A 115,343-nucleotide genomic window follows, 5' to 3' on the forward strand; every position below is an offset into this window, starting at 1 on the left:
TGAAGCGCAGTCCGGTCAGGTCAAACGCCTCGGCCACCGGGAGGGAGGCGGCGGGAATCGTGTCGGTTCCGGGCACCTGGAAGCTCAGCGAGCTGGGGCTATTGGCGGCTGCCACTGCGGTGGTCACCAGCTCGGCCTGGGCACGGCTGCCCTCGGCGATATCCACGGTGCTCCAGGTCTGCGAGCTGCTGAGAATGCCCGGGCGTTCGTAAATCCGCAACCGAATCTGGGCCGCGTCATCGATCGTTGTCACATCCGGTTCCACCCCGGAAACCAGGCGGGCGGTGGCCTCCTGCAGGGTCCCATTGAGGGTTGAATCGGCATCCGCACTCACCTTGGTGGGCAGATAGATCAGCGAAGCCTGATCCAGGTTGTCCCAGGTGATGGTAAGGGTTTTGCCGGTGGCCGGACCACCTTCGGGGCTTACGCTAAACGTGGTGCCATTGGGCGGGGTAAAGCCGCTGGCGATGAACTCCACCTCACCGGGAAAGACCACGGTGACCGTGGTGGGACCACAGCCCGAGGGATCCGGACAGCCCACGCTCGCCGTGTAGGCGAACTCACGGTTGGATTCGACCTGGGTCACCGGCGCACCGGTGGCCGGGTTGATCGCCTCCAGGGTCAGGGTGGCCGGGGGTCCGGCGGCGAACGCGGGGCCGGTTCCCACCAGCCCGAGGCTCACGATGAGTGCGCCCACTACCACGCCCACAAGGGTATTTCTTATGCCGCTGAGTCGTTCGAATACCACCGTGTGTTCCCCCGGACCGTCAGTGTGTCATGGCACCAATCGGCCGAGGCACACACGGGTATCCGCGGTGCCGTCCCCCCGACGGCGTGTACCGGGAATGTAACAGGTTTTTGATGGCACTGAAAACGTTAGTTATACAAACGTTGCGGGTTTATCCGAGTGGTTGCGCGAAACGTCCCTCGCTCTGGGGCAACAATTCCCGGCGAAAACAAAGCCGGGGCTGACCGGCCAAAACGACGTGTCTAGTCGGTGAGCAGGCGGGCACCCGAGGCCGGACCGGTGGCCCGCACAGTGCGGATACCGTTGGCGCTCAGCGAAACCTGGATCTCCAGGGCCGCATCGGAATCCTCGGCCAGGAAGGCCACGGTGGGACCCGACCCGGAGACGATCCCGGCCAGCGCACCGGAGCGCTCCCCCAGCTCGATCACGTCGGCCAGGCCCGGCTGCATCTGTAGCGCGGCGACCTGCATATCGTTGTGCAGGGCGTTGGCGAGCATGATCGTGTCCCCGGCGCGCAGCGCCTGCAAAACATCGTTATCCACGCTCGGCACCTCGCGGGCCGGGGAAATGTCCAGGGCGTGCTTTTCGCGGTGCTCGTCAAGCTTGGCGTAGACAGCGGGGGTGGAGAGTCCCTGATCGGCGAGGGCAAACACCCAGGTGAACTGGCCGGTGGCCAGCGCCGGGCTCAGGCGTTCCCCGCGTCCGGTTCCCAGCGCCGTGCCGCCCACCAGGGCGAAGGGCACATCGGCGCCGAGCTTGGCGGCCAGGCGCACGAGTTCCTCGCGACCGAGTCCGGTTCCCCAGAGCGCGTCACAGGCGACCAGGGTTGCCGCGGCATCGGCCGATCCGCCGCCCATGCCGCCGGCCACGGGAACGTTCTTTTCGATCCGCAGGTGGACCCCACCGCGATAGCCGGTCTTGCGGGCCAGCAGGCGGGCCGCCTTGATCGCCAGGTTCGAACCATCCGTGGGCACCGAATCGGTGTTGATCTTGCCCTCGAAGGTCACCGCGAAATCACTCGCGTGTGAGGCATAGACGTCCTCATACAGGGACACGGCCTGATACGCGGTGGCTACCTCGTGGTATCCATCCTCACGGACCGCTCCCACGGACAGGAACAGGTTCACCTTCCCGGGGGCCCGGGCTGCTACCTCAGTGGACGTCTGGTTGGCGCTCATGAGTTAAACCTAACGCAGGATATCTAACGTTATTTACCGACGGCGCTCAGATGTGCGCGTGCGACGCCCAAAAAGTCATGAACGGTCAGCGCCTCACCGCGCGCGGTGGGCGCAATTCCCGCGGCTTCCAGGCGTTCGGTAGCCACATCGGCGCCACCCAAAACCTGTCCCAGGGACTGTCGCAACATTTTGCGACGCTGCCCAAAGGCCGCATCCACCAGTGCGAAGGTCAGGGCACGCTCCTCAAGCGTGCCGATCTGGTCCTCACGACGCTCAAAGCCCACCAGGACCGAATCCACATTGGGGACCGGCCAAAACACCTGGCGGCTCACGGTTCCGGCGATCCGCCAGTTACCGTACCACTCGGCCTTGACACTCGGGCTGCCATAGATCTTGGACCCCGGCTCGGCGGCCAGACGGTGACCCACCTCGGCCTGAACCATGACCACACCCGAGGTGAGCGAGTCGAAGTGCTCCAGCAGGTGCAGCAGCACGGGCACGGAGATGTTGTAGGGCAGGTTTGCCACCAGGCGGGTGGGCTCAAGCGGCAGCTCGGTGACCTTCAGCGCATCCTGATGCACCACGGTGAGCTCGGCCTCGGGGGCGAGGGCGGCCACGGTCTTGGGCAGCTGCTCGGCCAGGCGCGAGTCGATCTCCACCGCTACCACGCGGGCCTCGGCCTCCAGCAGACCCAGGGTCAGCGAACCGAGTCCGGGGCCGATCTCGATCACCGCGTCACCGGCCTCAACGTTCGCGACCTTCACGATCTTGCGGACGGTGTTGGCATCCACCACAAAGTTCTGGCCGAGCTTCTTGGTGGGGGTCACATCAAGCATTTCCGCGAGGTCGCGGATTTCGGCGGGGCCGAGCAGGTTCATTGGGTACTTTTCGTTCGGTCGTTCGGGCCGGTCTGGGAGCGAATCGGATCGTGATCCCAGCGGCCGTATACGGCTTCGGTATTGGAGCTGAGCTGCGTGGCCAGCATCACCGGATCAAGATCCAGGTACTCGGCGATTGCACGCAGCGTATAGGGAATGAGGTAGGGGGCATTGGGCCGGCCCCGGAACGGGGTCGGGGTGAGATAGGGCGCGTCGGTTTCGATCATCAACAGCGAACGCGGCGCCATATCCAGGACCCGGCGCAGGTTGTGAGCGTTTTTGAACGTCACCGTGCCCGAGAGAGACATGTACCAGCCGTTTTTGATGCAGATCTCGGCCAGCTCCACGTCTCCCGAGAAACAGTGAAACACCGTGCGCTCGGGCGCGCCCACCCGCAGCAGCGTTTCCACGACCTCGTTATGAGCGTCGCGGTCGTGGATCTGCAGGGCCAGGTTGTGCTTCTTGGCGATCTCGATGTGCGCCTCAAACGCCCGGAACTGGGCGGCTCGGCCGTCCTCTCCGGTGCGGAAGAAGTCGAGTCCGGTCTCGCCCACCGCGCGTACCCGCGGCAGCGCGGCCAGCTCATCGATGCCCGCGAGATGCTCATCCAACAGGCCCTGAGCCTCAAGCTCGGGGGTGTCGTTGGGGTGGATGGCCACGGCCGCGAGCACCCGTGGTTCGATCGCCGCGATCTGGGCACCCCAGCGCGAGGTGGCCAGATCGGTGCCCACCTGAACGACGCCCTTCACCCCCACGCTCGAGGCGCGATCAAGCTGCTCGCGATAGTCGAGGGCCTGATCGCCATCGGCGATTTCCAGGTGGGTGTGGTTGTCGTACACACCGGAGGTGAGCGGCTGCGGGAGCGGCGGGTAACTCAGATCTTTACGATCCGAGTCCCCACGCGTGCGTACGTGCGTCGGGTTCATACCCTCGACGCTACCCGCTTTCGCCGATTCCGGCATCCCCACTATTCGGCGTTGGTGGTTTCGATCCGCGGGAACAGCGCCTCGAGCGCACCCACGGTCGTCCCCGGAACCAGCTGACCCCAGACACCGGCCGAGCGGATCGGCTGAGCGGTGAGGGCTCCCAGGGAGTCCTCCACTCCCAGTGCGGTCCACAGCTTGGTGGTGGCCTTGGGGATGGTCGGCGACAGCACCACGGCCAGGGCACGCAGGCCCTCGGCAACGGTGTACAGCACGGTGTTCAGACGCTCACGGTTGGCCTCATCCTTGGCCAGGGCCCAGGGCTCCTGCACGGTGATGTATCCGTTGAGCTCCTCGACCACGGTCCAGATGGCGGCGAGGGACTCGTGCAGAGCGATCTTCTCGATCGCCGCATCCGCGTTGGCCACGGCCTCGGCGACCACACGCTGAACGTTCAGGTCGGCCTCGGTGTACTCGGCCGGAGCCGGCACGACGCCGTCGTAGTAGCGGGTGATCATCGCCAGGGTGCGCGAGGCCAGGTTTCCGAATCCGTTGGCCAGCTCAGCCTGGTAGCGAGCCGAGAGGTCTTCCCAGCTGAAGGAGCCGTCCTGACCGAAGTGGATCGCGGACATGAAGTAGTAGCGGAACGCATCCGAACCAAACGTGTCGGTGATCTCGTGCGGCGCGATACCGGTGAGCTTCGACTTGGACATCTTCTCGCCACCCACCAGCAGCCAGCCGTGACCAAACACGCGGTGCGGCACGGGCAGTCCGGCGGCCATCAGCATGGCCGGCCAGATCACGGCGTGGAAGCGCAGAATGTCCTTACCCACCAGGTGCATGCCCGGCCAGCGGCTCTCGAAGGTGGCGTCGTCCTGGCCGTAGCCGACGGCGGTGATGTAGTTCAGCAGCGCGTCGAACCACACATAGACCACGTGCGAGTCATCCCAGGGCACCTTGACACCCCAGTCGAAGCTCGAGCGCGAGATCGAGAGGTCGTTGAGGCCCTGACGGACAAACTGGATGACCTCGTTGCGTGCCGACTCCGGCTGCACAAACTCGGGGTTCTGCTCGTAGAGGTCCAGCAGACGCTGGGAGAAGTCGCTCATCCGGAAGAAGTAGTTCTTCTCCTCCAGACGCTCCAGCGGCTTGGAGTGGATCGCGCAGACCTTCTGGCCGGCGAACTCACCGGTTCCGTCCACAACCTCGCTCTCGGGCTTGAACTCCTCACAGCCCACACAGTAGAGGCCGGAGTACTCGCCCGAGTAAATGAAACCGTCATCGTAGAGCTTCTGCAGGAAGACCTGAACGTTCTTCTCGTGGCGCTCATCGGTGGTGCGGATGAAATCGTCGTTGGAGATATCGATGGTCTCCAGCAGCGGGATCCAGGACTCACGCACCAGCTTGTCGGCCCACTCCTGCGGGGTGGTGCCGTTGGCGGTGGCGGTGCGCAGGATCTTCTCGCCGTGCTCGTCGGTTCCGGTCAGCGACCAGGTGTCATCACCTGACTGACGGTGCCAGCGCGCGAGCATGTCAGCGGCCACCTCGGTGTACGCATGCCCGATATGGGGAGCATCGTTAACGTAGAAAATGGGTGTGGTGACATAGAAAGAACGACCGGACGACATGCGCTCAATTGTATGGTGAAAATCACCCGCCCGCGGACATCGTTACGCCGGGCGGCGTGGGAAGCCGTTTAGCGGGCCAGCGCACCCTCGTAGAGGTCGCGCTTGCCCAGGCCGGTTTCGGCGGCCACCTGGGTCGCCGCGTCCTTGGTGCGCACGCCGGATTCGACCAGCGAACGGACCCGGGCGATGGCATCCTCGAGGCTGAACTCGCGGGCCGGGGCCCCGGCAACCACGATGCAGATCTCCCCGCGCACACCCTCGGCAGCCCACTCGGCCAGTTCGGCGGCCGATCCACGCTTGACCTCCTCATAGAGCTTGGTCAGCTCGCGGCACACCACCACGCGACGCTCGGCACCAAACACCTCGGCCATATCGGCCAGGCTCGCGGCCAGACGGTTGGGCGAGTCGAAGAAGACCATCGTGCGACGTTCGTCGGCCAGCTCGGTGAAGGCCGCGCGACGCTCCCCCGACTTACGCGGCAGGAACCCCTCGAAGCAGAAGCGGTCGGTGGGCAGGCCCGAGACGGCGAGCGCCGAGAGCACGGCGCTCGGGCCGGGCAGAATCGTGACCCGTACGTCGGCGGCCGCGGCGGCCTCGACCAGGTGGAATCCCGGGTCCGAGACCGTGGGCATGCCCGCATCGCTGAGGACCAGGATGTCCTCATCTCGGGCGCGATTGACCAGGTCTGCCGCCCGCACCCGCTCGTTGTGATCGTGCAGGGCGAGCAGCTCGGGACGGTTCTCGATGCCGAGCCCACGCAGCAGCTTGACCGTGGTGCGGGTGTCCTCGGCGGCAACCACGCTGACCCGTTCCAGGGTTTCCACCAGACGGGTTGTCGCGTCGGAGAGGTTTCCAATGGGGGTGGCACCGAGGATGATCATGGATCCAGTCTGACAGGTCAATCCGGCACCCCACACACAACAATCACCAAAACGGGTGAGAAATCGCACCTTCACTGACTACCATTACAGAGTGTCCAGCAGTGAAAACGGTTCCGCCTCGGAGGGCACTCCCTCCGCCGCCGAGTCGCCCACCCCCACCACCGGCCCGGTCGTACAGACCGCCGCGCCGCACACCGGCCCGATCGTACAGACCGCCGCGCCGCACACCGGCCCGGTCGCGGTTGCCCCGCGCGAGAGCGAGCATCCGCCCGCCCACGCGGCGGTGCCCACCGGATCGCGCATCGATGACCTGTGGCTGAAGATCGTCCGGACCCCCGAACGTGCCCGCCTACTGAATTGGCTGATCCCGGTCCTGATTCTGCTGCTCGCCGCGGGTGTGCGCCTCTGGAACCTCGGGTATCCGCATGCGCTGGTGTTCGACGAAACCTTCTATGTGAAGGACGCCTACTCGCTGTGGGGCAACGGCTACGAGTCCAAGTGGCCCGATGGCGTCAACGAGCGATTCAACGCCGGCGACGTCAATATCTACCTCAAGGACCCCTCCTATATCGTCCACCCGCCGCTGGGCAAGTGGATCATCGGGGTCGGGATGGCCATCTTCGGTGCCGATAATGCGTTCGGCTGGCGCATCACCACCGCGCTGATGGGTGTCATCGGTGTGGGCCTGGTCATGCTGGTGGCCCGCAGCCTGACCAAGTCACGCACCCTCGCGGTCATCGCCGGATTCCTGTTTGCGATCGACGGACACGCGATCGTGATGAGCCGGGTCGCGATCCTCGACAACTCGGTCATGGTCTTCGCGCTGCTCGGGTTCTGGTTCATTCTCAAGGATCGAGCCTGGCTGGAACACAAACTCGACAGCTGGATCGCCGCACACCCCGACGCCCCACTCAAAAAGGCGGCCGGGCCGGTCATCTGGAATCGGCCCTGGGTCCTGGCCGCGGGTCTGGCTTTTGGCGCGACCACCTCGGTCAAGTGGTCGGGACTCTACTTCCTGGCCGCCTTCGGGATCTACCTGGTTGTGGTGGACCTGCTGGCCCGCCGTCGCCGCGGCCTCGGCGAATTCGCCCTGGGTTCACTGCTCCAGGCCCCCGCCACCTTCCTGCTCTACGTCCCGGTCGCGGTGGTGGTGTACATCACCAGCTGGACGGGATGGCTCACCACCTCGGGTGGTTACTACCGTCAGTGGGCCGCCGACCCCGCCAACGCCTGGCAGGGCACGTTCGCCTGGGTTCCCAAGGCGATCCAGTCCCTGGTCCACTATCACGAGCAGATGTACGCGTTCCATGTGGGCCTCTCGACCCCGCACGCCTATCAGGCCAACCCGCTCGGCTGGCTCGCGATGATCCGCCCGACCAGCATGTGGTACGTCACCCCGAAGGCCGGATCCTGCGGTGCCGACCTGTGCTCGGAGGCCATCACCTCGATCGCCAACCCGCTGATCTGGTGGGCCGCCGTGCTGGCAACCCTCTACCTCGTGTACCGGCTGACCCGTCACCAGGAGTGGCAGGTGGGCCTGATCCTGATGGGCATGGTAGCCGGCTACCTGCCCTGGCTCGCCTACACCGAACGCACGGTGTTCCAGTTCTACACGATCGCGTTTGAGCCCTACCTGATCCTCGGTCTGGTCTTTGTGATCGGGCTGATCATCGGCAAGCGGGAGGATCCACGCCCCCGACGAACCTCGGGCCTGGCGACCGTGGGGATCTTCCTCTTCTTCGCGACCGCGCTGTCGATCTTCTGGTACCCGCTGTGGACCGCGATGAACGTCCCCTACTGGTTCTGGCAGATGCACGCCTGGCTCCCCAGCTGGATCTAGGGCACAAGAAAGTCCCGCAGGCACTGCCTGCGGGACTTTCTTGTTGTGGAGACGTTTAGGGGTGGGCGGAATCGATCCCATCGCGGACCTGTTCAACCCCGCGCAGTACCAGCACCAGCGCCAAAATCGAGAACAGCGCACCGGCCGCATAGGCGTACCAGACACTCGCACTGACAAAGGTGTACACAGCGAATCCGGCAACCAGCGCGGACACGATCAAAAGCGTAATCCCGAGGCGACGTTCGGCTCGAGCACGGGTTTCTGAGGTAGCCATTGGGCCAGTGTAGCGTCCGGAGCCTCGATCCACATTCAGATTTGCGCCGTTCGCACAACCTAATGGAATTCACAGGTTTTTGGCCCTGCCGAACGCCTCGGTTCTAGTGCGCGGCGTCCACCATCTTGAGGCCGATGACACAGCCGACGATTCCCAGGATGAGCAGGATTTTAATAATCGAGGCGGGTTCCCCGCCAAAGATCATCGCGTACAAAACCGTGAGGCTTGCGCCGATTCCCACCCAGATCGCATACGCGGTTCCGGTGGGGATTTCGCGCATCGCATACGCCAAACCACCCATGCTCAGCAGCAGTCCCACTCCGAATACCACCGTGGGCCAGAGCTTAGAGAATCCCTCCGAGCGGCCCAGCGCGGTGGCCCAAACGGCCTCGAGAATACCGGAGATAATCAGCACGATCCATGCCATGACAAACACCAACCTTCATGGTCAGTCTTGTCGCGTTCCGGGTACTGCGCCCTCGTCCGGGGCCCGATCATCGGGCTCATAAGTATTGTCTCACACTGTTATGTTTCGGTCTATGACGTCACATGAGCGGGTGTGACGTGCGCCGACCACTAGCCTGTCATCATGGCAGATCGAGAGTACGGCTTCCGCACGCGCGCGATTCACGCGGGCAACATCCCCGACGCGGCTACCGGTGCCCGCGCCCTTCCCATCTATCAGTCCACCGCGTTTGTGTTTGACAGCGCCGAGGACGCCGCGAGCCGGTTCGCGCTGCAGAAATACGGCACGATCTACTCGCGCCTGGCCAACCCCACGGTCTCCAGCTTCGAGGAGCGGATCGCGAACCTCGAGGGTGGCCTCGGTGCCGTCGCCACCGCGAGTGGCCTGGCGGCCCAGTACCTGACCTTCGCGAGTCTCACCGAGGCGGGCGATCACATCGTCGCCTCGGCCAGCCTCTACGGCGGTTCGGTGACCCAGCTGGATGTGACCCTGCGCCGCTTCGGCATCGAAACCACGTTTGTGAACTCCTCGGATCCGGCCGCCTATGCCGCCGCAATCACCGACAAAACCAAGCTGATCTTCGCCGAGACCATCGCCAACCCCTCGGGCGAGATCGCCGATATCGAGGGCCTCGCCGAGGTCGCCGGTGCCCACGGCGTGCCGCTGGTGATCGACTCGACCCTCTCCACTCCGGCGCTGATCCGCCCGATCGACTGGGGAGCGGATATCGTCACCCACTCGGCCACCAAGTTCATCGGCGGTCACGGAACCACCCTCGGTGGTGTCGTGGTGGAATCCGGGAAGTTTGACTGGACCTCGGGCCGTTTCCCGCGCTTCACCGAACCGGTCCCGAGCTACGGCGGGCTGGAGTGGTCGGGCAACTTCGGCGAGTACGCGTTCCTGACCCGGCTGCGTGCCGAGCAGCTGCGCGACATCGGACCGGCGCTGCCCGCACACTCGGCCTTCCTCCTCGCCCAGGGTGTGGAAACCCTGCCGCTGCGGATGCGCGCCCATGTGGACAACGCCCGTATCGTCGCCGAATGGCTGGCCGCCGATCCCCGAGTCGAGGCCGTCAACTGGGCCGGACTCCCCGATCACCCGCACCACGAGCGCGCGGCCAAGTACTTCCCGTCCGGACCCGGTTCGGTCTTCGGATTTGTGCTGCGCGGCGGACGCGAGGCGGGCAAGGCCCTGATCGAGAACGTCGAGCTGGCCAGCCACCTGGCCAACGTGGGTGATGCCAAGACCCTGATCATCCACCCGGCCTCCACAACCCACGCCCAGCTCACCGAGCAGCAGCTGCTGGACGCCGGCGTGCTGCCGGGCCTGGTGCGACTGAGCGTGGGCATCGAGGACCCCGAGGACATCATCGCGGACCTCGACCGAGCGCTGAACGCGGGAGCAGGAAAATGAGCGCCACCACCAGCAGCGCCGGCTTGACCTGCGCGCTGCCCGCCGCTCCAACCCACGCCGACACCACCCGCACCTGGGTGGGTCCGGACTCCCACGAGCGCTACAACATCCTGCGCCGTTCGCGCTCGGTCGCGATCGTCGGAGCCTCCCCCAACACCGCACGGTCCAGCTACTTCGTGGCCACCTACCTGCAGCAGTCCTCGAACTTCCGGGTGTACTTCGTAAACCCGCGAGCCACCGAGCTGCTCGGCCAGCCGGTGTATCCCGACCTGGCCTCGCTGCCCGAGGTGCCCGACATCGTCGACGTGTTCCGCAAGAACTCCGACCTCCCTCAGGTGGTTGAGGAGGCCGCGGCCGTGGGCGCAAAAACCGTGTGGTTCCAACTCGGCCTCTGGAACGAGGAGGCGGCGGCCCTCGCCGAGAGCAAGGGCCTGGAGGTTGTGATGGATCGCTGCATGAAGATCGAGCACGCCCGCTTCCACGGCGGCCTCAACCTGATGGGCTTCAACACCGGTCAGATCGACGCCCGTCGACGCCGCTAACTACCCAGCTACACCCACAGATTCCCGCGCCGGTGGCCTCACCAGCGCGGGAATCGCGCCGTATACCAGGCAAAACATGGTGAGCAGAACACCCACACCGGGCCGAGCCTCCAGGGCATTCTCAAGGTCCAGTGTGCTCCCGGCCGGGCCGATCCACATCGAGGCGGTGACCGCGGCGACGCTTGCAAAAACCGCAACCCACCAGCGCATGCCCGCCGAGGGCAGCGGCCAGCGGATCAGACCCGCCAGCGCAATCAGGGCGCTCACGGCCGAGGTCCACAGCATCGCCCAGTAGAGCGGTTCCTCCGGCGAGGTCGCGTCCGGTCCTCCGGGCCCCTGCCAGTGACTGGGCAGCTCGGCGGTGAACCGTCCCTCCCACGCCGTGCGCGCCCACACCAGGGTGCCCACCGGCAGCGCAATCAGAATCGCCGCCGTCACCGTACGTCCCCGCATTCGCATCGCCAATCCCCTCGTCCGGTGTGCAAAGCTCCCCATACTCTAACGGGCCGGATGGGGTAAACCTCCCGACTCAATGCCCGACACCTCACCGCGACTGCGAACGCACAACAGCGCCCCCGACTGCCGAAGCAGCCGGGGGCGCGATGGGTGAGGCGGGTTAGACCTCGCTGCTGCGGCGGCGACGCACAACCAGTGCGGTTCCGGCACCGAGGAGCAGGGTCAGCGCCACCAGGATGCCACCAATTTCGGCACCGGTGTTGGCGATGGAGTGACCCGGGTTCTTCGCCCCGGCGTTATCCACCGGCAGAGCCGAGGAACCCGGCGTCGGCACGGTGGTGGGCGGCGTGGTTCCGCCGTCTACGGCCACCGGGGTGACCTCCACCAGGATCGAAGTGGAGACGCCCTCGAAGGTCGCGGTGATGATGTGCGGGCTGGCGTGCGGGAAGCGCACGGTGTTGCCCACGATCACGTCGCTGGCCACGTCCGAGGTCAGCACCACGCGGTCGCTGAAGTCGGCAATCTGGTTGCCATACTCATCGATTCCCAGCGCGGTGATGGTGATCGTGTCACCCTGCTTGGGTGCCGGAGCGGACAGGCCCAGGTCAAACGTCGACAGCGCGGCGGGCTCGACCGTGAAGGTCAGCTCGGGATTGATGCTTGCCGACCCATTGGCGATGATCAGGGTCGCGGTACTTGTTCCGGCCTTGGTCACGCTTCCGGAGATGACGCCGGTTTCCTGATCGAGCGTCAGCCCCTCGGGCAGGGCACCGTCGAACACCGCATATTCGGCCGGGACCACGGAGGCGGCGTTGAGCTGGATGTTCTGCTCCTCACCGGCGGTCAGGGTGAAGGTGGTGGGTCCCGAGTAGACGGGGGCATCGATCTGCGCGACCTCGGCCGCACGCCACGGTCCCCACTGGCTGGATCCGTTCTTGACCCGGACAAACACCCGGTTGAAGGACGCGTTGTCCCGGGTCACGGCAACGGTTCCCGAGAACGTGGCCTCGGTGCCGGGTGCGGCCACGGTCAGCGGCACGGTCTTGTCAATGCTGTTGCGGTCGTAGGCAACCGCGGCCTCCGCCTCGGTGATGTTGGTGACGGCCGGGCGACGCGCGGCCGAGCGCGGGTCCTTGCCGTAGACATCATCGCTTGCGGTGCCGGTGATCTGAACCGAACCGTTCTCGGCACGCTCCGCGGATACCTCGGTCACCACGCCACCCAGGGTCGCGGTGTACGGTGCGTAGGCTGCCTCGGCGGCGAAGTGAATGCCCGGGGAAACCTTGGCCCAGAAGTCGGCCACTCGGGTGTAGGCGGGGAAGAATCCGCCGGTTGAGGCGGTACCGATCTCGTAGGTGTAGGCGGGGACGCCCAGCTGCGAGTAGATCCAGTCGATGTCGTTTCCGGCGTTGTCATAGAGGATCTCGCCGGCCTTACCGGTCTGGAATCCGCTGGCAAAGGACTGACGGAAGGCGCTGGCCTTGATCGGTGCCAGGTTCGGGACCGCGTCGTTCTTGTCATACGCATACGGGTAGATGACGTAGTCCGAGTAGGAGTGCAGGTTGATGTAGGTGCCCGTGCGGGTATCCGGTGCCGCGGTGGTGCTCTCGGTGCGGTACTCACCAAACAGCTGGGTCAGCAGCGTGGCGAGCTGAGCGGTTTCGGGCTCGGAGGCCGGGGACGGTCCCAGGTAGGTGACCGCGTTGGGGTTGGTGCTGGTGCTCGCGCCACCCCACTTGAAGGCCCAGTTCCGGTTGAGGTCGATCCCGTGCTGCTGGCTGCTCCAGTTGGTGGAGGTCGGGGCAAACAGGGTGTTGTTAGCGTTTTTGCGCTGCCAGGCCTTGGAGCTGTTGGGCGGGGTTGCGTCACCGGCGGCGTTGACCGGGGAGGTTCCCAGCGCGGTTTCCACCTGACGAATGCTGTCGGGGTTGTTCTGGAAGTTGATCCACACCTCGGTGCTGTCCAGCAGTGCGGTCACCTGCGGGTCCACCCCGTAGCCGTTGAGGAGCTCGGTGGCGTAGCGCCAGGCCAGCTCGCTGGTGATGATCTCGCGGGCATGAGCCTGAGCGACCAGCACGAACCGCGGGCGGCCCTCCTGGCCGTCGGTGGGAGCGGGCTGGTTCTTCACGTCGCCGGTGATACGAATCGCGACGAGGTTGCTGCCACCCTTGCCGTTCTTCTTCTCCCAGGACTCGCCAAAGTCGACCCGCTGCACAAGCTCGGGGTAGCTGGTGGCGATGTCGGTGGAGAACTTATCGTAGGCCGCGGCGGTGCGGTACCCACCGAAGTAGGTCTCGTACTCGGTGCCGGCCAGGCGGCCGGGCAGCGGGTAGGTGGGGGCCGCGGCGGCCGCGAAGGAGCGAGCCCGCGGAGCCTGGGCCGGTGCCTGACCGATCGAGGTTGCGTAGGGGGCCGAGCTGATGACCCGTACGCCGCGGGTTGCCAGCAGAGACTCGGTTGCCGGATCGGCGAGGACCACGAGCCCGGCGTCGTTTGCCTCAACGACATCGAGGTCTAAGACCTGGTCTGCGGCGGTGGTCGGGACGGTCAGCAGGAGTGGCCCCGCCTCGTCCGCGACGGCGGCCGCCTGCGGGGCGAGCAAAAGCCCGCCGATCAGGACCGTTGACAGCGCACTGGCCGTAATCAGTCTGTGGAGTGCCATGTGAGTGGTTTTTCCTTTCGGGAGGGTGCGGGAGGGGTATGCCCGGAGGTAAAGCCCACACGTTAGCAACCACGCTGACCCCCCACCGGGTGCCAGGTAACACGGGGTAACCTGGCGTTACATCCGCAGTATTACGGGCTTCATTTCGCTTCCTGAGAGAAACCTTGGTATGAGCTATGCGACACAGTCTTGGGATCAGCTATGCACCGACGCAGAGTCGGCCGTGAAGGGTTACCGCGTATTGCGTGGCCCTCGACGGCGTCGGATGTGCGGGTTAGCGTTGAGGTATGTCTCCCGTATTTGAAAGTCCCGTCGTCTCCACACAGTGGCTCGCCGACCACCTCGGCAGCCCCGCCCTGGTGGTCATCGACGCCACCGTGATGGTGTCCGGAGACGGCGAATATCACTGCGGGCGCGACCACTTTGAGCGCTCCGGCCACATTCCCGGCGCGCGCTTTGCCGACCTGCTGACCGAGTTCTCCCACCCGGATGCACCGGGTCTGCACCGCCCCGATCCCGCCTGCCTGGCCGGCGCGGTTGCCCGCCTGGGCATCTCCACCGATAGCCGCGTGGTTGTGTACGACACCCAGCGTGGCCAGTGGGCCGCCAGGCTGTGGTGGCTGCTGCGCACCACCGGGTTCGACGAGGTTGCGGTGCTGGATGGCGGCCTCACCGCCTGGCTCAGTGAGCACCGCTCGGTGGAAACCGGCGGCGGCTCACGGGTGTCCCAGCTCTCCGACTTTGTGGGGACTCCGCGGCCCGAGCTGTGGGTGGATCCGGTCACCGCCGCCGCGGTCCACGCGGGCTCACCCGAGGTCCTGACCCCGGTCACCGTGGTGTCGGGCTCCAAGCTGGAGCTGCCGCGCACGGGCCCCGGCGATCGGGCACTGAGTGTCCCGCTCACCTCGATCACCCGCTCCAGTGACCACACCCTGGTTTCCGATGCCAAGCTGCGTGAGCTGTACGCCCCCGCACTGCGCTCGGGGCTGCCCATCATCACGGCCGACGGCGGAGAGGTCACGGCGAGCGCCACCGCCCTCGCCCTGGCTCTGGCCGGTGCCCGCGATGTCCGGGTGCTGGATGGAAGGCTGCCGCTGGTTCCGGCCTAGCTAATTTCGGGCGCCCGGCACCCAAAAAGACGTAGAATGGAACGTTATGTCTCCCGTTATTACGTTCCCGGCCGAGCTGCCCGTCTCGCAGAAGCGCACCGATATTTCCGATGCCATTCGCGATCACCAGGTAGTGATCGTTGCCGGTTCCACCGGGTCGGGAAAGACCACCCAGCTGCCGAAGATTTTGCTGGAGCTGGGGCGGGAGAGCATCGGACACACCCAGCCGCGGCGAATCGCCGCGCGCACCATCGCCGAGCGGATCGCCGAGGAGCTGGGCGAGGAGGTCGGTGAGACCGTCGGCTATCAGGTGCGGTTCACCGATAAGGCGAGCGCCAGCACCAAGATCAAGCTGATGACCGACGGTATTCTCCTCAACGAGATCCACCACGACCGCCTGCTCAAGCGCTACGACACGATCATCATCGATGAGGCGCATGAGCGCAGCCTCAACATCGACTTCCTGCTGGGGTACCTCAAGCAACTGCTGCCCAAGCGTCCGGACCTCAAGGTGGTCATCACCTCGGCGACCATCGACCCCGAGTCCTTCTCCAAGCATTTCAACGATGCGCCGATCATTGAGGTGTCCGGCCGCACCTACCCGGTGGAGATCCGGTTCCGCCCGCTGGTGGCGGACGAGAACGCCGATGAGGACGAGGACACCGACACCCCGAGCCGCGATGACCGCAACTACATCGAGGGCATCATCGACGGCCTGGATGAGCTGGCCCGGGAATCCCTCGGCGACGTGCTGGTGTTCCTCTCCGGTGAGGCCGAGATTCGCGACGCCGCCGACGCCCTGCGCGCTCGCTACGCGGGAGCCACGGGGGTCACCGAGATCCTGCCGCTGTATGGCCGGCTGAGCGCCGAGGAGCAGCACCGGGTGTTCCGTCCGGGCAATTCCGCCGGGGTGCGCCGTCGGGTGATTCTGGCGACCAACGTGGCCGAGACCAGCCTCACCGTGCCGGGCATCAAGTACGTGATCGACGCCGGTACCGCCCGCATCTCGCGCTATAGCGTGCGCGCAAAGATCCAGCGACTGCCCATCGAGGCGATCTCGCAGGCCTCGGCGAATCAGCGTTCGGGCCGGACCGGGCGTACCAGCCCGGGTATCGCGATCCGGCTGTACTCGGAGGAGGACTTTAACAAGCGTCCCGAGTTCACCGAGCCCGAGGTGCTGCGCACCAACCTGGCCGCGGTCATCCTGCAGATGGTGTCGCTGGGTCTCGGCGATATCGCCGCGTTCCCGTTCCTCCAGGCCCCCGAGGCCCGCGGAATCAAGGACGGCCTCGACCTCCTCACCGAGCTCGGCGCAATCACCCAGCGCCCGGGTACCACCCCCAAGCTCACCCGGACCGGACGGGATCTCGCCCGGCTGCCGATTGATCCGCGTTTTGCCCGCATGGTGCTGGAATCCAAAAAGCACGGGACGACCCGCGAGGTCATGGCGATCGTGGCCGCGCTGACCATTCAGGATCCCCGCGAGCGCCCGGTGGAGAAGCGTCAACAGGCCGATGAGTTCCACAACCGCTTTGCCGACCCCACAAGCGACTTCCTCAGTCTGCTGGGACTCTGGAACTACCTCGAGGAGAAGCAGAAGGAGCTCTCCTCCAGCGCGTTCCGCCGCATGTGCAAGGCCGAGTTCCTCAACTATCTGCGGGTGCGCGAGTGGCAGGATGTCTATCGTCAGCTGCGCCGCATGGCCTCGCAGCTGGGCCTTCGCGTGGGCGATCCGGCCACCAATCCCGACGGCATCCACCGCTCGATCCTCTCCGGCCTGCTCTCCCAGATCGGCATCAAGGACGAGGCGGCCGCCGCCCAGGCGCAGGCCGCCAAAAAGCGGGGGTCCGCGGCAACCCCCGGCCCGCGCCGCAAGGGCGACTATGTGGGGGCGCGTCAGGCGCGCTTTGTGATTTTCCCGGGATCCGCGCTGATCAAAAAGCAGCCCGATGCGCTGATGGCCGCCGAGCTGGTCGAGACCAGCCGTCTGTTTGCGCGCACGGTCGCCAAGATCGACCCGGCCTGGGCCGAAGCCATCGCCCCGGAGCTCTGCAAGCGCAGCTATTCCGAGCCGCACTGGGAGAAGACCCAGGGCTCGGTGGTCGCCTATGAGAAGGTCACGCTGTACGGGGTGCCCATCATTCCGCGTCGCCGTGTGCAGTACGCGCGCATCGACCTGGAGCTCTCGCGCGATCTCTTTATCCGCCATGCGCTGGTGCAGCGCGAGGCCGATTTCAAGCGCCTGAACCAGACGCTGTTTGCCTTTGATCGGCAGAACGCGGGTCTGCGCCGCGAGCTCGCCGAGCGCGAGGAGCGCACGCGTCGCCGCGACATCCTGTTCGATGACGAGGCCGTGTACGACTTCTATAACGCGCGCATTCCGGCCGAGGTGGCCGATCTGCGCGGGTTTGAAAAGTGGTGGCGCGAGGCCGCGGTCAGCACGCCGAAACTGCTCACCATGCGCGCCGAGGACCTGCTGCCCGAGGACGCCGATGAGATCGATGAGGGCCTGTTCCCGCCGACCTGGTCACAGGGCGATCAGACCCTGAAGCTGCGCTACCGGTTTGAGCCGGGCACCGCCGATGACGGTGTGACCGTGATGGTGCCGCTCGCGCTCCTCCCCCGCCTCTCCCCGATCGGGTTCGACTGGCAGGTGCCGGGTCTGCGGGCCGAGCTGGTGACCGCGCTGCTGAAGTCGCTGCCCAAGCACATCCGACGCAACGTGGTGCCCGCCGCCGACTGGGCTGCGCGCCTGCTCGCCGATCTCCCCACCGAGGTTCCCCAGCCCACCGCGACCCAGGAGGATACGCTGACCGCGCGCCTGGCCATCGCGATCAAGCGTGCCGTGTACATCCCCATTGAGGCGGCCGACTTCGAGCTGGACCGGGTGCCCGACCACCTGAAGATCACCTTCCGGGCGATCGATGAGCGCGGCCGCACCCTGAGCAGCGACAAGGACCTCACCGTCCTGCAGTCACGCCTGGCCACCAAGACCCGCACCCAGGTGGCAAAGGTTGCCCAGGCGCGCACAGCTGATCCGATCGAACGTCGCGGTCTCACCAGCTGGGACTTCGATGAGCTGCCGCGCTTTATCGACAGCGATCAGGGCGGTCACGTGGTGCGCGGATATCCGGCGCTCGTGGACCGCGGCGACAGCGTCGAGGTGCGGATCATGGCCACCGAGGCCGATCAGCTCCGCGAGCTGCCCGGCGGCGTGCGCCGACTGCTGCAACTGCAGACCGCCTCGCCGGTCTCGTACGTGCAGAACCATCTGACCGCCCCGGAAAAGCTCGCGCTGGCCGCGAGCCCGTACCAGAACACCCCGGCACTGTTTGATGACTGCCTCACCGCGTGCATCGACGACGTGCTGCAGCGCGTCGCACCGGGCGGCGCGATCTTCATGCGCGCCGAGTTCGAGAAGGTACGGGACCGGGTGTCCCAGGCCATCATGAACGGCATGTTCGAGACGGTTTCGCTGACCGCCCGCATCCTCACCGCCTCTCGCGAGGCCGATAAGGCGCTGGGTAAGGCGACCAGCCTGACCCTACTGCCGGCGCTGACCGACATGAAGGCACAGCGCGCGGGACTCGTGTTCCCGGGCTTTGTCTCGCGCACGGGCCTTGCCCGGATGCGCGACCTACCGCGCTACCTCTCGGGCATCACTCACCGCGCCTCGCGCCTGGCCGACAATGCCAACCGCGACCGTGCGTGGCAAAACGAGATCGAGACGGCGCAGGCCCGCTTCACCAACGCCGGCGGCACCATCCCACTGCCCGAGCACGCACCGGACCACCTGGTACAGGCCCGCTGGATGCTCGAGGAGTTCCGGATCAGCCTGTTCGCCCAGCACCTCGGCACCAGCCAGTCGGTCTCGCTGCAGCGCATCACCAAGGCCCTGGACCAGCGCTAGTCTGGCGCTCGGCCGGCTTTCGGCAGGCTCTAGACCAGCGCTAGACCACCTTTCGACCGGCGGCAGTCCGGCTCTCATCCACACCGCGGGGCAACCGATGTCCGAGTTGTCCCGCGGATTGTCATTTAGCTTCATATTTCGTCGCATAACTTCGTGCAGTTTGCGACAAAACGAATCGAGGACCATCGTGGAACCTGTATCGCCACAGGCGTCGGGGAATAAAACCCGTCGCACATCGGTATATACCGATATGGATAGAGGAGAACCCGAGCAGATGACTACCGCAGCGAATGTTCTGTCACACGACGCCGACACCGAGGAATCTCCGGCGTTGGGGTTTGATGCGGGCCTCGCACCGGACGAGTTTAAGGCCGCGTTCCGCAACCACCCCGCGGGCGTCGCCGTGGTCACCGCCGATGATGGAACCGGCCCGGTCGCGATGACCGTAACCTCGGTCTTCTCCGTCAGCGCCGACCCGGCCCTGCTCGTCTTCTCGGTGTCCGACCTGTCCTCCAGCGCCAAGACCATCATCGCCGCCGACACCCTCGTGGTGCACCTGCTCGGTGCCGACCAGCTCGACATCGCCAAGCTCGGCGCCACCAGCGGCATCGACCGCTTCGAAGACACCTCGATCTGGTCCCGCCTGATCACCGGCGAACCCTTCTATCCCTCCGCCCAGACCTGGATTCGCGGCCGCGTCGTCAACTCGCTGCGCGCCGGTGCCTCCACCGTCGTTGTGGTGCACGCCCTCCAGGCCAACGCCCCCGAGGCCGGAAGCGTCGAGGCCGACGCCACCGAGTCGCGGCCGCTGGTTTATCACAACCGGACCTGGCACCACCTGGGCGAGCACTCCAACCTCGAGCTCTAACCAACACCCTCGGAAACCAACCGACCCCGCCCACGCGCAACCATCCCCACCTCTCCATAACGAAAGCGGCGGGGCCGAAGCGATTATCGCTTCGGCCCCGCCATTTTCTGTGAAGCCGGAACTAGTTCATTCCCCGCCGACGGCGCAGTCCGTATACGATCGCGCCTCCCAGCAGGAGCGCGATAATTCCGCTCAGCCCAATCAGCGCACCGCCCGGTCCCGCACCGGTCAGAGCTAGTCCCCCACCCGTACCGGGAGCGGTCGGCAGGCCGGGGCCGGTGGATGAATCACCCGAGGGTGATGGGCCGGCCGAAGGACCCGGGCTCGAAGAAGGGTCCGGGCTCGAAGAAGGGTCCGGGCTCGACGAGGGGTCCGGGCTCGTAGAGGGGTCCGGCGTCGGCGTGATGACCACCGGGACCTGGGCTATGTACCAGGACTGATCGGTGGCGGCGGCCGGTTGTTGGTCCGCCGGCAACGGCTTTCCCGATCGCCCGATGGCCACCCCAACCGCCTCCACCCGGTTGTGATATTGCCCGGTAATGGCGGTGGAACTTGCTTCAAACTCGCGTGAGGCCCCCGGTGCCAGCGGACCGGACTCATTCGAAGTCGGGATCAGCGTGCCGGTGCTTCCATCTCCCGCACTCCACTCATCATGCAGGGCCAGACTGTCCAGGGCAATATCGCCGGTGTTGGTAACCGTGTAGGTGAAACGGACGGTATCTCCGGGTCGCACAGGGGCACCTGGTGCAGACTCGAAGTGGTCGCCATTGGTGAGTTTACGCACACTCAGCGCAGGACTCGGATCGGCCACAACGGTGGCTGGATTAGTGTCAAACGACTGGGTTGTGCCCCGATAGATTCCAGCAACGGTCGCCACGTTGATGGACTTCTTGTCCCAGCTCACCGATGCGTTGGTCGGGGTCAGGGTGGAATACTGCAGCGTAAACAGTGTCGCCTCGGGAATATCCCCGAACCTCACACGAAACGCGGTTGCGCCGTGGAAATCGTCACTCCATGTACCGTTACTCGCCGTGGTTGCGTCGGGTGAGTACTGAACGCTGGCACCGGTCGGAAGGCCCTCGACCGCCGAGTCCAGGGTCAGCGAGAAGTCTGATCCGCGCCCGTCCTGTGCCTGCGGAAGCCGGTCAAAGAGGACCGCATCGGTGACCGGTCCGGACAGTGCGTTGACCCCGGAAAGCTGCCAGGTTGACGATTGCCCCGCACGCGTGGTCCCGGATGTACCCCACTCACCGGTAGCCGTGCGCACCTGCTTGGCCAAGATTAGGCCGCCAGCGGCGATCACGTTGGAGGTACCCGTCGCCGTCGCGATTTTTGGCAGTTCAGATTGGAACGCAAACCGGTCGCTCGCGGTGGTCACCCCGTAGGTTGAGGCCAGGGATCGATAGGCGGGATCATTGGTATAGGCCCAGGTGCTCGCGGAGGCGCGCGTTCCCGCATACTGATAAGCCTGAGGCAGCACCTTCACGGGCACATCGTACTGCCACATCCACCGTGCATAGGGCAGCGTGGGCTGCCCGGTGACGCTGAAGGAGGACAGGGTGTCAAAGGTGAAGTGCACAACCTGGTGCACCCCGTCCGCGTCGGTGACGGCCGAAGTCGACACGGTCAACCCATCCCCGGGCCGGGGGATCTTTCGCCCAGTAATGATCTCGGTTTCGGTGACCGGGGTCACCCCCGTGGCTGCGTCGTAGGACACCCCGACGGGAAGTACCAGGTTCAGCACCGAATCGTCAAAGCTTCGAGCTCCCGAATCCCAGTTGGCGATGTTTGCCCGGTAGCTCGCGGTGGACCCTACCGGCAGGGTTGCCGGGGCAATAATATCGGTGGACACCGGGAGCGCATCAACAATGGTGACAGCGGAGGCTGCCTGGCTGGACAGGGTCTCCCCAGAGACGGTGATACCACTCGTGGTGACCTGCTCCTGGTAGGGACCTCCCGCGGTACCCGCCGCCGGGGTGGTGCCGTCCACGACGTTGGCAAATGCGGGCCGGACCACCTTATTAAAGCTCAATTGAGAATCCTGTGGAATGTCGTGCGCTGCCGTACCGAGCACCTGGATTCGCCAGCCGGTGACCCGGTCTCCATCGGCCACCCGAATGGGGTTAGCACCAATGGGGTTTCCATTGGCATCAACCCACACGGAGACGTTTGCCACGGTGGAGGTGTCCCAAGCCGATGAGGAATCAAGCAGCGTCCAGTCGGCATTTTTCTCGGTCTGATAGTAGAAACGCATCGGCAGCTTCAACCCGATCAGGTTGGATGAGACGCCGATATCACCACTGAGGAACTGAAGATGGTTCCAGGCATCGGCATCCTGAGCCGAGGTCCGACTGCTGGATTCCATGGTAAGCGTGCTCAGCTGGTCGCCATCGCCCGAGGGGTTCACGAAGCTCCCCGCGAATGACACACTCTGGTTGACGGCACCGTTGACCAGAGTGCCCGCACCAGCCCAGGACGTGGTGGACTTGGGCTGCGGATCCCGGAGTACCTCACCCTGTGCGGTGGTTGTTGCCGTGGGCATCCGATTTCCTGCCGCGTCGGCAAGGTCCAGTGAAACGGTGTTCACCGGCGGCCTGCTTCCGGTATTGAAGTGCTCGCTGGGGTAGTTAATCGCGAGCCACACCCGCGCCGCGTTTGAGTTGACCTGAGGATCTTGTACGGTTTCCGCGCGATAGGTCGCGGTGGTCGATCCGTCCGTGCCGGTGGCAAACTTCCACTCCCCACCGAGCTCACCGTTGCGCGAGTAGTCAACGACGGTGGAACCCGCCGGCAGAACGTCGGTGAACGTTACTCCGTAGGCAAAAAAGTTGGTTCGGTCATTCCCGGTGGTGTCGCTGACTTTGAAGTTATACGTGACGGTTCGATTATCCGATCCACGTACCGTGGACGCCGTCTTGGTGGGGACGAACTTCTGGGTACCGGTCACGCCGGTCTTGACCTTCTGTGCATCCGGTGCGGTCAGGTCGCCGGGGCTGTTTCCCACGATGCTGGTTGTGAACACCGAGCTAGCGCTCAGGCGATCCAGGTTCTTTGACTGTGTGACGGTGAATCGAAACTCGGAAAGGTTTTGAGTCACCGGTTTGAGGACAAATGTGACCGTGTTTCCGTTGGTCCGGGTCGAGGCGACCGGCGAGGCACCGTCGGTGGGAACCGCGTCGAAGGTGAGGTCCGGATCCAGGGTTGCAGTGAGCTCAACGCCCTCGATTGGTTCGAGTGCCCGGGCGGTGGGAATGCTCAGTGTGACCCCGTAAGAAAACGCCTCATAGGCGCGTACGGATGCGTTGTTGGGGCCCACGATATCGACCGTGTAGTTGGCCGTTGCTGCCCGGGCGGGCGCAGTGAGGACAAAAACGGCGGCGAGCATCGCGAGAACCGTGATCAGGCTCGCAATCGTCCGGGGCACGCGAGAGGGCGGGTAGAGCGGATGAGGGGAGCTCATGCTTCCTCCTGGGTAAGTGCATCGAGCGGTATGCGCAGACGGGGCTCCTATAGCGCCCTCGACACGGGTCGGGTGGGTATGGATTTATGGCACATCGCCCGTAAATAACAGACGTTTTAGTGCGGTGTCCACTCAACCTACCAAATTCGAATACATACTCGCAATTAAAAACTTTCCCCGCCTCCCGCCATTCAACTCCCCAGAGGCGTCCTCGGCTCGACATCCCATGACCGTCCCGGGTATCGTGGCCGAGTGGGCATCCGGGAGGGGAATCCCGGACTCCCCGAATTGTTCCGGGCTCTAAGTCGCCCATCTGCGAAGGGGAATGCCACCAGCTATGACCGAACCAACGCCCGCAGCACCCACGCCGCCCGCTCCGGCCCACGTCATCCCCAACGACGCGGAGATGGCTCGTGCCCGCCAGATCCTGGACGTCATCTCCTCCGCCTATAGTGCGCGCATGGTGGGCCAGGAACGCCTGCGGGTGAGCCTCCTGGTCGGTCTGCTCGCCGGCGGTCACGTGCTCCTGGAGAGCGTCCCAGGACTGGCCAAAACCACCGCCGCGAGCACCCTCGCCGACACCGTCCGGGCACAGTTCCGCCGCATCCAGTGCACCCCCGACCTGCTGCCCAGCGACATCACCGGCAACCAGGTGTTCGACGTGAAAACCGGAAACTTCCGCACGGTCCTCGGCCCGGTGCACGCAAACTTTGTGCTGCTGGATGAGATCAACCGCTCCAGTGCCAAGACCCAGAGTGCGATGCTCGAGGCGATGCAGGAGCGTCAGACCACGATCGGCGGCGAGGTGCACGCGCTGCCGAGTCCGTTCCTGGTCATCGCGACCCAGAACCCGATCGAGCAGGAGGGTACCTATGAGCTCCCCGAGGCTCAGATGGACCGCTTCCTTCTCAAGGAAATTGTGCAGTATCCGAGCCCGGCCGAGGAACTAGAGATCCTCAGCCGGATCGACTCCGGGGTCCTCGACCCGCAGGCCCACGGTGCCGGCGCGGTGGACCTCGACGACGTGGTGTTCCTCCAGGATCTTGCCCGCCGGGTTCACGTGGACCCCGCGATCCGCAGCTACATCGTCTCGCTGATCTATGTGACCAGGCGTCCGGGGGAATACCTCGCCCCCGAGTCCGCCCGCGCCCTGCGCTACGGTGCCAGCCCGCGCGCGAGCATCGCATTCCTCCAGGCCGCGCGTGCACTCGCGCTGCTCTCCGGCCGCAGCTACGTGATCCCCGATGATGTGGTGACCCTGCGCCACCTGGTTCTGCGCCACCGCGTGCTGCTGACCTTCGAAGCCGAGGCCGATGGTATCCGCAGCGAGGACCTGATCGACCAGATCTTCGCGGCCGTCCCCACCCCGTAGGGCCTTCGTGAGCACACTTCTTCGCAAGGTCAAGGCCAGACTGTTTCTGACCTCCCCGTACCGCAGTGCCCACCCGCTTGAGGGTGCGCACGCCGCGGTGCTGCGCGGACGCAGCCTGGATTTTGACGATCTCCGGGTGTATCAGCCGGGAGACGAGGTGCGCGACATCGACTGGCGTGCCAGTGCCCGCAGCAACCAGGTCCTGATCAAGCGCTACATCGCGACCCGGCGTCAGGTGGTGAGCCTGACCCTGGACACCGGGGTGACGATGGACGCCCGGGCGGCCGATGGAACCCGCAAACGCGATCTGGCGCTGCTGATCGCCGGGGTCCTCGGCTACCTTTCGCTGCGCCACGGCGACGAGGTCGGGACCCGCTACGCCACCGAAACCGGTCTGCACCGTCAGCGCGGCGCCACCTCGGAGGGGCGGCTGGAACTGGCCCTGCGGGGTGCCCGTGATCGAGTGGCCGGTGCCGAGTTCACCCGCGAGAAGCTGTTGGAGTCCATCGTCCGTGAGGAGCGCGGCCGCCGTATCCTGACGATCATCACCGATGAGGCACCGATCAGCGCCGCCGAGGAGCGCCAGTTGCGTCGGCTCCGCGTGCAGCACGATCTGGTCTGGATTACCGTGTGCGAAGCCCCGTTGCTCGGGGTTCCGCGAGAAGCCCACGTGGATATCCAGACCGGCTGGGCGATCCCGACCTTCGCCCAGGCCGACACCGCCCTGATCGAGGAGTTGGCACGGGCCGACGCCGCGGAGCGGGAGCGACGCATCGCCTTGCTGAACGCGCTGTCGATCACCAATCTGGAGATCCGCACCGAAGCCGAGGTTGTCCCCGCGCTTCTTGACATGCTGCGACGGAGGCATCGTGCCCGTCGATAACAACCTGTACCCGCCCTATCAGTACCTGCCCGGCTGGTTTTTTCTGGCCCTCGGGGTTGTGATCCTCGCGGTGGTGGCAATCCTCATCGTCGCCCGGCTGACGCGCCCCCTCATCGAGCCGCCCCAGGGGCCCCCGGTCCCCGCCACCGATCCGGCCACGCTGACCGCCCAGGCCTACGGGGCGTTGCGCGCCGAGTACTTCGGCCGGCTCGATCAGATTGAGTCCGAGTATCGCGCGGGCACCCTACAGCCCCACGATGTGCACGCCCGGCTGAGCGGTCTGGTGCGCGCCTATGTGAACGAGTACAGCGGTCTGGAAGCTCCCGTTCTGACCTTCACCGAGCTCTCCCGTCGGGGAGTCCCGCCGGTACTGTTGGATGCGCTGGGACGCTACTACTACCCCAGCCAGTTTGATCCGCACACGATGGTGGATCCCCTCGCCGGCATCGCTATCGCTCGTCAGGTGGTGACCACATGGACCTAGCATCCCCCTGGCTGCTGCTGATCACCCTGCTCATTCTCGGAGTCTCAATCACCGCCGGAATCCTGCTGGGCCGGCGAGATCCCGCCGCACGTCCCGGCACCGATCCGGTTGCCGTATCCCGCACCGACCGGCTGCGCGCGCTCCCCCGCTTCACCTCGGTCGTGCGCTCTCGAACCCGGGTTCTCGCCGGAATCCTGGTGCTGGGGTTTGTGGCGATCATCTTTGGCGGCATCCTGATGGCCCGTCCAACCACCGAATCGGTGACCCGACCGCTGTCGCATAACCGGGACATCATGCTGTGCCTGGACGTCTCGGGCTCGATGACCGACGTGGACGCCGAGGTCATCGACACCTTCCTGGAACTCAGCAAGGGATTTGATGGCGAGCGGATCGGCCTGACGATCTTCAACAGCTCGGCCGCCCAGGTGTTCCCGCTGACCGATGACTATAAACTCGTCCGCGAGCAGCTCACCGCGATGCGAAAATCCCTCACCGATGACACCAGCCTTACCCCCGACTATTGGAAGGGCACGCTCAACGGAACCGGGGCCTCGCTGATCGGTGACGGTCTGGCCGCCTGCGCGCTGCGCTTTGACCACATCGAAACCGACCGTTCCCGCTCGCTCATCTTCGCGACCGATAACGAGGAGTACGGGGCCTCAATCGTGAGCCTCGAGGAGGCCGCGGGCTACGCCACCAATAAGCAGATTCGTGTCTTCACGCTCAACCCGGTTGATGGGAACAACGCGAGCAACACGGATCGCCTGCGTGCGGCCACCGAGAGCACCGGCGGCGCGTACTATCCGCTGCGCGCGACCACCGCCGTGAGCGATATCATCGCCCAGGTTCAGTCGTCTCAGGCGCGGGCGCTGCGCGGGGAACCGCGCGTGATCCGGACCGATGATCCGGCCCTGTGGTCCGTGGCTCTGCTGATTGCCGGTGGCGGCTTTGTGGTGCTGGTGTGGAGGTTCCGACTGTGATTTTTCAACCGGTCCTTCATCCGGCCCTGCTGCTGGTGTTCCTGATTCCCATCGTTGTGCTCGCGGCCATCGGGCTGGGACGCTCGAGCGCGCCCTCCGAGCGCTGGCGCTGGGTGGGGCGGATCGGGATGGCGGTGCTGCTGGCCACAATCCTGCTGCGCCCGGGGCTGCCCGGTGGTAGCGCCGAAACCCTCAGCGCCAACACCGACGTCCTGCTCGTGGTGGATACCACCGCGAGCTCGATTGCCGAAGACTGGGGCAGCGACCATCAGCCCCGAATGGACGCGATCAAGAAGGACATCCAGGCGGTCATGGACCGTTATCCCGGTGCCCGCTTCGGCCTGATCAGCTTCGACCGTGAGGCCGAGATGCGGGTACCGATCACCGCCGACACCACTGCGTTGCGCTCGGCCCTGGATGGGCTGACCCCCGAGGTGACCCAGAACTCGCGCGGGACAAGCATCGGGGTGGCCGCCCCGCTACTCAAGGACGCGCTAGACCTGATCCGCAACTCCACCGAGGCCCGCGGACGCATGGTGTTCTACTTCGGTGACGGCGAGCAGACGGCGGATTCCACCCCCGAGAGTTTCGCCGACTCAGCCAAGCTCACCGATGGCGGCATGGTGCTGGGCTACGGGACGAAGCAGGGTGGCAAGATGCGCCAGACCACCGGCACCGTGGACGGCGGTGCGGCACCCTACATTGAGTATCAGGGGCAGCCTGCGCTCTCGGTCATCGATCAGGACAACCTGCGTACCATCGCCACAGAGCTCGGGGTGAAGTATGAGCTGCGCGAGCCGGGCAAAAAGCTGGCGCTCCCCGATCCTCCGACCACCACCACCTCGGGTACCGCGAGCACGGGAGGCCACGTGGGCACGGCAATCGAACTGTATCCGTATGCGGCGGGACTGCTCGCCGCACTGCTGGGCGTCGAAATGGCAAACGCCCTGGCCCAGCTGATCCGACTGCGCCGCGGTGCCCTCGCGGCGAGAAAGGAACACTGATGTCCACATCGGCGCGCACGGTAGCCCAGCGCAACGTTCGTCGCGCCCGCGTGCGGCTGTGGACCGCGGTCGGAGCGCTGCCGTTCCTGCTGGCGGGATTGCTGCTGGTGATCAAGATCCTCAGCATCTACGCTTTTGCGCACCTGTCCCTGCTCAACGTGCACGCCGAGCGCTATACGGAGAGTGCGGCGGCTGCTCGGGGACTCTCCCCCGTGAATATCTTCGAGCCGTTCAAGGCCCCCTTCGATCTGAGTGTGGGCCTGGCTGAGGATGGGCTTTTGACGGAGTCCCGGGAACAGCTGGAGGCGGCGCTGCCCCGCACCCCGGGCCTGGCGATCTGCACGGTGCGGATCAACCTGGCGATGGTGATCGAACGCCAGGGTGATCGAGCCACCCAGGAAAAGGATGTTCCCGGCGGGCAGAAGTTCTATCAGGAGGCGCTGAAAACCATCGTGGAGACCTCGCCGAAGTGCCGCACCCCCGAGGCCGATCGGGCATCCTCCGATCCCTCGCGCAGCATGGATTCGAGCCTCACCACCACCGAGGAATCCATCCGCAGCAAGATTCTGCCGCCTCCGCCGCCGGACCAGGGTGGCGGCTCGGACTCCCCGCCACCGCCGCCCGAGGAGACCCCGCCACCGCCGCCCGGACCCTCGGATGATCAGTTGGACAAGCTCAAGAAGCAGCTCGAACAGGGTGATCAGGAGCGGGGCAACGGCGGCAATGAGCAGGGCGGCACCCCGGATACGGAGCGACCATGGTAACCCGCAACGATCCCTACCTGGGTGGTAGCGAGGGAGCACCTCCGCCCCCGCCGCCCGGTGGCTATCGCGGCAACACACGGGTTTCTCGGATGATGCGTCCGGCGGCACCCCCGCTGCCCGCGCCCGTGGCACCCGCGCTGCCGGCACCGCGTCCGAGTTCGTCGCGGGCCGCGAAGATTGTCAGCGCGGTGGTACTCGCGCACGCACTGTGGCTGCTGTTTCGTCTGCTCCTGCCCGGTGCCAGCAGCTACTACTTCACGATCGGTGCCATCACCGTGCAGGTGCTGATGCTGATCGCCGCCATCGTGATCCTGGTGGGGCCACGTGGGCGTCGACTGGGCACGATCGCGCTGGTCGTAACGCTGTTTATCAACGTGGCAACGGTCGGCTCGGTGTCAGCGCTGGAGAGCGCCCAGAGCGGGAACTACGACGACTATAAAACCTCCGAGCAGCGTAAATGGAACGCCTATCCGGGGATCCGCGGGGTTGATCCCGCCGAGATCCTCGACAAGCCCTCACTTGAGGAAAACATCGCGCGCACCGATGACCTGAACGCCAAATTGCGGGCGGCCCTCACCACCGAGTTCGGCATCACCTGGACGATGCACGGTGAAAACACCCTGCGCAATAACCGCAACGGGTACGGGGGCGAGTCGATGCTGGTGGACCGCAGCGGTCCGGTGTGGACGAGCGATCGCCCTATGCAGTCGGTGGCCGATAAGCGTCGACTTCGAGACGTGGTGAACCGCGTGATGCTGCAAAACGGGGTCTCCCGCACCATCGTGCTGAGCGATCCCAGCTATCAGTCCGATCCCGGCAACCTGGAGCGTTTCTACGGCAGTGCAAACCCCGATCAGCAGCACACCTGGTCGATGGTTTCGGTGGATCGGCAGGTCACGTTCTACATCGACGTCCAGATCTTCGATCTTTCCCAGGACCCCACCGGAGCCTTCCGCACCGAGCGCGAGGGCCAGTCTGCCCGCGACGGTACCCCACTTGAGGGCGTGCAGATCTCGGCTCGCGGCTACGAACTCCTGAGCGCGGACAAGCGGGACGAGTTCATCGCCAAACTCAAAACTTTCGGGCAATAGAAATTTACTGTGTTCTCGTCATAAAACCGTGACGGGTGGATCTTGTTGTAATGAACCGGCCCCAAATTCCGGTTCCGGCGTTGTGCCCCGAAGCATGCCCCCTGCATGCGTCGCGGGGCACAACGTCGTTATCGATGGGGCCCCTCATCTACAGACTGGACACTCAGTACATGACCCTTGTGAATCGCTCTTCTCGAAAACGGCTGTCGGCACGCAGGCTCTTGACCGGCGGAATTTTGGCGGCGTTTGCGACACTGTCGATCGGTCTTGCGGTACCCGCTTCCGTTCAGGCCGCCGAGCCTCAGCCGCAGGGTTGTGGTTACGGCACGGGTGGTCCCCTGGCAGAGACCATCTGCTGGCTCGACATGGCGCAGTTTGACTCCGCCCAGGCGCAGACCCCACAGGGCCAAGCAATGTCGGTGGACCTACCCGGCGGAGTGACCATGAGTTTCACGGCCAGGCTGGCCGCGGGTGCGGACGGGCTGCGTCCGCTCGCTCCGGCGGCGCTGCCCACCTGGTCCGGTACCCCCATTGGTAACAGCGCGTACGTGGGCACCCCGGGTAAGCCGGCGCTCTATCAGGTGCCCGGGCGCAATGGCGGGTGGCTTGGCGAGGTGACCCTAGACAACATTTCGGTGTCGCGCAACGGCGTTCCGCAGACCGCGGGTTATGCGTTTGTCATGGCTGATGCTGAGTCCAGCAACAAGTTCGAGGGGCTGCGGTTCACCTCCACATCCCCGATCGCTCAAATTGCCAATATCACTCCGGCTGGCTACCAGCCCGCGTGTGGTGCCAAGCTCTCGGGGTTGGGAACCAACCAGGTGACCTGCATGGGGCAGGGTGTACGCAATGCCGGAGACATCGTGACCTCAACCGAGAGCCCCACCCGGGTGAGTATCGCCCTCCACAACGACAACGATCCGGTGGGCAATGTGAACACCACCCGACAGGGCATGGCGTTCGGTGTGATGTTCTCGAAGGTTCAGGTCACCAAGGTGGTTGAAAGCCGCTACGATTCCACGGACCAGTTCACCGTTTCCACCACGGAGGCGTCAACCGGCGCCGCCATCGGACGTGCCACCACCACCGGCACAGAGACCGGAGCCACCACCGGAGAATCCACCATTTTGACCCAGGTGGACGGTACAAATGTGACCTTCGCCGAGAAGATCTCGGGCGACACCGGGGCCACGCTGGACCACTACCGCTCGCAGTGGGCGTGCACCCGCAATGGCAATGCCGTGCCCGCTGATCAGCTGGCCGAGGGCGGAACCGCGGCAACCGTCACCCTGAGCGTGAGTGTGGGAGACTTCGTCGCCTGCACGGTCACCAACACGGCCAAGCTCGGTTCGGTGACCTGGAATAAGGTGGATCGCGATTCTCAGCGTCTCGCCGGCTCCGAGTGGGCCCTGACCTCCCCCGATGGGACCGTCACCACCATCGTTGATAACGGTGCTGTAGATGAAAATCCCGCGGTGGGCGAACTCTCGGTAAGCGGTCTGCCGTGGGGGCAGTACCGACTCGAGGAGACGCGTGCTCCCGAAGGCTTCGAGCGGATGACCGATGTGCTGACCTGGAATGTGGATGGCGAGCACCAGGCGGTCGCACTGGGCGATATTGTGAACCTGCCCTCGCAGCCGCCGGTTCCCTCCGATCCGCCGTCGACCCCGCCGGCAGTGCCGCCGACACCGACCGTTCCGCCTACCACCCCGCCGGGATCACCGACGCCCACTCCGTCGACCCCGCCTGGCCTAGCATCGACCGGTGCCGAGGGAGTTCTGCCGATGGTTCTGGTGGGTGGCATTGCGCTTCTCGCGGGGATCGGGCTGACCATCCGCCGTCGCGCTCAGCGAGGATAGTCTTCCCTCGGTAAAAACCCGCCGCTACGTTTCGCGTAGCGGCGGGTTTTTGGTGAATCGAGCTAGGCGCCGGTGGCGACCGGACGCTGGGGATCACGCGACCAGGCGCTCCAGGATCCGGCAAAGATCGCCGCGGGCAGTCCCGCCTCGGACAGGGCCAGGGCCGTGTGGGCGGCAGTGATGCCCGACCCGCAGGTGGTTCCGATCTGTGCTCCGGGTACCGCACCAACACCGGCGAATACCGCGCGCAGGCGCTCGGGATCCAGGAATCGACCATTGTCCAGATAGGTTCCCGAGGGGAGGTTGACGGCACCGGGGATGTGTCCCGCGCGGGGGTCCATCGGCTCACTCTCGCCGCGGAAGCGCTCCCCCGCACGCGAGTCGATCAGCACGCCCGAGGTCGCCAGGGCTGCGGCCGCATCGGCGTCCAGGACGGCGTTCTGGCCGAGCTCGGTGAGCACCAGGGTTCCGGGTTCGGCCGTCACCTCGCCGGTTTCCAGTGCCCGGTCCTCGGCCGTCCAGGCGGCAAGGCCCCCGTCCAAGACGCGCAGGCTGACAAACCCGGCGTCGGCCAAAACCCACCACGCTCGTGCGGCGGGAAGGGAGGCAAACGTGTCATAAGCCACCACCGTGTCGCCGGGGTTCAACCCCCACCGGGTCACGGCGGTGTTGAGGATGCCCAGGGTCGGCAGCGGATGCCGCCCGAGCGCGGGATCCCCGTCGGGATCGGCCAACTCGGTATCGAGATCGACATACACGGCACCCGGGATGTGTCCGGACAGATAGTCGTCGTGTCCATTGGGCTTGTCCAGACGCCAACGCACATCCAGCACGCGAACGGGGGTTTCGGATTCCAGAAGGGCAGCCAACTCGGCCGCGCTGATGAGGTTGCTCATGAGCCCACAGTAGTGCGCCCCGGCTGGGATAGTGCCGTCACAGAACCACACTAAGAAGATTCCGCGAGCGGGGATGCCCCGTGACTGGCACGTGTGACCGTCCTGCCGCGGAGCCGGCGTCACAAGCGACGCCCCCTCCCGAAACCCGCGAATTGCGGTCCGGAAGGGGGCGTTGACATGTTGAGGAGACTTAGAAGTCCCAGTCCTCATCCTCGGTCACAACGGCCTTGCCGATGACGTAGGAGGAACCCGAGCCACTGAAGAAGTCGTGGTTCTCATCGGCGTTCGGCGAGAGGGAGGACAGGATCGCCGGGTTCACGTCGGTGACGGTCTTCGGGAACATGGCCTCGAAACCGAGGTTCATCAGCGCCTTGTTGGCGTTGTAGTGCAGGAACTTCTTAACGTCCTCGGTCAGGCCCACGGAGTCGTAGAGGTCCTGCGTGTAGTGAACCTCGTTCTCGTACAGTTCATACATCAGGTTGAACGTGTAGTCCTTGAGCTCCTGCTGACGCTCCGGGGTCTCCTTGTTGAAACCGATCTGGAACTTGTAGCCGATGTAGTACCCGTGCACGGCCTCGTCACGAATGATGAGGCGGATCAGGTCTGCGGTGTTGGTGAGCTTCGCACGGCTCGACCAGTACATCGGCAGGTAGAAGCCCGAGTAGAACAGGAAGGACTCCAGCAGGGTCGAGGCGACCTTACGCTTCAGGGGGTCGTCACCGTGGTAGTAGTCCAGAATGATCTGGGCCTTCTTCTGCAGGTGCGGGTTCTCGGTGGACCAACGGAAGGCCTCATCGATCTCCTTCGTCGACGCCAGGGTCGAGAAGATCGAGGAATACGACTTGGCGTGCACCGACTCCATGAACGCAATGTTCGTGTAGACGGCCTCCTCGTGCGGGGTCAGCGCATCCGGGATCAGCGAGACGGCGCCCACGGTGCCCTGGATGGTGTCCAGCAGGGTCAGACCGGTGAACACACGCATGGTGAGGAGCTTTTCCTCGGGGGTCAGCGTGGCCCAGGACTGCACGTCATTCGACAGCGGCACCTTCTCGGGCAGCCAGAAGTTGTTGACGAGGCGGTTCCACACCTCGACGTCCTTCTCGTCTTCGATGCGGTTCCAGTTGATCGCCTGGACGGCGTTCACCAGCTTCAGTTTCTCGGACACGTTTTTCCTTTACCTACGATCAGAAATCAAATGCTATCGGTACGGGGGTGCCGCGTGCACGTCCGGGGACGTGCACGCGGCGCAGCGGGGGCTGCCTGGCTTCGGATGAAGCGTGTTACAGCATGCGCGCTGTTACAACATGCACTCTGTTAGAGCATGCAGCTGACGCAGCCGTCAACCTCGGTACCCTCGAGCGCGAGCTGGCGCAGACGGATGTAGTAGATCGTCTTGATGCCCTTGCGCCATGCGTAGATCTGAGCCTTGTTGATGTCGCGGGTGGTGGCGGTGTCCTTGAAGAACAGCGTCAGCGACAGGCCCTGGTCCACGTGCTGGGTGGCGGCGGCGTAGGTGTCGATGATCTTCTCGGCACCGATCTCATACGCATCCTGGTAGTAGTCCAGGTTGTCGTTGGTCATGAACGGCGCGGGGTAGTACACGCGGCCGAGCTTGCCTTCCTTGCGGATCTCGATCTTCGAGGCGATCGGGTGGATCGACGAGGTCGAGTTGTTGATGTAGGAGATCGAACCGGTCGGCGGTACGGCCTGCAGGTTCTGGTTGTAGATACCGTGCTTCATGACGGAGTCCTTGAGCTCGGCCCAGTCGGCCTGGCTGGGGATCTCCACCGAGGAGTTTGCGAACAGCTCGCGCACCCGCTCGGTCTCGGGCAGCCACTCCTGGGTCAGGTACTTCTCGAAGAACGCACCCGATGCGTAGGTGGAGTTCTCGAAGCCCTCGAAGGTCACGCCACGCTCGATGGCGATCTTGTTGGAGGCACGCAGCGCGTGGAACAGCACCGTGTAGAAGTAGATGTTGGTGAAGTCGATGCCCTCTTCGCTGCCGTAGAACACGCGCTCACGAGCGAGGTATCCGTGCAGGTTCATCTGGCCGAGGCCGATCGCGTGGGACTTGTCGTTACCGTCCTCGATCGAACGCACCGAGGCGATGTGGCTCTGGTCGGACACTGAGGTCAAACCGCGAATGGCGGTCTCGATGGTCAGGCCGAAGTTCGGCGAGTCCATCGCCAGGGCGATGTTCAGCGAGCCGAGGTTGCAGGAGATGTCCTTACCGATTTCCTTGTACGACAGGTCGTCGTTGTAGGTGGTCGGGGTGTTGACCTGCAGGATCTCCGAGCAGAGGTTCGACATGTTGATCCGGCCGGCGATGGGGTTCTCGCGGTTCACCGTGTCTTCAAACACGATGTACGGGTAGCCCGACTCGAACTGGATCTCGGCGATGGTCTGGAAGAATTCACGCGCGTTGATCTTGGTCTTCTTGATCCGCGAGTCGTCCACCATCTCGTGGTACTTCTCGGTGATCGAGATGTCGCCGAAGGGGATGCCGTACACGCGCTCGACGTCGTACGGGGAGAACAGGTACATGTCCTCACCCTTCTTGGCCAGCTCGAAGGTGATGTCCGGAACGACAACACCCAGCGACAGGGTCTTGATGCGGATCTTCTCATCGGCGTTTTCACGCTTGGTGTCGAGGAAGGACATGATGTCCGGGTGGTGGGCGCTGAGGTAGACGGCACCGGCACCCTGACGCGCACCGAGCTGGTTGGCGTAGGAGAAGGAGTCTTCCAGCAGCTTCATCACGGGGATGATGCCCGAGGACTGGTTCTGGATCTGCTTGATCGGGGCGCCGGCCTCACGAATGTTCGAGAGGGACAGGGCCACGCCACCGCCGCGCTTGGAGAGCTGCAGCGAGGAGTTGATGCCGCGCGAGATCGACTCCATGTTGTCTTCGATCCGCAGCAGGAAGCAGGAGACGAGCTCGCCGCGCTGTGCCTTACCGGAGTTCAGGAAGGTGGGGGTCGCGGGCTGGAAGCGGCCGGCGATGATCTCCTCAACCAGGTTGGTCGCCAGGGCTTCATCGCCATCGGCCAGACCCAGTGCGGTCATCACCACGCGGTCCTCGAAACGCTCCAGGTAGCGCTTTCCATCGAAGGTCTTCAGCGTGTAGGAGGTGTAGTACTTGAACGCGCCCAGGAAGGTCGAGAAGCGGAACTTCTTCGAGTAGGCGAGATCGTTCAGACCGGTGATGAACTCGAAGGAGTACTTGGCAATGACCGCGGGGTCGTAGTATTCCTTCTCCACCAGGTAGTCCAGACGCTCCTTGAGCGAGTGGAAGAACACGGTGTTCTGGTTCACGTGCTGCAGGAAGAACTCACGGGCTGCTTCGCGATCCTTGTCGAACTGGATGTTGCCATCCGCGTCGTACAGGTTGAGCATCGCGTTCAGCGAGTGGTAGTCCATGCCCTGCGCTACCGGTGACTCGGTCAGTGACGGTCCCAAAATTCTTCCAATCCATCGTGGACAACCTGTACGTCGTCCGGAGTGCCAAATAGTTCAAATCGGAACATCATCGGAACCTTACATTTCTGGGCGATGATGTCCCCAGCAAGGCAGTACGCCTCACCAAAATTGGTGTTGCCCGCGGCAATCACGCCACGGATCAGGGACCTGTTATCCACATCGTTGAGGAAACGGATCACCTGCTTCGGTACCGCACCCCCGACCTCTCCGCCACCGTATGTGGGCAGAACAAGAACGTAGGGTTCGGTGACCTGAAGCGCGGGCTCCCGTGCATAGAGCGGGATTCGCGCGGCCGGCATACCCAACTTTTCAATGAAACGGTGGGTGTTGCCGGAGATACTGGAGAAGTAGACGAGATTTGTGCTCATCGGGATCCCTCCAAGGTGAGAGCACCGTGAACCGGTGCCGGTGGTGCTGTGCCCGGCGGCGACTCCCCCTGGTAGGTCGGTCGCGGTCAAACACGCGGGCAAATTCGTTCCCCTCAACGAATCACCCGGGGAGGGCACCACACACCTCACAAACGGAGTCCTAAACGATCCGAACGATGGTTGCGTGGTGGCGACGCGATGACGTCGCGGTGTTGGTGGAGCGTGGTTCGGATTTCCGAAACCACCTCACGCCAACCTAGGCGAGGCGAGCGGCCAGTTCCTCGATCTTGTCCGGGCGGAAACCGGACCAGTGCTCGTCATCTGCGATGACCACGGGGGCCTGCAGGTACCCCAGAGCCTTGACGGCTTCGAGGGCGTTTTCGTCGGCAGAAACGTCGAGAACCTCGTATTCGAGGCCCTTGCTATCGAGCGCGCGGTAGGTCGCGGTGCACTGGACGCAGGACGGCTTGGTGTAAACGGTAATCGTCATCTTCGCAGTTCCCCTTTATCTCTAATTTGTTGGCTTGTGCGGCAACTTGTGCCCCGCCTTCAATACTACATCTAGTTGCTCGATCTGTCTCGTACCCCAAGGGGTAGTAGTTGCACCAATGTAGTTATCCACGGGGTTGTCCACCGTTTTTGGGAGTTATCCACCGTTCTTCCACCGGGTTTTCCACAATTGCTGGGGACGGACTACCCCGTGGTTTGGGGGCAATAAACGCCGTGACCGGCGTGTCTTCGATGGGGCTCACACTATGCGTCACCACCGACATCATTTTTCGTCTCAATCCCTCCCCGCGGCGTGTCTTGAACCTCGCCCCATCCGCTCCCGAGGAGCCGCCACGACGAGTGCCACATCGGCGCTTACAATTAACATATGAGTGCATATTCGAACCTCCTGGCGACCCCGGGAGTCGGTCGAATCATCACCGCCCAGCTCGTGGCACGCTTTCCCTTTGGAATGCTCTCGCTGGCCTTCCTCCTACACGTGGAGCAGGTCACCGGGTCCTACGGCAAGGCGGGCCTGGTTCTAGCCGCCACAAGTATCGGCCAGGCGGTTGCGGGACCCCTGACCAGCCGATGGATGGGAGCCTGGGGAATCCGCCCGGTCCTCATCCTCACGACCGCCGTGTGTGCCATATCCGGCACCTCAATCGCCCTGATCCACGGCGATGTCGGCATCTATGTCATCCTCGCCGTGATCTGCGGACTGAGCACGCCCCCGGTCCAGCCGGCCGTGCGCACCATCTATCCCAAGATGGTCAACTCCAAGCAGCTCACCCCGCTGTTCTCCCTGGATGCCTCCGCCCAGGAGATCATCTGGGTCCTCGGCCCGGTCATCACCACCTTCATCGCGACCCAGGTGGGCACCCAGTGGGGCATCCTCACCGCGATGGTCATGCTGGTGGGCGGTGGCCTCTGGTTCATCGTGCTGCCCGAGGTGGGCCGCGTGCGCATCCCGCGCAGCAAGCGCAAGTTTGGTGTGGTGCTGCGCCGACCTCCGGTCCTGCTGGCCACCATCGTCGGCTTCCTGCTGATCGGTGGTGTCGCGGCCGTCGAGGCGGGCGTGGTGGCCACCTTCGGCCACGACGGGATCGAGGCGGGACTGATCCTCGCCGTCTTCTCGATCGGTAGCCTGTTTGGTGGCCTGGCCTCCGGTGGCATCCCGATCGGCCCGTGGGCGCTGGGACGCCGCATGGCCGTGGTCTTCATCGGCGTCGCGCTGGCGATGTTCTTCCTGAACTTCTGGGGCCTGGCGATCACCCTACTGATCGCCGGACTCGGCATCGCCCCGGCCTTGGCCGTGCTGTTTGCCATCGTGTCCTCGAGCGTGAAGTTCTCCGACACCGCCGAGGCCTACGGCTGGGTGGGAACCGGACAGCTGATCGGTTCGGCCCTGGGTTCCGCCGCGGCCGGATTCATGATCGACCACAACGGCGAGCAGGGGGCCTTCTGGGTCGCCGGCGCGTTCCTGGCGCTGGGCACGATCGTCCCCATGCTCGGCAAACGCTGGCATCCAGACCTCCGCAATCGCGAGGTGGGACCGATGCCCGACACCGAACCCATCCGCATCCCCTCCTAGTACGCTTCCCACCGCCCCGGCTCCTCTGGACCGGGGCGGTGGGCGTTGGGGCAGTCAGGCTTGGGGCGACCGAGGCATCGCGGGACGCCGTGTTCGTCTCGGCACCGGCCCCCGCGTGATAATCTGCGCTCATGAGCACGACCCCGGAATCCCCCGTTACCCTGCACCCGGACATGAGCGCCTGGCTGGAGGCTATCCGTGCGGATAGCGGCCCCGGATGCCGCGAACTCGGCGTCGAGCGGGTGCGTGGCCGAGGGGCCGATCGGGCGTCCACCCGCGCCCCGGGACCGGCAATGGCCGAGGTCTTGGAGTCCACGGTGGGTGCTGATGTGCGAGTACGCACCTACGTTCCGGCCGAGGCGGATCCCGAAACCAGCATCGTCTACCTGCACGGTGGCGGCTTTGTGGTGGGCGACCTGGCCTCCCACGACGCCCTGTGCCGACGCCTCGCGGAGGCCACCTCGACCGCGGTCATCGCCGTCGACTATCGCCGCGCACCCGAGCACCCGGCACCGGCCGCCGTGGACGATGCGATCGCCGCCGTTGCCTATGCTCGGAGCCGGACTCCGCGCATCGCGTTGGCCGGAGACAGCGCCGGTGCGGCGATCGCGCTCCTGGCAACCGCGCGTCTGCTCGCCCAGGGCGAGCGGGTGCACGCACTGTTGCTGGGCTACCCAATGACGGATATGACCCTTTCATTCCCCAGCGTCGAGAAGTATGGAACCGGGCACGGCCTGGATACCGCCGATCTGGAGTGGTACATCGAGCAGTGGGTGCCCGCGGGCATCGATAGGGGTGCCTCCAGCGTGTCCCCCATCTCCGGTTCGGTGATCGGATTCCCGCCCACGCTGCTGGTGGCGGCCGAGCTGGATCCCCTCCACGACGAGGGCATCGCGTTCGCCCAGCGTTTGCAGGCAGCCGGCACCCTGGTAAGCGTGCGGACCGAGCCGGGACTCCCGCACGGCTTCCTGGTGATGGTGGACGCTCTGGAGCCCGCGCGAGCGGCCAGCGAGCGTGCCTTCGCCGAGTTTGCCGAGTTGCTCACAGCCCTGCACAGCTAGCTTTTTCTCCACAGGTTTCGCATTCAAATGCGAGCGGATAGTGGTCGGCGTATGGTGGGATTCATGACCGAAAACACCAGCCCTGCCGTCAACGATGCGCACGTTGCCCACGACGCACGCCCCGCCGCCGCCGAGCTTGCCGCCGAGCTTGCCGCCGAGCTTGCCGCGGAGCTTACCGCGGACGCCGAGCCGACATCCGTCGCAGAGCCCGCTTCCGTCGACTCATTGCTGACCGCGGAGGTCCTGGCGGCGATCCACGCCCGCGCGGCGGAAAACGACGCGAACAACGTTTTCTTCGACGCAGACCTGGCCGATCTGACGGCGGCCGGTTATCTGAGCGCCGGTGTGCCGGTGGAACTCGGCGGTTCAGGCTTTGGTTTGCCCGAACTCAGCCGCGCCCAGCGTCTGTTGGCCGGGGCGGCACCGGCCACGGCGCTGGCCATCAACATGCATCAGGTGTGGGTTTCGGTCGCCCGCTACCTGTACGAGCGCGGAGACTCGAGCCTCGACTTTGTGCTGCGTGGGGCGGTCGCCGGCGAGGTGTTTGCCTTCGGCGTGAGCGAGGCCGGCAATGACCTCGTCCTCTTCGATTCGGACACCGTCGCCGAACCCGATGGGACCGGCGGCTATCGCTTCACCGGCACCAAAATCTTCACCTCGCTCTCCCCCGCCTGGTCCCACCTGGGCACCATGGGTCGCGACAACTCATCACCCGATGCCCCCAAGATCGTTTTCGGTTTTGTGGCCCGCGACAAGAACGTGGTGCACCGCGACGACTGGGACACCCTGGGAATGCGGGCGAGCCAGTCCCGCACCACCGAACTACACGGGGCCTATGCGCCGGCCGAGCGGGTGGTTCGCCGACTCGATGTGGGCCCGGGCGGAGACCCCCTCGTCTTTGGCATCTTTGCCGCGTTTGAGATCCTGCTGGCCTCGGTCTATACCGGCATCGCCGAGCGGGCGCTGGAGCTCGCTGTGCAGACGGTCACCACCCGGCGCTCCAAAAAGTCCGGACGCCCGTATTCCGACGACCCCGACATTCGCTGGCAGATCGCCGACGCGGGTCTGCTGATCGACGCGATCCTTCCCCAGCTCGCCACCATCGCCCGAGACTTCGATACCGATGCCCCACACGGCGCGCGCTGGTTCGCCCAGCTCTCCGGTCTCAAGCATCGTGCCACCGAGCAGGCACGCCGGGTGGTGGACCACGCGATCCGGGTTTCCGGCGGGTCCAGCTACTTCAGCTCCAACGAACTGTCCCGGCTCTACCGCGATGTGCTCGCCGGAATCTTCCATCCCTCGGATGCCGAATCCGCGCACGCCACCGTGGCCGCAAGCCTGCTGGGGCCGATCGGAGCCGCCGATGAGAGCTAACGAGCGCTAGATCGCTAGCGGATCTGCAGTCCGTTGGAGTCGTAGAACACGACGCCGGGGTTCTCGCGAACATAGCGAGCCAGGGCGTCGCGGCCCTCCACAGTCATCGGCGGCCAGGTCCAGTTCTCCACCTCGGGGAGGTTGGCGGCGACCGCGTGGAACAGTTCAAACTCCACACCGGTGCCCAGGTGCTTCTTGGGGATGACCACCTGAACCACCTGCGCGCGGGTGAATACGGTCATCACCTGGATGCGCGAGCCGGTCTTGTCATCCCGCAGGATGTACTCGCGTGCACCGGGCTCATCGGCGGGAATCTGCACGATATCGAACCGGTTCGCGTCGGCGATGCCACCGCGTTCGGTGGGGGTACCCGCGGTACCCTGTTCGGCAAACACCGAACGGGATCGGCGCAGGAACAGCACCAGGACCACCGCCACGATTGCGATACCCAAAATCAGGCCGATGGTTCCCATGATGATCCCTTTCGCCACGCAGCAAGATGGTGGACACCCGCGGTGCCCACCATCCCAGCCTAGCGAACGGCGCTCCCTGGCGCTGGTCAGCGGTGCTACCCCGCGATGGCCGACCGTGTAGTTCGACGGCGTTACCCGGCGCCGGCGACGGTGCTATTCAGCGCTGGTCAGCAGGGCTTCGATCCCGGTAGCCGGCTCGCCGGTGAGCAGCCGGATGTCGTCGGTCACCACGTCAAACTCACCCGCTGCGATCGCCGTATAGGTGGACACCCAGGCGTCCTCCTGCCAGCTCGGCACTCCGTAGTGGGCGCGAGAGGCGTAGGCCTCCTCGACCGTCTCGTTTTCAAATCGGGTGGGTGTACCGGTGTGCCGGGTTAGGGCTTCTGCGACCTCGGCGAGAGTGATCGAGGCGGGTCCGGTCAGCGTGTACGTGTGGCCGCGGTGCGCTGCCGGGTCCAGCAGAATCCGAGTGGCCACCGCCGCAATATCGCGGCGCGCCACCGCGGCCACACGCCCCTCGCCCGCCGGGCCACGAATGACGCCGTTGGCATCGGCGAAGCTCACCAGGGCATCCAGATAGAAGTTATCGCGCAGGATCGTGTAGTTCACACCGCTGGCACGCAGGTGCTGCTCGGTGGCCCAGTGGTCCCGGGCGAGGGTGAAGACCGAATCCTCGGCTGCCCCCACAAACGACGTATAGACGATGTGGGTGACCCCGGCCGCGGCGGCCGCATTGATCATCCCGATATGCTCGGCCACCCGGTCGGCGCTCTCGGCCGCGGACACCATAAACAGCACATCGATGCCGCGCAGCGCATCCTTAGCCTCGGGAGTGTGACCATAGGAGGCGGTTGCAATACTCGCCCCCTCCAGCCGCGGAGCACGACCGGCGCTGCGCACGATCAAACGTTGCTCGCGTCCGGCTTCGGCGAGCGCCGCCGCGACCGCACCTCCCAGTGCACCGGTGGAACCCGTAATGGCAAGGCGAGCGGAGGGAGCAGACATCGATGACCCTTTCGGTTTGGCGTCACACCAGATTGGCAGCGATTCCCGAGAGTTTCGTGGGCGTGACGCAAATGGGATGTGCTTCGCGGGTTCACCCGGCTATGAGTAGATTAGAAACACTCGCGAGCAAGGAGAACACGTGACCACACCCAACGTAACCCTGAACAACGGTGTTGTCATTCCCCAGGTTGGGTTTGGCGTCTATAAGGTCCCCGACGAGGAAACCCGCACCGCGGTTGCTACCGCGCTAGACCTGGGCTATCGCAGCATCGACACCGCCGCGCTCTACGGCAACGAGGCCGGTGTCGGTCGAGCAATCGCCGAATCGGGGCTCACACGTGACGAGCTATTCATCACCAGCAAGGTGTGGAACACCGAACACGGTTTTGACAAGACCCTCGCCGCCTTCGATCGCAGCATGGAACTGCTGGGACTCGACACCCTCGACATGTTCCTGATCCACTGGCCCTGCCCCCAGCAAGATCTGTACCGCGAGACCTGGCAGGCCCTGGAACGGCTCTATGCCGACGGTCGGGTACGTGCGATCGGCGTCTCCAACTTCACCCCCACCCACCTGACCCGACTGCTGGAGGGGGCCGAGGTGGTTCCCGCGATCAACCAGATCGAGCTGCACCCCGCACTGCCCCAGCACGAGGCCGTCGCCTTTCACCGCGAGCATGGAATTGCCACCGAGGCGTGGAGTCCGCTGGCGCGTGGCAAGGGACTGGAGGACCCCGAGATTGCCCGAATCGCAGCCCGGGTGGATCGCAGCCCGGCGCAGGTCATTCTGCGCTGGCACCTGCAGCAGGGCCGCATCGTGATCCCCAAGTCGGTCACCCCGTCCCGGATGGCCGAAAACCTCGCCCTGGACAACTTCGACCTCACCCCGAGTGACCTCGCCCTCATCGATTCCCTGGGCCGTGAGGACGGACGCGTGGGCTCACATCCCGACCGGGTCGAGCCATAATCGAACGCCTCGAACGCTTCCAACTTCCGCTGTGCCTCGCCGCGGTGCTCCTGGGCATCGTGGCGGGTGCCTGGGCTCCGAGACTCGCGCACCCCCTCGAGCTCGCGCTCACCCCGATCCTGGCGCTGCTCATGTGTGCCACGTTCCTTGCGGTCCCACTCGCCTGGCTCGCACCCGCACTGCGCGATGGGCGCTTTATCGGGGCGATCCTCACCCTGAACTTTGTGGTGGTACCGGCGGTGGTGTGGCTGCTGACCCGCACCGATCGCGGGCTTCTGCTGGCCGCATACCCGGTGGACACGGGCATCCGGGTAGGCGTGGTGTTGGTCCTGCTGGCACCGTGCGTGGACTACGTGATCGCGTTCACCGGACTCGCCGGCGGTGCCCGCGACCGTCTGCTTGCGACCGCACCGCTGCTGCTGCTGGTGCAGGCAGTCCTGATTCCGCTCTACCTGCCGCTGATGGTGGGCGGCGACTCCTTCCAGATCGAAGCCGGTCCGTTTATCGAGGCCCTGGTTGTGCTGCTCCTGATTCCGCTGATCGTCGCCGCCGTGGTGCAGGCCACCCGGCGACGCTCCCGCCTCGCGCGCGGCATCGACCGGGCGGGCACCGTGGGCATGGTCCCGCTCATGATGGCCACCCTGTTTACGGTGGTGGGTGCGCAGAGCGCGAAGATCGGCGCGGAGATCATGACGGTGCTGATCGCAGTTCCCACCTATGTCCTGTTCCTGATCGTGATGTTCCCGTTGGGAATCCTGATCGGGAAGCTCTTCGTTCTGGATGTGCCGGGCACCCGCGCGCTCACCATGAGCGGTGCCACCCGAAACTCCCTCGTGGTCCTGCCCCTCGCTCTCGCCCTCCCCGAACCTCTGCAGGCCGCGGCCCTGGTGGTGGTCACCCAGACGCTTGTTGAGCTGACCGGCATGCTCGTCTACGTCCGAGTGGTTCCGCGGCTCATTCGCTAGCTAGCAGACAGGCAGGCAGGCAGGCAGGCAGGCAGGCAGGCAGGCAGGCAGAACGCTAGGCGACCTCGCTGGGCAGCTCAGTCTCTCGCCCGCTGGCCCGTGACGCCCGCGCGGCCAACTCGGCAAAGGCAAGTTTGAGGTCTTCCGGTTCCAACACCTCGACGTCGGCATCCAGCAGCAACAGCCAGCGGGCGACGGCATCGGAATCGGGGGCGGTGATCCGAATCACGCTGCTCCCCTCCCCCGCTCGCTCCACCCTGCCCCAGGCCGGCAGCACCCAGCGGCGCACCCGGGAGAGGTCACGCTCGATCCGCACCACGTACTGCCTCAGGGCAGGTGCGCCGGTGTGCTCACGAACAAAACGGTCCAGATCCATTGCGGGCTCACGACGCGGGACTGAAACCACCGAGGTGATCGCGACCCGCCGGAATCGCTCCAGCGGGATCACCTTCCACTCAGCCGACTCCAACAAAAACACCACCGCATGCCAGGCACCCCGCGAATACGCGAGTCGCAGCGGCTCGATCCGGCGACTAATGACGCGACCTACGGGGTCCGAAAACTCGGCATCCACCCGTCGACGTTCCCGACAGGCGCGGGCGAGTCGGATCAACAGCAGCGGTGGCGGTGCGTCGATGGCCATCCCAGCCAGGTGCGAGATGTCCAGGAAGTCCGCATGCCGGTACAGAGCCTCCATCGTCGAGTCGAGCTTGCCCGGCATGACCGCGCTGATTTTCTCGCTCACCGTGTCCAGGAGCTCATCGCGGTATTCACGATGCATCTTCGCGGCACGCAGTGCGAGCTGCACGGCCACGGCCTCATCCGCGTCGATCACGATCGGCGGTAGGGCGGTGCCAGGGTCGAGGTAGTAGCCGCCGCCGGTTCCGAAGGTGGATTCGATCGGATATCCACCCTCGCGGAGCTGGGCAATATCACGCCTGACGGTGCGCGCGGTGACACCCAGTTGTCGGCCCAGTTGGTCGGCGGACCAACCGTGGCGCTGTTGGAGAAGTGCGAGTAGCCGAAGGAGTCGGCCGGAGGTTTCCCACATGAGAGGTTTTCACTTCCGTTCCGGTTGGTGCCCACTCCGCCCCCGCGGTGTGATGCCGTGCAACCTGTCCTCCAGTGTTGCCGGATACACCCTGTAATCTGCTGGACTCCCAGAGACTCAGAACAAACCGATTGTGATTTAGTCCTAAATGTCCTACATTTAACGCGTGCCAAAAAACACCGCCTCCGCCCCAGCTTCGGCCGACAACTCTGCCCCCGAGAACACGCCGAAATCCGGTGCAAACCGCGGATCGGGCACCCGCACGGTCACGGTACCGCAGCGCGTCGCCGCGGACATCCGGGCCAAGATTGACGCGGATGAGTGGCCCCCGGGCACCCGCATCCCCACCGAGATGACCCTCGCCAAGACCTACGGCATCGGCCGCGGAAGCGTGCGGGAAGCGCTGCGCTCGCTTGTGCACTCGGGCCTCCTGGAGGCACGTGCCGGCGACGGAACCTACGTCCGGGCTCGCAGCGAACTCCAAGTTCAACTGACGCGCCGAGTGACCCCCGATCACCTCGATGATCTGCTTGAGGTACGTGCGCTGCTTGAGCGTCACACGGCACGCCGCGCGGCCGAACGTGCCACACCCGCCGAGCATGCGGCGCTGCGAGAGGCACTGGCCCTGCGCGATGCATCGGATAATGTGAAGGACTACATCGGCCACGACGTGAAATTCCACGAGATCATCGTGCGCGCGGCGGGCAACTCCCTCCTTGCCGACCTCTATGTGGATCTGGACGCGGTTGCTACCCAGCTCGAATCGCTCCCCATCCACGGTGATGATGTTGAGGCATTCCGCGCCTTCCTCACCCACGGACACGAGAGCCACCACGAACTGCTGGATGCGATTATCGCCGGGGATGCCGACCGCGCCGATGCCCTGGCCGCACACCTGGTCGAGTGCGCACGGTCCATGTTCACCCCCGCCGAGCCCTAAGCACTCCGCCTCCCCACGGGCATCCCGGACACTCCCCGTCCCCGGATGCACTGGCAAACACCCCGCCGCAGACCGCTCCCCGAGCGCCCGTCCGCGCCCCCACACTTTTACCTGTCAAACCGAAAGAACACACATGACGACACCCTCAGCCCCACCCACCACAAACCGCGGTGCCCGCACCGGCCTGCTCCTGGTGGGCATCCTGCTCATCGGCGCCAACCTGCGCGCGGCCATCACACCGGTGGGCCCGGTCCTCGGCGATATCCAGATGGATCACGGCATTTCGGCGGCCCTCGCCTCGGTGCTGATCTCGATCCCGCTGGTCGCATTCGCGCTGGTCTCCCCGATTGCCCCGCTGATCGCCCGCAAACTGGGCATGGAGCGGGCGCTCGGCGCCTCGCTCGGGCTGCTCGCCATTGCCATCGTGATCCGTTCGCTGCCCTGGTCCCCGGGCCTCTGGATCGGCACCGTACTGCTGGGTATCGCGATTGCGGTGATCAATGTGGTCCTGCCCTCGCTGATCAAGCGCGACTTCCCCGACCGGGTGGGCAGCGTCACCGGCTGGTACTCGGCGGTGCAGGGTATGGCGGCGGCGATCGCCTCGGGACTCGCCGTCCCGATCGCCGGAGCCGACGGCAGCGGCTGGCGTCTCGCCCTGGGTATCTGGGCCGGGCTCGCGGTGATCGCGTTGGCGGTCTTCTGGCCACAGCTGCGCTCGCGCACCCTGCCGCGCCACGATCGCCCCGCCGCCCTGGATCCGCACCCCGCCCAGTACCGCTCGCCCTGGAAGAGCGCGCTGGCCTGGCAGGTGACCGCGTTCATGGGACTGCAATCCACGGTGTTCTACTCGATCATCACCTGGCTGCCCTCGATCGAACGCTCCGCCGGCATCGATGCCACCACCGCCGGATTCCATCAGTCCGAGCTTCAACTGGTGGGCGTGCTCTCAACCATCACCGCGGCGGCACTGGTGCAGCGCTCCCAGAGCCAGAGTCTGCTGGCGCTGGGATCCGCGCTGTTCTCGGCCGCTGGCGTGATCGGCGTGCTGTTCAACCCGAGCCTTGCGGTCCTCTGGGCCGCGCTGCTGGGTGCCGCCGGTGGGGCGTCGATCGTGATCGTGCTGAGCATGTTTGGTCTGCGCACCTCGCACCACGGCCAGGCCGCCGCACTGTCCGGCATGGCCCAGTCGATCGGTTACCTGTTCGCAGCCTTTGGCCCGATCGTGATCGGACTGATCCACGATGCCACCGGCTCCTGGCAGACCCCGCTGTTGGTACTCCTGGGGATCGTGATCGCCCAGGCGATCTTCGGCATGCTCGCCGGCCGCAACCGGGTCATCGGACTGCACGAGCCGGTGCCCGCGGGATAACCTGCCCGACAGCGCACTGACCCACGGTTCCCGGATCGTCTCTCGCGTCGCCGCGGGACATCCCCGCACACACGGCGGAGCCGCTTGATATCAAAACGAGGCCGCCACCCGGATCCGGGTGGCGGCCTCGTTTTATGCGGTGCTAGCGGTGCTAGCGGCGCGAGGTCGGGCGGGTGACTCGGGCGGCGGCGCTCACGCCGCGCTCACGGGTTCCCACATCGATCGCGTCATCGCGAGAATCCGAGGCGGTTCCCACCGGGGTGAGGTAGCGCTCGATCGAGTCGTCCATCTCCTCCAGCCACGGGGTATGGTGCACGGCCGCCATGGTGCCGGTCATCACCGAGGGGTAGGTCTTATCCCGATAGCGGGCGATATCCACCTGCTTATCGTGCTGCCAGGACTGGAAGATCCGCACAACCTCGTCGAGATCGAACATCGGGTAGTCGGTGCGCTCGATCAGATCGCGAATATAGTTCGCCTGATAGACGACCTCGGAGTCGTGGTCCGGCAGCGCCGCATACTCGGCCAGCCAGTGACGGATATCCGCGGCCCGATCCTCGGCATCCGGCAGGGCGATGCGGCCCAGGATCACGTCGCGCACAAACCAGGCCTGCGCGTCGAACATGTTGAAGGTGAACCACTGGTCCTGCGCGCCCACATAGAACAGGTTCGGGTTGCCCTGCCACACGGTGCCCTTGTACAGTCCGTCCGGATACAGGTTGTTCGGGGAGGATAGCGCGAGCGAGTCCGGCAGGAACGGGTACTTGTGGAGGTAGCCGGTGCAGAGCACCACGGCGTCAACCTCGCGCACCGATCCGTCGCGGAAGGTGACGGTGCTGCCATCGAAACCGACCGCGAGCGGCAGCTCCTCAACCCCGGCGGGCCAGTCGAAGCCCATCGCGTGCGAGCGGTAGCTCAGCGTCACGAGCTCGGCACCCATCTTGTGGGCCTGCATCCCGATGTCCTCGGCCGAATAGCTGGCACCGATCATCAGCACACGCTTGCCGGCCAGGCGCTCGGCGCCGCGGAAATCGTGGGCGTGCATGACCTCACCGGTGAAGTTCTCCAGCCCCTCGAAATCGGGCACGTTGGGGAAGGAGAAGTGCCCGGAGGCAACGATGATCCGGTCGAAGTGCTCGGTGGTGGTTTCGCCATCGGCGAGGTTTTCCGAGGCCACGGTGAAACCATCCGCGGTTTCCTGGGTCCAGCGCACAATCGTGTTGAAACGTACGAAGCGTCGCACGTCGCTCGCCTCAACTCGGCCGGCGATGTAGTCCCACAGCACCGCGCGCGGCGGGTAGGAGGAGATCGGCTTTCCAAAGTGCTGATCGAAGGAATAGTCGGCAAATTCCAGGGCTTCCTTGGGCCCGTTTGACCACAGGTTGCGGTACATGCTGGAGTGCACGGGCTCGCCGTGCTGGTCGATTCCGGTGCGCCACGAGTAGTTCCACTGTCCGCCCCAGTCGGCCTGCTTTTCAAAACAGACAATTTCGGGGATCTCGGCGCCGCTTTCGCGTGCTGCCTCAAAGGCGCGCAACTGCGCCATTCCACTCGGTCCCGCTCCAATAATCGCAATGCGTTCTACCACGACATCCTTTCCGGCCCTCGGCCTCAGTTCGGCATGTTTTGGTGAGGGGAAATCACCTGCGAAAGTTGCCTCTGTGCGAACGGCCGGCGCGGGTCCCACATGGGTTCCGGCAGCTATAAACCGACGCTCCGGGCAACCCCGCAACGTCACCCATCCTAACAAAATGGCTGGTTGTGCGGCGATTCACCGTGGACGATATGCGCCTAAACCCCTGGTCAAGCGGTCGTTATTTATATTCTGAGTATGCGAAAAATAGTGCCAAATGGGCAACTTTGGATGCGTTTTATGCACCCAGCAGCACCGCCCGTGCGAGTCCTGGAATCGAGGTTCGAGGCATCCAAATTGGGGGATGGGATCGGTCTCGACGAATGCTCGGCAAACGACACATCTTCACGATGAATTCGGCCAATAGATTTTGGCGTTCACCGGAGCCAATTCACCATCGGCTGGTAGAATTGGGGGGACTCAGCTAATGAAAGGACACGCCATGACTCAGCTCGCAGCAGGTGCCGATGAACACGCAGTGTCCCGCCCCCTGGGACCATCCACAGATGAGGCCGAACAGAACCTTTCGTTCGCCCGAGCAGCGCTCGGCGCAGCGGGGCACGAGGTCGTAGACGATCGCCTTCGCCAGATCCTCACCGACCGCGCACACGGGCTCGTCTCGGGAGACGAAGCACGTGAAATCGCGCTGAGATACTTTGACTCCGCACAGACAATGACTGATTCGGCAACGACTCCACCGACAACATCCCCAGAATGAAACCCGCCAGGGAACGTGCCTGGGATGACTACTTCATCCCAGGTACTACTGTCTTAAGGAACCTCTTTATTAGCGAGCCTGAACCGTTCGGCATCGAGAACCCTGCCACTCTGCGTGAACGCGAGGAGTTCTTTACGTCCCTTCGAATTATCGAGCTTCGCGAGCATCCAATCGACGGGCACTTTGACTACGCGCATTTGAAAGCCATCCACCGTCATCTCTTCCAAGACGTCTATGAGTGGGCCGGCGAGGAGAGAACCGCTCCCACCGGCGGTTTCATGTCCAAAGACGGACACCGGTATTTTCCGGCCGGGCAACCGCTCACCGATGCGGCCGAGGTTCAGTTTCATCGAATTGCTGCCCACGACTATTTCCGCGGCCTGTCACGTCGAGCTTTCGTTGATATGGTCGCCGAGGTCTGGGGCGAGTTGAACGTCATCCACAGCTTTCGTGAAGGAAATACGCGAACTCAACTCGTGTTTTTTGCTCAGCTCATCGCCCACGCTGGCTGGAATCTCAATCATTCCCTGTTTGAACCATCAAACTCGTTCCGTGACGAATTCATCCGGGCCAGGTTTGAGTCTCAAGATTCCGGAAGCAACATATCGCTGGCGAAAGTACTTGACCTTGCCATCACGTCAGCGCCAAGATCTTCCAATTGACGCTCGCTAGACTGGACCGATGGATCCCCGATTGCCGCCCTGGTGGGGCACCCTGTTTGACCCGTCGGACACCGCGCAGGCACGCGTTGAGGACGATGTGGAAAATGCCGACTATGCGGCGGGGATTGTGACCCTGGGTTCTGCGCGCTGGCGCATCCGCACCGCGCGGCTCACCCCGACCAAGCCGGGCGGATTTGTCTCGGCTTGGCGGCGCGGCGAGGGCGGCATCACCGAACCCTTTACCGCCGACCCAACCCTCGCCGGGATGATCGTGTTCATCGAGGATCGCGAGCACCGTGGAGCCTTTATCTGGGACACCGCAACACTCACCGAACTCGGGATACTCCATTCGTCGGCCCATCCGGGTAAGCGCGGATTTCGGGTGTATCCGAGCTGGTGTACCGGGCTCAACCGGCAGGCCGAGGCTACCCAGCGTCGTCAGGCCGCGGGGTTTGTAGAGCTTCGCGCCTGAGTGTGTTGGATCTGAGCGTATCGGACCTGCGCCTGTCGAATCCGAGCCTGCCGAATCAGCGCCGTCGCCGCGAGCACCACGAGGGTAACCGTCCCGACGGCTAGGAGCAGCAGGCCGATTTCGGTTGCCACCACGGTTCCCGCGGGCGCCAAGCCGGGCTCGATACCCCGGTCCTCGGCGATGCGGTAATCGATCCCCGAAATCAGCTGCGCGACCATCACCGCCAGCAGCCCTGCCCCGGCGACGACGGCGGCGATCACTGTGAGACGTCTCAGCATGCTGTTCCCCATTTCATCAAGGTCTCGGTTCGCGCGCCCCCGCGCTCCCTCGATGGGGCAACACTATCCAGAATTCGCTGGGAATGTGCCGCCTCAACGAAAAGTGAGACCTACCGGTCCTTGGCGATCGGGGCGAAGGTCGCACCGGTGATCCGGGCGAGGTCTGCGGGGGCGAGTTCGATATCGAGGCCGCGGCGACCGCCGGACACAAACACGGTGTCGTAGAGCTGGGCCTCCTCGTCGATAACCGTGGGCAGCGGCGTCTTCTGACCCACCGGACTGATCCCACCCACGATGTAGCCGGTCTTACGCTCGGCCAGGCCGGTGTCCGCGAGTTCCGCCTTCTTGCCGCCCACGGCCTGGGCGAGCGCCTTCAGGTCGAGCATCCCGGCCACCGGCACGACCGCGACCGTCAGGGTACCGTCCACGCTGGCCACCAGGGTTTTGAAGACACGGGCGGGGTCCAGGTCGAGCTTGCTGGCGGCCTCCAGCCCGAAGTTTTTCTCGGCCGGATCGTGATCGTACTCGTGTGCGATCACCTCGATCTTTGCCTCGGCGAGCGCACGCAGCGCGGGGGTCCCGGCCGAGGCCGGAGTCTTCTTGGCCATGCGGCACCTTTCACCAGAAAACGCGGGACCTCCAGGCTAGCAAGGGCGCCGACCCGGGTGGTCCCGCACGTCGCTAAAACGGCCAGATGACCGGCACGTAGAACACCGCAACCGCCAGGAAAAACAGCAGCAGGGGCAGGCCCAGCTTCCAGTAGTCGCCGAAGCGGTACCCGCCGGGTTCCAGCACCATCGTGTTGGCGGGCGTCGCCACCGGGGTCAGGAATGCGGCGGCCCCGGCCACGGTGAGCGCCATCATGAACGGCAGCACCGATACCCCCAGATCCCCGGCGACGACCAGCGCGATCGGGGCCACGATCAGCACCGTGGCGGTGTTAGAAATCAGCTGACCCAGCACCATCGTGAGCGCGCAGATCGCCAGCAGTGCCAGGTGCGGGGATCCGTCCCCCACGATGCCCAGCAGTCCCGTGGCCAGGAGGTCGGCGGTCCCGGTCTGGACCACGGCGGTCGAGAGCGGGATCATCCCACCGATCAGCACGATCGTAGTCCAGGAGATGCTGCGGTAGGCCCGCGGCGGGGTCACCACCCCGGTCACCACCAGGGTCATCGCGGCCGCGAGACCGGCGATGGCCGGCGGCACAATCCCCGTGGCCAGCAGGATGATCATCGCCAGCAGGGTGAACATCGCCCGCTTGGCACCGATGCCCAGGGGCACCCCGCGGCGCAGCATGTCCGGCTCGTCCACCACCAGCATGCCCGGGGTCGCGACCTCGTGGGTCAGATCCGACCAGGTGCCGGTCAGGAGCAGGGTGTCCCCCGCCATCAGCACCGTATGTTCCTCGGTGATGTTCTCGCCGCCGCGCTGAATCGCCAGGATCACCAGCGAGCCGCTGCCGGTCACCATCCCCGGATAGGCGTGGGTCCCGATCAGCTCCGACCGCGGCGCGACCACAACCTCGGAGATGCCCTTCTTAGCGCCGATCAGGCGGGAGCCGCCATCCAGATCGTACTGTTCGCGCAGCGTCTCGGCGTGGGCACGCAGATCCCCCATCGGCGCACGAAACGGCCGGGTCGGCAACAGAAAGCGGCCGAAGAACACCACAATCAGCAGGGTGCCCACCAGCAGCGGAATACCCACCAGGGCAAACTCGAAAAACCCGAACGGGCGCGCGCCGGCGTTTGCAGCCTGCTCGCTCACGATGATGTTGACGGGGGTACCGGTCAGCGCAAGCAGCGAGCCCGCATGGGCGGCGAAGGCCAGCGGAATCAGCATCTGCGAGGGCGCGAGTTTGGCTCGGATCGCCACCACCACAACCACCGGAACCAGGGCCGCTACCGCGCCGTTGACGCTGATCAAAGCCGTGGCGATTGCCCCGAGAATGCCCACCACCAGAATCAGCGTGGAGCGCTTTTCGCCGGCGCGGCTGATGACCTGGGTGCTCACCCAGGTGGTCACCCCGGTGGATTCCAGCGCCTCGCTCACCACAAACAGTGAGGCGATAAAGATGACGGTGGGATCCCCGAACCCGGCCGTCACCTCGCCCAGACTCAGCACCCCGGTGGCCCACAGCGCGAGGCTCACCCCGAGCGCCACGACTCCCAGCGGAACGCGATTCGACATGAACGCGGCGATCGCGAGCGCCAGGATGATCAGTGTTGCCGCCATATATGCCCCCGTCTCGACAGAACCTCCCGGCTCAACCATCGGGCCACCTCAGGAAAATGCGGGGTTTCACCCCACCCTAGCGAGGCCACACTCGCTTTCGCGGCAGGGCACCACACCTTGGCAGAACAGATGTGAGGTACTGTCGCGCATGCTCTCGAATCCCGGTGTTTTTGCCCGGTTCGGGGTGTGACTCGACCCGATCAGCGGCGACTGAAAGAATGGGGGTATGAGTGCAACGCTGGGTGTCCACGACATCGCCGGGGGCTACGGCCACCGCATCCTCTTCGAGGGCCTGAACCTGACCGTCACCGAGGGCGACGTGATCGGCGTCGTCGGCGTCAACGGTGCCGGAAAGTCCACCCTGCTGCGGGTGCTCGCGGGCCTGGTCCCCCCGGTTTCCGGATCGATCACCCGCTCCCCCGCCGACGCGTTTGTGGGGTACCTCCCGCAGGAGCGCGAGCGGGTCGAGGGCGAGACGATCACCGCGTATATCGAGCGCCGCACCGGCTGCGCCGACGCCCAGGCGGAGATGGATTCCGCCGCGCTCGCGCTGGCCGATCCCGATCCCACCGGAGCCAACGCCGACGCCTATGACCGCGCGCTCGGCCGCTGGCTGGCCAGCGGGGCCGCGGACCTCGAGGACCGCATTCCCGAGGTGCTCGCCGACCTGGGCCTGGATCTCCCCATCGAGACCGCGATGACCGCGCTCTCCGGTGGGCAGGCGGCCCGCGTGGGCCTCGCCGCCCTGCTGCTCTCCCGGTTCGATATCGCGCTGCTGGATGAGCCCACCAACGACCTCGACCTCGACGGGCTGGAGCGCCTGGAGGGCTTCATCCGGGGCCTGCGCGGCGGGGCCGTGCTGGTCAGCCACGACCGCGAGTTCCTCGGCCGGGCGGTCACCAAGGTCCTCGAACTCGACCTGCATCAGGGCCGTAACTCGCTCTTCGGCGGCGGCTACGACGCCTACCTGGAGGAACGCGAAACCGCCCGCCGCCAGCGTCGCGAGGCCTATGAGGAGTACGCCGACACCAAGGCAGACCTGGTCTCGCGGGCGCGCACGCAGCGCGAGTGGTCAAGCCAGGGTGTGCGCAACGCGATGAAGAAGTCGCCCGATAACGACAAGATCCGCCGCAAAGCCTCGGTGGAATCCAGCGAGAAGCAGGCGCAGAAGGTGCGCCAGATGGAGAGCCGAATTTCCCGCCTGGAGGAGGTCGAGGAGCCGCGTAAGGAGTGGAAGCTCGAGTTCACCATCGGCCAGGCTGCGCGCTCGGGCGCCGTGGTGTGCACCCTGGATGCGGCCACCCTGGATCGCGGCGGCTTCGTATTTGGACCGGTCAGCGCGCAGGTCAACGGCGGCGACCGGATCGGTATCACCGGGGCCAACGGCGCCGGCAAGTCCACCCTGCTCGCGCTGCTGCTCGGGCGGCTCACCCCGGATAGCGGACGCGCCTCGCTCGGCTCCAGCGTCGCGATTGGCGAGGTTGATCAGGCCCGCGCGCAGCTGGTCGGTGATGCCTCCCTGGCCGAAACGATGGCCGCGCGGCTGCCCGAGCTGGAAATCGGCGAGGTACGTACCCTGCTAGCCAAGTTCGGACTGCGCGCCGACCACGTGGATCGTCCGGTGGACGAGCTCTCCCCCGGTGAGCGCACCCGGGCCGGGCTCGCGCTGCTTCAGGCCCGCGGCGTTAACCTGCTGGTGCTCGATGAGCCGACCAACCACCTCGACCTGGCCGCGATCGAACAGCTTGAGCAGGCATTGGAAAGCTACACCGGCACCCTGCTCCTGGTCACCCACGACCGCCGGATGCTGGAAAACGTGCGTTTGACGCGTCGCTGGCAGATGGCCGACGGCCGACTGAGCGAGGGGCTGGTTTAGCCGCTCTCGCCCAGCCGGGCGATTGCCTCGGCTCGGGAGGAGACCCCGAGCTTGGCGAAGAGGTTGTTGGTGTGGGTCTTGACCGTGGAGAGCGAGACAAACATTGCCTCGGCGATCTCGCGGTTGCTCGCGCCCTGCCCCATCCGCTCGAGCACGTCGCTCTCGCGCTCGGTCAGTCCGGCCTCGCGGGCGAGGGTCTGCAGGGCCGAGCGCTGCCCGAGCCCACGGATCATCACCGCGGCCACCTCGGGGGCAAATGTCTGCTGCCCGGCGACCGTGGCGGTCAGGGCGGCGAGGATCTGCTCGCGGCCCGCACTCTTGGTCAGGTAGCCGGAGGCACCGGCCGACAGCGCCCCGGCGATCGAGGAGTCATCGGCATAGGTGGTGAGCACCAGCACGGCGGTACCGGGGAGTTCGGCGCGGATCTGCTGGGTCGCCGCCGCACCATCCAGGATGGGCATGCGCAGATCCATCAGCACCACGTCGGGCCGGGTTTCCCGAGCGAGCGCCACGGCCTGCTCACCGTTTTCGGCGGTGCCCACCACGCTCACGCCGGGTGAGTATTCGAGGATCGTGGCCAGGCCATCGCGCACGGTGGCCTGATCATCGGCTACCAATACCCGGATGTCCGTGGAGTCGCTCATCAGCAGGGGCCCTTCGCCAGGCCCGGCGGTTTTTCCGGGCACTCTAGTATCCCAGACCCCGGGAATCTCGGCCCGCATTAGCGATACTCGATTTCGCCGGTGACGACCCAGTCGCCCTCCACCTCACCCGCGCTGAGTGTCCCACCCAGGGCGCTAAATCGCTCGCGCAGGCCGCCCAGGCCGTGACCGCCCGAGGGGATTGCCGACCCGGCGGCCCCGGCGACCGGGGCACCGGTGGAGATCCGCACCAGCGCACGGTTCGCCGAGGCTTCCACCCGCACCGTGCTGGCAGCTCCGGGAGCATGCTTACGGGCGTTTGTCAGAGCCTCGGTCACGGCCGCCCGCAGCGCGTCGGTGACCGCCGCGGGCACGGTGTCCAGATCCCCCTCGGTTTCGATGGTGACCGCGTGACCCAGCGCATCCGCGTGCCGTTTCAGGGTGTCCAGGGCCTCGGCCAGCGAGCCGGATTCGCGCAGCGCGGCCACCGCCCGGCGCGCATCCTCCAGCCCCTCCTGGGCGAGGGTGCGTGCGCCACGGATGCGCTCACGCAGCGCCGGATCGGCCGACTGTGCCTCGGCAATCACGTCGATCGCATCCAGCTGCATGACCAGTCCGCCCAGCGAGTGCGCCAGCACATCGTGCAGGTCGCGGGCCAACCGGGTGCGCTCGGCGAGCGCCGCGGTTTCCGCGCGCTGCACGAGCAGTGCGCGGTCGGCCTCACGCTCGGTGGAGGCCATCCGGCGCATCAGCGAGACGCCCACCACCCCGACCAGGCTGATCAGCAGCGGCAGATCGTTGGGTTCAATCCCCGGGGCGAACAGGCGCGCAATGAGGTAGCCCGCGAGCCCGATCGCGCCGACCCAGAGCGTGCGCGGAATCGGGATCCAGGGCGATCCCAGCAGCACAAACACCGCCACCGGAACCACGATCGATGCGCCGCCCGAGCCCAGCCCGCCGGCGACCCCGCCGAGAATAACAATCAGTGACCACGCGCGGAAGAACTCGGTATCGCTCAGCCGAGGCCAGTAGAACGCGGCCAGACACCACAGCACGCAGGCGATCAGCGTGAGCACAATCGCGGTGGTCTTGGTGGCAAACGGCCCGGCCAAACCAAAGGTAGCGGCCACCGCGGCGACCACTCCGAAGAGGTGCACGATCATCCGTGCGAGGGTACGCCCGGGGCTCACCACACGGTCGGAGTGCCGGTGCGCGGGGGCGGGACTGGTCAGGCTCATGACTCAATCATGCGTGATTTACCCATCAAAGGAAGGCTTAGACCTTGATCTCCACCCGTTTCTCCACCCGGATGGTTGATCCGCCGAGGTGGGTGCCCCGAGCAGACTGAAGACATGGAAATTCTGATCAATGTTGTTATTAGCGTCGTCATCCTCGCCTGGCTGCTCATCAACCAGCTGCGGGTCAAGCCCCTCACCACCTCCCACAAGCTGTGGATCATTCTGGCGGCTATCGGTGTGGCCCGTGCCTATGGGTTTCTGGCAGATCACCCGCTGACCGTCAGCGACGTTCTCCTCACCCTGGTGAGCATCGCGATCGGTGCCGGCATCGCCCTGTACCGTGCCCACACCGTGCGCCTCTGGTCGGATAACGGCACCGCGATGCGTCAGGGATCCTGGCTCACCGGCGTCCTGTGGATCGTGGGTATCGCCCAGCACCTCCTGGTTGACCTGTTCGTCGCCGAGGGCCTGGGTGTTGCTACCCTGACCTTCTACCTGGCCCTGATGCTCGCCGTACAGCGCTTCGCAATCAACAACCGTGCCGTCAAGATGGGCCTGATCAAGCCCGGTGAGGTCATCACCAGCCGGTCCAGCCGCCCCGCCCGCGCACGCTAAACCCCAACAACATTTCCACACGCCCCCGGTCGCCCAGCGGCCGGGGGCTCTGGCATGTCCGAGGCGGTGCGCTGATAGGCTCGGGGGATGAAGATCCTGTTCGATGCACGCTACATCCGTACCGATTTTCACGACGGGATCAGCCGCTATTCGGCCAGTCTGGCGGCGGCACTGTCCGAGCTCACCCCGGTGACCTTCCTGATCCACGATCCGGCGCAGCGCGACTCGCTGCCGGCGGACGCAGACACCCTGCTGATTCACGCGCCGACATCCTGGCGCGAGCCCTTCACCGCGCGCATCCTCAACCGCTATCGCCCGGACGTGGTGTTCTCGGCGATGCAGACCATCGGTGCCGCCGGGCGAAAGTTTGGCCTGGTGCTGACCCTGCACGACATGATCTACTACCGCCACCGCACCCCTCCGAAAAACCTGGCGTGGCCCATCCGGCTCGGCTGGCGAGCGTTCCACCTGTCCTATCTGCCGCAGCGCATCACGCTGAATGCCGCCGATGTGGTGGCCACCGTGAGCGAGACCTCGAAGGCGGACTTTGAGCGGGTGAAGCTCACCCGTCGCCCGGTTGTGGTGATCCCCAATGCCCCGCAGCCGCGCGGCGATGCCCCGCTCGCCGATACCTCCCAGGCTCCGCGCAACCTCGTGTATATGGGCTCGTTTATGCCCTACAAAAACGTGGAAACCCTGATTCGGGCGATGGGCGACCTGCCCGAGCACACCCTGCACCTGCTCAGCCGGATCACCCCCGAGCGCCGGGCCGAGCTGGAGGAGCTGATCCCCACCGGTGCCAGCGTGATCTTCCACAACGGGGTGACCGACGCCGAGTACGAGGCCATGCTGCAGAACCGGGCGATCCTGGTGACCGCCAGCAAGGATGAGGGCTACGGGCTTCCGGTGGCCGAGGCACTCGAGCTCGGCGTACCCGCGGTCATCAGCGATATGCCGATCTTCCGCGAGGTTGCCGGCGACGGTGCCCTCTACTTCGACGTCAATGCCCCCTCGCAGGCGGCCGCCCGCATCCTCGAACTCGACGATGATGCGCGCCGCGCCGAACTCGTGGCCGCCGGGACCGCACACATCAAGACCTTCAGCTGGGCGCGCTCGGCCCAGACCCTGCTCACCACGCTCGAGGCGATCCACGAACACCGCAGCACCCGGCCGTAACACGGCCCGCCACACCCTGGCAGCTTCGAGGCGACGGGCATAGGCTGAGGGATACGCCGCGCTTCGGCGACGTCACTCGGCTATTGGAGACTCCCCTATGACCCTTTCCATCCCGCAGATCCTGCTCAACTCCGGTCGTCAGATGCCCCAGCTGGGCCTCGGCGTCTGGCAGGCCACCGACGATGAGGCAGAGCGCGTGGTGCACTATGCCCTCGCCGAGGCCGGGTATACCCACATTGATACGGCCGCAGGCTACGAGAATGAGGCCGGTGTGGGGCGCGCGATCGCCCGCGCGGGCCTGGACCGGGACGACCTGTTTGTCACCACCAAGCTGCGCAACCAGGACCAGGGCTATCAGCAGACCCTCGATGCGTTCTCGGTGAGCCTCGACAAGCTGGGCCTCGACTATGTCGACCTGTACCTGATCCACTGGCCGCTGCAGAACGACCAGCGCCGCATCGACACCTGGCGCGCGCTCGAGGAGATCCGCGACTCGGGCCGGGTGCGCTCGATCGGTGTCTCCAACTTTGAGCAGGTTCACCTCGACCAGCTGCGGGCGGCCGGGGCTTCCGTGCCCGCGGTCAACCAGATCGAGCTGCACCCCGGGTTCAACCAGGACGAGCTGCGCGAGCGTGCGCTGACCGACGGCACCGCGATCACCTCGTGGAGCCCGCTGGGTGGCACCTCGAACTCGGGATGGGGTCCGGGCAGCAAGCCCAACACGGTGCTGACCGATCCGGTGATCGCCGAGATCGCCGCCGCCCACGGCCGCTCGGCCGCGCAGGTCATCATCCGCTGGCACCTGCAGAACGGTCTGATCGTGATCCCCAAGTCGCTCTCCGAGGCGCGGATTTCCGAGAACATTCAGGTGTTCGACTTCGAGCTGAGCGCCGAGGAACTCGCGCGGATCACCCACCTGCCGCAGACCGGCCGGGTGGGTGCCGACCCGCTGGTGGCCAACTTTGGAGCCCCCGCCGAGTAGTCCCGGGCACGATAAAGCCGGCCGGATCCTCGAGATCCGGCCGGCTTTTTCTGCGGGGTTATTTACCGAGCTTGGCGACCGAGTCGGCCAGCTGCGGGACAACCTCATCCAGGGTCAGTTCGAGCGCGCGGATGGTCCCGGCGCTCGATCCGGCCATGACGATGCCCTCGGGGTCGGCGAAGATCGCGCGACCGTCCTTGACCATCGGCAGTGCCTGGATCAGCGCGTCATCCTTGATGGCCTGCAGCGGGTAACCAATCGTGGTGAGGACCGCGGTGTCCGCGTCCATCGCCGGGACCTGCTCAACCGATACCGGGGCGTAGAATCCCTGCGCGGGCAGCGCCTTGATGGTCGGGTTCAGCACAAACCCGAGGTCGCCGTACAGGTCGAAGCGGGCGTCGCCGGGCAGGCTGGCACCATAGGCGTCACCGAATTTGGAGCCCGAGGTGAAGGTCTTTCCGGCAAACTCGGGGTGCTCGCTGCGGATGGTGGCGATCTTGTCCTCGAGGCCCTTGATCAGGGTTTCGCCCTCCTTCTCCTTGCCCAGCACCTTGGCGATCATCCGGGTGTGATCGGTCCACTTGACCGCGTAGTCCGGGGTGCCCTTGACGGCGCTCACGGTCGGGGCGATCTCGTTCAGCCGCTGCCAGACCTTCTCGTCCAGGGCCGCCCGCACGTTGAGGATCACGTCGGGGTTGAGGGACTGGATCTGCTCATAGTTCAGGGTTGCGTCGGTGCGCGGGATCAGCACCGGGGTGTCCTTCCCAAACTCGGCGGTGGCCCAGGGACCCACCCCCTTATTCTTCTCACCGAAGGACTGCCAGTCGTAGATTGCCACCGGCTTCACGCCGAGCGAGAGTGCCACCTCGCCGTCGGACCAGCCCAGCGCCACGACGCGCAGCTGCTTGCCGTCCTTGGGCTTGGGGATATCGATCTTGCCAAAGTTGGTGTCTACCGAGGCGAGGAGGTCGCCGGAGGCGGGTTTGTCACCCAAATTTTCGCCGGTGGCACACGCGGTGAGCGCGAGCCCGGCCACGGTGAGCGCCGCCAGGGCGGTCAGGGTGCGACGCACCAGGGAGGTACGGGACATGATTCCTCTTTCTCTCGGGAATGGTTCGGACGGGTAGGGCTAGGGTGTGCCGGAAGAGGAGGCGACCGCCCCCTGCGCGCGCGGCACGATCAGTGGGGTTCCGGTTTCGGGGTCGGGGATGATCCGGGCACGCACCCCGAAGACCCGCTCGACGGTTTCCTCGGTCAGGACCGCGGCCGGGGCACCCTCGGCGACGATGGTGCCCGCGTGCAACGCAATCAGGTGGGTCGCATAGCGGGCGGCCTGATTGAGGTCGTGCAGTACGGCAACCAGGGTCCGGCCGTCGCGGTGCAGCCGGGCGCACAGTTCCAGAACCTCGATCTGATGGGCCAGGTCGAGGAAGGTCGTGGGCTCATCCAGCAGCACAATCGGGGTGTCCTGGGCGAGGACCATCGCGATCCACACCCGCTGGCGCTGTCCGCCGGAGAGCCTGTCCACGGTGGCCGAGGCCAGGTCGCTCAGTCCGGTGTCCTCCAGGGCGCGGGCAACCTTCGCCTCGTCCTCGGCGGACCACTGCCTGAACACACCCTGGTGTGGATGCCGCCCCCGCGACACCAGGTCGATCACGGTGATCGCCTCGGGGGCCACCGAGGACTGCGGCAGCAGTCCCACCCGGCGCGCCAGCTCCTTGGTCCGCAGCGCCTTGATGTCCGCGCCGTCCAGCAGCACCCGGCCGGACTCGACCGGGAGGATCCGGGCGAGGGACTTCAGCAGAGTGGACTTGCCGCACGCATTGGGTCCCACGATCACCGTGAACGATCCCGGCGGGATGGTGACGCTGAGCTCGGGCAGGATCGGGTTCTGGCCGTAGCCGACCCGCAGGGAGACCGCTTCGAGGGTGGATTCGGGTGCCATGGGTTAGGCCTTTCGCAGACGGGAAATCAGCATCCAGACGAGGTATCCGCCTCCGAGCACCACGGTGACCACGCCGACCGGAAGCTGGACCGGGGCGAGCAGGGTGCGGGCGACCAGATCGCTGATGACGAGGAGGGCGGCCCCGAGGAACGCGGTGGGCAGCAGCGGGATGCCGGGGCCGCGGCAAAGTCGCAGCGCGATCTGCGGGGCGACCAGCGCGACAAACGCGATCGGTCCGGCCACCGCGGTGACGGCGGCGGTCAACACCACGCCGAGGCCGAGCAGCGCAACCCGGAGGAGTTTTATGTTCACGCCGCGTCCCGAGGCCGTCTCCACGCCGAGACCCAGCATGCCCGCCTGACGCCAGAGCGCGAGCAGCAGCGGGAGGCAGATCAGGGTGATCAGGATGGTGGGGGTCAGATCGATCCAGCGGATTGTATTGAGCGAGCCCGCACCCCACACCTGGGCGGTGATCGCGGCCTCGAGTTTGACCGTGATCATCAGGTAGGAGTTGATCGCCCCGAGCATCGCGCTGACCCCGATGCCGATTACGATCAGTCGGTATCCGTGCAGGCCGTGGCGCAGCGCCAGCAGGTAGACCAGCGCGCCGGTTGCGGTGCCGCCGATCAGCGCGCCCACGGTGGTCCCGGTGGAACCGCCGCCGACCACGAGCATCGAGAGCAGCGCGCCGGTGTATGCCCCGGTGTTGAAGCCGATGATGTCGGGGCTGCCGAGCGGGTTGCCGGTGAGGGTTTGGAACACCGCGCCGCTCATCGCCAGGGCGATTCCGCCGAAGAGTGCCATCAGCACGCGCGGGAGGCGCCAGTCCAGGACGATCCGGGTGGTTCCGGGGTCGGCGTGGCCGGTGAGCGCCGCCCAGACATCGCCGAGGGACAGCGGCAGATCGCCGATGGTGAGCGAGTAGCCGGCCACGCCGAGGGCGACGATCAGGCAGGCGAGGCCGACCCAGAATGAGCGACGGTGGATGCGCAGGCTCAGGCCGCGCACGCGGAAAACGCGCTCGCCCGAGGCGCGCAGGGTGGGAGCAATGGGTGCCGAGTTCACAGTCCCTTCGCCTCCTTTCGGCGCACGAGCCAGATCAGGATCGGGGCTCCGAGGAACGCGGTGACAATCCCCACCGGCAGCTCCGACTGCACCAGCACACGGCCGATCATGTCGGCGGTGAGGAAGATGATGGGCGCGCCGATCATGCTCAGCGGAATGACCCAGCGCTGGTCCGGCCCCACCAGCGAGCGCACCGCGTGCGGGGCCATCAGCCCGAGGAAGCCGATTGGGCCGACCGCGGCGGTGGATGCCCCACAGAGCACGGTGATCACGATGATCGAGACGGCGCGCAGCAGCGCGACCCGGGTCCCCAGCGAGCGGGCGACCTCGTCGCCGAGGGCGAGCGCGTTGAGCGAGGAGGACAGGGTGAGCGCAATCAGGAGTCCCAGAATCAGGAACGGTGCGACGGCGATCACTGTGTCCATCTGGCGGCCCTGCAGGGATCCGGCTGCCCAGAAGCGCAGCTTGTCAAAGGCTTCGGGCGTGAGCAGGGTGATCGCCGAGCTGATGCCGGTGAAGATCGCACCGAGCGCGACACCGGTGAGGACGAGTTGGACCGGGCTGGCGCCGTGGCGTCCGGCGGTCCCGATCAGATACACCGCGACGCTGGTGACCAGTGCCCCGCCGAGTGCCCACCACACCTGGCCGAGCGTGCCGCCCGCGCCGAAGAACGCGGCACCGATGACCACACACAGGTAGGACCCGGCGTTGACCCCGAGGATGCCGGGGTCGGCGAGCGGGTTGCGGGTGATCGCCTGGATTAGCGCGCCGCTGGCACCGAGTCCGGCCCCGACGATCAGCGCCAGGATAGTGCGGGGAACGCGATAGTCGCGCACGATGATCCCGGTCGCGTCAACCTGTCCCCCGGTGAGCGCAGCCCAGGTCTGGGCGACGCTGAGTCGTCCCGACCCAACAAAAAGACTCAGCACCGCCAGCAGCACCAGGATGATGATTCCGAGAATCAGGATGAGGGTACGCGAGCGTGCCGATCGGAGGGTGCCGTGCGCGGTTTTCGCGGCACGGGGCACCGGGAGTGCGCTCATGCGGGGATCTCTTGTCTTTCGATGACCGAGCGCGAATTCAGCCCAGCCTTACCTAACTTCAAGGCTATAGGCGGTCAATTCATGACGCAATCACCAAAGACTGACACCGGATCCGGCGATTCGGACAGCGATGGCGGGCCGAGACTATTCCGCTCGGCGCGGCAGCGTTTCGGACAACCCGATCGCCGTGGACTCGACCAGGAGGCGCAGTCGCGGCTCAAAATCATAGGCGACATGCCCCCACTGCGGCTCCTGCACATAGAGTTCGGCAAGCGACGGACTCGGGTGCGATACCTGCCACATGCTCGCCGCCAGGGCCGAGGCCGCGGGAACCAGCGCGGTCACCACCTCGACGGAGAGGACGCTGGCATCGGTCAATGCCGCCACCAGCGCATCGTGCTCACTGAAGGCATTGCGCTTGAATCGGCGGGCGCGCTCAATCGAGACATCCCCTTCGAGACTGAGGGCCACATGGGTGAGGCAGTCACAGAAGACCGGCAGCGCGGTGAGCGTGTCGGTGAGCACGTCGGCCACCGCGCGCGCATCGAGCCCCGCGCGCCCCTCGAGTGCCAAATCGATGGATTCGCGCCACTGCTTCCAGCCACGTTCGGCCAGTTCAAGCAGCAGCTCCTCCTTGCTCTCGAAGTAGCGGCGCACGGCCGTACGATGCAGGCCCGCCCGCTCGGTAACCGGAGCCAGGGTGACATGGCGCACTCCCCCCAGCTCAAGCGCCAGGGATTCGGCGGCATCAAGCAGGTCTTCGGCGCGCTGCGCCTTGGCATCACTGGATCTTGCCCGCTGAATGGTCATGCATACATCTTAACGCACATCGTGATGCATTATGTGTTATCGTTCTTAACGCATCACTAGGTGCGTTAAATTGAAAGGTGTCAACATGCGTGCAGTACAGGCCACGGCCTTCGGAACACCCGATGTCCTCCAGCTCTCCGAGCTCCCCGATCTCCTGCCCGGTCCCGGTGAGATTTCGATCGACGTGACCCATGCGGCGGTCGGCCTGATCGACGTGTTTGTCCGCCAGGGACTGTACCGGGATGTCCCCGGAATGCCGCAGCCGGCGTTCATTCCCGGGCTCGAGGTCACCGGAACCGTGCGTGCCCTGGGCGCGGGCGTGACCGAATTCCGGGTGGGCGAGCGCGTGGTGTCGATGTCCCGCGGCGGCACCGGCGGATACGCCGAAATCTATCTGGCCGCCACCACCTCGGTGGTATCGATCGAGGGCTTCTCTATTGACCCCGCCCTCGCCGTCTCGGTGATCCCCAATGCGGCGATGGCCCACGCCGCGCTCACCGCCGTGGCGCACCTGGCCGCGGGTGAGCGCGTGCTGGTGCACGGCGCACTGGGCGGATTTGCCGCCGCCTTCCCGGGGATCGCCAAGACGCTCGGTGCCGCCGAGGTGGTCGGGACCGTGCGCGCGTCCAAGCTGGACGCGGCCCAGGCCAGCTCCCTGCCCTATGACCGGATCATCGACTCGGCCCGCATCCTCGACGAGCTGGCGGGAGAAAAGTTTGACGTGATCATCGACGCCGTGGGTGGCGAGGTGCGCACGGCGAGCCTCGACCTCCTGAACCCCGGCGGCCGCATCATCCTCGCCGGGAACGCCAGCGAGCAGTGGAATCACTCACTCGACAGCAACCAGCTGTGGCTGCGCAGCATCACCGTCTCCGGGTTCAACTCCGGTGCCTATTTGCCCACCCATCCGCACCTGATTCGCCCGGCTCTCGAAGCCGCGCGCGAGGCGGTGGCTGCGGGACTCGGCGACGTCGAGGTCGAGGTACTGCCCCTCTCGGCGGCTGCCGAAGCGCATCGCCGGATGGAAAGCCGCGAGGTGGCCGGACGCCTGGTACTCAGCACGCTGCCGCTCTGATCACGCGCAGCCTATCGGCGGGCTGCGCGGGCTTTCTCGATCCGCTCGCGCAGCTCTTCCGGATCCCCCACCGACAGGAACAGGTGGGTGAATCCCTCCTGCGCGGGGGCAAGGGTGATGGCTAGCAGGGGTCCCGCGGCGCGATAGTTCCAGAAGTTCACGGATCCCTCGGCATAGTAGGTCCCGGAAATCTTGAACCCGAGGTCCAGGCCAAGCGTGCGCAGTCCGCGGGCCACGCCCTTCTTGGGCAGCACCCGCACCTCACTGATCGAGGCCAGCGGGACCGCGAGTTCGCGGCGGAAGCACCAGAAACGGTCCAGGCCGCGGGGCCGCACACGCAGCAGGTCGCCGTCGATGACCAGGGTGTTGCGGTTACTCATTCGCGATTCCGTTCCGCGCGGGCCGGGCACCGCGGTAGCGCCCCGGGGTGGTGCCCATGATCCGATCAAAGACCGCGATGAACGAGCTGGCGTTGTGGTAGCCCACGCTCGCCGCCGCCTCGGCCACGCTGACCCCGTCGCTCAGCGAGCCGAGCGCCGCGTGTACCCGGGCGTGCTGCCGCCAGGATCCGAAGGTCTGATCCAGCTCGGATTCGAAGGCTCGGGCGAGGGTGCGGGCGCTGCACCCGAGGGAGAGCGCCCAGTCCTCGATGCCACGTGGATCGGCGGGGTCGGCCACCAGTGCCTCGGCGATCGGGCGCAGTCGCTCATCCTCGGGCATCGGCAGGTTCAGCGGGATGGCGGTGGGCGCGAGCAGGTCAAACACCAGCCCCTCGGCACGCTCGCGCTGCGCCGAACCGAGGTCCTCCTGGGCGAGGTGCACCAGGAGTTCGTGCAGCAGCGGGGTGATCTCCACACACACCGGAACCCGCGGGTTGAACGTGCTGGTTTCCGGGTTGAAGAAGCTCGCCTGGAACTCCGCTCCCCCGCTCACCCGGCCGTGGTGCTCGATCCCCGCGGGAATCCAGATCCCGATATTACGGGGCAGCGTATAGCGCTCCCGGCCGATCCCGGTGGTCATCACCCCCGAGCGCACCCACAGCAGCTCGTGGATCGGATGGGTGTGCGGCTCCCACTCGATCGGATACGGCGTGACCTCCGCCTGCCCGGCAATACTGAAGTCGATCTCCTCGGGCCGGGCCTGCGGGGGCGTGGGCCGAACCACTGCACCGCGCGAACGCCGGGGCGAACGGGCCGATCTGGGCGCTGCGTTATTCGCGCGAGAGGTCATGCCCCCATGCTAGTAGCCACGCGGGGGTGCCGGCGGATAGGGGGATCCAAACTCCTCGTCATCAAAGTCGTCATCAAAGTAGTCGGGATCGGCGAGTTCCTCGGGCGTGTAGCGAGGCGCACGCAGATACGGGATCGCCAGGCGGTTACGAAACACCCGATTCTTCCCGGCAATCACCGTGCCACAGATCGAGACGACCAGGTGGGTGATGTAGATCACGGGTAGGAGCAGAAAGCCAAGGCCCAGAGGGAAGAATCCGTCCTGAGCCTCAGGGCTACTGGAGCTCACGATCCACAAATAAGCACCGGCCAACACCCCCACGGTCACCACCGTGAGCGCCCAGTTTGCCGCGTTGCGCGCATTATCGGCCGCGACCTGATTCCCACGATTCTCGTCCGGTGAATATGCGGCGAACATCCCAACAACGGCGGCCACGATGTTCAACACAGGGATCGGGGCAAACGCGAGCAGGCCAAGCGCCCACGAAATTCTCCCTGTATCCTGGCGACCAGTTGCCGTGCCCTTTTGTGATGGGGAGCCGAGGCTGTCGGGCGAGAAAACCGTGACTCCCTGGTCGGATCCCGTGAAATTCCCCGTGGGTTCCACGCTCACCTCATGCGCAAGTCTCGTCTCTTCGAGCCGGCGTTCCTTGTCCCGCTGAGCACGACCCTCGTTGTTGAATTGAAGGTGAGAGAGGAACATCTCGTAGGCTTCCGCCTCGTCGGCGAAGTCCTTGCGGTAGATCTCGGAGGCACGCTCGTGGGTCACATAAACGGTCCATACGCCGTTCTCCAGGAGGATTCCCGTCTCGTACTCCCCTTGCCCCGTATTCCGGAAGAGGTTATAAGAGCGGTAGCCGCGCTCCACAATGATTTTCTCGAGTCGAGCACGCGCGGCTTCCTTGGCCACGCTATCGGAGTGCTCCTGCATCATGCGTTGGTGGGCCACAACATAAGCATCTAGATAGTGGTTGTTGCGTTTGAGTTCTGAGAGAAAAACTCTGGACGCTTCTGTCTCATCGGAGTAGTGACGCTCCCGATAATTATATCCACGCTCACCGGTGGTATGTACGGTCCAAACTCCATCCGAAAACAGGATTCCCGTTTCAAACTCTCTCCGCAAAGGCTCCCCAAACAGGTTGTATGTGCCAAATCCCTTTTCCGCAATGATCGCTTCGAGCCGGTCACGCGCGGCTTCGCGCACCATGTCCTCATTGAGCGCGGTGATCGACATCTCACGAAGGTCGTTTGTCAGCAATGGCCAACCCGCCGGATCATCAAACGATTGCCGCAGCTCCGCGGCGCTCACACGCTGATAATAGGCGAACTCTCGCGCCTGACGCCGGGTAGCGCACAGCACGGCGTGTGTCCCCGTAGGATCCGTCCAGGTCAGCGCGAACTGCGAGTCCCGCACCTCACAATCAAAACCGTGAGGGAATACGGCCGAATCCAGGCGCAACATTATTCCCTGCATCCGAGGCTGTGCTCGCTCACGCACGTCGTTGCCAAACAGGAACGTGAGGTATTTTTCTGCGTCGATCCAACGGTCGGCCTGAAACTCCACACCGCGGGCTTCGCCCCGCACAAAACGGTTGATCACGACCGATCCTCCGGGGACAAGGACAACCCTGTGTTCAATCTCCTCCACACCGATTACGAAGGAGTCGCCGTCGTCAGCGAGAACCCGCGCATCGGCACGAGCAAACCAGTCAACAAATTCGGGCTTATCCGCCAGGAAGCTGTGGTTCACGCTCATGTGGTCAGAATCCAATGCTCACCGCGATGAGGGCCTCACGGCGGTGTCACAAGAACCAGCGCGCACGTCGTCCCCCAGCGTTTCGCGCACCGCTGGACGAGGATCAGCGGACACAGCGACGCTACACGATTGTCGGGACCACGCCGAGTATACGGTCAGAAATCGGTGTATGTACGTCCGAATCGGCCCAATTTGACAGCCGAATCACCGGTGCCCTTTTCTCCGCCCAAGAAGAATCGTTCCGGCCCCGAACAGGGCAAGACCCACCAGCGATGCGAGGAACGGGGTAGTGCCAGTCCCCGGCAGCGCGCCACGGTCGAGGGCTCCCGGCACGCGTGCTTCGGTCGGGCCACCCGGATTGACGGACGAGTGGGTCGGCCTGGGCGATGCACCGATGCCGGGCAAGGCGCTCGGATCCGGGCTCTGGCTCGGCTGGGGCGAAGTGCTCGGCTCGGGCGAGGGCGTCGGCGTCGGCTCGGGAGACGGCGTCGGCTCGATGATCACCGGGGCCTCCACCGCGAATGCGGCGGCGAAGATGCCCACCTCGGTGCGCACCTCCACGCGGTGGGTACCCAGCGGGAGGTCGGGAGGGAGGGTGAAGGCCAGGGTTCCGATGCCGTCCTGATCCACGTGCACGGTTCCCAGCTTGCGGGCATCACTCAACAGCACGGCGGCGGCAGCCGAGTTCGTCGGCAGGCCGCTCAACCGGAGGGTCTGCTGATCCCCCGGGTGCAGGCGCGGTGCCCCGATCCCCACGGTGATCCCGGTGTCCTCGGGCACGGGCAGGCCGGGGTCGGCAAAGCTCAGCAGCGAGAGCTCGGTGTGCGCGGGGGCGATGTTTTCGGATCCGAGATACCGGACCGAGACGGGCAGGATGCCCTCGGGAAGGTCCGCCGGCAGATCTACCGTCACACGTCCGTTTTCGAGAGTGCCGGTCAGCACAAAGGGGTCTCGGTCGGCGGTGGAATCGGCCGGGCCGCCCGCCGGCTCGGTAGCAGCGGCCTCGTCAGCGGCGGACGGTGCCTGCGTGCCAAGCTCCTCGGACTTCGGCGTTCCCACCCGCACCTCGATCGCGCCCTCAACCGGCTCCGTGGCCTCACCGTCGAGTCCCACGTCCACGTGCAGCGATCCCACCGAATCCAGCTCACCGGATGGCTCGAACACCGCGCGTGGCAGCGCGATCCCCGGGTGCACGGTCAGGGTCAGCGGCTCGCTGACCGAGCGGGTGAAGCGCGCGTCCGCGGCGCTGATGACCCGCAGCGTATGCTCGCCCACGCTCAGATTCTCGGGGACGGCAATCTCGCTGGACACCTCGGTGCCGTCCGCATCGGTCTGGTTCCAGGTCGGTCCGGCAACGCCGTCGATTTCCAGGGTGTGGGTACGGTGCTCGCGCGGGAACAGGCTGGTTTCGCGCGTGATGATGCTCGCCGATCCACCGCCGTAGCGCAGCTCACCCTCGACCCGCGGGGTGAGCGTCACGGGAATCGGGCTGACCGACACCGTGGTAGACAGGCTGACCGCGGCATTGCGTCCATCCTCGGGCATCTTCAGCTCGACCCCGAAGTCCCCGGTGACACCCGCGGGCAGCGGGATCATCACACCCCCGGCAATCACATAGATACTGCCCGAGTAGGGGACTCCGGTGGGCGGCGTAACCGTATAGCTCAGGCGACCGGCGGGACCGGCCCCCGGATCGCGCACGTCACGAACCTGCACACGGAACGCATTGGCCTGGTCTAGTTTCTGGGAGGCCGGATCCACCGAGAGCGTCAGCGGACGCGGCAGCACGTTGAGAATCTGCGGGGCACTCAGTGCCTCCGTGTGCAGGCGATCTCCGGCATAGCGCGCGACCACCCGATGGACGCCGGGCTTGGTGACCTCAAAGCCGTATACCGCGCTTCCCCCATCTGTGATTTTCTGCGCCGGCACCGTGCGCACCCGGCCGTCGGGTTCGGTGATGTCGAGGAACACGTTGCCCTCGCCCCCGGTGAGCGTGGCACTCAGGGTCGCGATCTCGCTCGCGAACGTGTCGCGGCCAGCGCCCAGGGTCAGCGTGGTGGGGATCTTGGCCACGGTGAACGCAACGGGTGCAATCGGACTCTCGTTTTTCAGCTTCGAGTCGAAAAAGGAGAGCCTCAGTGTGTAGTTTCCCGGCTCCAGATTCGGGGGCATCGGCACATAGAACTCGGTATTGTCCATGACCGGATCGCGGTAGGTGGTCCCCCAGACGTTGCCGCGCTCGTTCAGCGCGTCGATTCGCATGGTCGCCTCGACGCCGTTGATCCGCAGCTTCGCCATCGCCTCGGCACCATACACAAAGCTCGGCACCTGGATCGGGGTGATCGAGATCGGCGGCGCATAGATCAGGGTGGGATTCAGCGTACTCGCGCCCTGAACCCCGTCAGTCTGCGGGAACTGCACCGAGACGTCGTAGCGCCCCACCGGCAGCTCGCCTAGATCCTCGAAGGAGAAGGACATCTTCTGCTCGGCGGTCACCTGGATCTGTCGCTTCGATCCGGGGACCACCGTCTTAGTGACGCTACTCCCCACCCCACCGGTTGTCTTGAGGAGGGAGACGGAGATGCTGCGATCCCCCACCGGGACGCGCGCGGTCTCCACGGTTGCGGTGATCGGGGTGCCCAGCGGATGGTTCGCCGCGAGCCCGGTAAGTTTGAGGTCGATCGTGGAACCCACAATCCGGAAGTCGCGATTCGGCGGGGTGAAGCTCGCGGCGATCCCCTCGTTCGGGCTGATCACGCGCCAGCGCAGCTGATAGGGCTTAAACGGCAGGTTCGGGGGCAGGTTCAGGCTCAGCGCCTGATCGCCGCGCACCGGTGTGGACCACTTCCGCACGCTCTCACCGCTGCCCCAGAGGTCAACGTCCAGGGTGAAATCGGCATCCGCCAGGGCATCGGGAACGCCGGTGAGGCGCACGGTGATGTTCGGGGTCTGCCCATAGGGGAAACTCACGGGCAGGGCGTCGACCACGAGCGTGGGTGCGGCCGCGGCAGCCGCGGCCGGAGCCGCCTCTGCGCTCGGTGCAGCCAGGGAACCGAGGGCCACGGTCCCGCCCAACAGCAGGGTCAACGACAGCACAAACGCGAGCGGGTTTTTCACGAAACTCCTGAAGCAGCCTCAACTCCGTACCGAGGCGCGGAGCGGTCATGGGTCTCGGCGGGTATTCCGAGGTGGGCATCCCCAGATTAGTGGCCCGGCCAGGCTATTTCATAACTATTGCTATCTATTAGTGGCGGCGGCCTCCGTCGCGGCGGGAATCCGCTCGACTGCGGGAACCACCGCGAGCACCCCGGCACGCGCCGAACGCAGCGCGCCCGATACCGCCCCGAGCACCACCACGTCGGCGCCGAGATCCGAGGCCGCGAGCTCCGGGGCGGGAAGATCCAGCTGATCGGCCAGGGATTCCCGGGCGATCACCAGGACCGGTTCGATCACATCGGCGATGGCCCCCGAGACGATGATCAGCGCCGGATTAAACAGGCTTCCCAGCACCGCGGCGACCCGGGCCAGCAGGTGTCCGGCGCGCACCACGATCGCCTGCGACCAGGCATCCCCGACCTCCGCCTGATCCAGCACCGCTCGGGCACTGAGAGCGGGGAGTCCGGCGCGCACCAGCGGGTGATCGGCGGGCAGCCGGTCCCACCCCTCCTCGGCCCACTCAAGAATCCGAGAGCCCACACCGTAGGCGCCACCCACCTCGGGCACGTGGTCAAACGCCACGGTTTCGCCCACACCCCCGTGCGCCCCGCGCAGCAGGTGCCCGGCGAGGATAACGCCCGAGCCCAGGCGGTCTCCGGCCAGCAGGGTGATGTAGTCATCGGCTTCCTGCGCCCCGCCGATTCCCCCCTCGGCGAGCGCGGCGAGGGACGCATCGTTTTCTACCCGGACGATCGGGGCCCACTCCCCCAGCAGCTCAGGCAGATCGGGGTTCATCCGCTGCCAGAACCCCTCGCGGTGCTTCGGCGAGCGCCCCAGCGCATCCACCGGGGCGGGGACTCCGGCACAGATCGAGAGGATATCGGTGCGCTCGCGCTCAGCCTGGGCCAGGGTGTCCGCAATGGCCGTGTCGATCTCGGTGCGACGCTCGGCGGCGCTCTCATTGCTCGGATCGAGACGTCGAGTGGTCTGGGCAAGCAGAACCCCGCGCAGATTGGTCGCGCGCACGGTGAGGTGGGAACGGCCGGCGTCCACCCCGATCAGGACGCTGCGGTCGGCATAGAACGCAAACCTGCGCGAGGGACGCCCCTTGCGATACTCCCCGGCGAGCCGGGCGTTATCCAGCTCGCACAGCAGCCCGCGTTCGATCAGCAGCTCGATCACCTCGATCGAGGTCGACCGGGTCAGCCCGGTGGCCTCCACGGCGTCGGTCGCGGTGAAGATGTCGGCGTCCCAGGCGTATTCCAGGACGGCTTGGAGGCTCGCTCGCTGCTGCGTTGCGGCGGGAGCTGGGGATCTCGTCACGATGCTTGACCTTTCGATATTCCCCCTATTATGCTCTACCTCAAGTTGATTTGGTTCCTAAATTTATTCAGTGGATCAACATCGTTCCCACTCCCGGGAACTCGGAAGGACAATGACGTGCCTCTCTTTACTCCCCGAAATACGCGAAGTTCGCGAACCCTGCGAGGGCCTCGGCGACGACTCCTCACCGGCGCGCTCGCGCTGGCGGTGGCCGCCGGCGTTCTCAGCGGATGCGCCCCGCAGGGCCCCGAAAACGTTCGTTTCTACCTCTCCAAGCCCGAGGCGATCCCCTATTTCCGCGAGCTGGTGAAAACCTATAACGCCGAGCAGAACAAGATTCACGTGACGCTCGACACGGCGGCCAATCTGCAAGCCGGCTTCCTGCGCGGCAATCCGCCGGACCTCGGACTCCTGAACTACAACATGGAGATGTCGCGGTTCATGGAGCGCGGGGCACTGAGCGATCTCGGAGACATGCCCGAGGCCTCACGCATCCTGCCCGATGTGCAAAAGCTCGTGGATCAGTACGCGACCTATCAGGGCCGCACGAGTGTGCTCCCCTACTCGGTCATGGCCGCCTCGGTCATCTACAACAAGCAGATCTTCGCCGAGCAGGGCATCGCGATCCCGCAAACCTGGGAGGAGTTCCAGGCTGCCTGCGAGAAGCTCACCGCCGCCGGGATCACCCCGATCTACGGCACGTTCAAGGATCCCTGGACCGTGGCCCAGGGCTGGTTCGACTATGCGGTGGGCGGCATGGTCAACGTGGCCGACTTCTACGCCGGACTCAACAAGGAGGGCACCGATGTGGGCGCTCACTCGGCGGTCTCGTTCCAGAAGACCCTGCTGGAACCCACCCAGCGGATGCAGCAAATCGCCCAGAAGTACACCAATAAGGACGCGGCGGCCAAAGGCTATGGTGACGGCAACCTCGCCTTCGCCCAGGGCAAGGCGGCGATGTACTTCCAGGGGCCGTGGGCGCTCGGCGAAATCGCCAAGACCGCCCCCGATCTCCAGCTGGGGACGTTCCCGCTGCCGATGACCGATAATCCCCAGGACCTGAAGGTGCGGGTCAACATCGACCTCGCCGCCTGGATCCCCGAGGCGTCCAAGCATCAAAAGGCCGCCCGCGAATTCCTTAGCTATCTGTTCCAGCCGAGCGTGATCGACGACTATAACGCCAAGTTCCTCGGCTACGGCACCACCACCGATGCGGCCCCGGTCACCGATCCGCGCATCGTGGGTATGCGCGAGTACTACGACCGTGCGGCCTTCTACCAGGGGGCGTCCAAGGCGATTCCGCTGACGATCCCCACCGAAAACTACGTGCAGGGGATCGTGCTGGGTGCCGATCCGAAGAGCACCCTGGCCACCCTCGACGCAGACTGGGCCCGGCTGGCCCTGCGCCGCTAGGAACGAGGAGACATCATGGCAACAACGACGTTGATCACTACCGGTACTCCGGTGCCCCGGCCCCCGCGCTCGCGCCGTCGGGTCGAGGGCGTTTACTATCTGTTCCTGGTTCCCACGCTCGTCCTCTTCAGCCTGGCGATCACCCTCCCGGCGATCATCGGCATCGTCTCCAGCTTCACCAACTCGATTGGGTTTGGTGACTGGAAATTCATCGGCTTCACCAACTATGTGGCCGCCTTCGGTGACCCGGCGATCCTGCAGAGCTACCTCTTCACCTTCGGCTTTGCGCTGGTCACCGTGGTCCTGGTCAACGCGCTGGCCTTCCTGCTCGCCGTGGGACTGACCGGCAAGATCCGACTGAAGACGACGCTGCGCACGGTGTTTGTGGTGCCGATGGTCATCTCGGGCATCATCATCGCGTTTGTGTTCAACTTCCTGTTCTCCAACGCGCTGCCCGCGCTGGGGTCGGCGTTGGGCATCGACGTGCTCTCCACGAGCCTGCTCGCCAACCCCGATCTCGCCTGGATCGCCATCGTGATCGTCACCGCCTGGCAGGCGATCCCCGGCACCCTGCTGATCTACATCGCCGGGCTGCTGGCCATCCCCACCGAGGTCTATGAGGCCGCGGACCTCGACGGTGCCAGCCGCTGGCAGCAGCTGCGGCGGATCACCCTGCCGCTGGTGGCCGGGTACGTGGTCATCAACGTGATCCTCGGCTTCAAGAACTTCCTCAACGCCTACGACATCATCTTCGGTCTGACCGGCGGCGGCCCCGGCACCTCGACCCGCTCGATCGCGATGACCATTGTCACCGGCTTCACCGGCGGCGACTACGCCTACCAGATGGCCAACGCGACGATCTTCTTTGTCATCGTCATCCTCATTTCGCTGATCCAACTGCGGATCACCCGGGGAAGGAACACCTTCTAATGACCACCCTGACCCCGCGTCGATCCGGCAGGATCGGCACCGAACGCCCGCGCTGGTCCACCACGATCATCCTGCTGCTGTGTGCGGTGACCGTGATCATCCCGCTCTACGTCACCATCGTCACCGCCTTCAAAACCACCAGCCAGGCGGTGGATGGCAACGTGTTCTCGCTGCCGGCACCGTGGAGCGTGGACGGATTTGTTCAGGCGTGGAACCTCACCAACGTGCCTCAGGCGTTTGCCGTCTCGGTATTTGTGACCGCGCTCACCGTGACCGGAACGATCCTGCTGGCGGCGTTTGCCTCCTTCGCGATCGCCCGCAACTGGGACCGGAAGTTCTTCCGCTGGTCCTTCTTCTACCTGCTGGCGGCGATGTTCCTGCCCTTCCCGGTGCTCGCGCTGCCGCAGATCCAGCTGACCGGATTTGCCGGACTGGATAACCCTGTCGGCGTCGCGATCCTGCACATCATGTTCCAGCTGAGCTTCAGCGTGCTGCTGTTCACCGCGTTTCTGCGCTCGATTCCGATTGAACTCGAGGAGAGCGCCCGGATCGACGGCGCCTCCACCTCCCAGGTGTTCTGGAAGCTGATCTTCCCGCTGCTAGCCCCGATGAGCGCAACCGTGGGCATCTTCGCGTTCCTCGCCTCGTGGAATGACTTCATGATGCCCTCGCTGATCACCTCGGATCCGGCGATGCAGACGCTCCCGGTGGTCCAGTCGATCTTCCAAACCCAGTTCAGCAACAACTACAACGTGTCCTTTGCCTCCTACCTGATGGCCATGGCCCCGGCGATCATCGTCTACCTCTTCACCCAGCGCTGGGTGATGGCGGGCGTGACCCAGGGCGCGGTCAAGGGCTAACCGTTCAACCGAAAGGAAACCGTGTCTACTCCGACCGAAACCGTATTTGACCGCACCGGCGAGGCCGCACCGTGGTGGCGTCAGGCCGCGGTGTACCAGATCTATCCGCGCAGCTTCGCCGATTCCAACGGCGATGGACTCGGGGACATCCCCGGGATCACCTCGCGCGCCGACTATCTGGCCGAGCTCGGGATCGACGCCGTGTGGCTGAGCCCCTTCTACCCCTCGGCTCTTGCCGACGGAGGCTACGACGTGGCCGACTACCGCAACGTGGATCCGCGCCTGGGCACCCTCGACGACTTCGACGCGATGGTCTCGGCCCTGCACGCACGCGGCATCCACGTGGTGGTGGACATCGTCCCCAACCACACCTCCGACCAGCACGTCTGGTTCCAGGAGGCGCTCGCGGCCGGACGCGGATCCGCCGCCCGCGAGCGCTATATCTTCCGCGAGGGCACCGGCGAGAATGGCGACCAGCCGCCCGCGGACTGGGTGTCGGTCTTCGGTGGTCCCTCCTGGGAGCGCGTCGCGGACGGTCAGTGGTACTTCCACCACTTCGCCACCGAGCAGCCCGACCTTAACTGGCGTCACCCCGAGGTGCGCGCGGACTTTGTGAAGACCCTGCGATTCTGGTCGGACCGGGGTGTGGACGGCTTCCGGATCGACGTCGCCCACATGCTCACCAAGGATCTCTCCGACCCGCTGCCCAGCCAGGCCGAGCTCGACGCGCTGCCCCAGGATGGTAACCACCCGATCATCGACCGTGACGACGTGCACGAGGTCTATGCCGAATGGCGCGAGGTGTTCAACTCGTATGATCCGCCGCGCACCGCGGTGGCCGAGGCCTGGGTGCACCCCTCGCGGGTGCCGCTGTACGCGAGCCCGAAGTCCCTCGGTCAGGCGTTCAACTTCGATCTGCTGGAGGCCGACTTCGACGCCGAGGAGTTCCGTCGGATCGTGACCGACAACCTGGCCATTTCGGCCACGTCGGGATCCTCGACCACCTGGGTGTTCTCCAACCACGACGTGGTGCGTCATGCCACCCGCTACGGGCTGCCCCGTACCGAGCGTGGTGCGGATGGACGACCGCTGCACAAGCACGGATCGCAGTGGCTGCTCAGCGGCGGCACCGACCCGGTGGTCGACACCGCGGGTGGGCTGCGGCGAGCGCGCGCGGCGAGCCTCTTCCTGCTGGCGCTGCCCGGGTCCGCCTACATGTATCAGGGTGAGGAGCTGGGGCTGCCCGAGGTTGCGGACATTCCGGCCGCCGATCGTCAGGACCCCACCTTCTTCCGCACCCAGGGGGCCGAGATTGGGCGCGACGGCTGCCGGGTTCCGCTGCCCTGGACCGAGTCCGGGCCGTCGTTCGGGTTCGGGGAGGCCGGCGCACACCTGCCCCAGCCCGCGTGGTTTGGCGAGTATGCGGTCTCCCGCGAGTCCGCCGATCCGCACTCGACCCTGAGCCTGTACCGCCGCGCCCTGGCCCTGCGTCACGAGCTACAGACCGCGGAGGAACTGGAGTGGTTGGAGACCGGACGCGCAGATGTACTGGAATTTGTGCGTCCCAACGGCTGGCGCGTGATCACCAACTTCGGTACCGAGCCCTACCCACTGGGACCGGACACGGTCGTCCTGACGAGCTCGGACCCGGTGGATACCGCCCTGACCGAGGTGCCCGCCGAGACGACCGTGTGGATCGCCGCCCGCTAGTACCCCACGCAAAAACCCGCGGTGTCGCGTTCGAGACACCGCGGGTTTTATGTGTGAGACCGGTGCCGGTGCGGTGCCCGTGCACCACACCGGCATCGGTCCCTAGGCGCTGCGACGACGGCGCAGCACGCCGATCCCCAAGAGGAGCAGCAGGACCGCGAGGCCGCCGGCGATGAGCGGGTTCACACCGGTGTGCGCGAGTCCACCGCCGGCACCGTGCTGGCCGGCCCCCTGCGCGCCGACCCCCTGCGCGCCGTTCGTCGGTGAGGCGGAGACGCCCGACCCGGCGGTCGCGCTCGGCTCGGCGGAGGTGGTTGGCCCCGAGGGTGTGCTGGGTTCCCCGGAGGGGCTCGGGCTCGCCGTGTTTCCCGGTCCCTCGGCCACCACCAGGTCGGCCCGTGCCTCGAGTGTGCCATCGGAAACCACCAGCATGTGCGCCCCCGCGGGAGTATCCCCGGGGATCGTCACCGTGGTGTCAAAGGCACCCGCCTCGTCGGCGGTGACCGTCCCGACCTCAACCGGATCCGAGTGCAGCGTCAGAGTAAGCGCGGCACCGGCACCGAATCCCGCACCGCTTACGGCGATTTTCGCGCCGGGCACGATTCGGTCTGCCCGAATGGTGACGCTGGGCGTCCCGGGCGCTATGGAACACGTGGCCAGCCCCACCGTCTTCCCGGTGGGGGCCGGAATCACCGGGCAGATGCTCGGGTCCGCAACCGCCGGGCCGGACACGTGAATGTCCTCTCCAACGATAGCCGCGTCAAATCGCTTGCCCATCCAGCTCACCCCCGAGACGCCACCGGCACTGTGTCCCAGTCGCACAAACGAGGGATCTCCCAGATCGGTGCGCACACCATTGGCGAGGAACACGTTGTCGATCAGGTTGGAGATGCCAAACAGGGAGGGTCGCACGCCGCGCGCACCCACCGGCTTACCGATTGCGCCGGTTTCATAGTAAACCTCGGCAAACAGTCCCGAGCTGGTCATATCGCGAGTCAGCGAGTGGATGATCACCTCGGCCTCGTCCGCCTCCCGCGGCGCTCCCCCATCCAGCAGGCCGTAAACCATCAGCTGGGCATCCGGAGCCTTGATGGCAAACTTACCCAGTCCCGCCAGCTGCTTATTCTCGCTGAAGTCATCCTCGAAGCGTTCGCGAACCTTGGCCCGATACTCGGGGGCGAGGTCCTCCATCACCAGCGCGGTGGTGGTGTAGAACGACCATCCCGGATCCACCCACTGTCCGTGTTCGTTGCGGTACGGTCCGCCCTCGCCCTGGTCCGCCTGCGGAGGTCCGGATCGGGTGGGGTCGAGATAAACCTTCTGCACGGTGGCCCAGGTCTTGCCGTTTTTATCGGCCGTGGTGGGGAAGAACCACTCCTCATAGTTGCGGGTGAGTTCAGGCCGCCATGCGTTCCACGTGTCGGCATCGGCCGTGTGACCAAGCTCGGTGGCGATCTGCGCGGCAAAGCGCAGGTCGAAGATGAGCGAGGCCACAAACTCGCTGTCGCGCTCGTCCAGATAGTTGTGTCCGTGCAGCACCCAGCGCATGTTGTTTTTCTCCCAGGCCAGGTGGATCTTCAGCGCCTGATAGATGCTCTCAAGCTTGTCTCTGTCGCCGGTGGCCTGGTAGAGGATCCAGGCCGTCTGCGCCTTGCGCGAGGGCAGGGATTCACCGCCCAGCTCACCGTACTCGTAGGCGTCGGGAGCAACCTGGTCATTGACCAGTGCCATCATTCCTTGGAAGGAGGCCCAGGCGTTTTCGGGATCGGTCTGCACCAGCTGCTGCATGCCCAGCAGCGAATCCCAGCTCGCCACGTTGCGGGTGCCCGGGGTTCCGTTCATCCACATCGAGGGTTTGCCGGTGCCCAGCTGAGCGAAGTTGTTGCCGGTTTCGGGGGTTGCCGGCAGCACATTCATCTCCAGGCCGGCCCACGCCTGCAGGTAGAAGTGACGCACCTGCTCGGGCGTGATTCCGCCGGGGGCCACGCGTTCGATTCCAAAGTTGCCCACCATCGGGACGCGGGCCAGATAGTCATTCCAGAACGCCGTCCAGTGGGAGTGGGCCGATTCGACGGTGTTGCCGGTGATTGCGGCCACCGCGGCGGCGGAAGCCACTGCCGGTGCCGGGTGCTGTGCATCGCGGATCGCCCAGCTGGCACCGATCGAGTAGCTGCCCGACTCGGGCAGGGTCGCACCCCAGTAGCGTGAACCCGCATCGGGGGTTTCGGTGCCCTGGCGGCCAAAACGCAGGGCCGATTCGGACTCGAAGAACCGAACCTCCGCGGCGGCGGGGAAGACGATGGCGACGCTCGCGTCCTTACCCTCCACGCTCAGCACTCGGCGACTGGCATCGTAGACTCCGGTACCCGAGATGGCCCCGGCAACCACCGGCTGCGCCCCGGGGACGCTGCCGGTGACGGTCCGGGTGAACGCGTCGATACTGGCGGAGTCAAAGCGGTCACGGGTGCGAATTTCGCCGCCGAAACCGGTGTATTTCGCCGCATATCCGAGCTCGGTTGGGTCCCAGGATGGGTTCGCGCTGCGTGCGGTCTTGAGGAGTGCCGAGCCCGGGTGGATGCTCAGCCGTTCAAACGTGGTGTGGGTGCCGGCTGTGCCGCGACCCACCTGGAAGAGCTTGACGTAGAAATCGGTGTTTCCGCTCCAGCCGGTAACCCCGGCCAGGTCATATGACAGCTCGCCGGAGGCGGTGGAATCGGGCTGGAGGGTGATGTCGTCTCCGGTGAGGGAACGGTTCACCTTGAGAGCCCAGGCACCGGAATCGGCGGCAACCCTGAGGGTGAGAATCGGGTTCTCGGTGACGTTGATCGACACCGATCGGGCACGATACCCCCAGTCTTTCCCGGGCAGGGTCAGGGTGGCCCCGCGCGCCCCGGCGCTCAGCGTGGTGCTCGCGCTGCTGTGTGACCAGGCAGCCACCGACCCGGCATCAAACGGGTCAGTGAGACCGCCGGGCTCTCCGGGGGTTGAACCGGCCTCGGTCACGATCTCGGCCGCGCTAAACACCGTGGTCGCCGGGGCACCGGGGCCACCGACGGCAAAGAACTTGAGGGTAAAGGTGGTTACTCCACGCCAGCCGGTTGCGGTGGTCAGATCGAAGCTCTGGGTCCCCGGAGTCGTGATGTCATCGGCGTGCAGTTTGATATCGTCCCCGCCGGGTGCGGCGACCTTCACCGCCCACTTTCCTCCGGTCTCGGGCACGCTCACGGTGAGGTGTGACTGCTCACGCAGATCAATCGTCACGCGCTGTTCCAGGTCGCCCCAGTAGTCACCGCTGGCCGCGGTGGTGAGTGCAACCGCGCCACCAGGACGATCCTCGGCGGTGAGTCGTTTGAGGACCCAGGGGCCGGCGGGAGCCGTCACGCTGGAAAAGTCGGCGTGATATCCGGTGGGGATCTCGGGTTCGGTGCCCGGCTCGGGCTGGGCGTCCGGCCCGGGCTTGAGGAACGTCTGCATCAGCCGGTCCGAGCGCACCGCGGTGTCGTGGGCGTAGAACCCGGTGGAGAGCGGGAGGTCCACGCCGGAGTTTTGTTCCAGCTCGCTGCCGTTGCCGTCGAAGTTGTAGGGGTTCAAAACCACCCGGGACTGGGGAACCGAGAGCCAGCGCTGCTGGGTGGGTGAGCTATCGGCCAGCTCATCGAGGGTGGGTGCGGCAACCGGCGAGGTTCCGGGAACCGCCGCAGCGACGGGACCGGTCGGCGGACCGGGGACTGCGACGGCGGGTATGCCGGGCAGTGCGAGGGCGCTGGCGACCAGGGTCAGGCCGAGGGTGGCCGCCCCCAATCGCACGGGGATGCTCTTCATTGGGCTCCTTCACGGGCACGACGCTACGGTGCGCCGGCCGGGTCGATTCGTGGTTCGGATACTGCGACACGCGATCACGCGCATCACCGAAACGTTTCGGTAAACGGACGATAGCAGGACGATCGACCGGAAACAAGGAATTTGCCCGACTTCCCTCCCGGAGACCACGATCTCCCCCGACGGGGCCTCACAATGGTTTAGAGTCAAAACCGTCGGCATCACGGCGGATGCGCGATACGAAGGAGGACTCGGATGACGCGTCGGGTCACGATCAACGATGTGGCCGCCCAGGCAGGAGTCGCGATCAGCTCGGTTTCCAGCGCGCTCAATGGCCGCCCCGGAGTCTCCGATGCCACGCGCGAGAAGATCCTTGCGGCGGCCGATGATCTGGGCTTTGTCCCCTCGGTACGCGGACGCAGTCTTGCCGGAAAAAAGACGTTCTCGGTCGGCCTAGTGGTCCACCGCGACCCCGACGTCCTGGAGCTCGATCCGTTCTTCGGCGGGTTCATTGGCGGCATCGAGTCCTATATCGACGCGCGCGGTTTCGCACTCGTACTGCAGACCAGTCCGGGGGCCAACGAGGTTCTCGAACGCTATCGTCGGCTGGCGGCCGGCCGCCGCGTGGATGGGGTATTCCTCAACGAACTCGAGGTGGATGATGCCCGCGTCCCCGCGGTCCAGGACCTCGGCCTACCCGCCGTGAGCATTGGTGCCGATGAGGATTTCCCGCTCCCCAGCGTGCGCCAGGATCACCGCCCCGGCATCGACGCTCTGGTTGAACACCTCGCCCGGTTGGGGCACACCCACTTTGCCTTCGTGGGGGGCCCGCCGCGTTTTGTGCACTCCCGCCAGCGCGAACGAGCCTGGCGAGACAGTCTGGGTGCACGAGGCATCGAGGCCGGTCCGGTCGCCGACGGAGGTTTCACCTACGAGGGCGGTATCGAGGCCGCCAAGATCCTACTGGCCAACCGCGTGCGCCCCACCGCGGTGGTCTGCGCAAACGACCTCAGCGCGATGGGATTCATCGCCCAGGCTCAGCACCTGGGCTTCGATGTCCCCGGAGATCTTTCGGTGGCCGGCTATGACGGAATCCAGCTGGGGGCCTATCTTCGCCCGACGCTGACCACGATTCAAACCTCACCCAACCAGATTGGTTTTGAAGCGGCCCGCCTTCTCCTGCAGGCGATAGATGGCGAACCCACCGTCGATGTGAACGTTCCCGCAGCCGAACTGGTGATCCGGAATTCCACCGGCCCGGTTCCCACCTCCGCCTAATTTCCTCCTTGCGCCGCCCGGCCCGGGCATGCTAAACCTTGTTTACCGAAACGTTTCGGTTAGGTTCCTTGCCCTGAGGGGCGCAATCACAAGGAGTATCACATCATGGCAACAAGGAAGTTGCGGGCCTCCACACCCATCCGCCGCACCCTGATGGGTGTCTCCGTCCTGGCTACCGCCGCCCTACTGGCGGCATGCTCGGGCGGCGCATCCCCCACCTCATCCGACGGAAAACCCGCCGGTGACCTGCAGATCCTCGTCTCCAGCGCCGATGCCTCGGACGCCGCGTTCAAGGCGATCAATGCGGGGTTTGAAAAGAAATATCCCGACGTCAAACTCACCTTCTCCTCGGTTTCCAACGACAACTATCCGGCAACCAAGTCGTCCCGACTCACCGCCGGAAACGTGGACATCGTGGTGGTCAAGAGCTTCAACGAGGTCCCCGAGTTCGCCAAGGAATCCACCTCGGATGACGTCCTGCTGGCACGCGCGGGTGGACTGCTGGAGCTCGGTAACGAAAAGTTCATGTCGAATTACACCCCCAGCGTGCTCGACGCGCAGCAGGTGGACGGCAAGCAGTTCGCGGTCCCCACGGGCCTCAGCTATTCCACCGGCGTGTACTACAACAAGGCCGAGTTCGACAAGCTGGGACTCACGGTCCCCACGACCTGGAGTGAATTCGAAAACGTCATCTCCACCATCAAGGGTGCCGGGGATGTTCCCTTCGGCATCGGTGGCAAGGACACCTGGCCCGCAGGGCTCGCGATGCTGGGTGCCGTGGCCGGCCAGTATCCCACCGTCGAGGCCAAGCAGAAACTGGTCGAGGGCCTGTGGAAAAACACCACCTCCCTCACCGATGCGGGCCCGCAGGGTGTACTCAACAAGACCGAAACCGTGTTCCAGAACGCCCAGCCCAACTTCGCCGGCACCGGCTACGACGAGATTCCCGCAGCCTTCGCCGCCGGGAAATTCGCGATGACCATCGATGGAACCTGGAACGAACCGACCATCTCGCAGGCCGTGGGTGGTGCCTTCGACATCGGCTATTTCCCCTTCCCCGGATCGGACAACGCCGCCGATAACGCGGCACTGAACGGCAAGATCGAGCTTCAGCTCGCGGTCGCCGCCAACACCAAGAACAAGACCGCAGCCCTGGCCTGGCTGGAATACTTCTCGGAGAAGGACAACTACACCACCTTCGTGGAAAAGTCCGGCTTCTCCCCCACTCAGCAGGACATCACCGCGACCCCGTTCCTCGACTCGATCGCGCAGTACACCACCACCTTCCAGCCGGCGTGGGACACCCTGTGGGTGGCCAACAACAAGGCCGGTCAGGACGCCGTGTACCCGTTCAACTACCCGGCGCTCACCCCGCTGGGATCCAGCGACGCCACCAAGGCGGCGCAGTCGGCACAGGCAGCCTGGAAGGCCGCTTTCTAACCGCTGGTTTTCAGGCCCACGACCGTTAGTCGCTGAGCCAGATCGCTCGTGGGAGGCCCCGCCCCGTTCGGGGCCTCCCACCCAGATCCAAGGACGTATCCGTGTCTCAATCCTTCCCATTTCCCCGCCGTGGCCCGGTTCGGCTCACCTTCGGCATCGGGCTCGTGGTGCTTGCACTGTTCGGGCTGGTTCCCGCGGTGGGAGTGCTCGTGGTGTCCTTCACCGACCTGCGCGGGCTCCCCTACCTGCCCGTCAACTGGGTGGGCATCCAGAACTACCTCGACTTCTTCTCCCCCGCCAAGTGGAGCGACAGCGCCAACGCGCTGACAAACACCATCGTGTTTGCGTTCTTCAGCACCGTCTTCCAGATCGCCCTCGCCCTGGGCATCGCGATCCTGTTGAACAAGCCTCTACGCGGACGCAACTTCTACCGGGCCGTGGTGTTTATGCCCACGGTGCTGGGTGTGACGGTGACCGGTCTGGTTTTCTCGCTGCTGTTCAACGTCAGCGGCGGACCGGCCACCTCGGTGCTTTCCTGGTTCGGCGGCGAATCGGCGTTCTTCGGCGATCCCAAGATCGCCCTGGCCCTGGTCATCGTGGCCCAGATCTGGATGGTCCTCGGCGTCTCGGTGGTCATCTTCCTCTCGGGGCTGCAGGCCATTCCTGAGGAGCTCCACGAGGCCGCGAGCATCGACGGCGCCACCGGGTGGCAGCGCTTCCGGTTCCTCACCATCCCGATGCTGGCCCCCTCGATCACCGCCAACGTCCTGCTCGGGATCGTCAACGCCCTCCAGAGCTACCAGCTCACCTATGTCCTGACCGGACCCAACAACCATTCCACCCAGGTCCTCTCACTGCTCGTCTACGTGCAGGGCTTCGGTGGCAAATCTGGAACCACCCTCTCGCAGTCCCAGGGGTACGCCGCATCGATCTCGATGGTGCAGTTTGTCCTGGTGGGTGCGGTGAGCCTGATCGCGCTGTGGTTCCTGCGCCGACGAGAGGCCAAACTGTGAGCGCCCCAACCCTGACCCGCCGCGAAGCCGCGGCCACCGTTCCGCCGGCCCCGCGACGGCGCAGAAAGCTCCGCATCGGTGCCTATCTCTGTATCGCGCTGATCCTGCTGGTGTTCCTGTTCCCGCTGGCCTACCTGCTGAACACCGCGCTGAAATCCAACGCCGAATTCATCGCCGACCCGGTCGGCATCGTCCGCGATCCCCAGTGGGGCAACTTCCTCGACGCCTGGAACCAGGGCAACTTCGGCTCCTACATCCTCAACAGTGTGCTCTACACCGGCGTGGGTGCCGCCATTGGCACCTTCATCGCACTGGTGATGGCATTCCCCGTGTCCCGCGGCTACATTCGCGGGGGCAAGTGGTGGTCGATTCTCTTTGTGCTGGTGCTGTTCCTCCCCAACGCCCTGATCACCCAGTTCCAGCTGCTGTATCGCCTCGGTCTCTATGACAACCGGCTCGGATACGTGCTGATGGTGGGTGTGGGGGTCGGCATCGGCCCACTGCTGTTCAGCGGATTTGTGAAGTCAATCCCCACCGAATTGGACGAGGCCGCGGCCCTGGACGGGGTTGGCTACTGGCGCTATCTGTTCAGTTTTGTATTCCCCTTGGCCAAGCCCGCGCTGGCCACGATCTTTATCCTGCAGGCCGTGTGGATCTGGAACGAGATCATCCTCGCGACCGTACTGCTCGCCGATCCCAGTAAGTTCCCGGTCACCGTGGGCCTCTACGCATTCAAGGGCACCTACTCGAACCAGTGGCCATTACTCGCGGCGGCCACCTTCATCGTGGCTGCCCCCCTCATCGTCGGTTACATCTTCATTCAGCGTTACCTGGTGAGCGGCGTCCTCGGCGCCGTCAAGGGTTAGCCACAGTTCCTGCGCCCGCGGGCGCACTCTCAGAAAGTTCTCGCATGACTATTTCACGCTCCAACGCGCCCGAAATCCCCTACGTCCTTGACCGTATCGGCGTCCTGATGCGGCCCGAACCCGGGAATCCCCTGGAGGTCGAAGGCGTCCTGAATCCCGCAACTGCCTGGGGTACCGATGGGGAGCTGTACCTGTTCCCCCGCCTGGTCTCCGCGGGGAACGTCTCCCGCGTGGGCCGCGCCCGTATCGTCCTTGATGAGGGTGGTGCCCCGGTCGGTGTGGAACGACTGACCCCCGTGCTAGAGGCCGACCGTGGCTGGGAACACGGTAGTAACCACGGCGGAGTGGAGGATCCTCGGATCACCCATATCCCGCAGATCAACACCCACGTGATGACCTACGTGGCGTTTGGCCCGACCGGCCCTCGCCCGGCCCTCGCCGTGTCCGCAGACGGCGAGCGCTGGACCCGTCTGGGCCCGATCCTCTTCGCCTATGAGGACAACCTGGATACCGATCTCAATCTGTTCCCCAATAAGGACGTGGTGTTTTTCCCCGAGGTGGTCCCCGACCCTCACGGGGTTCCGAGCATCGCGATGCTGCACCGTCCGATGTGGGACTTCAGCTTCGTCCGCCCCGATGAGGCCCCGCCGCTGCCGGCGGGAACCACCGATGATCGAGCAAGCGTCTGGATCTCCTACGTCCCGCTGGCCGACGTCGAGCGGGATATCCGTGCCCTCACCCGTCCCGGCGGGCACCGGTTTGTTGCGGGCTCGGAGTTTGATTGGGAAGCCCTGAAGATCGGTGCGGGCCCGGCACCGCTGCGCGTCCCCGAGGGCTGGCTGGTACTGCACCACGGGGTGACGGGCACCGTGGTGGGCGGCGCCTTTGTCCCGCAGGACAACGTGCACTACGTCGCGGGAGCACTGCTGCTGGATGACAAGGACCCCTCGCGCCTTCTCTCCCGGACCGCAGAACCGCTGCTGGTGCCCGAAACCGCCGAGGAAACCTCGGGCACGGTAGCCAACGTGGTTTTCCCCACGGCAATCGAGAAGATCGGTGAGCGCACCTTTGTGTTCTACGGAATGGCCGATTCGATGATCGGTGTCGCGGAACTGCGCCGCACCACGGCATGAGCACGGACATCAGCACGGCGACTCGTGCTACCGTTTCTCAGGTGAGTGCCGTGACCGATTCCGCACACGCCGAGCTCCCCACCGAGCTCCCCGTGCTGCTGGCCTTTGACCTTGATGACACCCTGGCGCCGTCCAAGACGCGCCTGCCCGATGAGATGGCCCAGGTGTTTGCGCAGCTGTTGCCGCGCACCCAGCTCGCGGTGATCTCCGGCGGCCAGATCGGACAGTTCCGCTCGCAGGTCATCGAGGCGTTGGAAACCGCCGGGGCAACCCACCTGGAAAACCTGCACCTGATGCCCACCTGCGGCACCCAGTACTTCCGCTTTGTCGACGGTGCCTGGGAGCGTCGCTACGTTGAGTCGCTGAGCGACGATGAGAAAGCCCGCGCACTGCGTGCGGTTGAGGACTCCGCACGCGAGCTGGGCCTGTGGTCCGAGGAGACCTGGGGCAATGTGCTCGAGGATCGCGAATCGCAGATCACCTTCTCGGCCCTGGGCCAGGAGGCACCCGTGGACGCCAAGTACGGCTGGGACCCGACCGGAGAGAAGAAGGAAGCGCTGCGGGCCCGCGTGGCCGAGTTGATCCCGGACCTCGAGGTACGTGCCGGTGGATCAACCTCGGTGGATATCACCCGTCGCGGTCGAGACAAGGCCTACGGTGTGAACCGTCTGCTTGAGGCCACCGGCCTGGAGCTTTCGGACATGCTCTTCTATGGGGATCAGCTCCAGCCCGGCGGCAATGACCACGCGGTGGCCGCGATGGGTGCCCGCACGGTCGAGGTGACCGGCTGGCCGGACACCCTCGCCCGTCTGCAGGCGCTGCTGGCAAACTAACGCTATTTCTCACAGCGGCCGGGTCCTTCGGGGCCCGGCCGCTGTGCGTTCACGAGCCGACACACGCATGTGGATAACACCTGCGGCTAAGGTTCAGATTCCTCCGCTATCGTTTCGTCGACAAGTGAATGAGAGGGATCCCAATGGAACTCACCAAATACGCCCACGCAACCGTGACCCTGACCAAGGACGGACACGAGCTGCTGATTGACCCGGGCACGTTCACGACCAACACCGAGGAGCTCCTGGCCGGAGCCGATGCGGTGCTGATCACGCACGAGCACGGTGATCATTTTGACCGAGACAAGATTCTGGCAGCCCTGGAAACTCGGCCCGACCTGCCGATCTACGCTCCCGCGTCGGTGACCGCGCAGCTGCCGGCCGACCGGGCAAACATCCACACCGTCTCCGCCGGGTTCAGCGACACCGTCGCTGGCTTTGGTTTTGAGGTTTTTGGTGAGGACCACGCCCTCATTCACCAGACCATTCCGCTGGTTGCCAACGTGGGATATCTGGTGGACGGTAAGGTTTTCCACCCGGGCGATGCCTACCTCGAACCCGGAGTGCCCGTCGACACCCTGCTGGTGCCCACCAGCGGCCCGTGGGGCAAGCTCGGCGAAGCCATCGACTACGTCCGGGCGGTGGCACCGCGCCAGAGCGTGCAGATCCACGACCTGCTGCTCAGCGAACCGGGCCGCCAGATGAGCGGACGCATGCTCGGCGATGAGAACCTGACCGGAACCCCGATCTCAACCCTCGCCGATGGCGAGACGCTCGAGGTCTAAGCCTCACGCAGGTTTATGAGCCGCCGGGACGATCCTCGATCCTCCCGGCGGCTCAGATATTTAACGCCGGTGTTCAAGCCGAGTAATCGGTGGACCGGGCGGCATCGTGCTGTCGGGAAAGCTCGGTCCGCACGGCATCGAGTTTGGCACTCACGCGCGTCACGGTGTCGCTTCTCAGGAACAAGCGCTCGGGGAAGGCACCGCCCTCGATGGCGTCCACCATCACCGCCGCTCCGCGGATCGGATCGCCCGCCTGATTGTGGTTTGCCTGCGCGGTGATACCCCGCATCTTTCCCGCACTGGTCTGTGCATAGTCGGTTATTTCGGTAGAGGTGTGAAGGCTGCGCGCGTCGAGAAAGTCGGTCCGGAACAGGCCCGGCTCCACCACGCCCGCGGTGATTCCCAGCGGGGCCAGTTCCACCCTGAGAGAAGGTAGCTCGGGTGCTCAGGCTGGATAATGCTTGAACCCGCGGCACGGGAACTGATGCGGTATTGGGAACTAGTGCCTCCGAGATCGTGGCGGTGCTGAGGCTGAATGCTGGCCGGTTCTCTGAAGACCGTGGGATCTCAGACCTGGTTGGTGAATTCAGCGGCAAAAGTCCTGAGTTCACGGGTTGGTGGGCCAACCAGCGAGTCCGCGCCTATTCTTACGGCAAAAACGTCTCAGGCACGCGGTGGGGACCAGGGCAAGTAAAGTATCTTGAAACTCAGCTAGCCTGCCTAACCGTATCCTTGGGTTCTCGTCCTGAAACTATCGATCTGACACTCGGGCCGGTCTCAGATCTGTCTAAGATTCCTGATCCAATCAGAGTCTTCGTACGGTTCCACCACAGCCGGATTCTGACTTATTCTGCGTCCCAATAGTTTGAGGCACACCTCCTGAATATGCAGGGCTACGCTGCTAGATTGATCGCATGCCAGAATCCCAAGCACTCGACGCCCTTCGACAGTTTGTGCTCGAACGAGATTGGGGCCAGTTTCATTCGCCAAGTAATCTCGCGAAAAGTATCAGCATCGAAGCTGGTGAGCTCCTGGAATGCTTCCAATGGAGCGATTCTCCCACGTCTGAGGTACGAGACGAGCTTGCAGACGTCCTCACCTACTGTTACTTATTGGCTGACAGGTTGGAGCTGGATCCCGAAGAAATTGTGCTGAACAAGCTCGAAAAAACTCGTGAAAAGTACCCGGTAGAAAAAGCGCGTGGGAAAAGTACTAAGTATGACAACCTCTAGCATTATCCGGTTCCGATTCACACCGGACGGAGTGAAGAACTGGGCGTCAGCGGATAAGCGTCATGTTAACTGGCCAATCGTTTATGTCCTCGACAATGGCAGAGATGTATATGTTGGTGAATCCCACAGCGCCGCGAGCCGGATGAGGCAGCATCTTGGCTCGCACGAGAAGCAACAGTTCAAGACGGTACGCACGGTCCTTGATGAGAAGTTCAACAAGTCTGCCTGTTTAGACTTGGAATCATTTCTCATCCGGATGTTTTCCGGTGATGGAAAGCTACAGGTACTAAACCGCAACGCGGGGATCATCGACGCGAATTATTTCGATCGTGATACTTATCGCAAGACTTTCCAGGAAATCTTCGACCAGCTCCGCAATGACGAGCATCTCTTCACGCGGACGATCCCGGAGATCATCAACAGCGATCTGTTCAAGCTGTCTCCGTTCAAGGCTCTCAACCACGACCAGGCAACTGCGGTCGAGGATATTCTCGAGGGACTGTTTTCAGACATCGAGCACGGTTCCTCAAGCACTGTCGTCGTTCAGGGCAATCCCGGCACCGGGAAAACGGTTGTCGCGATCTACCTCCTCAAACTCATTGAGGATATCCGCTCGCACCGTGGAGACGAAGGAGCAGACGAAGACTCCCTATTCAGTGACTTCTTCACGCCCGGCCATGCCGAGCTACTTTCCACGTACCGAATCGGAATAGTCGTCCCACAGCAATCTTTGCGTGACTCGCTAAAGCGAGTTTTCACCCTCACTCCCGGTCTCAGTAGGGAAATGGTTCTCACTCCCTTTGAGGTCGGACAGAGTGCAGAGAAATTCGATCTACTCCTTGTAGACGAAGCACACAGGCTCGGTCAGCGGGCGAACCAGGCGTCAGGCCCACTCAACAAGAAGTTCGCTGACATCAATTTGGCACTGTTCGGCACGGACAATCCTGACATCACCCAGTTGGACTGGATCCAGCATCAATGTACCCACACAATTCTGATGCTCGACATTGGACAGAGTGTGCGGCCCGCGGATCTCTCACCCGATACAACACAAAGACTGCTTGATGAAGCTCGTCAACAACACCGTTTCTACCCGCTACGATCACAAATGCGAATTGCTGCAGAACAAGACTACGTCGGCTACATCCGGTCAGTTCTCGGAAATGAAGCCCCAGCAGTTCCTTCAGTTTTCGACGGCTACGATCTTCGGTTCTTCGATGATTTAGCTCAAATGCGGGCCGCAATTCAGGCTCGTGATTCCGAATCTCAGCTTGCGCGGTTGGTCGCGGGATACGCCTGGCCGTGGAAGAGTAAAGCTGACAAGGATGCCTACGATATCAGCATCGATAACGTGCAACTTCGATGGAATTCGACTCAACGAGATTGGATCAATAGTCAGGGCTCCTCGGAGGAAGTCGGATCAATCCACACCGTTCAGGGGTACGATCTGAATTATGCGGCCGTGATAATCGGGCATGATCTCCAATTCGATCCAACGAGCAAACAGATCTTTTTTAGCCGCGAGAACTATTACGACAAAAAAGGGAGAGAGAATAATCCCAAGCGCGGGATTGTCTACTCGGACGAGGACCTTCTCCGATACGTTCAAAACATCTACACTGTCCTCCTTACGCGTGGAATCCGAGGTACCTACGTCTACGTTTGTAATCCCGAGTTGAGACATTACTTGCGTCCGTACTTCAGCAATGGTCAGGTCCACACCGCGGATCGCACGCTATTCGTCTAGCCACACGACGGCGCCCCGCCAGAAACGAAGTTCCGACGGGACGCCGTGACGATTGGGGCTGACCAATGACTGCCCCAATCTCGAGTTACATACCGTCCTCGTTTCGCGGACGTCGACGCAAGGCGATCACCAGGCCGAGGAGGAGCAGGGCTGCGCCTCCCAGGAGCGGGAGCGTGATGTCTCCGCCACCGGTGTGAGCCAGACCGCCACCGGTGCCGGGGCCGGCGGCTCCCGGGGAGGAGGACGGAGAGCCACCGTTGCCGGGGGTCGTTCCACCGTTACCGGGGTCCGTCCCACCATTGCCCGGATCCGTGCCACCATTACCAGGGTCGGTTCCGCCGTTGCCCGGATCCGTTCCACCATTGCCGGGATCGGTACCCTCACCGGGGTCTACCCCGGCCGGCAGGTGGTTGTCCGCGGTGATGTTGAACGCCACCGTGTAGGTGCGCACAACATCCCCGTTACCCGAGGTCACCGTGAAGGTGCGCACGGTATCGCTGCCCGCGGCACGAACACCCGCGGCCTGGACTCCGGGCAGGATTCCGGCCAGGCCGGTGGTCCCCACGGTGCCGTCCGCGGCCGGCAGAACGGCGGCGGTGGGCAGCGCGTAATTCGCCGGCCAGTCCACCACGTAGGAGCGCACGTCGGGGGTGAACCCGTCGATGGCGACCCCGGCCACGGTGATCCCCCGGGCCGCGGCCACGCTCTGCGCGGTCTCGTCGGCGTAGTTGGTCACCGTCACGCTGCCGTCGGGAGAAACCGAGACCTGCGCGGTCATCGCCCGAGCCAGGTTGATCCGTTCCCAGCTCTCGGTGCCCGCAGCGGTCAGGTCCAACGGTCCACCGGAGTCGGCCGCGGTCTGTGCGAGCACCGCGGTACGCTGGGCGTCATTCAGCTCGGGGAAGGTCGTCTTCAGCAGAGCCGCCGCATCGGACGGAGCAATCAGCGGCGCGCCACCCGCGGTCACCTTGGGGAAGTCATACCCCAGGCGCTCGGTGTAGACGCCGGTGTAGCCGGCCACATCGCGGTTCTCGTACGGAGTGCCCGAGCATGCGGTGAGCGAAGCACCCGCACACTTGCTCCCCAGCACATCCTCGAGTTCCTGCTGCGCCTGCTCCAGCAGCGGGGCGAACTCGGGGTCCGCCCAGCGGTGAGCGACCACGGCCTGGGCGATCATCCGACCACCCATTACATCCAACGGATAGTGGAATCCCAGCACCAGTCGGTTGTTGCCGTACTCCGATGCCCGCGCCAGGATGGCCGGTGAGAGCTCGGGGATCAGCGTTGCCAGGGTGGTCCCGGCGATGTAACCGGCATAGGTGTGACCACTCGGATAGGAACCGCTCCCGGCCAGGCCGCCGTAGCCACCGTTACGGGAGTCCTTGATCAGACCGCCCTCGCTGGCCAGGCCCAGCCGCAGGAACGGCCGCGCGTACTGCCACACGGGCTTGACCGCATCGGCACCGTCGATCTTCTGCCCCACCCGGTCCAAGATCCACTTGGTCTTGGGCAGTTCACCCGCATCCATCGCGGCGGAGAAGATCGGACCAAGGGTCGAGCCCAGCGCATCTGTTCCGGTTTTCACCGGTGAGTTATCGGCGTCCACCTGGGCCCGATCCACCTGGGCCTGGCTCGCGGCGTTGTTGATCTCGATCTCCTTTTTATCGTTGAACGCGATCGCCTTCTCCCGGTCGGTCACCTTGGCTTCGGTTCCCAGAATTTCGGGACCAAGCTTCGAGAACCCGCTGAGCATGTCGGCGGCATAGTTGCCGTCGGTCTTGGGCCAGGAATCCGAGGCGAAGCCACGCGAGGTGATATCGCCGGGGAAGGGTGCCGACACCGCGGCGCGGGCGGTCGGAGCCTCCGCTGCCGGGGCCAGTGCCGGTGCCGTGTGTACCACTCCGGTACCTCCGGTCTGCACGGTCACGCCGAGGGTCGGTTCCGAGGCCGCCGACTCACCGGCCGCGTTGAGCGCGCTGACCGTGGCCCGGTAGGTTTCCCCGGGCTTCAGCCAGGTCGCGGTCGCCGCACGCTCGGTGGGATCGGTGATGGACAGCACGCGTCCCTCGCCAAAGTCGACCCGGTATCCGGTGATCGCGGATCCGCCATCATCCACCGGTGCGGTCCAGGTGACGCTCACGCTGGTGGCATCCTGACTCGCGGTCACTTCGGTCGGCACACCCGGCGCGGTCGTCGCCCGCTCGATCAGACCTGCACGAGCGTTCTGCAGGGCATCCAGTGCGGCGGCGAGCGCCGTATCAGATGCCTGCGACGCGGACAGCGCGGACGTGGCCGAGGCGATCTGCTCCTGGAATGCGGCCCAGGTGTCCGCGCGGAAGCGGCCCACGGTCACGGCCTTCGCCTGGGCGAGGGCGTTCTCCAGCTGGATTCGGATCGCCGGGGTCAGCTGTGCCTGCGCCAGACTCAGCGTTCGCACCCGTGCGTTGATGTCGCCCTGGGTGAGGGCCGTGTTCTTCAGTGCGAGCTGGGCACCGGCGAGCTCGCGGCGGAACGTGGCCGCATCGATACTCGGGTAGCGATCCAGGGTCGGGACCACGGCCTCAGCCGCGGTAACCGCGGCGATCAGCGCGCTCAGGTCCAACTCCTTCTCAACCGGCTTATCCCCGGTGGTGAAGGTGTAGCGGTCGATGTTTGCCACGAAGGGGTGGTTGCCGTCGGTCTCCGAGCGAAGCACCGCACTCAACCGGTGGGTTCCGGTGATCGCGATGGGCAGCCAGATCCCGGCGTCCACATCCGTGGTCCAGTTGCTTGTTGAGGTGGGCGGCAGCGGAACCGTGGCAACCGGGGTTCCCGGCTTGGCGGGATCGGCTGCATCCAGGTAGAACTCGATGCGGGAGTTTTTACCCACGCGGTTTGCGTTAGCCGTATAGTGCACCGACACCCGGGTGATGGGCAGGGTACCAAATACGACGTTGCCGTAGTCGATCCAGTCCCCATCGGTGGTTCCCCCCACGTTGGTGACCGGACCACTGTTCCAGGTGCTGTTCTCGGACTTGATCTGGCCGGGACGCGCGGCCACCCACTTCTCCGCCTCGATGGCCACCGTGTTGGTGGTCGGGGCGGTGAAGGTGAACGCGTCAAAGTTACCCACGTAGGGCAACGCGTCGGTGGTATCGGCGCGCAGCACGGCCAACAGCGTGTGACTGCCGGTCACCGGGGTGGTGAGCTTTGCGCTGACGTTGCCCGCCACGGTCCAGTTATCCCCGGTTGCGGGGAGTGCCACGGTGGCTACCGGGGTGCCGGGCTTGGCGGGATCGGCGACGTCCAGGTAGAAGTCCACCCGAGCGTTTTTGCCCACACGACCGGAGTTGTTGACGTAGTGCACACTCACGGTATCGGTGCCGATGTTCCCGAAGTCACGGGTACCGTAGTCCAACCAGGCACCGTTATAGGTGCCACCGAGGTTGGTCACCGGCCCATCGTTCCAGGTGCTGGATTCGCTCTTGAGTCCGTTACCGGAGTTCTTGACCCAGGATTCGGCTTCAACCACGAGCGGACGCGGTCCTACCGGCTCATCGCTGTGCGGGAACAGCTGGAAGCGGTCAAAGTTGCCCACCCAGTCCTGCCCGCTGGTGGAAAACTCGAACGTGATCGAGCGTGCCTGAATCAGCGAGTCGGTATCGGTGAGGTTCAGCGTGACCGTGGAGTAGTTGCCGAAGCTGCCGGTGCCGGGGAGGGCTCCCTGGGCAATCACCGGACCGGTGATGTCTCCGGCGTGGACCCGTACCGACGAGCGTTCGTTGCCCACGGCGGCGGAGTTTGCATAGCGCACCTGGAGGGTTTCGGGGACACCTCCGGCAAAGTCCATGCCCAGGTAACGCACCCACGAACCGTTGCGCACACCACCGAGGTTTCCCCCGGACTGGAATGCCTCATTCTTCAGCTCCCCACCGGACCACTCATCGGAGGCCTCGGCTTCGAGCGTGCGGAAGCCGCCCTGACCGATGCTGAGGTGATCGGCCGCCTGGCGCAGAGCCTCGGTGGTCGAGCGCAGCGCGGCACCGGAGGTGTCAGCGTTTGCCAGCGCCTTCTGGGCCGCGGCGAGCGCCACGGTGAAGTCGCGGTAGGTGTTGGCGGCATAGTTCCCCGGGCGCACCAGCAGCGCCTGATCCACCAGGTCCTGCAGCGCGAGACGGGAAACCGAGGTGATACTCAGCGTGATCGGCGACTGGGTGGTAACGCCCTGGCCCACCAGCTGATGGGCTGCCACGCCGTCGGCGAGCACCGAATCGCTCAGGTGAACCGAGACGCGAGCATTCTCGGTGAGGGTGCCGCCGATACTGAGGGTCAGCGTGGTGGCGTCGGTCACGGTAACCCGGGCGGTAATCCCCGCGGGGACACCCGAAACGGTGGCGCTCCCGGCGGCGGTCAGATCGGTTCCGGCCGGTGCCGACAGACGCGCACCGTCTCCGAGGGTCAGGGTGGTTGTCGCGTTCAGCACGCCCTTGTCGTTTGCCGCGAGGGTGTCCTTCGAGGCGGTAACCGGATAGGTCTTGGTGGGGCTTGCGCCGGGGGTCTTCTGGCTGGCCGAGTACGCCGGTGCTGAGTTCTTCCCCCAGCTCGAGGCCGCCGAACCCATCGTGAACGACAGGTTTCCCCCGCCGATGATGTCGGAATAGTCGAGCCAGGTGTTGCCGTAGGCACCGCCGTTGAGCGCCGCCTGCTGCACATAGAAGTTATCCGAGGAGACGTTCTTCGCGCCGATCGTGAAGGTACGTCCTCCGGGATAGTTGATCTGCGCCTGGTCGAAGAACGGGGTACCGATCTGATACTGCGAGGATCCGGCAGTCACCGGGAACAGGCCCAGCGCCGCGGCCACAAACATCGTGGACATGGTGCCCGCGTCGTTGTCCATGGTGGGCAGGAAGCCGTCCGGGGCGAGCTTGTACACCCGGGTCTTGATCGGCGGGGTGAACTCTCCCCCACCGCTCGGGGGCCGGTTGCCGTCGGTCTGCCCGGTGGCAATGTAGCGGTTCCAGGTTTCCTTGGTGTAGGTGTCGCGCACCCACTTCTGGGTTTTGGCGGGCTCGCCCACATAGTTGAACAGGTAGGGTGCCTGCAGATCCACCTCGTTGGCGTTGGAGTGCAGCATCGCCCGACCGTTGTTGGGGTCGTCCTCGCCGAAGAAGTGGTTGACCGCGAGGCGCGCGGCCGCGTCCCCACCCATCGAGGCGATCAGTGCATTCATGTCATAGGCCGGATACCAGTGGTACTGCCACAGGGTGCCCTGGTAGACGTTGGCGGCCTCAAACTTTTCGTAGTCCACACCGGTCCACTCACCCTTGCCGTTGCGCGGGGAGAGCAGGCCCACCTTGGTGCCGTCCTTAGCGGTCCAGGCGTCGGGCTTGATGTTGCTGGTGAAGGCCAGGTTTGACTGCGCACGCAGGCTCGCCGCATCCGCGGTTTTGCCCAGCTGGTCGGCGATGATCGCCAGCGCCCACTGGTCGTAGCCACGCTCGACGCTAACCGCCGGGCGGTCATTCACATATCCCTGTCGCTGCTCCTGGCCGGAGTAGTATCCCACCAGGTTGGCGATCATTGGATACGCCTCATCCAAGCGGGTAAACCCGGTGTAGCCCTTGGACAGGGCGTCGGCGATGATCACCGGGGAGCGTTCCCAGCGCACACTCGGTACGCTCTGGGTGAGGTCTCCCAGCTTGTTTTTACCGGATCGTGCCTGATCGGCAAACAGGTAAATCAACGACTGAATCATGTCGCGATATCCCGCCGGGTTCACATAGGCGAACACCGAGTACTTGCGGAAGTCATCCCAGGCTGCCCAGCCGTCATAGTAGGTGAACCCGGCCGCCGTGTGCACGACCCCGTCCACACCGCGGTAGGTGCCCGAGGTGCTGGTGGCGTTGATCGGCATCGCGTTCATCCGGTACAGATGCGTGTAGAACAGCTTCTGCAGCTCGCCGGTGGGGTCGGCCTGGGCCGAAGCGGTGATGTTCACCGCCCCCAGACGCTCGTTCCACTCGGCCTTGGTGGCGGCGCGGACCTGCTCAAAGCTCTTGCCCCCAACCTCGGCGGACTGATCGATCTTCGCCTGCTCGCTGCTGATCGGAGACAGTGTCACCCGCAGTCCCACGTTCTGGGTGCCCGCGTTGAAGGACAACACGGCACCGGTGTCCTGGCCCGAGCGGGTAGCTGTTTCATCCAGCGGTGTGCCATCCGCCCAGGTTTTTACGCCGGCCGGCTGCTCGGTCTCGGCGTAGTAGAACAGCTGATACTTGGCACCGTTGAAGTTTCCGGATACCTGCCCGGCCAACGACACGCGTCCGTCCTCGAGCGTGCCCGCGGTAACCGAGGATGAGTCCCGGGAGGTGAAGTTGTTTTTCAGATCGAACACCAGGCTCGGGGTCTGATCGGCGGGGAACGCATAGCTGTGCACGGCGGTGCGAGTGGCCGCGGTCACCTCGGCGTTAACGTTCTTGCCGGTCTTCACGATCGCGTTCTGCGGGCCGTCCGAGAGGGCAAGGTTTGCCCGGTAGTATCCGGGGCTTGCGTCCTCATCCTTGTGGCTGAAGTCGTGGGCGTAGGTCGAGGTGTTGGGACGCTGGGTGTACTGCACCGCCGTGGGAACCACCAGGATGTCCCCTCCACCACCCGAGCCACCCACGCCGTCGAGATTGGTGTGGGTGAATCCCGAAATCTGAGTGGAGTTGTAGTTATAGCCGGTGTGGTTGCGCCCGGCGCTGGAAAGCGGATTGACCTTGGCGAGGCCGTTGGGTGCCTGGGCACCGGGGAGGTCGTTACCGTTGTCATCTGCGGTGGAGACAAACGGGTTGACCAGCGCGGCAAGGTCGGTCGCGGCGGGGGCCGCGCTGGCACTCACCGGGGTCAGTGCGATTGCGCTGGCCAGGCCAACGCTCAGCGCGAGGGTAGCGGCAAGAGGCCGAAACAGGGCGGGACGGGTACCGATGGGCACCGTGTCCGAACGCTGTTGCAGGCTCGCCTGTGGACGATTTCGCATGTGTGCAGTTCTCCGATTCAAGAAACAATGCGCACTCCACCACGCACCGAAACGTTTCGGTCGGCGACCAAAAAAAATAGCGCCAACTCTGGGGCAATAAGGCAGGAACGGTCGGATCGACCGGGAGTGTCAACCGAACCGCTTCGTACGGTATCAACCCCGAGTAGGCTAATTCGCGGCACCCCGGTTACGCCATCCCCTCATTTGGGTTACGGCTCGGTGAACGACATGACGACCAGGATGGCCTCGCGACAGGGAGCGCTAGTCGGTGGGCTGCTTCCCCAGCGTCCCGATCAGGTCGGCAACCGCGGTGATCGAGGCCTCCGCCAGGAAGGGGTCACTCTCCTCGCCGATGATGTCGGTGTGATAGGCGATCCCGTCGCCGGCGAGCAGCACCAGGCGGGCCAGGGTTTCGTCGCCCAGCGAGTCCACCAGAACCTCAAACCAGCGATCCCGCGCCCAGCGCAGGGTGATCCACGCCTCGTTATTACCCGCCTGACCGAGACGGGTGGCGGCCACAACCAGGCGCTCCAGCGGCGAGGAGTATTCCAGCGAGGTGCCCACGTAGTAACGTGCGGCACCCTCGGGGGCGATCCGCATGGCGGCGGCGTCCGCGGTGACCAGCGCCTCCAGGCGGTCCAGGATCTCTCGATCCATCGCATCGCGAGAGCGGAAGTGGTGCAGCAGTCCGGCCTTGGAGAGGCCGCTGCGCTTGGCAATGGCGTCGATGCTGGCCGAGCGCACGCCCTGCACGACGAGGAGGTCGACGTAGGCCTCGATGATCTGATCCGGTTTGCTCTGCTGGTCCATGTGACTTCCAGTTTGGCACATCCAACCGGTCGGTAGTGCCCCATGTGGCGGTGCGTGACACGAGCCCCGGTCACGCACCGCCGGGGTTTTTGTTGGGAGCCGATACCAGGCGGCTCCGAGCGCCCCAGCCATACCCTAACCGGGCGCTCCTCCCAGCGGTGGTGCGCGGCACAAGCCAGTGCGCGCACCACCGGGGGTTTCGAGGGGTAATCACTCCCTCGAGTCTGTGTTACCGCTCGACGATGCCCCAGGCCGAGCCGTAACCCTGCGGTTCGGCGGCGGCGAGCAGTTCGAGGAACGGCTTGGCGTCAAACGCCTCGGGGCCGAGGACTCCGGCACCGCTCCAGGTGCCGTTGGCCAGCAGTTCCAGGGCGACAACCGGGTTGATCGCGGTCTGCCAGACGACAGCCTGCGAGTTATCGCGGGCCATCGTCTCCTCGTTGTCGGCCACGTGGTAGAGGTACAGCGACTTCTTGGTGCCGTCCTTGTGGGTTCCGGTCACCAGCACACCGGCACAGGTCTTGCCCTTCATCAGCGGACCGAGGGTCGCCGGGTCGGGCAGCACGGCGGCCACCAGGTCGCGCGGGGATACCTGCTGACCGCGCACGGTTACCGGCTCGGTCTTGTCGAGGCCGAGCTTGTTCAGGGTCTTCAGGACCTCGATGAACTCGTTGCCGAGGCCGTACTTGAACTCGACCTTCTTGGCGTCGATCCAGCGCGGCATCAGGTGAACCTCTTCATGCTCCACGTTCACACACTCAACCTCGCCGATGCCCTCGGGGAATTCGAAGGTGATCGGGTCAGAGAAGGGCTCCACCGCGTGCCAGCCACCCTTGTCTTTGTCCCAGAGGATCGGCGGGTTCAGGCACTCCTCGATGGTGGTCCAGATCGAGAAGGACGGGGCAAACTCGTATCCCTCAACGGTCAGGTTGGCACCGTCGCGAACCGAGAGCACGTCGATCTCGTCGAACAGCTCATCGGCGGCGTAGCGAGCGAAGATGTCGGACAGACCTGGCTCCACACCGATCCCAACCAGGGCCAGCTGCTCCTTCTTTTCCCACTCATCGGCCACGGCGAATTGATCGTCGCCGAGCTTGATGTTGGTCTTGGTGAAGGGCTCCTCGGGGTGACGCACGGACAGGCTCATGGCCATGTCGAGGTAGGTGACACCGGCGGCGTGGGCACCGTCGAAGATCGGCATCACGAAGCGGGGGTCCACGGCGTTGAGGACGTGGGTGGCACCGGTCTCGCGGATCAGGGCCTCGACGGCGTCGGCGCTGGAGGCGTCAACCTGCGCGGCGGTGTAGCGAGGGTCGCCAATTTCGGTCACCAGGCCCTGCGGGCGTGCGGGGTCATAGTCGGCGATCGTCAGCTTGTCGAAAAAGGAACGGCGAGAGGCGATTCGGGCTGCGGCACTGCCGACGCCACCGGCGCCGATAATCAGGATGTGCACGATACTTCTTTCTGTTGTGACGGTGTTGCTTCGGTTGAGGAAAAGACTGGGGCTAGTTCTCGGGAACCAGCACGGGGGTTTCGCGGTTGAGCGCCCTGCCGGAGAAGAACTCCTTGGCACCGGGGAACCGCGACCAGATGAACATCACGACCAGGCCCAGCAGCAGCGATCCGACACCCATCACGAAGGTGCCGCTGGTGCCGAGCAGCTGCGTGGTGCCGTAGTTCGGATCAAGCATGCTGATTGCCGAGTAGACAAACACGGTGCCCATCATCAGCCCGCCGATCAGCGGCAGCACGAGCCGGAACACGGTGTTGCGGGCGCTGTCGAAGAGGTTTTTGCGGAAGAACCAGATGCAGGCAAACGAGGTGATCGTGTAGTACATGGCCACCGCGAGGGAGGTGGATTCGATCGTGTCGGAGAGGATGTTGCCGCTCAGCAGGGACATCCCCACGTAGAAGATCACCGAGACGACACCCATGAAGATGGTTGAGAAACCGGGGGTCGAGTACTTGGGGGTGATCTTGGCGAACGGGCCGGGCAGGCCCTTGTAGACGCCCATCGCCAGGGTTCCGCGGGCGGTGGGAAGAATCGTGGTCTGGCAGGTGGAGAGAGCCGAGACGAACACCGCGAACACCAGGACCCAGCCCCACTGGCCGAGGGCATCGTTACGCAGACCGAAGAACACGTCCTCGGCGGTGTCGGGGTTGGCCAGGCCGGTGCCGGTGGTGCCGACCCCGGCGTGCATCATGGCCAGCAGGGTCATACCGATGTAGGTGATCAGCAGCACGACGGTGGACAACAGGGCCGCCAGCCCCGGAGTGGTGCGCGGGTTCTTGGTTTCCTCGGCGAGGGAGAGGCAGGTGTCCCAGCCCCAGTAGATGAAGATCGCCAGCAGCACACCCTGGATGAATCCGGCCGGGTTATCGGCGGCGAACGGGTTGAACCAGTCCCAGGAGAAGGCGAAGTTGTGGAACGCGCCGCTGCCGATGGCGAGCGCCAGGCCGATGCAGAAGGCGATGATCGCCAGGTATTGCAGCGCCATCAGAATGTTTTGGGTCAGCGCCCCGGCTTCCACCGCCCGGTAGGAGACCCAGGTCATCGCGGCGATGATGACCGCGCCGAGCGCCACCACGAGGGTGTGGTTCTTGGCGATCGATCCGTCACCGATGAGCAGCAGCAGGTACTTGGAGGCGACCTCACTCTGGCTCGACATGACGATCACACCGGCCACAAACACACCCCAACCGGCCATCCAGCCGGTGCGCGGACCGAATGCCTTGGACGCCCAGGTGAACGCGGTGCCGGCGTCGGGGACCGCGGTGTTGAGCTCGCGGTAGGCAAAGGCGGTGAGGCACATCGGCACGAAGGCAACGATCAGCGCGATCGGCGCCTGAGCTCCGGCCGCGATCACGATAAACCCGAGGGTTGCTGCCAGGGAGTACAGCGGTGCGGTGGAGCCGAGGCCAATCACCATCGAGGCCATCAGGCCCAGCTTGCCGTGCGCCAGGCCCTTACCGCCCTGGCCCGCGGCCACGTTTTCTGTCACGCTCACTTGTGCTCCTCTGCAACGGTACGCCGGGGTGGGGATCGAGCCGGTCGTCGAGTTTCCGCACCTCCCAACCATTCGGTCGGGAGGTAGGTAAATCGTGCCACGCGATCTTTCCCCCGTCAACACGATCACCCTCGATTTGTGCCTCGCGACCCCCTCGACACCGAGTTTTCTCGCTGGCAACTCCCGTGTCTCGCCGCGCAACGACGCGGATTATTCCCCCGTCGCGGCGTTGCGAAATTAAATTGTAAACACCTTGTTTCGGATACCTGGATGCGGGTCAAATAACCCTCCGGCCGTCGATCCAACTAGGACGCTCACCACGGTTCGTCTTATACACGCGTCGACGCGCTGCACAAATTTGAGAGGCTGCCATTTCCGAGAAAGCGCCGTCGGGATCATCCAGCCATGTTCCGGGGCGCGAACCGTGCCGCTTGGCGAGCTGCGAAGCAAGGGAGTTCCTGACCACGATCTCAACAATCCCGATTGACTGATGGAAAGCCCCGGAAGGCCTCTGTGAAAGCATGTCTCCGGGGTTACGACTTTTAAGCTACGCGTGCACGCGGGCACATCGATCGCCGGAACCCAGACTGTGGACAACCACAAATATTTCGCGGGGTGTGGAGGATCGCAGGATATGCAGGAAGCCCCGGTCGAAGACGATCAACCGGGGCCACACGGATTGGCTTTGCGCGGGCCTGCTAGCCCAAACTCAGCAACACCAGGCTCAACAGCGGCGGCAGCACGGTTGGCACAAAGACGAGAATTCCCAAGATAAAAGCCGCCAGGCCCAGTCTCGAGCCGCGCAGCTCGGGGTGTGCTCGCAGGTTCGATCGTGACACCAATGCGACGATAATCGCCGCAAGGGCCAAAACGCCGCCGCCGAGCGGGAGCACAATCGTCGCGAATAGCGAGGCCAGGGCCAGCCCGGCCGCGACGCATGCGGCACCATCAACCGGCCTACTGGAAACCGAACTCATGATTCTCTCCCCCGTCGAGAGCCTGGCGATCCCCGATCGCATAACGACTGTTTGGTCCAAGCGTAGTGGATGCTCCTCGGCACAACCTACGCTCGGCGCGAGCGCGTCATCCGGACAACAATGAGCCAACGCAGGAGCAGAATTACCGCGGTCACCGCCAGCGTCCATACCGCGATCAGCCCGTCCGAGGCTTCAAGAAACCCGGTCAGTACAGGATGCTGCCGCACGGTGTCTGCATCAAAGCTCCACCATGTGTCCTGAGACCGCACCCCGGAGCTGTGCGAGTGCCGCTCGCCACCCAGCGCCGTGGCTATCCCTGGTCGAACCAGCGCATTCAGGATCACACCAACAACAAGCGGCCCGACCATGCACACCAGGAAGCTCAGCGTGAGCCGGCGCTGAGACTTGCGCTCACGGCCCTCATCGGTGGTACTCATTGAAGCCCACCGTAGCATCAACAAACTCGCGCCGAGGGGAAAGAATCGTGGGGAACATGACTCTCAGCCAACAAAAGCCGGCCGGTCTCGATGGAGACCGGCCGGCTTTTTTGTGGTGGACCTAGGGGGATTCGAACCCCCGACCTCTTCATTGCGAACGAAGCGCGCTACCAACTGCGCCATAGGCCCGTGCGGTAAGAACGAGCGTATCACGCGGGAAACGCCGCGCCGAATTGGTCGACGCAAAACCGCGGCTGATCCGCGGATGGCCCCGGGACTGGGTTCTTGATGTCTCGAGGGTTACCCGAAAGAATCAAGGCAGCGCACACATCTGGTGCGAAGAACCGTGAATCCTCACGGGTCAATCGAGAGGGCCCAGATTGCCATCCAACCGGCGTCCATTTATCGCTCTCGCCCTGGTCTCAGGGGTAATTGGGGGATTCAGCGGCTGCACACTGGCCGAGACCGAACGTCCGCGTCTCACCGTGTCCCCCGACGAGGAGGAGGCCGCGGTCATCGACACCACCCGGGAGCAGAGTGAGCGAAACGGAACCGGTGATCTGGGGGACGGACTCCCGCCGCTCAATGCCGATATCACGGTCGAGGATTTCAACACCGAAAACCTCTTTGCTCCCACGCATGAGACCGTCGCCGATCTGAACGGCTTTGGCACCCTCCTGGCCGAGTCCCTGCAACGACTCGATAACGCCGCATTTGACCAACGCGGCACCACGAAGTCACGTGAGGATGCGCGGCTGACGTTTACCAAAACGATCACCGGGCACTACACGCTGAGCGAGGATGCGCGGCGAGATCTCGAACGCGCAAGCATCGCCGCGGTGAAGCTCGGAACCGAACCGGTCCCCGACCACAAGAGCACGGTGACCGCCAGCCGGGTCCGGCTTCTGGGCGGCGGAATCGAGGAGACACTGGGGAGTCGCACTCGGGTCTCCTATGAAATCATCTTTGCCCGCGACCTCACCGGCAGTCCGGTGCGTGAGCGCTGGGATGAAATCGTTTCCTACGGCGTCCTCTTTGATGATCTCACCGGTGAAATCGCCCGCTTCCAGGTGAATCGCACCCCGCTCTAGCGGCTGCAATCCACACGCCCCGCTCACGCGAACGTGAGCGGGGCATCGTGACTCCGTCTTGAGGGTGGGCTCGCGCCCACAACGCGGCGACTAGCCGGCGTTGCGACGGCGGGCCAGCAGGTCCACCGAGAGGTCTTCGCCGTGAGCGTACTCGTCCACGACACCCATCCGGGCAAACCGGCTCACCGGGCGATCCTCGGCCTGCGGCGTCGCCTCGGTTGGCTCCTGGTCGGCGGATGCGGACGCCGCAGCCCCCGCACGCTCGGCCACCGCGGCCGGGGTGATCGACACCGGAGCCTCGGGAGCCAGCTCGGCCGCGCGCTCGGCGAGCACCTGGGCGAGGGCCGCGCGACGCAGCGCGTCCTGAGCATCCTGCCGCGCCATCGAGGCGGCTGCCACCGATCCCTCGGAGGCATACATCGGGGCGGGCAGCACCGGCGGAACCCAGGCACCGGGGCGCAGCGGCTCGGCCTGGGGAACAGCAACGGGCAGCGGATCGGCAAGGTCCTGCATCGGCTGAGACTCGGCGGGCACCACGGTAGCCGTCTGATCCAGCACAGCCTCGGGCACCGCCACCAGCTTGACCGGGCGGGCCAGCGCCACCAGCAGCGAGACTCCCGCGAGCGCCATCAGTGCACCCACGATCAGGAGCACGGCCTGACCGCCACCGGCCAGAATGACGCTGCCGGAGACGATGCCGATCGCACCGATCAGCAGGGTCACGGTTGCCATCAGCCGCGAACGCTTGCGTGCCTTGGCACGAAGTGCGGTCAACGGCGGGCGCGCGGTGAGCTCGGCCCGCAGCTGAGCGGCTTCTTCGAGCGCCTCCTGCTTGGCGCGCTCGCGAATCTCGGCCTGCACCTTGCGCAGTACCTTCTGCTTCTCGGCGACCTCGCGCGAGGAAATCTCCAGGTGTACCTGGCCGGGCATCTCGGTGGTTTCGGCGAGCACACGCATGGTCTGCTGCAATCGCACGGCGTTACGCTCGGTCGCCAAATACTCATTGCGTCGGCGCCATGTGGGCACCAAATAGATGAGCCACAGCACGGCTGCAGCCGCGAACACCACACCACCACTCAGAATTCCACCCGGCATACACCTACGGTACGTGCGAATGACAAAAAACGGCCCTCGCACCGCGGGTGTGTCTACAAACACTCGGCGGATATTCCGGCAAACCCGGCGTGTTGCACGATCGTGATGCCTAGTACTCCAGTGGCAGGCTCGCCGCGAGCCGATCGGCCTCGGGAATCTCGGCCAGGTGCGGATCGGCAAGTCCCATCCGCCAGCGAGCATAGACACCCTCGGGAGCCTCCTCGGCCACCACGGCAAAGCAGTAATGATCGCGCCAGTCCCCGTTGATGTGAATATAGCGTCGGCGTAACCCCTCATACCGGAACCCGAGCTTACGCACGACCGCCAGGCTCGGGGCGTTCTCCGGCCGGATGCAGATCTCCATCCGGTGCAGCCCGAGCATCCGGAACGTGTAGTCGGTGGCCAGCGCCACCGCGGTAGGCGTAATGCCCTTGCCCGCGAATCGCTCGGAGATCCAGTAGCCGAGGCTCGCCGAGGCCAGGGAACCGTAGGTGAGCCCGGACACCGTCAGTTGCCCGGCCAGCTCCCCCCGGTACTCCATGATCAGAGGCAGACTCTCCCCCGCGCGCGCGGCAGCGAGGCGGTCGCGAATGGACGCACGCACGTCCATCGCAAACATGCCGCGGGGGCTGGTCGCCTCCCACGGTGCCAGCCAGGAGCGGTTTCCCAGCAGCTCACGCTCGAGAGCCTTCGCGTCCCGCAGCTTGACGCCGCGCAACACGATATCCCCAACCTGCTGCGGCTGGAAATTCCAAGATGCCACTCGTGTGCCTTAGTCTTCGAGACCCGCAACAAAGCTGCGCAGCCAGGGCTTCAGTTCCGCGCCGAGGTCTTCCCGGTCGGTGGCAAGCTGCACGATGGCCTTGATGTAGTCGGCCCGGTCGCCGGTGTCATAGCGGCGACCGTCAAAGATCACGCCGTACACACCGCCCGCGATGGACTCATCGGCCGCGAGCTCCTGCAGAGCATCGGTGAGTTGAATTTCGCCGCCCTTACCGGGCTCGGTGTGCTCCAGCACACCAAATACCTCGGGGCGCAGGACATAGCGTCCGATGATGGCCAGATTCGAGGGCGCATCCTCCACGGCCGGCTTCTCCACCAGCCCGGTCACCCGGACCACGGACGGGTCGTCGGTGGCTTCAACCGCGGCGGCACCGTAGAGGGAAATCGACTCGGCAGGCACCTCCATCAGAGCGATGATGGTCGCGTTGCGCTTCTCCTGCTCGTCCAGCATCTGGACCAGCAGCGAGTCACGCTCATCGATCAGGTCGTCACCCAGCAGCACGGCGAACGGCTCGTTGCCGACGTGACGCTTGGCCCGCAGAACCGCGTGTCCGAGGCCCAGCGGGTCGCCCTGGCGCAGGAAGTGGATGTCGGCGAGGTCGTTGGGCTGCTCCACCGAGTCCAGGCGGCGCTTGTCGCCCTTCTTGCGCAGGGCAATTTCCAGTTCGGTGACCCGGTCAAAGTGGTTTTCCAGGGCGTTTTTGTTACGTCCGAGGATCATCAGAACGTCGGTCATTCCGGCGTCCACGGCCTCCTCAACCACGTATTGAATGGCCGGCTTATCAACGACCGGAAGCATTTCCTTGGGCATCGCTTTGGTCGCCGGAAGGAAGCGGGTTCCGAGACCTGCGGCGGGGATAACTACCTTATTCGCACGCTTTGACATACCCCCAGACTACTCACACCGGGTACTCGGCAACAGCCCACGCCGTATCCAGTGCCGTCCATCACACCTAGAATGGGGCTATGTCCCATGAGGTAGATCACCAAAAGCGAGCCCTCCGCGCCGAGCTGCGCGAGCGCCGCCGCAATCTGACCAGCACCGAGCTGGAAAACACCACGGTCGGACTGACCACCCAGCTGCAGGAGCTCGTCACCCGTTCTGGGGCACGCAGCATCGCCTGCTATCTGTCCCGCCCGAGCGAGCCGAACACCCGCCCGTTCCTGAACTGGGCCCTCGAGCGCGGCATTCGTATCCTGTTCCCGATCTCCCGCGAGGATGGCCTGCTGGATTGGACCGTCGGTGAGACCGGCGAAGAGAGCGCGGGCCTGTTCGGGATCAACGAACCCATCGGCGAGCTGCTCGGCCCGATCGCGATCAACGACGTGGACCTGATCATCGTTCCCGCCGCCGCGGTGGACCAAACCGGGATGCGCCTGGGTTGGGGTCGCGGCTACTTCGATAAGACCCTCGGGTCGATGGAGCGCTGCCCACCCGTGTACGGCGTGATCTACGATAGTGAACTGCGTGATTCGATCCCTCAGGATGTTCATGATCGCCCGGTCAACGGTGTTGTCACCCCGACGCGGATCGCCGAACTCGGCTAGATCCTCCCTACTCTCCCTTAAAAACACAGGAAATATACGTGCCCCTCTACTCCTATAAGTGCACCGAGTGCGGAAACGCCTTCGATATCACCCAGAGCCTTTCTGACGCAACGCTGAGCGAATGCCCGTTATGTGGTGGGAAACTGCGTAAACTTTTCGGCACGGTCGGTGTGAGCTTTAACGGCTCGGGTTTCTACAGCACCGACTCCAAGTCGGGTTCCTCCGGGAGCTCCGGCGGAGCCAAAAGCTAACGAAACCACCACTGAAGGGGGACCCTATGATTAAGGGCTTCAAGGAATTCATTCTTCGCGGAAACGTCATTGATCTCGCCGTCGCGGTGGTCATTGGTGCCGCATTCACCTCGGTTGTCAACGCAATCGTGGAGAACATCTTCAACCCGATCATCGGCGCACTGTTCAAGGCCGACAGCCTGGACGCGACCTGGGTTCTCTCGATTCCGACCCTGGACCCGGACAAGCCCGCCGAGGTGAAGTTTGGCGCCGTTGTTGGAGCGATTATCTCGTTCCTAATCGTCGCCGTTGTGGTGTACTTCGTATTTGTCCTGCCGATCAACCACTTCAAGAAGCGGGCCGACGCCCTGCTGTCGAAGAACAAGGACGCCGCCGCCGAGGAGACCCCCGAGGTTTCGGCGGATGTGGCTCTGCTCGCCGAGATTCGCGACCTGCTCGCGGCCAACGCCGACAACGCGGCCCTGGGCTCGCGCGGACCGGGCAAACACTCGGGCGAATAGTTCCTCCAACACAAACGCGGCGACCGGATCGGTCGCCGCGTTTTGTGTTGTGTCAACTCACCGGCTAGCGCCGCGTACGCCGTATCAGAGCAACAACTGCAAACACCACAAGCCCAATAATGGCGAGTGTTACCAACGGTCCAACATAAACTGCGGTGGTCATCAGAGGCTCCTCACGGGCGGTGAAACCGGCTGCTTCGATGTGCCGATGGGGTGACCCTATCGCCGGTTCACTCCCGACTCCAGTGAGGATAAGTTATCTAGCGGGTGTGGGTGCCCCAGTGCGGAGGCACGTCGGCGCGCATGCGGGCGTCATTGCCGGAGTCCCCGGAGGTCTGAGCGGGTTTGTCGCCCCAGCCCGCGTCGGAGTCCTCGGCGGCACGAACGGGGCGGGTACCGGCCTGTGGTGCCGGATCGCTGCCGGGCACCGCGGCCGTGCGCACACGGCGGGAGCCGGGTACACGACGGATCGGTTCGGACGTGTTCTCGCTCATGCTTCCAGGGTACCGCGGCTCAAGCGAGGGCTACGCCTCGGGCTCGGCGGGTGCCGCGGGTCGTGCGTCCGGAACGCCCAGCAGGGCCGTCACCTTGGCGCTGACGCCCTCGGGATCCGCAAACAGGTCGAACGAGTGCACCCGCAGGTAGTGCCAGCCCAGACGGCGCAGCACGTCGGGACGCAGGCGCAGCGACTCCCGCAGCGACTCGGTGGTCACCTCGGGATCGGACTCCACCGCGACCGCCTTACCGTTATACGAGGCGACCAGTGCCAGCGAACCGCGGTAGCCCACCTCGACGTCAAGACCTCGACGGTACAGGCGCTCGGCCAGGTCCACCATCATCGGCTCGGCACCCTCGGTGTTCGGCGGCGCGGGAACGTGCTGCACGGGCTTGCGCAGGATCTCGGCGAGCGCCGCGATCCCGTGGCTGGTGCGGGCCGGGTCGATGTCCTGCGGCTTGATGCAGGACACGATCACCATCGACCGCCGGGCACGGGTCATTCCCACTGCCAGCAGACGGTCGCCGCCGGGCTCCCCCAGCGCACCAAAGTTTGACAGCACGCGGCCGTGCGGGGTGAGGCCGTAACCGAGCGAGAAGATCACCCGGTCGCGGCTCTCGGCCACCGACTGTTCCAGGGTCAGCACGGCGAAGGGCTCGGCGCGCTCGCGCAGGATAAAGTCGGCCAGCTCGGGGTGCTGAGCGAACGCCGAGAGCACCGCCTGGTTGAGCCGGGTCGCATGCTTGACACTCGCGGTAACCACCATCAGCGACTCCCGCGGACGATTCGCCGCGTGCTCCAGAACCAGGTTCACCACGCGCGACACCTCGGCATCCACCGACTCGACACCGCCGGTGTCGGGATCGGGCATACCCTTCCCGCCCTTGACGTAGTCGACGGTCAGGCTGCCGTGGCCGAGGAACGAGCCCGCCCACGGGAGGGATTCGATCTCACCCGCGTAGAAGCGCTGGTTGACCAGCTGGCTCAGGTCCTCGCCACCGGCCCGGTAGCTGCGGGTCAGGGTCAGCGTGGGTAGCAGCTCGCCGAGGCGGGCCAGCGCCGAATCCCCGTGCAGGGCCTCGATGTCGAAGTTCTGGGCCTCGTGCCGGGAGGGATCCGCGGCGGCCAGGGTGAAGGGCAGCGGGCTCTGGGTGACCGGGTCACCGAAGGCCACAACCTGCTTGGCACGACCGATCGCCGCGGCGTTCTCGGCCAGGGTGGTTGCACCGGCGTCGATCAGGAACACGGTGTCAAAGCGCAGCGAATCCGGGATCAGGTGCACCTCATAGGGCGAGGCCACCCACACCGGGGAGAGGATCCGCGAGAGGTGCGGGGCCTGATTTTCCAGGGCCATCGGGTCCACCGCGGCCCCACGCAGCAGGGTGCGCAGCGCGGCTGCCTCATCGGAGTGGTCCACCAGACCGATCTTCCAGGTGTCGCCCAGCAGGGTCGCCAACTGCGCGCCCTGGGCGGAGGCGTGGGCCTCATCCACCAGGCGGAAGTCGGATTCCAGACGGTCGATCACGCTGGTGTTCGCGCCGAGCAACGCCTTATTGGTGGCCAGCAGGTGCTCCAACACCGACTGCCACCAGGCCAGCTCGAGCTCGTCGGCGACGCGCTCCTCGGGGACGTGACGCACCGAGAGGTCGGTGATCAGCGGCGCGAGACCGAGCTCCTTAAGCTCGGCGATCAGCGTGGTGCGCTCCTGCAGGTTTTCCATGACCTGCGAGTCGGCGGCCAGACCCGCCATCAGGCGCACCAGCTCCTTGACCGGCAGCGCGACCAGGCGCTCGTCCCGGGTCACCCGGTGCAGCGGACCATCCAGCCGGGAGAGGTCATCCACCACGCGCTGATAGGTCACCTGTACGTCGGCGATGCCCAGCGGAACCTCGGGCATCGCACCGGTGGACACGTAACGCTGCCAGAGCACCCGCTGTGCCTGGATCCGCCGCAGCGCATCCTCCATGTCGGCAATGTGCACACCGGGGCGCACATACTCACGGGCCAGCTTCTTCAGCCGGCGGCGGTTGGCGGTGTTCATGCTCGGCGAATCGCGACGCGAGCTGTGGGCGATGATCAGTTCCTCAAGCGAGCGGTCAAACACGCTCGGCGAGAACTTGTCCAGGGTGTCGCGCAGATCCAGCAGCAGGCGCAGATACACACCCAGCTCCTCAACCGACTCGAACGGACGCATCCGGGTGTGCCCGATCAGATCGTAGGCACGCTCCAGCAGGCGCGGCAGCTCGGTGCGGTTGAGTTTCTTCGCCAGCGCGTGAGTCGCCTTGGCCTCGGCGGTGGTGGCAAAGGTGGCACCGTACCAGGGTGAGTCTCCGGGACCGTACTGGAACTCGCCCAGGGCCGCGGCGGCCGCGAGCTTCTGCGAGATGGATCGGCGGTCGCCGGCGAGGTTCCCCATCGAGGCGAGGTCGAGTCGCGCGGCGGTCGAGGGCGGGAAGGGCAGATTACCCAGGCGGGTCAGCGATTCCAGGGCCTCGATGACCGAGACGCGCAGGGTCGGATCGATCCGCGACAGCGCGCCACGGTAGTCCAGCAGTACCCGGCGCAGGCGCACCAGGGCGTCATCCACGTCGGCAATCTTGGGGGCGATGGCCTTCTCATTGCGGCTGATCGCCTCGATCAGGTCGCGGCGCACGGTGGTCGGCCCGACCGAGAGTCCGGGCAGGCCCACCTTGGCCAGGCGGTGACGGATGCCGTCCAGGCCCGAGCGCCGGGCCCCCACCACGAGTACCCGCTTGTGCTGGGAGACCAGCGCACCGATCGCGTTCACCGCGGTCTGGGTACCACCGGTTCCGGGCAGGGTCCGGACCACGAGGGAGTTACCGGCGGTGATCTGGGCGATCACGTTTTCCTGCTCGGCGTCGGCATCCAGGAGCAGGGTGTCCGTGGTCGGCGGACGCTCGTCCTGACCCACGGCATCCACCGGGAGGAACAGGCTGTCCACGAGCTTCTTGGCCCCGGAATCCCCGGCAATGGCCTCAAGAATCGGGTGCTGGCGCGATTGCACGTCGCGGGCGAGCGCCGGGCCGATGTCCGCGAAGGTCGACACCAGCAGTCGCGGCTGCACGCTGAACCATTCCAGACGACGGGTGATCCCGCGCAGCTCATCGATCACCGGCTGCGGCTGGAACACACCCTTGGCCACCGAGAGCGCCTCAAACGCGTCGGCGTCCAGGGCAATGCCGAACTGCTCGCGCATCGCGCGCACCAGTTCGGGGTTCATGACCGAACGGCCCTTGAGCTTGAGCTCGTAGTCCTTGCCGTAGCGGCGAATCGCCACCGGGCGCAGCAGGACCGGGGCGCAGTAGTCCACCCCGTCGTGACGCCACTGGGCCAGGCCGATGGCCAGGTGCACGGCCTCGATGCCGCGCACGGTACGCAGCTCAACACCCTTGGTGGTGATCACGTCGGCGGCGGACTTGGCCCGACGCAGCGCCAGCTCGTCCCGGATCAGGTTCGACAGCAGCGTCGAGTGTCCGGTGATGAACTGCGGCAGACCGCCGGGGTGGGTCGAGGAGAGTTCGATCCGGGTGCGCGGCTCATCGGTGAAGAACAGTAGCGGTGAGGTACCGCCCACGGCGCGAATCTGTTCGATCCAGCGGGCACGTTCGGCGGCGGGATCGGGCTGGGCGACCGGGGTGGGACGCGGGGGCACGGTGGCGTCGGAGACGTCGGTTGTCTCACTGCTCTGGGGCGTGGTGTCCGGGGTCACATCGGTGCCTTCCGGGTTGTTTGCGGGCGCGACCGGCGCGCTCTGGTCAGCCACGGACCCCACAGCGGATTCGTGTTCTTCTGAGTTTTTGTCGAGCGGCCACACAACCACACTTTAGGCGTTTTTTGCCCGCTTCGGGGTGAGCCTCGGCCGGTGTTGACCGGAAATCACCGTTTTCACGCAGGAAACGGGGGTCAAACTCGGGTTTTCCTAGCCTCGGGCCAGGCGTCCCAGGATCTTGCCCTCCGCGCTCTGAACAACGAGTTCGGCATCGGTGATCCGTGCGGTCTTGCCCGCGGAGAGCCAGGCATCTACATTTTCGCAGGCCATCCGGGTGGACCCGAGCGCATCCAGGGTCACGGTGTCACCGCTCTCTGCCCAGGAACCAATCAGGGTGTTACACCCGTCGTTGCCGTTCAGGGTCCCGTCGGGATTGAGGATCAGGGTCGGAGTTTGTCCCACCCCGGGTTCGGCGGCGGCCCAGGTCCCCACCACCGCGCTCGATCCCGCGTCGCCACTCGGGGTCGGGGTCGAGGGAGCCTTCCCCCGCACCAGGGTGGTCAGGGTGGTCCCCTTCTTATCCTGCAGAATCAGATCCTTGCCCTCGATACTCACCCGCTCGGACTGCGAAAACACACTGGGGAGGGCCTCCCCCTCGCAGGCGATCAGCGTGCTTGGGCCCGAGGTCACGGTCAGGGTGCCGCTCGGGGCGAGCTTCCAGGTGCCGCTGCCGCCGTTGCAGCCATCCGATCCGGTCCAGGTGCCGTCCTTATCCAGGGTCAGAAACGGAGAGGTGGAATAGGCGGTACTGGGCACCCAGGTACCCTCCAGATCCCGCTCGCTGGGGGCGGAGCTACCCGGTCCGCTGGCGCATGCGCTCAGCAGCAGTGCTCCCAGGGCAAGGACGGGCAGAAACAGGTGGCGAGCGGAC

The 115,343-nt window shown here is 65.0% G+C and carries 95 protein-coding genes, 1 tRNA gene and 1 riboswitch (2 of these 97 only partly in view); of the genes, 46 read left to right on the top strand and 50 right to left on the bottom strand.

Translation table 11 applies throughout. The annotated features are described in order from the left end of the window. From D9V34_RS01580 to rsmI, 6 genes are all read right to left on the bottom strand, one after another. Positions 1–703, bottom strand: partial view of a DUF5979 domain-containing protein gene (locus D9V34_RS01580; RefSeq protein WP_147441588.1) — the 5' end (the start) only. 6,476 nt of this gene lie to the left of the window's left edge; the window shows 703 of its 7,179 coding nt (coding positions 1–703); the start codon lies at positions 701–703; its stop codon lies off the left edge, out of view. Between the two features lie 287 nt (positions 704–990). Then, entirely contained in the window at positions 991–1,926 is a 936-nt protein-coding gene (locus tag D9V34_RS01585; protein ID WP_121687188.1) for a 4-(cytidine 5'-diphospho)-2-C-methyl-D-erythritol kinase, read from the bottom strand. Between the two features lie 29 nt (positions 1,927–1,955). Continuing rightward, a complete protein-coding gene (rsmA, locus tag D9V34_RS01590) occupies positions 1,956–2,804 on the bottom strand; it encodes a 16S rRNA (adenine(1518)-N(6)/adenine(1519)-N(6))-dimethyltransferase RsmA (protein WP_121687189.1) in 849 nt (282 codons plus the stop codon). Further along, positions 2,801–3,730, bottom strand: a complete 930-nt coding sequence (locus D9V34_RS01595; protein WP_121687190.1) for a TatD family hydrolase — start codon at positions 3,728–3,730, stop codon at positions 2,801–2,803. The genes rsmA and D9V34_RS01595 overlap by 4 nt, the downstream gene beginning before the upstream one ends. 41 nt (positions 3,731–3,771) lie before the next feature. Further along, complete coding sequence (gene metG, locus D9V34_RS01600) at positions 3,772–5,355, bottom strand: methionine--tRNA ligase (protein WP_121687191.1); 1,584 nt, start codon at positions 5,353–5,355, stop codon at positions 3,772–3,774. Positions 5,356–5,423: 68 nt separating this feature from the next. Continuing rightward, positions 5,424–6,236 carry a 16S rRNA (cytidine(1402)-2'-O)-methyltransferase gene (gene rsmI, locus D9V34_RS01605; RefSeq protein WP_121687192.1) on the bottom strand — a complete coding sequence of 271 codons (813 nt, stop codon included), beginning with the start codon at positions 6,234–6,236 and terminating at the stop codon, positions 5,424–5,426. 91 nt (positions 6,237–6,327) lie between these two features. On the opposite strand from rsmI, the gene D9V34_RS01610 reads away from it, so the two are divergent. After that, on the top strand, positions 6,328–8,076 hold the full coding sequence (locus D9V34_RS01610) for a dolichyl-phosphate-mannose--protein mannosyltransferase (protein ID WP_245991812.1): 1,749 nt from the start codon (positions 6,328–6,330) through the stop codon (positions 8,074–8,076). A gap of 55 nt (positions 8,077–8,131) precedes the next feature. On the opposite strand, the gene D9V34_RS17425 is transcribed toward D9V34_RS01610, so the two are convergent. Both D9V34_RS17425 and D9V34_RS01615 read right to left on the bottom strand, forming a co-directional pair. Then, on the bottom strand, positions 8,132–8,350 hold the full coding sequence (locus D9V34_RS17425) for a hypothetical protein (RefSeq protein WP_147441589.1): 219 nt from the start codon (positions 8,348–8,350) through the stop codon (positions 8,132–8,134). A gap of 103 nt (positions 8,351–8,453) precedes the next feature. Next, on the bottom strand, positions 8,454–8,777 hold the full coding sequence (locus D9V34_RS01615) for a DMT family transporter (RefSeq protein ID WP_121687315.1): 324 nt from the start codon (positions 8,775–8,777) through the stop codon (positions 8,454–8,456). 17 nt (positions 8,778–8,794) lie between these two features. Then, a riboswitch (guanidine-III (ykkC-III) riboswitch) is annotated at positions 8,795–8,858 on the bottom strand. A gap of 81 nt (positions 8,859–8,939) precedes the next feature. Here D9V34_RS01615 and D9V34_RS01620 point away from each other — a divergent pair. Together D9V34_RS01620 and D9V34_RS01625 are read left to right on the top strand one after the other, a co-directional pair. Continuing rightward, positions 8,940–10,229, top strand: coding sequence for an O-acetylhomoserine aminocarboxypropyltransferase/cysteine synthase family protein (locus D9V34_RS01620; RefSeq protein ID WP_121687193.1), 1,290 nt, complete (start codon positions 8,940–8,942; stop codon positions 10,227–10,229). Then, positions 10,226–10,771: a CoA-binding protein gene (locus D9V34_RS01625; RefSeq protein ID WP_121687194.1), complete on the top strand. Its 546-nt coding sequence runs from the start codon at positions 10,226–10,228 to the stop codon at positions 10,769–10,771. Before D9V34_RS01620 ends, D9V34_RS01625 begins: the two co-directional genes overlap by 4 nt. On the opposite strand, the gene D9V34_RS01630 is transcribed toward D9V34_RS01625, so the two are convergent. Together D9V34_RS01630 and D9V34_RS01635 are read right to left on the bottom strand one after the other, a co-directional pair. Next, complete coding sequence (locus D9V34_RS01630) at positions 10,772–11,224, bottom strand: hypothetical protein (RefSeq protein ID WP_121687195.1); 453 nt, start codon at positions 11,222–11,224, stop codon at positions 10,772–10,774. Positions 11,225–11,387: 163 nt separating this feature from the next. Next, positions 11,388–13,889, bottom strand: a complete 2,502-nt coding sequence (locus D9V34_RS01635) for a M14 family zinc carboxypeptidase (protein WP_121687196.1) — start codon at positions 13,887–13,889, stop codon at positions 11,388–11,390. A 287-nt stretch (positions 13,890–14,176) separates the two neighbouring features. On the opposite strand from D9V34_RS01635, the gene D9V34_RS01640 reads away from it, so the two are divergent. The 3 genes from D9V34_RS01640 (at position 14,177) to D9V34_RS01650 (ending at position 19,776) form a co-directional block, all read left to right on the top strand. Continuing rightward, entirely contained in the window at positions 14,177–14,998 is an 822-nt protein-coding gene (locus tag D9V34_RS01640; protein ID WP_121687197.1) for a sulfurtransferase, read from the top strand. 46 nt (positions 14,999–15,044) lie between these two features. Continuing rightward, positions 15,045–18,908 carry an ATP-dependent RNA helicase HrpA gene (gene hrpA, locus D9V34_RS01645; RefSeq protein WP_121687198.1) on the top strand — a complete coding sequence of 1,288 codons (3,864 nt, stop codon included), beginning with the start codon at positions 15,045–15,047 and terminating at the stop codon, positions 18,906–18,908. Positions 18,909–19,182: 274 nt separating this feature from the next. Continuing rightward, positions 19,183–19,776 carry a flavin reductase family protein gene (locus D9V34_RS01650; RefSeq protein WP_121687199.1) on the top strand — a complete coding sequence of 198 codons (594 nt, stop codon included), beginning with the start codon at positions 19,183–19,185 and terminating at the stop codon, positions 19,774–19,776. A gap of 121 nt (positions 19,777–19,897) precedes the next feature. Here the strand turns inward: D9V34_RS01650 and D9V34_RS01655 are convergent, their stop codons facing one another. Further along, positions 19,898–23,236, bottom strand: coding sequence for a DUF7507 domain-containing protein (locus D9V34_RS01655; protein ID WP_121687200.1), 3,339 nt, complete (start codon positions 23,234–23,236; stop codon positions 19,898–19,900). A gap of 337 nt (positions 23,237–23,573) precedes the next feature. On the opposite strand from D9V34_RS01655, the gene D9V34_RS01660 reads away from it, so the two are divergent. From D9V34_RS01660 to D9V34_RS01695, 8 genes are all read left to right on the top strand, one after another. Further along, the gene (locus D9V34_RS01660) at positions 23,574–24,608 is read left to right on the top strand and encodes an AAA family ATPase (protein ID WP_121687201.1); all 1,035 of its coding nucleotides are present in this window, start codon (positions 23,574–23,576) and stop codon (positions 24,606–24,608) included. 7 nt (positions 24,609–24,615) lie between these two features. After that, entirely contained in the window at positions 24,616–25,491 is an 876-nt protein-coding gene (locus D9V34_RS01665; RefSeq protein WP_121687202.1) for a DUF58 domain-containing protein, read from the top strand. Continuing rightward, on the top strand, positions 25,478–25,975 hold the full coding sequence (locus tag D9V34_RS01670; RefSeq protein WP_121687203.1) for a hypothetical protein: 498 nt from the start codon (positions 25,478–25,480) through the stop codon (positions 25,973–25,975). The genes D9V34_RS01665 and D9V34_RS01670 overlap by 14 nt, the downstream gene beginning before the upstream one ends. After that, positions 25,966–26,955 carry a vWA domain-containing protein gene (locus D9V34_RS01675; protein ID WP_121687204.1) on the top strand — a complete coding sequence of 330 codons (990 nt, stop codon included), beginning with the start codon at positions 25,966–25,968 and terminating at the stop codon, positions 26,953–26,955. Before D9V34_RS01670 ends, D9V34_RS01675 begins: the two co-directional genes overlap by 10 nt. Continuing rightward, on the top strand, positions 26,952–27,959 hold the full coding sequence (locus D9V34_RS01680; RefSeq protein ID WP_121687205.1) for a vWA domain-containing protein: 1,008 nt from the start codon (positions 26,952–26,954) through the stop codon (positions 27,957–27,959). The genes D9V34_RS01675 and D9V34_RS01680 overlap by 4 nt, the downstream gene beginning before the upstream one ends. After that, positions 27,959–28,723, top strand: coding sequence for a hypothetical protein (locus tag D9V34_RS17685; protein WP_183091795.1), 765 nt, complete (start codon positions 27,959–27,961; stop codon positions 28,721–28,723). The genes D9V34_RS01680 and D9V34_RS17685 overlap by 1 nt, the downstream gene beginning before the upstream one ends. Further along, on the top strand, positions 28,717–29,814 hold the full coding sequence (locus D9V34_RS01690) for a hypothetical protein (protein WP_121687206.1): 1,098 nt from the start codon (positions 28,717–28,719) through the stop codon (positions 29,812–29,814). The genes D9V34_RS17685 and D9V34_RS01690 overlap by 7 nt, the downstream gene beginning before the upstream one ends. Before the next feature lie 170 nt (positions 29,815–29,984). Continuing rightward, positions 29,985–31,673, top strand: coding sequence for a SpaA isopeptide-forming pilin-related protein (locus D9V34_RS01695; protein WP_147441590.1), 1,689 nt, complete (start codon positions 29,985–29,987; stop codon positions 31,671–31,673). Between the two features lie 62 nt (positions 31,674–31,735). Here the strand turns inward: D9V34_RS01695 and D9V34_RS01700 are convergent, their stop codons facing one another. From D9V34_RS01700 to nrdH, 5 genes are all read right to left on the bottom strand, one after another. Beyond that, positions 31,736–32,569: a sulfurtransferase gene (locus D9V34_RS01700; RefSeq protein WP_121687208.1), complete on the bottom strand. Its 834-nt coding sequence runs from the start codon at positions 32,567–32,569 to the stop codon at positions 31,736–31,738. Positions 32,570–32,759: 190 nt separating this feature from the next. Then, positions 32,760–33,734, bottom strand: coding sequence for a class 1b ribonucleoside-diphosphate reductase subunit beta (gene nrdF, locus D9V34_RS01705; protein ID WP_030148332.1), 975 nt, complete (start codon positions 33,732–33,734; stop codon positions 32,760–32,762). Positions 33,735–33,883: 149 nt separating this feature from the next. Beyond that, positions 33,884–35,989, bottom strand: coding sequence for a class 1b ribonucleoside-diphosphate reductase subunit alpha (gene nrdE, locus D9V34_RS01710; protein ID WP_121687316.1), 2,106 nt, complete (start codon positions 35,987–35,989; stop codon positions 33,884–33,886). A gap of 23 nt (positions 35,990–36,012) precedes the next feature. Continuing rightward, positions 36,013–36,417 carry a class Ib ribonucleoside-diphosphate reductase assembly flavoprotein NrdI gene (gene nrdI, locus D9V34_RS01715; RefSeq protein WP_121687209.1) on the bottom strand — a complete coding sequence of 135 codons (405 nt, stop codon included), beginning with the start codon at positions 36,415–36,417 and terminating at the stop codon, positions 36,013–36,015. 256 nt (positions 36,418–36,673) lie between these two features. After that, the gene (gene nrdH / locus D9V34_RS01720; protein ID WP_030148329.1) at positions 36,674–36,907 is read right to left on the bottom strand and encodes a glutaredoxin-like protein NrdH; all 234 of its coding nucleotides are present in this window, start codon (positions 36,905–36,907) and stop codon (positions 36,674–36,676) included. Between the two features lie 387 nt (positions 36,908–37,294). On the opposite strand from nrdH, the gene D9V34_RS01725 reads away from it, so the two are divergent. The 3 genes from D9V34_RS01725 to D9V34_RS01735 all read left to right on the top strand — a co-directional run bounded on the left by D9V34_RS01725 (position 37,295) and on the right by D9V34_RS01735 (position 40,935). Then, positions 37,295–38,500 (top strand): MFS transporter, encoded by a 1,206-nt coding sequence (locus D9V34_RS01725; RefSeq protein WP_121687210.1) that lies wholly within the window; start codon positions 37,295–37,297, stop codon positions 38,498–38,500. Between the two features lie 131 nt (positions 38,501–38,631). Beyond that, positions 38,632–39,561: an alpha/beta hydrolase gene (locus tag D9V34_RS01730; protein ID WP_121687211.1), complete on the top strand. Its 930-nt coding sequence runs from the start codon at positions 38,632–38,634 to the stop codon at positions 39,559–39,561. A gap of 63 nt (positions 39,562–39,624) precedes the next feature. Then, positions 39,625–40,935: an acyl-CoA dehydrogenase family protein gene (locus D9V34_RS01735; RefSeq protein WP_121687317.1), complete on the top strand. Its 1,311-nt coding sequence runs from the start codon at positions 39,625–39,627 to the stop codon at positions 40,933–40,935. Between the two features lie 14 nt (positions 40,936–40,949). Here the strand turns inward: D9V34_RS01735 and D9V34_RS01740 are convergent, their stop codons facing one another. Next, positions 40,950–41,408 (bottom strand): hypothetical protein, encoded by a 459-nt coding sequence (locus D9V34_RS01740; RefSeq protein WP_121687212.1) that lies wholly within the window; start codon positions 41,406–41,408, stop codon positions 40,950–40,952. A 153-nt stretch (positions 41,409–41,561) separates the two neighbouring features. Further along, positions 41,562–42,413 (bottom strand): SDR family oxidoreductase, encoded by an 852-nt coding sequence (locus tag D9V34_RS01745; RefSeq protein ID WP_121687213.1) that lies wholly within the window; start codon positions 42,411–42,413, stop codon positions 41,562–41,564. A gap of 139 nt (positions 42,414–42,552) precedes the next feature. On the opposite strand from D9V34_RS01745, the gene D9V34_RS01750 reads away from it, so the two are divergent. Both D9V34_RS01750 and D9V34_RS01755 read left to right on the top strand, forming a co-directional pair. Next, complete coding sequence (locus D9V34_RS01750) at positions 42,553–43,380, top strand: aldo/keto reductase (protein ID WP_121687214.1); 828 nt, start codon at positions 42,553–42,555, stop codon at positions 43,378–43,380. A gap of 44 nt (positions 43,381–43,424) precedes the next feature. After that, on the top strand, positions 43,425–44,345 hold the full coding sequence (locus D9V34_RS01755) for an arsenic resistance protein (RefSeq protein WP_245991815.1): 921 nt from the start codon (positions 43,425–43,427) through the stop codon (positions 44,343–44,345). A gap of 55 nt (positions 44,346–44,400) precedes the next feature. Here the strand turns inward: D9V34_RS01755 and D9V34_RS01760 are convergent, their stop codons facing one another. Further along, entirely contained in the window at positions 44,401–45,396 is a 996-nt protein-coding gene (locus D9V34_RS01760) for a helix-turn-helix transcriptional regulator (protein WP_121687216.1), read from the bottom strand. Positions 45,397–45,562: 166 nt separating this feature from the next. Between D9V34_RS01760 and D9V34_RS01765 the strand changes: the two genes are divergently transcribed. Both D9V34_RS01765 and D9V34_RS01770 read left to right on the top strand, forming a co-directional pair. Further along, a complete protein-coding gene (locus D9V34_RS01765) occupies positions 45,563–46,336 on the top strand; it encodes a FadR/GntR family transcriptional regulator (protein WP_121687217.1) in 774 nt (257 codons plus the stop codon). 133 nt (positions 46,337–46,469) lie between these two features. After that, a complete protein-coding gene (locus tag D9V34_RS01770) occupies positions 46,470–47,705 on the top strand; it encodes a CynX/NimT family MFS transporter (protein WP_121687218.1) in 1,236 nt (411 codons plus the stop codon). A 151-nt stretch (positions 47,706–47,856) separates the two neighbouring features. Here the strand turns inward: D9V34_RS01770 and D9V34_RS01775 are convergent, their stop codons facing one another. Continuing rightward, positions 47,857–49,293, bottom strand: a complete 1,437-nt coding sequence (locus D9V34_RS01775; protein WP_121687219.1) for an NAD(P)-binding domain-containing protein — start codon at positions 49,291–49,293, stop codon at positions 47,857–47,859. A gap of 759 nt (positions 49,294–50,052) precedes the next feature. Between D9V34_RS01775 and D9V34_RS01785 the strand changes: the two genes are divergently transcribed. Then, positions 50,053–50,718 (top strand): Fic/DOC family protein, encoded by a 666-nt coding sequence (locus D9V34_RS01785; RefSeq protein ID WP_121687221.1) that lies wholly within the window; start codon positions 50,053–50,055, stop codon positions 50,716–50,718. Between the two features lie 19 nt (positions 50,719–50,737). Beyond that, on the top strand, positions 50,738–51,190 hold the full coding sequence (locus D9V34_RS01790; protein ID WP_121687222.1) for a MepB family protein: 453 nt from the start codon (positions 50,738–50,740) through the stop codon (positions 51,188–51,190). Here the strand turns inward: D9V34_RS01790 and D9V34_RS01795 are convergent. The 3 genes from D9V34_RS01795 to D9V34_RS01805 form a co-directional block, all read right to left on the bottom strand. Then, positions 51,157–51,468 (bottom strand): hypothetical protein, encoded by a 312-nt coding sequence (locus tag D9V34_RS01795; RefSeq protein WP_147441591.1) that lies wholly within the window; start codon positions 51,466–51,468, stop codon positions 51,157–51,159. The two genes, D9V34_RS01790 and D9V34_RS01795, sit on opposite strands and share 34 nt — an antisense overlap. Before the next feature lie 110 nt (positions 51,469–51,578). Beyond that, entirely contained in the window at positions 51,579–52,076 is a 498-nt protein-coding gene (gene ybaK / locus D9V34_RS01800; protein WP_121687224.1) for a Cys-tRNA(Pro) deacylase, read from the bottom strand. 73 nt (positions 52,077–52,149) lie between these two features. Next, positions 52,150–53,700 (bottom strand): SLC13 family permease, encoded by a 1,551-nt coding sequence (locus tag D9V34_RS01805; protein ID WP_121687225.1) that lies wholly within the window; start codon positions 53,698–53,700, stop codon positions 52,150–52,152. A 226-nt stretch (positions 53,701–53,926) separates the two neighbouring features. On the opposite strand from D9V34_RS01805, the gene abc-f reads away from it, so the two are divergent. Continuing rightward, complete coding sequence (abc-f, locus tag D9V34_RS01810; RefSeq protein WP_121687226.1) at positions 53,927–55,576, top strand: ribosomal protection-like ABC-F family protein; 1,650 nt, start codon at positions 53,927–53,929, stop codon at positions 55,574–55,576. Here abc-f and D9V34_RS01815 read toward each other — a convergent pair. Together D9V34_RS01815 and D9V34_RS01820 are read right to left on the bottom strand one after the other, a co-directional pair. Further along, the gene (locus D9V34_RS01815; protein ID WP_121687227.1) at positions 55,573–56,220 is read right to left on the bottom strand and encodes a response regulator transcription factor; all 648 of its coding nucleotides are present in this window, start codon (positions 56,218–56,220) and stop codon (positions 55,573–55,575) included. The genes abc-f and D9V34_RS01815 overlap by 4 nt on opposite strands. Before the next feature lie 77 nt (positions 56,221–56,297). Further along, positions 56,298–57,455 carry a sensor histidine kinase gene (locus tag D9V34_RS01820; RefSeq protein WP_121687228.1) on the bottom strand — a complete coding sequence of 386 codons (1,158 nt, stop codon included), beginning with the start codon at positions 57,453–57,455 and terminating at the stop codon, positions 56,298–56,300. A 114-nt stretch (positions 57,456–57,569) separates the two neighbouring features. Here D9V34_RS01820 and D9V34_RS01825 point away from each other — a divergent pair, with 114 nt between their 5' ends. The 3 genes from D9V34_RS01825 to D9V34_RS01835 all read left to right on the top strand — a co-directional run bounded on the left by D9V34_RS01825 (position 57,570) and on the right by D9V34_RS01835 (position 60,228). Beyond that, positions 57,570–58,070 carry a hypothetical protein gene (locus D9V34_RS01825; RefSeq protein ID WP_121687229.1) on the top strand — a complete coding sequence of 167 codons (501 nt, stop codon included), beginning with the start codon at positions 57,570–57,572 and terminating at the stop codon, positions 58,068–58,070. 87 nt (positions 58,071–58,157) lie between these two features. Next, on the top strand, positions 58,158–59,246 hold the full coding sequence (locus D9V34_RS01830) for a glycosyltransferase family 4 protein (RefSeq protein ID WP_121687230.1): 1,089 nt from the start codon (positions 58,158–58,160) through the stop codon (positions 59,244–59,246). A 97-nt stretch (positions 59,247–59,343) separates the two neighbouring features. Continuing rightward, positions 59,344–60,228: an aldo/keto reductase gene (locus D9V34_RS01835; protein WP_121687231.1), complete on the top strand. Its 885-nt coding sequence runs from the start codon at positions 59,344–59,346 to the stop codon at positions 60,226–60,228. A gap of 58 nt (positions 60,229–60,286) precedes the next feature. On the opposite strand, the gene D9V34_RS01840 is transcribed toward D9V34_RS01835, so the two are convergent. The 5 genes from D9V34_RS01840 to D9V34_RS01860 form a co-directional block, all read right to left on the bottom strand. Then, positions 60,287–61,318, bottom strand: a complete 1,032-nt coding sequence (locus D9V34_RS01840; RefSeq protein ID WP_121687232.1) for an iron-siderophore ABC transporter substrate-binding protein — start codon at positions 61,316–61,318, stop codon at positions 60,287–60,289. A gap of 39 nt (positions 61,319–61,357) precedes the next feature. Next, positions 61,358–62,173, bottom strand: a complete 816-nt coding sequence (locus tag D9V34_RS01845) for an ABC transporter ATP-binding protein (protein WP_121687233.1) — start codon at positions 62,171–62,173, stop codon at positions 61,358–61,360. A 3-nt stretch (positions 62,174–62,176) separates the two neighbouring features. Further along, positions 62,177–63,238: a FecCD family ABC transporter permease gene (locus tag D9V34_RS01850; protein WP_121687234.1), complete on the bottom strand. Its 1,062-nt coding sequence runs from the start codon at positions 63,236–63,238 to the stop codon at positions 62,177–62,179. Beyond that, positions 63,235–64,281, bottom strand: coding sequence for a FecCD family ABC transporter permease (locus D9V34_RS01855; RefSeq protein ID WP_121687235.1), 1,047 nt, complete (start codon positions 64,279–64,281; stop codon positions 63,235–63,237). The genes D9V34_RS01850 and D9V34_RS01855 overlap by 4 nt, the downstream gene beginning before the upstream one ends. Positions 64,282–64,425: 144 nt before the next feature. Beyond that, positions 64,426–65,091 carry a TetR/AcrR family transcriptional regulator gene (locus tag D9V34_RS01860; protein WP_121687236.1) on the bottom strand — a complete coding sequence of 222 codons (666 nt, stop codon included), beginning with the start codon at positions 65,089–65,091 and terminating at the stop codon, positions 64,426–64,428. A gap of 85 nt (positions 65,092–65,176) precedes the next feature. On the opposite strand from D9V34_RS01860, the gene D9V34_RS01865 reads away from it, so the two are divergent. After that, the gene (locus D9V34_RS01865; protein ID WP_121687237.1) at positions 65,177–66,166 is read left to right on the top strand and encodes a quinone oxidoreductase family protein; all 990 of its coding nucleotides are present in this window, start codon (positions 65,177–65,179) and stop codon (positions 66,164–66,166) included. Positions 66,167–66,177: 11 nt separating this feature from the next. On the opposite strand, the gene D9V34_RS01870 is transcribed toward D9V34_RS01865, so the two are convergent. From D9V34_RS01870 to D9V34_RS01890, 5 genes are all read right to left on the bottom strand, one after another. After that, entirely contained in the window at positions 66,178–66,546 is a 369-nt protein-coding gene (locus D9V34_RS01870) for a hypothetical protein (RefSeq protein ID WP_121687238.1), read from the bottom strand. Next, positions 66,539–67,396, bottom strand: coding sequence for a helix-turn-helix transcriptional regulator (locus D9V34_RS01875; protein ID WP_121687239.1), 858 nt, complete (start codon positions 67,394–67,396; stop codon positions 66,539–66,541). The genes D9V34_RS01870 and D9V34_RS01875 overlap by 8 nt, the downstream gene beginning before the upstream one ends. Positions 67,397–67,405: 9 nt before the next feature. After that, complete coding sequence (locus D9V34_RS01880; RefSeq protein ID WP_121687240.1) at positions 67,406–69,151, bottom strand: Imm59 family immunity protein; 1,746 nt, start codon at positions 69,149–69,151, stop codon at positions 67,406–67,408. 204 nt (positions 69,152–69,355) lie between these two features. Next, entirely contained in the window at positions 69,356–72,268 is a 2,913-nt protein-coding gene (locus D9V34_RS01885) for a hypothetical protein (protein ID WP_121687241.1), read from the bottom strand. A 120-nt stretch (positions 72,269–72,388) separates the two neighbouring features. Further along, positions 72,389–73,630, bottom strand: a complete 1,242-nt coding sequence (locus D9V34_RS01890; RefSeq protein ID WP_121687242.1) for an ROK family protein — start codon at positions 73,628–73,630, stop codon at positions 72,389–72,391. 117 nt (positions 73,631–73,747) lie between these two features. Between D9V34_RS01890 and D9V34_RS01895 the strand changes: the two genes are divergently transcribed. The 4 genes from D9V34_RS01895 to D9V34_RS01910 are packed head-to-tail and all read left to right on the top strand — an operon-like array spanning position 73,748 to position 78,543. Then, positions 73,748–75,043 (top strand): ABC transporter substrate-binding protein, encoded by a 1,296-nt coding sequence (locus D9V34_RS01895; protein WP_425454443.1) that lies wholly within the window; start codon positions 73,748–73,750, stop codon positions 75,041–75,043. Positions 75,044–75,058: 15 nt separating this feature from the next. Then, the gene (locus D9V34_RS01900; RefSeq protein WP_121687244.1) at positions 75,059–75,973 is read left to right on the top strand and encodes a carbohydrate ABC transporter permease; all 915 of its coding nucleotides are present in this window, start codon (positions 75,059–75,061) and stop codon (positions 75,971–75,973) included. After that, entirely contained in the window at positions 75,973–76,833 is an 861-nt protein-coding gene (locus D9V34_RS01905; protein ID WP_121687245.1) for a carbohydrate ABC transporter permease, read from the top strand. Before D9V34_RS01900 ends, D9V34_RS01905 begins: the two co-directional genes overlap by 1 nt. 21 nt (positions 76,834–76,854) lie before the next feature. Continuing rightward, positions 76,855–78,543 carry a glycoside hydrolase family 13 protein gene (locus tag D9V34_RS01910; protein ID WP_121687246.1) on the top strand — a complete coding sequence of 563 codons (1,689 nt, stop codon included), beginning with the start codon at positions 76,855–76,857 and terminating at the stop codon, positions 78,541–78,543. Positions 78,544–78,645: 102 nt separating this feature from the next. Here the strand turns inward: D9V34_RS01910 and D9V34_RS01915 are convergent, their stop codons facing one another. Then, positions 78,646–82,365: a hypothetical protein gene (locus D9V34_RS01915; RefSeq protein WP_121687247.1), complete on the bottom strand. Its 3,720-nt coding sequence runs from the start codon at positions 82,363–82,365 to the stop codon at positions 78,646–78,648. A gap of 252 nt (positions 82,366–82,617) precedes the next feature. Between D9V34_RS01915 and D9V34_RS01920 the strand changes: the two genes are divergently transcribed. The 7 genes from D9V34_RS01920 (at position 82,618) to D9V34_RS01950 (ending at position 89,710) form a co-directional block, all read left to right on the top strand. Beyond that, entirely contained in the window at positions 82,618–83,640 is a 1,023-nt protein-coding gene (locus D9V34_RS01920) for a LacI family DNA-binding transcriptional regulator (protein WP_121687248.1), read from the top strand. Positions 83,641–83,745: 105 nt separating this feature from the next. Beyond that, positions 83,746–85,080 (top strand): ABC transporter substrate-binding protein, encoded by a 1,335-nt coding sequence (locus tag D9V34_RS01925; protein WP_121687249.1) that lies wholly within the window; start codon positions 83,746–83,748, stop codon positions 85,078–85,080. Positions 85,081–85,181: 101 nt separating this feature from the next. Further along, positions 85,182–86,093 (top strand): carbohydrate ABC transporter permease, encoded by a 912-nt coding sequence (locus tag D9V34_RS01930; protein ID WP_121687250.1) that lies wholly within the window; start codon positions 85,182–85,184, stop codon positions 86,091–86,093. After that, on the top strand, positions 86,090–86,959 hold the full coding sequence (locus D9V34_RS01935) for a carbohydrate ABC transporter permease (protein WP_121687251.1): 870 nt from the start codon (positions 86,090–86,092) through the stop codon (positions 86,957–86,959). Before D9V34_RS01930 ends, D9V34_RS01935 begins: the two co-directional genes overlap by 4 nt. Positions 86,960–87,003: 44 nt before the next feature. After that, the gene (locus D9V34_RS01940; protein WP_121687252.1) at positions 87,004–88,092 is read left to right on the top strand and encodes a glycoside hydrolase family 130 protein; all 1,089 of its coding nucleotides are present in this window, start codon (positions 87,004–87,006) and stop codon (positions 88,090–88,092) included. A gap of 50 nt (positions 88,093–88,142) precedes the next feature. After that, the gene (locus D9V34_RS01945) at positions 88,143–88,925 is read left to right on the top strand and encodes an HAD-IIB family hydrolase (protein ID WP_245991816.1); all 783 of its coding nucleotides are present in this window, start codon (positions 88,143–88,145) and stop codon (positions 88,923–88,925) included. A 143-nt stretch (positions 88,926–89,068) separates the two neighbouring features. Continuing rightward, entirely contained in the window at positions 89,069–89,710 is a 642-nt protein-coding gene (locus D9V34_RS01950) for an MBL fold metallo-hydrolase (protein WP_121687254.1), read from the top strand. 73 nt (positions 89,711–89,783) lie between these two features. Here the strand turns inward: D9V34_RS01950 and D9V34_RS01955 are convergent, their stop codons facing one another. Further along, positions 89,784–90,131, bottom strand: coding sequence for a Rossmann-fold NAD(P)-binding domain-containing protein (locus tag D9V34_RS01955; RefSeq protein WP_121687255.1), 348 nt, complete (start codon positions 90,129–90,131; stop codon positions 89,784–89,786). 95 nt (positions 90,132–90,226) lie between these two features. Between D9V34_RS01955 and D9V34_RS18285 the strand changes: the two genes are divergently transcribed. The 3 genes from D9V34_RS18285 to D9V34_RS01965 are packed head-to-tail and all read left to right on the top strand — an operon-like array spanning position 90,227 to position 92,689. Continuing rightward, positions 90,227–90,574, top strand: a complete 348-nt coding sequence (locus D9V34_RS18285) for an MmyB family transcriptional regulator (protein ID WP_183091796.1) — start codon at positions 90,227–90,229, stop codon at positions 90,572–90,574. A gap of 50 nt (positions 90,575–90,624) precedes the next feature. Then, complete coding sequence (locus D9V34_RS01960) at positions 90,625–90,942, top strand: nucleotide pyrophosphohydrolase (RefSeq protein WP_121687256.1); 318 nt, start codon at positions 90,625–90,627, stop codon at positions 90,940–90,942. Beyond that, positions 90,929–92,689, top strand: a complete 1,761-nt coding sequence (locus D9V34_RS01965) for a DUF2075 domain-containing protein (RefSeq protein ID WP_121687257.1) — start codon at positions 90,929–90,931, stop codon at positions 92,687–92,689. The genes D9V34_RS01960 and D9V34_RS01965 overlap by 14 nt, the downstream gene beginning before the upstream one ends. A gap of 85 nt (positions 92,690–92,774) precedes the next feature. Here the strand turns inward: D9V34_RS01965 and D9V34_RS01970 are convergent, their stop codons facing one another. The 7 genes from D9V34_RS01970 to D9V34_RS02000 form a co-directional block, all read right to left on the bottom strand. After that, positions 92,775–99,686: a glycoside hydrolase domain-containing protein gene (locus D9V34_RS01970; RefSeq protein ID WP_121687258.1), complete on the bottom strand. Its 6,912-nt coding sequence runs from the start codon at positions 99,684–99,686 to the stop codon at positions 92,775–92,777. A gap of 261 nt (positions 99,687–99,947) precedes the next feature. Beyond that, complete coding sequence (locus tag D9V34_RS01975; RefSeq protein ID WP_183091797.1) at positions 99,948–100,496, bottom strand: TetR/AcrR family transcriptional regulator; 549 nt, start codon at positions 100,494–100,496, stop codon at positions 99,948–99,950. 229 nt (positions 100,497–100,725) lie between these two features. Further along, positions 100,726–101,949: a saccharopine dehydrogenase family protein gene (locus tag D9V34_RS01980; protein WP_121687260.1), complete on the bottom strand. Its 1,224-nt coding sequence runs from the start codon at positions 101,947–101,949 to the stop codon at positions 100,726–100,728. 52 nt (positions 101,950–102,001) lie between these two features. After that, positions 102,002–103,435, bottom strand: coding sequence for an APC family permease (locus D9V34_RS01985; RefSeq protein WP_245991826.1), 1,434 nt, complete (start codon positions 103,433–103,435; stop codon positions 102,002–102,004). A 767-nt stretch (positions 103,436–104,202) separates the two neighbouring features. Then, positions 104,203–104,481 carry a hypothetical protein gene (locus D9V34_RS01990; protein ID WP_147441592.1) on the bottom strand — a complete coding sequence of 93 codons (279 nt, stop codon included), beginning with the start codon at positions 104,479–104,481 and terminating at the stop codon, positions 104,203–104,205. Positions 104,482–104,567: 86 nt separating this feature from the next. Continuing rightward, positions 104,568–104,918, bottom strand: a complete 351-nt coding sequence (locus D9V34_RS01995) for a hypothetical protein (RefSeq protein ID WP_121687263.1) — start codon at positions 104,916–104,918, stop codon at positions 104,568–104,570. Positions 104,919–105,031: 113 nt separating this feature from the next. Continuing rightward, positions 105,032–105,107 (bottom strand) — tRNA-Ala (locus D9V34_RS02000). A gap of 191 nt (positions 105,108–105,298) precedes the next feature. On the opposite strand from D9V34_RS02000, the gene D9V34_RS02005 reads away from it, so the two are divergent. After that, positions 105,299–106,009 (top strand): hypothetical protein, encoded by a 711-nt coding sequence (locus D9V34_RS02005; RefSeq protein WP_147441593.1) that lies wholly within the window; start codon positions 105,299–105,301, stop codon positions 106,007–106,009. A gap of 90 nt (positions 106,010–106,099) precedes the next feature. Here the strand turns inward: D9V34_RS02005 and D9V34_RS02010 are convergent, their stop codons facing one another. From D9V34_RS02010 to galU, 3 genes are all read right to left on the bottom strand, one after another. Then, positions 106,100–107,104: a hypothetical protein gene (locus tag D9V34_RS02010; RefSeq protein ID WP_121687265.1), complete on the bottom strand. Its 1,005-nt coding sequence runs from the start codon at positions 107,102–107,104 to the stop codon at positions 106,100–106,102. Positions 107,105–107,213: 109 nt separating this feature from the next. Further along, positions 107,214–107,867: a GNAT family N-acetyltransferase gene (locus D9V34_RS02015; RefSeq protein WP_121687266.1), complete on the bottom strand. Its 654-nt coding sequence runs from the start codon at positions 107,865–107,867 to the stop codon at positions 107,214–107,216. 9 nt (positions 107,868–107,876) lie between these two features. Beyond that, a complete protein-coding gene (gene galU / locus D9V34_RS02020) occupies positions 107,877–108,773 on the bottom strand; it encodes a UTP--glucose-1-phosphate uridylyltransferase GalU (RefSeq protein WP_121687267.1) in 897 nt (298 codons plus the stop codon). 80 nt (positions 108,774–108,853) lie between these two features. Between galU and D9V34_RS02025 the strand changes: the two genes are divergently transcribed. From D9V34_RS02025 to mscL, 3 genes are read left to right on the top strand one after another with little or no spacing between them, the layout of a single operon-like run. Further along, the gene (locus tag D9V34_RS02025; RefSeq protein ID WP_121687268.1) at positions 108,854–109,435 is read left to right on the top strand and encodes a 5-formyltetrahydrofolate cyclo-ligase; all 582 of its coding nucleotides are present in this window, start codon (positions 108,854–108,856) and stop codon (positions 109,433–109,435) included. 38 nt (positions 109,436–109,473) lie between these two features. Further along, positions 109,474–109,686, top strand: coding sequence for an FmdB family zinc ribbon protein (locus D9V34_RS02030; RefSeq protein WP_121687269.1), 213 nt, complete (start codon positions 109,474–109,476; stop codon positions 109,684–109,686). Positions 109,687–109,712: 26 nt separating this feature from the next. Then, entirely contained in the window at positions 109,713–110,186 is a 474-nt protein-coding gene (mscL, locus tag D9V34_RS02035; protein WP_121687270.1) for a large conductance mechanosensitive channel protein MscL, read from the top strand. A gap of 260 nt (positions 110,187–110,446) precedes the next feature. On the opposite strand, the gene D9V34_RS02040 is transcribed toward mscL, so the two are convergent. The 3 genes from D9V34_RS02040 to D9V34_RS02050 all read right to left on the bottom strand — a co-directional run. Beyond that, positions 110,447–110,680, bottom strand: coding sequence for a hypothetical protein (locus D9V34_RS02040; protein WP_121687271.1), 234 nt, complete (start codon positions 110,678–110,680; stop codon positions 110,447–110,449). Positions 110,681–110,710: 30 nt separating this feature from the next. Next, positions 110,711–114,466, bottom strand: a complete 3,756-nt coding sequence (locus D9V34_RS02045) for an AAA family ATPase (protein WP_245991818.1) — start codon at positions 114,464–114,466, stop codon at positions 110,711–110,713. A 156-nt stretch (positions 114,467–114,622) separates the two neighbouring features. Further along, positions 114,623–115,343, bottom strand: partial view of an META domain-containing protein gene (locus tag D9V34_RS02050; RefSeq protein ID WP_121687273.1) — the 3' portion only. The gene runs 2 nt beyond the window's last position; 721 of the gene's 723 nt are visible here — the last part of the coding sequence; the start codon is cut by the window's right edge — 1 of its three bases falls inside, at position 115,343; the stop codon is at positions 114,623–114,625.

The organism is Mycetocola lacteus (assembly GCF_003667575.1).
Taxonomy (GTDB): Bacteria; Actinomycetota; Actinomycetes; order Actinomycetales; family Microbacteriaceae; genus Mycetocola; species Mycetocola lacteus.

Bases quoted from the DNA above. Each gene is read 5' to 3' on its own strand.
- D9V34_RS01585 (WP_121687188.1), bottom strand. From the start codon at position 1,926: ATGAGCGCCAACCAGACGTCCACTGAGGTAGCAGCCCGGGCCCCCGGG.
- rsmA (WP_121687189.1), bottom strand. From the start codon at position 2,804: ATGAACCTGCTCGGCCCCGCCGAAATCCGCGACCTCGCGGAAATGCTT.
- D9V34_RS01595 (WP_121687190.1), bottom strand. From the start codon at position 3,730: ATGAACCCGACGCACGTACGCACGCGTGGGGACTCGGATCGTAAAGAT.
- metG (WP_121687191.1), bottom strand. From the start codon at position 5,355: ATGTCGTCCGGTCGTTCTTTCTATGTCACCACACCCATTTTCTACGTT.
- rsmI (WP_121687192.1), bottom strand. From the start codon at position 6,236: ATGATCATCCTCGGTGCCACCCCCATTGGAAACCTCTCCGACGCGACA.
- D9V34_RS17425 (WP_147441589.1), bottom strand. From the start codon at position 8,350: ATGGCTACCTCAGAAACCCGTGCTCGAGCCGAACGTCGCCTCGGGATT.
- D9V34_RS01615 (WP_121687315.1), bottom strand. From the start codon at position 8,777: ATGGCATGGATCGTGCTGATTATCTCCGGTATTCTCGAGGCCGTTTGG.
- D9V34_RS01620 (WP_121687193.1), top strand. From the start codon at position 8,940: ATGGCAGATCGAGAGTACGGCTTCCGCACGCGCGCGATTCACGCGGGC.
- D9V34_RS01625 (WP_121687194.1), top strand. From the start codon at position 10,226: ATGAGCGCCACCACCAGCAGCGCCGGCTTGACCTGCGCGCTGCCCGCC.
- D9V34_RS01630 (WP_121687195.1), bottom strand. From the start codon at position 11,224: ATGCGGGGACGTACGGTGACGGCGGCGATTCTGATTGCGCTGCCGGTG.
- D9V34_RS01635 (WP_121687196.1), bottom strand. From the start codon at position 13,889: ATGGCACTCCACAGACTGATTACGGCCAGTGCGCTGTCAACGGTCCTG.
- D9V34_RS01640 (WP_121687197.1), top strand. From the start codon at position 14,177: ATGTCTCCCGTATTTGAAAGTCCCGTCGTCTCCACACAGTGGCTCGCC.
- hrpA (WP_121687198.1), top strand. From the start codon at position 15,045: ATGTCTCCCGTTATTACGTTCCCGGCCGAGCTGCCCGTCTCGCAGAAG.
- D9V34_RS01650 (WP_121687199.1), top strand. From the start codon at position 19,183: ATGACTACCGCAGCGAATGTTCTGTCACACGACGCCGACACCGAGGAA.
- D9V34_RS01655 (WP_121687200.1), bottom strand. From the start codon at position 23,236: ATGAGCTCCCCTCATCCGCTCTACCCGCCCTCTCGCGTGCCCCGGACG.
- D9V34_RS01660 (WP_121687201.1), top strand. From the start codon at position 23,574: ATGACCGAACCAACGCCCGCAGCACCCACGCCGCCCGCTCCGGCCCAC.
- D9V34_RS01675 (WP_121687204.1), top strand. From the start codon at position 25,966: ATGGACCTAGCATCCCCCTGGCTGCTGCTGATCACCCTGCTCATTCTC.
- D9V34_RS17685 (WP_183091795.1), top strand. From the start codon at position 27,959: ATGTCCACATCGGCGCGCACGGTAGCCCAGCGCAACGTTCGTCGCGCC.
- D9V34_RS01690 (WP_121687206.1), top strand. From the start codon at position 28,717: ATGGTAACCCGCAACGATCCCTACCTGGGTGGTAGCGAGGGAGCACCT.
- D9V34_RS01695 (WP_147441590.1), top strand. From the start codon at position 29,985: ATGACCCTTGTGAATCGCTCTTCTCGAAAACGGCTGTCGGCACGCAGG.
- D9V34_RS01700 (WP_121687208.1), bottom strand. From the start codon at position 32,569: ATGAGCAACCTCATCAGCGCGGCCGAGTTGGCTGCCCTTCTGGAATCC.
- nrdE (WP_121687316.1), bottom strand. From the start codon at position 35,989: ATGGACTACCACTCGCTGAACGCGATGCTCAACCTGTACGACGCGGAT.
- nrdI (WP_121687209.1), bottom strand. From the start codon at position 36,417: ATGAGCACAAATCTCGTCTACTTCTCCAGTATCTCCGGCAACACCCAC.
- nrdH (WP_030148329.1), bottom strand. From the start codon at position 36,907: ATGACGATTACCGTTTACACCAAGCCGTCCTGCGTCCAGTGCACCGCG.
- D9V34_RS01725 (WP_121687210.1), top strand. From the start codon at position 37,295: ATGAGTGCATATTCGAACCTCCTGGCGACCCCGGGAGTCGGTCGAATC.
- D9V34_RS01730 (WP_121687211.1), top strand. From the start codon at position 38,632: ATGAGCACGACCCCGGAATCCCCCGTTACCCTGCACCCGGACATGAGC.
- D9V34_RS01735 (WP_121687317.1), top strand. From the start codon at position 39,625: ATGACCGAAAACACCAGCCCTGCCGTCAACGATGCGCACGTTGCCCAC.
- D9V34_RS01740 (WP_121687212.1), bottom strand. From the start codon at position 41,408: ATGGGAACCATCGGCCTGATTTTGGGTATCGCAATCGTGGCGGTGGTC.
- D9V34_RS01745 (WP_121687213.1), bottom strand. From the start codon at position 42,413: ATGTCTGCTCCCTCCGCTCGCCTTGCCATTACGGGTTCCACCGGTGCA.
- D9V34_RS01760 (WP_121687216.1), bottom strand. From the start codon at position 45,396: ATGTGGGAAACCTCCGGCCGACTCCTTCGGCTACTCGCACTTCTCCAA.
- D9V34_RS01770 (WP_121687218.1), top strand. From the start codon at position 46,470: ATGACGACACCCTCAGCCCCACCCACCACAAACCGCGGTGCCCGCACC.
- D9V34_RS01785 (WP_121687221.1), top strand. From the start codon at position 50,053: ATGAAACCCGCCAGGGAACGTGCCTGGGATGACTACTTCATCCCAGGT.
- D9V34_RS01790 (WP_121687222.1), top strand. From the start codon at position 50,738: ATGGATCCCCGATTGCCGCCCTGGTGGGGCACCCTGTTTGACCCGTCG.
- D9V34_RS01795 (WP_147441591.1), bottom strand. From the start codon at position 51,468: ATGCTGAGACGTCTCACAGTGATCGCCGCCGTCGTCGCCGGGGCAGGG.
- ybaK (WP_121687224.1), bottom strand. From the start codon at position 52,076: ATGGCCAAGAAGACTCCGGCCTCGGCCGGGACCCCCGCGCTGCGTGCG.
- D9V34_RS01805 (WP_121687225.1), bottom strand. From the start codon at position 53,700: ATGGCGGCAACACTGATCATCCTGGCGCTCGCGATCGCCGCGTTCATG.
- abc-f (WP_121687226.1), top strand. From the start codon at position 53,927: ATGAGTGCAACGCTGGGTGTCCACGACATCGCCGGGGGCTACGGCCAC.
- D9V34_RS01815 (WP_121687227.1), bottom strand. From the start codon at position 56,220: ATGAGCGACTCCACGGACATCCGGGTATTGGTAGCCGATGATCAGGCC.
- D9V34_RS01820 (WP_121687228.1), bottom strand. From the start codon at position 57,455: ATGAGCCTGACCAGTCCCGCCCCCGCGCACCGGCACTCCGACCGTGTG.
- D9V34_RS01825 (WP_121687229.1), top strand. From the start codon at position 57,570: ATGGAAATTCTGATCAATGTTGTTATTAGCGTCGTCATCCTCGCCTGG.
- D9V34_RS01830 (WP_121687230.1), top strand. From the start codon at position 58,158: ATGAAGATCCTGTTCGATGCACGCTACATCCGTACCGATTTTCACGAC.
- D9V34_RS01835 (WP_121687231.1), top strand. From the start codon at position 59,344: ATGACCCTTTCCATCCCGCAGATCCTGCTCAACTCCGGTCGTCAGATG.
- D9V34_RS01840 (WP_121687232.1), bottom strand. From the start codon at position 61,318: ATGTCCCGTACCTCCCTGGTGCGTCGCACCCTGACCGCCCTGGCGGCG.
- D9V34_RS01845 (WP_121687233.1), bottom strand. From the start codon at position 62,173: ATGGCACCCGAATCCACCCTCGAAGCGGTCTCCCTGCGGGTCGGCTAC.
- D9V34_RS01855 (WP_121687235.1), bottom strand. From the start codon at position 64,281: ATGAGCGCACTCCCGGTGCCCCGTGCCGCGAAAACCGCGCACGGCACC.
- D9V34_RS01860 (WP_121687236.1), bottom strand. From the start codon at position 65,091: ATGACCATTCAGCGGGCAAGATCCAGTGATGCCAAGGCGCAGCGCGCC.
- D9V34_RS01865 (WP_121687237.1), top strand. From the start codon at position 65,177: ATGCGTGCAGTACAGGCCACGGCCTTCGGAACACCCGATGTCCTCCAG.
- D9V34_RS01870 (WP_121687238.1), bottom strand. From the start codon at position 66,546: ATGAGTAACCGCAACACCCTGGTCATCGACGGCGACCTGCTGCGTGTG.
- D9V34_RS01875 (WP_121687239.1), bottom strand. From the start codon at position 67,396: ATGACCTCTCGCGCGAATAACGCAGCGCCCAGATCGGCCCGTTCGCCC.
- D9V34_RS01880 (WP_121687240.1), bottom strand. From the start codon at position 69,151: ATGAGCGTGAACCACAGCTTCCTGGCGGATAAGCCCGAATTTGTTGAC.
- D9V34_RS01900 (WP_121687244.1), top strand. From the start codon at position 75,059: ATGGCAACAACGACGTTGATCACTACCGGTACTCCGGTGCCCCGGCCC.
- D9V34_RS01905 (WP_121687245.1), top strand. From the start codon at position 75,973: ATGACCACCCTGACCCCGCGTCGATCCGGCAGGATCGGCACCGAACGC.
- D9V34_RS01915 (WP_121687247.1), bottom strand. From the start codon at position 82,365: ATGAAGAGCATCCCCGTGCGATTGGGGGCGGCCACCCTCGGCCTGACC.
- D9V34_RS01920 (WP_121687248.1), top strand. From the start codon at position 82,618: ATGACGCGTCGGGTCACGATCAACGATGTGGCCGCCCAGGCAGGAGTC.
- D9V34_RS01925 (WP_121687249.1), top strand. From the start codon at position 83,746: ATGGCAACAAGGAAGTTGCGGGCCTCCACACCCATCCGCCGCACCCTG.
- D9V34_RS01940 (WP_121687252.1), top strand. From the start codon at position 87,004: ATGACTATTTCACGCTCCAACGCGCCCGAAATCCCCTACGTCCTTGAC.
- D9V34_RS01950 (WP_121687254.1), top strand. From the start codon at position 89,069: ATGGAACTCACCAAATACGCCCACGCAACCGTGACCCTGACCAAGGAC.
- D9V34_RS01960 (WP_121687256.1), top strand. From the start codon at position 90,625: ATGCCAGAATCCCAAGCACTCGACGCCCTTCGACAGTTTGTGCTCGAA.
- D9V34_RS01965 (WP_121687257.1), top strand. From the start codon at position 90,929: ATGACAACCTCTAGCATTATCCGGTTCCGATTCACACCGGACGGAGTG.
- D9V34_RS01970 (WP_121687258.1), bottom strand. From the start codon at position 99,686: ATGCGAAATCGTCCACAGGCGAGCCTGCAACAGCGTTCGGACACGGTG.
- D9V34_RS01975 (WP_183091797.1), bottom strand. From the start codon at position 100,496: ATGGACCAGCAGAGCAAACCGGATCAGATCATCGAGGCCTACGTCGAC.
- D9V34_RS01985 (WP_245991826.1), bottom strand. From the start codon at position 103,435: ATGGCCTCGATGGTGATTGGCCTCGGCTCCACCGCACCGCTGTACTCC.
- D9V34_RS01990 (WP_147441592.1), bottom strand. From the start codon at position 104,481: ATGAGTTCGGTTTCCAGTAGGCCGGTTGATGGTGCCGCATGCGTCGCG.
- D9V34_RS01995 (WP_121687263.1), bottom strand. From the start codon at position 104,918: ATGAGTACCACCGATGAGGGCCGTGAGCGCAAGTCTCAGCGCCGGCTC.
- D9V34_RS02010 (WP_121687265.1), bottom strand. From the start codon at position 107,104: ATGCCGGGTGGAATTCTGAGTGGTGGTGTGGTGTTCGCGGCTGCAGCC.
- galU (WP_121687267.1), bottom strand. From the start codon at position 108,773: ATGTCAAAGCGTGCGAATAAGGTAGTTATCCCCGCCGCAGGTCTCGGA.
- D9V34_RS02025 (WP_121687268.1), top strand. From the start codon at position 108,854: ATGTCCCATGAGGTAGATCACCAAAAGCGAGCCCTCCGCGCCGAGCTG.
- mscL (WP_121687270.1), top strand. From the start codon at position 109,713: ATGATTAAGGGCTTCAAGGAATTCATTCTTCGCGGAAACGTCATTGAT.
- D9V34_RS02040 (WP_121687271.1), bottom strand. From the start codon at position 110,680: ATGAGCGAGAACACGTCCGAACCGATCCGTCGTGTACCCGGCTCCCGC.